Origin of the sequence: Streptomyces sp. NBC_00258 (assembly GCF_036182465.1) — a bacterium.
Taxonomy (GTDB): domain Bacteria; phylum Actinomycetota; class Actinomycetes; order Streptomycetales; family Streptomycetaceae; genus Streptomyces.
In genome coordinates this window covers 2,751,596-2,866,938 of record NZ_CP108081.1, presented here as the reverse complement: position 1 = coordinate 2,866,938, position 115,343 = coordinate 2,751,596, and the positions used below count along the sequence as shown (strand labels likewise).

At 70.5% G+C, this 115,343-nt stretch carries 96 protein-coding genes, 2 pseudogenes and 1 riboswitch (1 of these 99 cut by a window edge); of the genes and pseudogenes, 57 read left to right on the top strand and 41 right to left on the bottom strand.

Annotated features, from left to right (window positions below; genetic code table 11):
- Positions 1–270: the final stretch of an inositol monophosphatase family protein gene (locus OG718_RS12975; RefSeq protein ID WP_328844196.1), read on the top strand. Its footprint begins 510 nt before the window's first position; only the last 270 of its 780 coding nucleotides appear in the window; its start codon lies off the left edge, out of view; the stop codon is at positions 268–270.
- Between the two features lie 76 nt (positions 271–346).
- On the opposite strand, the gene OG718_RS12970 is transcribed toward OG718_RS12975, so the two are convergent.
- Positions 347–1,219 (bottom strand): helix-turn-helix domain-containing protein, encoded by an 873-nt coding sequence (locus OG718_RS12970; protein WP_143634206.1) that lies wholly within the window; start codon positions 1,217–1,219, stop codon positions 347–349.
- 125 nt (positions 1,220–1,344) lie between these two features.
- Between OG718_RS12970 and OG718_RS12965 the strand changes: the two are divergent.
- From OG718_RS12965 to OG718_RS12955, 3 genes and pseudogenes are all read left to right on the top strand, one after another.
- Positions 1,345–1,773: pseudogene (locus OG718_RS12965) on the top strand (extracellular solute-binding protein); the annotation flags it as partial.
- Positions 1,774–1,932: 159 nt separating this feature from the next.
- Complete coding sequence (locus OG718_RS12960) at positions 1,933–3,984, top strand: phosphocholine-specific phospholipase C (protein ID WP_328844195.1); 2,052 nt, start codon at positions 1,933–1,935, stop codon at positions 3,982–3,984.
- A gap of 86 nt (positions 3,985–4,070) precedes the next feature.
- Positions 4,071–4,958 carry a phospholipid scramblase-related protein gene (locus OG718_RS12955; RefSeq protein ID WP_328844193.1) on the top strand — a complete coding sequence of 296 codons (888 nt, stop codon included), beginning with the start codon at positions 4,071–4,073 and terminating at the stop codon, positions 4,956–4,958.
- A 91-nt stretch (positions 4,959–5,049) separates the two neighbouring features.
- Here OG718_RS12955 and OG718_RS12950 read toward each other — a convergent pair whose 3' ends face one another.
- Entirely contained in the window at positions 5,050–6,090 is a 1,041-nt protein-coding gene (locus OG718_RS12950) for a DMT family transporter (RefSeq protein WP_328844192.1), read from the bottom strand.
- Positions 6,087–6,953 carry a phosphatase PAP2 family protein gene (locus tag OG718_RS12945; RefSeq protein WP_328844191.1) on the bottom strand — a complete coding sequence of 289 codons (867 nt, stop codon included), beginning with the start codon at positions 6,951–6,953 and terminating at the stop codon, positions 6,087–6,089. Before OG718_RS12945 ends, OG718_RS12950 begins: the two co-directional genes overlap by 4 nt.
- A 249-nt stretch (positions 6,954–7,202) precedes the next feature.
- Here OG718_RS12945 and OG718_RS12940 point away from each other — a divergent pair, with 249 nt between their 5' ends.
- Positions 7,203–7,826 carry a TetR/AcrR family transcriptional regulator gene (locus OG718_RS12940; RefSeq protein ID WP_143634214.1) on the top strand — a complete coding sequence of 208 codons (624 nt, stop codon included), beginning with the start codon at positions 7,203–7,205 and terminating at the stop codon, positions 7,824–7,826.
- Between the two features lie 163 nt (positions 7,827–7,989).
- Here OG718_RS12940 and OG718_RS12935 read toward each other — a convergent pair whose 3' ends face one another.
- The 3 genes from OG718_RS12935 to OG718_RS12925 are packed head-to-tail and all read right to left on the bottom strand — an operon-like array spanning position 7,990 to position 11,596.
- Complete coding sequence (locus OG718_RS12935; RefSeq protein WP_328844190.1) at positions 7,990–8,952, bottom strand: DUF2510 domain-containing protein; 963 nt, start codon at positions 8,950–8,952, stop codon at positions 7,990–7,992.
- Positions 8,953–9,006: 54 nt separating this feature from the next.
- Positions 9,007–10,236, bottom strand: a complete 1,230-nt coding sequence (locus tag OG718_RS12930; RefSeq protein WP_143635050.1) for an anhydro-N-acetylmuramic acid kinase — start codon at positions 10,234–10,236, stop codon at positions 9,007–9,009.
- Positions 10,237–10,291: 55 nt separating this feature from the next.
- The gene (locus OG718_RS12925) at positions 10,292–11,596 is read right to left on the bottom strand and encodes an MFS transporter (protein ID WP_328844189.1); all 1,305 of its coding nucleotides are present in this window, start codon (positions 11,594–11,596) and stop codon (positions 10,292–10,294) included.
- Between the two features lie 225 nt (positions 11,597–11,821).
- On the opposite strand from OG718_RS12925, the gene OG718_RS12920 reads away from it, so the two are divergent.
- On the top strand, positions 11,822–14,512 hold the full coding sequence (locus OG718_RS12920; RefSeq protein ID WP_143634220.1) for an ATP-binding protein: 2,691 nt from the start codon (positions 11,822–11,824) through the stop codon (positions 14,510–14,512).
- Between the two features lie 122 nt (positions 14,513–14,634).
- Here the strand turns inward: OG718_RS12920 and pcaDC are convergent, their stop codons facing one another.
- Genes pcaDC through OG718_RS12885 form a run of 7 tightly spaced genes read right to left on the bottom strand, consistent with a single transcriptional unit; the run spans position 14,635 to position 21,189 of the window.
- Positions 14,635–15,783 (bottom strand): bifunctional 3-oxoadipate enol-lactonase/4-carboxymuconolactone decarboxylase PcaDC, encoded by a 1,149-nt coding sequence (gene pcaDC / locus OG718_RS12915; protein WP_143634222.1) that lies wholly within the window; start codon positions 15,781–15,783, stop codon positions 14,635–14,637.
- Positions 15,780–17,171 (bottom strand): 3-carboxy-cis,cis-muconate cycloisomerase, encoded by a 1,392-nt coding sequence (gene pcaB, locus OG718_RS12910; RefSeq protein WP_143635052.1) that lies wholly within the window; start codon positions 17,169–17,171, stop codon positions 15,780–15,782. The genes pcaDC and pcaB overlap by 4 nt, the downstream gene beginning before the upstream one ends.
- A 32-nt stretch (positions 17,172–17,203) precedes the next feature.
- Complete coding sequence (pcaG, locus tag OG718_RS12905) at positions 17,204–17,767, bottom strand: protocatechuate 3,4-dioxygenase subunit alpha (RefSeq protein WP_143634224.1); 564 nt, start codon at positions 17,765–17,767, stop codon at positions 17,204–17,206.
- On the bottom strand, positions 17,764–18,540 hold the full coding sequence (gene pcaH / locus OG718_RS12900) for a protocatechuate 3,4-dioxygenase subunit beta (protein WP_143634226.1): 777 nt from the start codon (positions 18,538–18,540) through the stop codon (positions 17,764–17,766). Before pcaH ends, pcaG begins: the two co-directional genes overlap by 4 nt.
- Before the next feature lie 8 nt (positions 18,541–18,548).
- Complete coding sequence (locus OG718_RS12895) at positions 18,549–19,751, bottom strand: thiolase family protein (protein ID WP_328844188.1); 1,203 nt, start codon at positions 19,749–19,751, stop codon at positions 18,549–18,551.
- Positions 19,748–20,407 carry a CoA transferase subunit B gene (locus OG718_RS12890; protein ID WP_143634230.1) on the bottom strand — a complete coding sequence of 220 codons (660 nt, stop codon included), beginning with the start codon at positions 20,405–20,407 and terminating at the stop codon, positions 19,748–19,750. The genes OG718_RS12895 and OG718_RS12890 overlap by 4 nt, the downstream gene beginning before the upstream one ends.
- On the bottom strand, positions 20,407–21,189 hold the full coding sequence (locus tag OG718_RS12885) for a CoA transferase subunit A (RefSeq protein ID WP_143634232.1): 783 nt from the start codon (positions 21,187–21,189) through the stop codon (positions 20,407–20,409). The genes OG718_RS12890 and OG718_RS12885 overlap by 1 nt, the downstream gene beginning before the upstream one ends.
- A gap of 203 nt (positions 21,190–21,392) precedes the next feature.
- Here OG718_RS12885 and OG718_RS12880 point away from each other — a divergent pair, with 203 nt between their 5' ends.
- Positions 21,393–21,866, top strand: coding sequence for a MarR family winged helix-turn-helix transcriptional regulator (locus OG718_RS12880; protein WP_143634234.1), 474 nt, complete (start codon positions 21,393–21,395; stop codon positions 21,864–21,866).
- Positions 21,867–21,869: 3 nt separating this feature from the next.
- On the opposite strand, the gene OG718_RS12875 is transcribed toward OG718_RS12880, so the two are convergent.
- A complete protein-coding gene (locus OG718_RS12875; RefSeq protein ID WP_328844187.1) occupies positions 21,870–22,856 on the bottom strand; it encodes a DUF3048 domain-containing protein in 987 nt (328 codons plus the stop codon).
- A gap of 201 nt (positions 22,857–23,057) precedes the next feature.
- Positions 23,058–24,128 carry an ATP-dependent DNA ligase gene (locus tag OG718_RS12870; protein ID WP_306936454.1) on the bottom strand — a complete coding sequence of 357 codons (1,071 nt, stop codon included), beginning with the start codon at positions 24,126–24,128 and terminating at the stop codon, positions 23,058–23,060.
- 94 nt (positions 24,129–24,222) lie between these two features.
- Between OG718_RS12870 and ligD the strand changes: the two genes are divergently transcribed.
- The gene (ligD, locus tag OG718_RS12865; RefSeq protein ID WP_143634240.1) at positions 24,223–25,251 is read left to right on the top strand and encodes a non-homologous end-joining DNA ligase; all 1,029 of its coding nucleotides are present in this window, start codon (positions 24,223–24,225) and stop codon (positions 25,249–25,251) included.
- On the opposite strand, the gene OG718_RS12860 is transcribed toward ligD, so the two are convergent.
- Together OG718_RS12860 and OG718_RS12855 are read right to left on the bottom strand one after the other, a co-directional pair.
- Positions 25,238–27,451 (bottom strand): OmpL47-type beta-barrel domain-containing protein, encoded by a 2,214-nt coding sequence (locus OG718_RS12860; protein ID WP_328844186.1) that lies wholly within the window; start codon positions 27,449–27,451, stop codon positions 25,238–25,240. The genes ligD and OG718_RS12860 overlap by 14 nt on opposite strands.
- Before the next feature lie 14 nt (positions 27,452–27,465).
- The gene (locus tag OG718_RS12855; RefSeq protein ID WP_328847749.1) at positions 27,466–29,895 is read right to left on the bottom strand and encodes a ThuA domain-containing protein; all 2,430 of its coding nucleotides are present in this window, start codon (positions 29,893–29,895) and stop codon (positions 27,466–27,468) included.
- A 325-nt stretch (positions 29,896–30,220) separates the two neighbouring features.
- On the opposite strand from OG718_RS12855, the gene OG718_RS12850 reads away from it, so the two are divergent.
- Together OG718_RS12850 and OG718_RS12845 are read left to right on the top strand one after the other, a co-directional pair.
- Positions 30,221–31,189 carry a multicopper oxidase domain-containing protein gene (locus tag OG718_RS12850; protein ID WP_143635058.1) on the top strand — a complete coding sequence of 323 codons (969 nt, stop codon included), beginning with the start codon at positions 30,221–30,223 and terminating at the stop codon, positions 31,187–31,189.
- Between the two features lie 195 nt (positions 31,190–31,384).
- A complete protein-coding gene (locus OG718_RS12845) occupies positions 31,385–32,425 on the top strand; it encodes a LacI family DNA-binding transcriptional regulator (RefSeq protein ID WP_306936453.1) in 1,041 nt (346 codons plus the stop codon).
- 87 nt (positions 32,426–32,512) lie between these two features.
- On the opposite strand, the gene OG718_RS12840 is transcribed toward OG718_RS12845, so the two are convergent.
- On the bottom strand, positions 32,513–33,739 hold the full coding sequence (locus OG718_RS12840; protein ID WP_143634244.1) for a glycoside hydrolase family 64 protein: 1,227 nt from the start codon (positions 33,737–33,739) through the stop codon (positions 32,513–32,515).
- Between the two features lie 240 nt (positions 33,740–33,979).
- Complete coding sequence (locus tag OG718_RS12835) at positions 33,980–34,768, bottom strand: VOC family protein (protein ID WP_328844185.1); 789 nt, start codon at positions 34,766–34,768, stop codon at positions 33,980–33,982.
- 351 nt (positions 34,769–35,119) lie between these two features.
- Between OG718_RS12835 and OG718_RS12830 the strand changes: the two genes are divergently transcribed.
- Positions 35,120–35,386, top strand: a complete 267-nt coding sequence (locus tag OG718_RS12830) for a WhiB family transcriptional regulator (protein WP_186001068.1) — start codon at positions 35,120–35,122, stop codon at positions 35,384–35,386.
- Positions 35,387–35,409: 23 nt separating this feature from the next.
- Here the strand turns inward: OG718_RS12830 and OG718_RS12825 are convergent, their stop codons facing one another.
- A complete protein-coding gene (locus tag OG718_RS12825) occupies positions 35,410–35,676 on the bottom strand; it encodes a hypothetical protein (protein ID WP_260694946.1) in 267 nt (88 codons plus the stop codon).
- A 156-nt stretch (positions 35,677–35,832) separates the two neighbouring features.
- Between OG718_RS12825 and OG718_RS12820 the strand changes: the two genes are divergently transcribed.
- Positions 35,833–39,237, top strand: a complete 3,405-nt coding sequence (locus OG718_RS12820) for a hypothetical protein (RefSeq protein WP_328844184.1) — start codon at positions 35,833–35,835, stop codon at positions 39,235–39,237.
- Between the two features lie 118 nt (positions 39,238–39,355).
- Here the strand turns inward: OG718_RS12820 and OG718_RS12815 are convergent, their stop codons facing one another.
- From OG718_RS12815 to OG718_RS12800, 4 genes are all read right to left on the bottom strand, one after another.
- Positions 39,356–40,336: an acyl-ACP desaturase gene (locus tag OG718_RS12815; protein ID WP_143634252.1), complete on the bottom strand. Its 981-nt coding sequence runs from the start codon at positions 40,334–40,336 to the stop codon at positions 39,356–39,358.
- Positions 40,337–40,550: 214 nt separating this feature from the next.
- Positions 40,551–41,327, bottom strand: a complete 777-nt coding sequence (gene ddaH / locus OG718_RS12810) for a dimethylargininase (protein WP_306936446.1) — start codon at positions 41,325–41,327, stop codon at positions 40,551–40,553.
- Positions 41,328–41,492: 165 nt separating this feature from the next.
- Complete coding sequence (locus OG718_RS12805; RefSeq protein ID WP_328844183.1) at positions 41,493–43,835, bottom strand: excinuclease ABC subunit UvrA; 2,343 nt, start codon at positions 43,833–43,835, stop codon at positions 41,493–41,495.
- Between the two features lie 10 nt (positions 43,836–43,845).
- Complete coding sequence (locus OG718_RS12800) at positions 43,846–45,474, bottom strand: ABC-F family ATP-binding cassette domain-containing protein (protein WP_143634258.1); 1,629 nt, start codon at positions 45,472–45,474, stop codon at positions 43,846–43,848.
- A 321-nt stretch (positions 45,475–45,795) separates the two neighbouring features.
- Between OG718_RS12800 and OG718_RS12795 the strand changes: the two genes are divergently transcribed.
- Together OG718_RS12795 and OG718_RS12790 are read left to right on the top strand one after the other, a co-directional pair.
- Positions 45,796–46,464: a GOLPH3/VPS74 family protein gene (locus OG718_RS12795; RefSeq protein WP_143634260.1), complete on the top strand. Its 669-nt coding sequence runs from the start codon at positions 45,796–45,798 to the stop codon at positions 46,462–46,464.
- Between the two features lie 128 nt (positions 46,465–46,592).
- Positions 46,593–47,435, top strand: a complete 843-nt coding sequence (locus tag OG718_RS12790; RefSeq protein ID WP_306936442.1) for an isocitrate lyase/PEP mutase family protein — start codon at positions 46,593–46,595, stop codon at positions 47,433–47,435.
- A 15-nt stretch (positions 47,436–47,450) separates the two neighbouring features.
- Here OG718_RS12790 and OG718_RS12785 read toward each other — a convergent pair whose 3' ends face one another.
- Positions 47,451–47,867, bottom strand: coding sequence for an SsgA family sporulation/cell division regulator (locus tag OG718_RS12785; RefSeq protein WP_055614704.1), 417 nt, complete (start codon positions 47,865–47,867; stop codon positions 47,451–47,453).
- A 298-nt stretch (positions 47,868–48,165) separates the two neighbouring features.
- Here OG718_RS12785 and OG718_RS12780 point away from each other — a divergent pair, with 298 nt between their 5' ends.
- From OG718_RS12780 to mmpA, 3 genes are all read left to right on the top strand, one after another.
- Positions 48,166–49,266 (top strand): WD40/YVTN/BNR-like repeat-containing protein, encoded by a 1,101-nt coding sequence (locus tag OG718_RS12780; protein WP_328844182.1) that lies wholly within the window; start codon positions 48,166–48,168, stop codon positions 49,264–49,266.
- Between the two features lie 68 nt (positions 49,267–49,334).
- On the top strand, positions 49,335–50,027 hold the full coding sequence (locus OG718_RS12775) for an endonuclease V (RefSeq protein ID WP_328844181.1): 693 nt from the start codon (positions 49,335–49,337) through the stop codon (positions 50,025–50,027).
- A 101-nt stretch (positions 50,028–50,128) separates the two neighbouring features.
- Positions 50,129–50,275: a morphogenic membrane protein MmpA gene (mmpA, locus tag OG718_RS12770; protein ID WP_169801948.1), complete on the top strand. Its 147-nt coding sequence runs from the start codon at positions 50,129–50,131 to the stop codon at positions 50,273–50,275.
- Here mmpA and OG718_RS12765 read toward each other — a convergent pair.
- Together OG718_RS12765 and OG718_RS12760 are read right to left on the bottom strand one after the other, a co-directional pair.
- Positions 50,256–51,152, bottom strand: a complete 897-nt coding sequence (locus tag OG718_RS12765) for an adenosine kinase (RefSeq protein WP_328844180.1) — start codon at positions 51,150–51,152, stop codon at positions 50,256–50,258. The two genes, mmpA and OG718_RS12765, sit on opposite strands and share 20 nt — an antisense overlap.
- A gap of 91 nt (positions 51,153–51,243) precedes the next feature.
- Entirely contained in the window at positions 51,244–52,434 is a 1,191-nt protein-coding gene (locus OG718_RS12760; protein ID WP_143634269.1) for a saccharopine dehydrogenase family protein, read from the bottom strand.
- Between the two features lie 112 nt (positions 52,435–52,546).
- Here OG718_RS12760 and OG718_RS12755 point away from each other — a divergent pair, with 112 nt between their 5' ends.
- The 6 genes from OG718_RS12755 to OG718_RS12730 all read left to right on the top strand — a co-directional run bounded on the left by OG718_RS12755 (position 52,547) and on the right by OG718_RS12730 (position 59,995).
- The gene (locus OG718_RS12755) at positions 52,547–52,927 is read left to right on the top strand and encodes an MmcQ/YjbR family DNA-binding protein (protein ID WP_328844179.1); all 381 of its coding nucleotides are present in this window, start codon (positions 52,547–52,549) and stop codon (positions 52,925–52,927) included.
- Positions 52,928–53,045: 118 nt separating this feature from the next.
- Positions 53,046–54,221 (top strand): CaiB/BaiF CoA transferase family protein, encoded by a 1,176-nt coding sequence (locus OG718_RS12750; RefSeq protein ID WP_328844178.1) that lies wholly within the window; start codon positions 53,046–53,048, stop codon positions 54,219–54,221.
- Positions 54,218–55,360, top strand: coding sequence for an acyl-CoA dehydrogenase family protein (locus OG718_RS12745; RefSeq protein WP_143634275.1), 1,143 nt, complete (start codon positions 54,218–54,220; stop codon positions 55,358–55,360). Before OG718_RS12750 ends, OG718_RS12745 begins: the two co-directional genes overlap by 4 nt.
- Positions 55,361–55,400: 40 nt before the next feature.
- Positions 55,401–56,615, top strand: a complete 1,215-nt coding sequence (locus OG718_RS12740; protein WP_328844177.1) for an acetyl-CoA C-acetyltransferase — start codon at positions 55,401–55,403, stop codon at positions 56,613–56,615.
- Between the two features lie 40 nt (positions 56,616–56,655).
- Positions 56,656–58,860, top strand: coding sequence for a 3-hydroxyacyl-CoA dehydrogenase NAD-binding domain-containing protein (locus OG718_RS12735; protein WP_328844176.1), 2,205 nt, complete (start codon positions 56,656–56,658; stop codon positions 58,858–58,860).
- Between the two features lie 394 nt (positions 58,861–59,254).
- A complete protein-coding gene (locus OG718_RS12730; protein ID WP_328844175.1) occupies positions 59,255–59,995 on the top strand; it encodes a thiamine pyrophosphate-binding protein in 741 nt (246 codons plus the stop codon).
- Between the two features lie 378 nt (positions 59,996–60,373).
- On the opposite strand, the gene OG718_RS12725 is transcribed toward OG718_RS12730, so the two are convergent.
- Positions 60,374–61,369, bottom strand: coding sequence for an ABC transporter permease (locus OG718_RS12725; RefSeq protein ID WP_443055022.1), 996 nt, complete (start codon positions 61,367–61,369; stop codon positions 60,374–60,376).
- 292 nt (positions 61,370–61,661) lie between these two features.
- Between OG718_RS12725 and OG718_RS12720 the strand changes: the two genes are divergently transcribed.
- Entirely contained in the window at positions 61,662–62,387 is a 726-nt protein-coding gene (locus OG718_RS12720; RefSeq protein WP_143634283.1) for an SDR family NAD(P)-dependent oxidoreductase, read from the top strand.
- A gap of 42 nt (positions 62,388–62,429) precedes the next feature.
- Here OG718_RS12720 and OG718_RS12715 read toward each other — a convergent pair whose 3' ends face one another.
- A complete protein-coding gene (locus OG718_RS12715; RefSeq protein WP_328844174.1) occupies positions 62,430–63,137 on the bottom strand; it encodes a MerR family transcriptional regulator in 708 nt (235 codons plus the stop codon).
- Positions 63,138–63,279: 142 nt separating this feature from the next.
- Here OG718_RS12715 and OG718_RS12710 point away from each other — a divergent pair, with 142 nt between their 5' ends.
- Positions 63,280–63,759 carry an Appr-1-p processing protein gene (locus OG718_RS12710; protein WP_328844173.1) on the top strand — a complete coding sequence of 160 codons (480 nt, stop codon included), beginning with the start codon at positions 63,280–63,282 and terminating at the stop codon, positions 63,757–63,759.
- Positions 63,760–63,851: 92 nt separating this feature from the next.
- Here OG718_RS12710 and OG718_RS12705 read toward each other — a convergent pair whose 3' ends face one another.
- Positions 63,852–65,345, bottom strand: coding sequence for a M1 family metallopeptidase (locus OG718_RS12705; RefSeq protein WP_328844172.1), 1,494 nt, complete (start codon positions 65,343–65,345; stop codon positions 63,852–63,854).
- Positions 65,346–65,562: 217 nt separating this feature from the next.
- On the opposite strand from OG718_RS12705, the gene OG718_RS12700 reads away from it, so the two are divergent.
- The 3 genes from OG718_RS12700 (at position 65,563) to OG718_RS12690 (ending at position 70,596) form a co-directional block, all read left to right on the top strand.
- Positions 65,563–67,524 (top strand): Xaa-Pro dipeptidyl-peptidase, encoded by a 1,962-nt coding sequence (locus tag OG718_RS12700; RefSeq protein ID WP_143634290.1) that lies wholly within the window; start codon positions 65,563–65,565, stop codon positions 67,522–67,524.
- Complete coding sequence (locus OG718_RS12695) at positions 67,524–68,801, top strand: M14 family metallopeptidase (protein ID WP_328844171.1); 1,278 nt, start codon at positions 67,524–67,526, stop codon at positions 68,799–68,801. The genes OG718_RS12700 and OG718_RS12695 overlap by 1 nt, the downstream gene beginning before the upstream one ends.
- An 88-nt stretch (positions 68,802–68,889) precedes the next feature.
- Positions 68,890–70,596, top strand: coding sequence for a BCCT family transporter (locus OG718_RS12690; protein ID WP_143634293.1), 1,707 nt, complete (start codon positions 68,890–68,892; stop codon positions 70,594–70,596).
- A 180-nt stretch (positions 70,597–70,776) separates the two neighbouring features.
- Here OG718_RS12690 and OG718_RS12685 read toward each other — a convergent pair whose 3' ends face one another.
- Positions 70,777–71,736: an FAD-dependent oxidoreductase gene (locus OG718_RS12685; RefSeq protein WP_328844170.1), complete on the bottom strand. Its 960-nt coding sequence runs from the start codon at positions 71,734–71,736 to the stop codon at positions 70,777–70,779.
- 66 nt (positions 71,737–71,802) lie between these two features.
- Here OG718_RS12685 and OG718_RS12680 point away from each other — a divergent pair, with 66 nt between their 5' ends.
- Positions 71,803–72,822 carry an oxidoreductase gene (locus OG718_RS12680; protein ID WP_328844169.1) on the top strand — a complete coding sequence of 340 codons (1,020 nt, stop codon included), beginning with the start codon at positions 71,803–71,805 and terminating at the stop codon, positions 72,820–72,822.
- 205 nt (positions 72,823–73,027) lie between these two features.
- Positions 73,028–74,668 carry an ABC-F family ATP-binding cassette domain-containing protein gene (locus OG718_RS12675; protein ID WP_143634297.1) on the top strand — a complete coding sequence of 547 codons (1,641 nt, stop codon included), beginning with the start codon at positions 73,028–73,030 and terminating at the stop codon, positions 74,666–74,668.
- 91 nt (positions 74,669–74,759) lie between these two features.
- Here the strand turns inward: OG718_RS12675 and OG718_RS12670 are convergent, their stop codons facing one another.
- From OG718_RS12670 to OG718_RS12660, 3 genes are all read right to left on the bottom strand, one after another.
- Positions 74,760–77,147, bottom strand: coding sequence for a Tex family protein (locus OG718_RS12670; protein ID WP_143634298.1), 2,388 nt, complete (start codon positions 77,145–77,147; stop codon positions 74,760–74,762).
- Positions 77,148–77,306: 159 nt separating this feature from the next.
- Positions 77,307–77,450: an LPFR motif small protein gene (locus tag OG718_RS12665; protein ID WP_186001070.1), complete on the bottom strand. Its 144-nt coding sequence runs from the start codon at positions 77,448–77,450 to the stop codon at positions 77,307–77,309.
- 147 nt (positions 77,451–77,597) lie between these two features.
- Positions 77,598–78,464, bottom strand: a complete 867-nt coding sequence (locus OG718_RS12660) for an SCO6745 family protein (protein WP_328844168.1) — start codon at positions 78,462–78,464, stop codon at positions 77,598–77,600.
- 147 nt (positions 78,465–78,611) lie between these two features.
- On the opposite strand from OG718_RS12660, the gene OG718_RS12655 reads away from it, so the two are divergent.
- Complete coding sequence (locus tag OG718_RS12655; protein ID WP_328844167.1) at positions 78,612–79,580, top strand: GlxA family transcriptional regulator; 969 nt, start codon at positions 78,612–78,614, stop codon at positions 79,578–79,580.
- 138 nt (positions 79,581–79,718) lie between these two features.
- Positions 79,719–80,354: a DJ-1/PfpI family protein gene (locus OG718_RS12650; protein WP_143634303.1), complete on the top strand. Its 636-nt coding sequence runs from the start codon at positions 79,719–79,721 to the stop codon at positions 80,352–80,354.
- On the opposite strand, the gene OG718_RS12645 is transcribed toward OG718_RS12650, so the two are convergent.
- A complete protein-coding gene (locus OG718_RS12645) occupies positions 80,341–81,114 on the bottom strand; it encodes an enoyl-CoA hydratase/isomerase family protein (protein ID WP_143634304.1) in 774 nt (257 codons plus the stop codon). The two genes, OG718_RS12650 and OG718_RS12645, sit on opposite strands and share 14 nt — an antisense overlap.
- A 296-nt stretch (positions 81,115–81,410) precedes the next feature.
- Between OG718_RS12645 and OG718_RS12640 the strand changes: the two genes are divergently transcribed.
- Positions 81,411–81,920, top strand: a complete 510-nt coding sequence (locus tag OG718_RS12640; protein ID WP_143635060.1) for an ATP-binding protein — start codon at positions 81,411–81,413, stop codon at positions 81,918–81,920.
- Between the two features lie 89 nt (positions 81,921–82,009).
- On the opposite strand, the gene idi is transcribed toward OG718_RS12640, so the two are convergent.
- The 3 genes from idi to galE form a co-directional block, all read right to left on the bottom strand.
- A complete protein-coding gene (gene idi, locus OG718_RS12635) occupies positions 82,010–82,603 on the bottom strand; it encodes an isopentenyl-diphosphate Delta-isomerase (RefSeq protein ID WP_143634306.1) in 594 nt (197 codons plus the stop codon).
- 332 nt (positions 82,604–82,935) lie between these two features.
- Positions 82,936–83,874 carry a cation diffusion facilitator family transporter gene (locus tag OG718_RS12630; protein ID WP_143634307.1) on the bottom strand — a complete coding sequence of 313 codons (939 nt, stop codon included), beginning with the start codon at positions 83,872–83,874 and terminating at the stop codon, positions 82,936–82,938.
- Between the two features lie 182 nt (positions 83,875–84,056).
- A complete protein-coding gene (gene galE, locus OG718_RS12625) occupies positions 84,057–85,037 on the bottom strand; it encodes a UDP-glucose 4-epimerase GalE (RefSeq protein ID WP_143634308.1) in 981 nt (326 codons plus the stop codon).
- Positions 85,038–85,372: 335 nt separating this feature from the next.
- Between galE and OG718_RS12620 the strand changes: the two genes are divergently transcribed.
- The 20 genes and pseudogenes from OG718_RS12620 to OG718_RS12530 all read left to right on the top strand — a co-directional run bounded on the left by OG718_RS12620 (position 85,373) and on the right by OG718_RS12530 (position 106,728).
- Positions 85,373–87,169 carry a DUF5941 domain-containing protein gene (locus OG718_RS12620; protein WP_328847747.1) on the top strand — a complete coding sequence of 599 codons (1,797 nt, stop codon included), beginning with the start codon at positions 85,373–85,375 and terminating at the stop codon, positions 87,167–87,169.
- Positions 87,166–87,918, top strand: a complete 753-nt coding sequence (locus tag OG718_RS12615) for a phosphocholine cytidylyltransferase family protein (RefSeq protein ID WP_328844166.1) — start codon at positions 87,166–87,168, stop codon at positions 87,916–87,918. Before OG718_RS12620 ends, OG718_RS12615 begins: the two co-directional genes overlap by 4 nt.
- Positions 87,906–88,967 carry an iron-containing alcohol dehydrogenase family protein gene (locus OG718_RS12610; RefSeq protein WP_143634313.1) on the top strand — a complete coding sequence of 354 codons (1,062 nt, stop codon included), beginning with the start codon at positions 87,906–87,908 and terminating at the stop codon, positions 88,965–88,967. The genes OG718_RS12615 and OG718_RS12610 overlap by 13 nt, the downstream gene beginning before the upstream one ends.
- Complete coding sequence (locus OG718_RS12605) at positions 88,945–89,724, top strand: CDP-alcohol phosphatidyltransferase family protein (RefSeq protein ID WP_186001071.1); 780 nt, start codon at positions 88,945–88,947, stop codon at positions 89,722–89,724. The genes OG718_RS12610 and OG718_RS12605 overlap by 23 nt, the downstream gene beginning before the upstream one ends.
- Positions 89,721–90,605 (top strand): glycosyltransferase family 2 protein, encoded by an 885-nt coding sequence (locus OG718_RS12600; RefSeq protein ID WP_143634317.1) that lies wholly within the window; start codon positions 89,721–89,723, stop codon positions 90,603–90,605. Before OG718_RS12605 ends, OG718_RS12600 begins: the two co-directional genes overlap by 4 nt.
- Positions 90,606–90,703: 98 nt before the next feature.
- The gene (locus tag OG718_RS12595; protein WP_143634319.1) at positions 90,704–91,633 is read left to right on the top strand and encodes an ABC transporter permease; all 930 of its coding nucleotides are present in this window, start codon (positions 90,704–90,706) and stop codon (positions 91,631–91,633) included.
- On the top strand, positions 91,626–92,405 hold the full coding sequence (locus tag OG718_RS12590) for an ABC transporter ATP-binding protein (RefSeq protein WP_143634321.1): 780 nt from the start codon (positions 91,626–91,628) through the stop codon (positions 92,403–92,405). Before OG718_RS12595 ends, OG718_RS12590 begins: the two co-directional genes overlap by 8 nt.
- A gap of 374 nt (positions 92,406–92,779) precedes the next feature.
- Positions 92,780–93,682, top strand: a complete 903-nt coding sequence (gene hpnC, locus OG718_RS12585; protein ID WP_143634323.1) for a squalene synthase HpnC — start codon at positions 92,780–92,782, stop codon at positions 93,680–93,682.
- Positions 93,683–93,708: 26 nt separating this feature from the next.
- Positions 93,709–94,629 (top strand): presqualene diphosphate synthase HpnD, encoded by a 921-nt coding sequence (gene hpnD, locus OG718_RS12580; protein ID WP_143634325.1) that lies wholly within the window; start codon positions 93,709–93,711, stop codon positions 94,627–94,629.
- Positions 94,629–94,769, top strand: a complete 141-nt coding sequence (locus OG718_RS54405; protein WP_363190472.1) for a DUF6380 family protein — start codon at positions 94,629–94,631, stop codon at positions 94,767–94,769. Before hpnD ends, OG718_RS54405 begins: the two co-directional genes overlap by 1 nt.
- A complete protein-coding gene (gene hpnE / locus OG718_RS12575) occupies positions 94,766–96,190 on the top strand; it encodes a hydroxysqualene dehydroxylase HpnE (RefSeq protein WP_328844165.1) in 1,425 nt (474 codons plus the stop codon). The genes OG718_RS54405 and hpnE overlap by 4 nt, the downstream gene beginning before the upstream one ends.
- On the top strand, positions 96,187–97,317 hold the full coding sequence (locus tag OG718_RS12570) for a polyprenyl synthetase family protein (protein WP_143634329.1): 1,131 nt from the start codon (positions 96,187–96,189) through the stop codon (positions 97,315–97,317). The genes hpnE and OG718_RS12570 overlap by 4 nt, the downstream gene beginning before the upstream one ends.
- Before the next feature lie 112 nt (positions 97,318–97,429).
- Positions 97,430–99,448 carry a squalene--hopene cyclase gene (shc, locus tag OG718_RS12565; RefSeq protein ID WP_328844164.1) on the top strand — a complete coding sequence of 673 codons (2,019 nt, stop codon included), beginning with the start codon at positions 97,430–97,432 and terminating at the stop codon, positions 99,446–99,448.
- Positions 99,448–100,092 carry a phosphorylase family protein gene (locus OG718_RS12560; RefSeq protein ID WP_143634333.1) on the top strand — a complete coding sequence of 215 codons (645 nt, stop codon included), beginning with the start codon at positions 99,448–99,450 and terminating at the stop codon, positions 100,090–100,092. The genes shc and OG718_RS12560 overlap by 1 nt, the downstream gene beginning before the upstream one ends.
- A gap of 5 nt (positions 100,093–100,097) precedes the next feature.
- On the top strand, positions 100,098–101,120 hold the full coding sequence (gene hpnH / locus OG718_RS12555) for an adenosyl-hopene transferase HpnH (protein WP_143634335.1): 1,023 nt from the start codon (positions 100,098–100,100) through the stop codon (positions 101,118–101,120).
- A 4-nt stretch (positions 101,121–101,124) separates the two neighbouring features.
- A complete protein-coding gene (ispG, locus tag OG718_RS12550) occupies positions 101,125–102,306 on the top strand; it encodes a flavodoxin-dependent (E)-4-hydroxy-3-methylbut-2-enyl-diphosphate synthase (RefSeq protein ID WP_143634336.1) in 1,182 nt (393 codons plus the stop codon).
- 29 nt (positions 102,307–102,335) lie between these two features.
- A pseudogene (gene dxs, locus OG718_RS12545) lies at positions 102,336–104,213 on the top strand (1-deoxy-D-xylulose-5-phosphate synthase); the annotation flags it as partial.
- A 221-nt stretch (positions 104,214–104,434) separates the two neighbouring features.
- A complete protein-coding gene (locus OG718_RS12540; protein ID WP_328844161.1) occupies positions 104,435–105,832 on the top strand; it encodes an aspartate aminotransferase family protein in 1,398 nt (465 codons plus the stop codon).
- A 141-nt stretch (positions 105,833–105,973) separates the two neighbouring features.
- On the top strand, positions 105,974–106,606 hold the full coding sequence (locus OG718_RS12535; RefSeq protein ID WP_328844160.1) for a helix-turn-helix domain-containing protein: 633 nt from the start codon (positions 105,974–105,976) through the stop codon (positions 106,604–106,606).
- On the top strand, positions 106,603–106,728 hold the full coding sequence (locus tag OG718_RS12530; protein ID WP_055616152.1) for a DUF6126 family protein: 126 nt from the start codon (positions 106,603–106,605) through the stop codon (positions 106,726–106,728). Before OG718_RS12535 ends, OG718_RS12530 begins: the two co-directional genes overlap by 4 nt.
- 50 nt (positions 106,729–106,778) lie before the next feature.
- On the opposite strand, the gene OG718_RS12525 is transcribed toward OG718_RS12530, so the two are convergent.
- On the bottom strand, positions 106,779–107,576 hold the full coding sequence (locus OG718_RS12525; RefSeq protein ID WP_143634341.1) for a tyrosine-protein phosphatase: 798 nt from the start codon (positions 107,574–107,576) through the stop codon (positions 106,779–106,781).
- Between the two features lie 170 nt (positions 107,577–107,746).
- On the opposite strand from OG718_RS12525, the gene OG718_RS12520 reads away from it, so the two are divergent.
- The 4 genes from OG718_RS12520 (at position 107,747) to OG718_RS12505 (ending at position 113,061) form a co-directional block, all read left to right on the top strand.
- On the top strand, positions 107,747–109,828 hold the full coding sequence (locus OG718_RS12520; RefSeq protein WP_328844159.1) for an alpha-galactosidase: 2,082 nt from the start codon (positions 107,747–107,749) through the stop codon (positions 109,826–109,828).
- 295 nt (positions 109,829–110,123) lie between these two features.
- Positions 110,124–110,290: riboswitch (cyclic di-AMP (ydaO/yuaA leader) on the top strand.
- A 2-nt stretch (positions 110,291–110,292) separates the two neighbouring features.
- The gene (locus tag OG718_RS12515) at positions 110,293–111,213 is read left to right on the top strand and encodes a LysM peptidoglycan-binding domain-containing M23 family metallopeptidase (protein ID WP_143634345.1); all 921 of its coding nucleotides are present in this window, start codon (positions 110,293–110,295) and stop codon (positions 111,211–111,213) included.
- A 196-nt stretch (positions 111,214–111,409) separates the two neighbouring features.
- Positions 111,410–112,129, top strand: a complete 720-nt coding sequence (locus OG718_RS12510) for a DUF6250 domain-containing protein (protein WP_328844158.1) — start codon at positions 111,410–111,412, stop codon at positions 112,127–112,129.
- 146 nt (positions 112,130–112,275) lie between these two features.
- Positions 112,276–113,061, top strand: a complete 786-nt coding sequence (locus OG718_RS12505) for an SGNH/GDSL hydrolase family protein (RefSeq protein WP_143634349.1) — start codon at positions 112,276–112,278, stop codon at positions 113,059–113,061.
- Between the two features lie 216 nt (positions 113,062–113,277).
- On the opposite strand, the gene OG718_RS12500 is transcribed toward OG718_RS12505, so the two are convergent.
- Positions 113,278–113,898 carry a TetR/AcrR family transcriptional regulator gene (locus OG718_RS12500; protein ID WP_328844157.1) on the bottom strand — a complete coding sequence of 207 codons (621 nt, stop codon included), beginning with the start codon at positions 113,896–113,898 and terminating at the stop codon, positions 113,278–113,280.
- A gap of 99 nt (positions 113,899–113,997) precedes the next feature.
- Positions 113,998–115,188 (bottom strand): glutamate dehydrogenase, encoded by a 1,191-nt coding sequence (locus OG718_RS12495; RefSeq protein WP_143634350.1) that lies wholly within the window; start codon positions 115,186–115,188, stop codon positions 113,998–114,000.
- Between the last annotated feature and the right edge of the window lie 155 nt (positions 115,189–115,343).

Sequence of the window (115,343 nt, the reverse complement as noted above, 5' to 3'; positions counted from 1 at the left end):
TCCGCCTTCACCGCGATGATGAACGCCGCCCTCTATGTGCGGGTCTCCGTACCGGTGACCCAGCATCTAGCCCAGGTCGCCGCGGGCCGGATGGATCTGCACTGGCAGTTCGACAACGTCCGGTCCCACGCGGCAGGTGTGCTGCTGGTCCAGGAGGCCGGAGGCGTCGTGACCGACATGGAGGGCAAGCCGTGGGAACTGGCCGGCGAGAGCTACCTCGCCGCCGCCCCGGGTGTGCACGCCGCCGCGCTGGAAGTCCTTGTCGCCTGAGGGCAGCTGGGATCGAGGGGGTGTCGAGGCCGGTCGTCGGCGGGGTGTCGTCGCGACCGGCTCCTGCGGCCGACGCTCAGGGCTCGATCGCCGCGTCGATGTACGTCTTGGTGGTGTCGGTGAGGAAGTCGCGGCTGCTGTCGGAGGTGAGGGCCTGGGCCTGGAGGTGGTCGTACATCGTGCTGTAGTGCTGCACGTCGGACGGTTTCTCCAGGCAGAGGTCGCTGGTGAACCGTTCCAGGTACACCACCCCTGACTCGTGGCTGTCGGCGAACCTCAGGATGGAGAACTGTCCTGTCAGGCCCGGGTGAGCGCCCACGGTGTACGGGAGGACCTGCATGGTGATGTGCGGCTCGGCGCTGAGCGCGTTCAGGTGTTCCAGTTGCTCGCGCATGATGTCGGGGCTGCCGACGACGCGATGCAATGCCGATTCGTCCAGGACGACCCACAGGCGCAGCGGGCGGGCCGGGTCGTAGATCCGGTGCTGACGGCGCAGCCGCACCTTGAGGCGGGTGGCGGTCTGTTCGGCAGTGAGCAGAGGGATCGTTTCGCCGATGACGGCCTGGGCGTAGGCAGGAGTCTGCAGCAGGCCGGGGATGACCATGGGATCGTAGGTGTGGAGGGAGGCGGCGTCCGTCTCCAGGTCGATATAGACGCTGTTGGAGAGGTCGCCGTAGGAGTGCCACCAGCTCCGCCGGCTCGATTCCCTGGCCATCTCCATCAGGGAGTCGATGACCTGCCGGTCCGTCACCCCGTAGATCGCGCACAGGTCGCGCACGTCGCGAGGGCTGATGGCGCGGTTGCCGTTCTCCAGATGGCTGATTTTGGGCTGAGAGACCAGGAGTCGCTCGGCCACTTCTTTGCTCTTCAGCCCACTGGCCACGCGGAGTCGGCGAAGTTCGGCTCCAAGATGACGTCTCCTGACGGTGGGGTTGGTCTTCGCCGCCACGCGCTGTGTACCTCCGGATCCAAGTCCCTGTGCTGGACCGCAGATTGTCATGGGGCAAGCGTTGCCGATCACGCGCCATGCCGTCGTGATCACAGGGGCCGAAACGGACTCTTACGTTGGCATTTGCCGCTTCCACCGGCAAGCTCGCGCCCAAGGTCGCCAAGGGCGAACTCCTCGTGGCGAACGGCGACGTCCAGATGAACTTCGCCCAGGCCAAGTCCATGCCGAACCTTGCGATCTGGTTCCCGGCGACCGCCACGGGCGGGCCCACCACCCTCGCCCTGCCCTACGCGGCCGGGCTCGTCACCGACGCCCCGCACAGCAAGAACGCCAAGAAGCTCCTCGACTACGTGCTGAGCCGCAAGGCCCAGCAGTAGGTCAGCGAGATCGGCGGCGGCTTCAGCGCCCGCCGGGACGCCAAGCCCACCGACGCCAACGCGATCGCCCTCACCAAGCTCATGGACGGCGTGGAGGTCTTCGAGCCCGACTGGTCCGACCTCGACAAGAACCTCACGTCGTACGTCGGCGGCTGGAAGGAAGCGACCGGAAGCTGACCATTCCCCGAACGGGCCGCGCACCTCACGTACCGCTGTCTTTCACACAGATGCCACGCGACCCTTCCCTGACGTTTGTTGCTCTTGGAACACTCCATTCGCGCACGTTCCATCACGTACTTGCCCGCAATGCCCCGTCAGGACAAGAGGTCACCTGCCATGCCCGAAGTGAATCGGCGCCGTTTTCTCCAACTCGCAGGCGGCACCGCGGGGTTCACCGCGCTGTCGGAGAGCATCGCCAAGGCCGCGGCCATCCCCGCGGGGTACCACCGCGGCACGATCGAGGACGTCGAGCACATCGTCGTCCTTATGCAGGAGAACCGTTCCTTCGATCACTACTTCGGTGCGCTCAGAGGCGTCCGCGGTTTCGGTGACCCCCACCCGGTCACGCTCGACAACGGCAAGTCCGTGTGGCACCAGTCGGACGGCACCAAGGACCTGCTGCCCTTCCACCCGGAGGCCGACGACCTCGGCATGCAGTTCTTGGAGGGCCTGCCGCACAGCTGGCCCGACGGGCATGCCGCCTACAACGGCGGCAAGTATGACAAATGGGTCCCGGCGAAGGGTGCCACGACCATGGCGTACCTGACCCGCGAGGACATCCCGTTCCACTACGCGCTCGCCGACACCTTCACCGTCTGCGACGCGTACCACTGCTCGTTCATCGGCTCCACCGACCCGAACCGCTACTACATGTGGACGGGCTTCACCGGCAACGACGGCAAGGGCGGCGGGCCGGTCCTCGGCAACGACGAGGTCGGGTACGACTGGACGACCTACCCCGAGCGGCTGGAGAAGGCCGGGATCTCCTGGAAGGTCTACCAGGACATCGGCAACGGCCTGGACGCGGCCGGCTCCTGGGGCTGGATCTCGGACGCGTACCGCGGCAACTACGGCGACAACTCGCTGCTCTACTTCAACAAGTACCGGGGCGCCAAGGCCGGCGACCCGCTCTACGACAAGGCCCGCACCGGCACCGACGCCCGCAAGGGCGAGGGCTACTTCGACCAGCTGCGGGCAGACGTCAAGGGCGGCAAGCTGCCGCAGATCTCCTGGATCGCCGCCCCCGAGGCCTTCTCCGAGCACTCCAACTGGCCCTCGAACTACGGCGCCTGGTACATCTCCCAGGTCCTGGAGGCGCTCACCTCCGACCCCAAGGTGTGGGCGACGACGGCCCTGTTCATCACGTACGACGAGAACGACGGCTTCTTCGACCACCTCGTCCCGCCGCTGCCGCCGCGCTCCGCCGACCACGGCAAGTCCACCGTCGACGTCGGCCCGGACCTCTTCGCGGGGAGCCCGACCAACGTCGCCGGCCCCTACGGTCTCGGCCCACGCGTGCCGATGCTCGTCGTCTCGCCCTGGAGCAAGGGCGGTTACGTGTGCTCCGAGACCCTCGACCACACCTCGATCGTCCGGTTCATGGAGCGCCGCTTCGGCGTCGAGGAGCCGAACATCTCGCCCTGGCGGCGGGCCATCTGCGGCGACCTGACCGCCGCGTTCGACTTCTCCCGCAAGGACAGCAAGCCGGCCGACCTCCCGGACACCGACGCGTACGAGCCGCCGGACAAGGACCGGCACCCGGACTACAAGCCGACCCCGCCCGCGGATCCGAAGCTGCCGAAGCAGGAGCGCGGTCTGCGGCTCGCCCGCCCGCTCCGTTACGCGCCGTGGATCGACGGCTCGGCCGACCCGAAGGCCGGGAAGTTCACGCTGACCTTCGCCTCGGGCAAGAAGGCCGGCGCCTCCTTCCACGTCACCTCCGGGAGCCGCACCGACGGACCCTGGACCTACACCACCGAGGCCGGCAAGAGCGTCTCGGACACCTGGAACTCCGCCTACTCCAACGGCTCGTACGACCTGACCGTGCACGGGCCCAACGGCTTCGTGCGTGTGTTCAAGGGGCCGGGCAAGTCCGCAGGACCCGAGGTCACCGCACGGCACGACGGGGACGACATCGAGCTGACCTTCACCAACAAGGGCTCCCGCACGGTCGGACTCAAGCTCACGAACGGCTACGGCGGCAGGCCCAAGTCGTTCCGCGTGCGGCCCGGCGCGACCGTGAGGCACACCGTGGACCTGGGGGCGAGCAAGCGCTGGTACGACCTCACCGTCGTGTCCGACGCGGGCGGTTCGTTCCTTCGCCGGTTCGCCGGGCACGTCGAGAACGGCCGGGTCGGCGTCAGCGACCCGGCGATCGCCAGGGCGTAGAGGGTGCGATTCGCGACAGGAGATGCGATGAGTCCCACATCGCACGGACTGGTCAGGTACTGGCGGGCCCGGGGTAGTGTGCCCCGGTGACCACGCATTCGAACACTCCTGCAGGTTGGTACCCGGATCCTCAGGGTCTGCCCCAGACGCTGCGTTACTGGGACGGCGTTCAGTGGACCCAGCACACCAACCAGGACCAGCAGCAGGCCCAGGCCGCGCAGCCGGTCCAGCCCGTGCAGCAGCACCCTGTGCAGCCGCAGCAGCCGCAGCAGCAACCGGTGCAGCAGGTTCCGCAGCAGGCGGGAGGGTTCGACCCGCGTGTGCAGCAGCAGGTGCATCAGCAGGCCGGTGTCGCACCGAACGCCGCCGGCGGGGGCACGCTGTTCACCGAGCCGGTCCTGGTGGTGAACCAGAAGGCCAAGCTGATCGAGCTGACCAACGAGTACAAGGTCATGGATCAGCAGGGCAACCAGCTCGGCTCGGTGGTGCAGGTCGGACAGAGCGCGCTGAAGAAGGTGCTGCGCTTCTTCGCGAGCCTCGACCAGTTCATGACGCACAAGCTGGAGATCCGCGACGCGTACGGTCAGCCGCAGCTGCTGCTGACCCGGCCCCGTAAGTTCATGAAGTCGCGGGTGCTCGTGGCGCGGCCGGACGGCTCGCCGGTCGGTGAGATAGCCCAGCAGAACATGGTCGGGAAGATCAACTTCGCGATCAAGGTCGACGGCAAGCAGGTTGGCGCGATCAAGGCGGAGAACTGGCGCGCCTGGAACTTCTCGATCGTCGACCACGCCGACAACGAGGTCGCCCGGATCACCAAGACCTGGGAAGGCCTCGCCAAGACGATGTTCACGACCGCGGACAACTACGTCCTGCAGCTGCACTACCAGCTTCCCGAGCCCCTGTTGAGCCTCGTGATAGCGACGGCGCTGACCGTCGACACGGCGCTCAAGCAGGACAGCCGAGGGCTTGGCTGACGCGTCGGTTCGTCAGTTCGTCATGAGGGAGGGGCGGCCGCGGACATCCGCGACCGCCCCTCCCTCATGCCGTCGTGGGCCACGAGGTGGCCTACAGCGGGGTGAGACGCCCGGGCTTCGGCTGCCGAGGCAGCAACGAGGGCTCGTTCAACGCCGATCCGGGCTCCAGGGCGAGAACCGCGGCCACCGGGTGCTCGTCGTCCATCGAAGTCCCTGCCGAAGGCTTCAACGAGGGCTCTATCGAGGGCTTCAACGAAGGTCCCGCCGGAGTCTTCGCCGGGGATTCCGCCGTCGGGGACCCCACTGCCGGAGGCACCGGAGTGGCGCGCGACAGCGTCACCACACCCCAGGCCGCGACCGCCGCCCCGGCCAGCGCGAGCAGCAGTCCCGCCGCGCCGCCCTGCAGCCGCTCGCCGAGCAGCGAGAGGCCGATCACCGCGGCGGCGATCGGGTTGGCCAGCGTCACCACCGCGAGGGGAGCGCCGAGCCCGCCCTTGTAGGCGGTCTGCGACAGCAGCAGCCCGCCCGCCGCGAACGTGGCGACGAGCAGCGCGACCACGATCACCTGTCCGCTGAGCAGAGATTCCGAGCGGTCCGTCGCGGCGACGGTCACGGTCTGTGTGAGGGCCGAGGCGACACCCGAGGCGAAGCCGGACGCGGTCGCGTGCCGCAGCCCGGGGCGGGTGCCCGGCCTGGCCAGTACGCCCATGAGGGCCGCGGTCGTGCCCGCCACGGCCAGCGCCTGCGGGACGCTGAGCACATCGTCGGGCGCGGGCCCGGACGCCGTGACCAGCAGGGCCGCGAGCCCGGTCAGGGTCAGCGCCGTACCGCGCCACTCGACGAACGTGACGTGCCGCCCCGCCATCCGGGCGCCCAGCGGCACAGCGGCGACGAGCGTGAGCGCGCCGAGCGGCTGGACCAGCGTGAGGGGCCCGTACTTGAGGGCGGCCACGTGCAGCAGTGCCGCCGACGCGTTGAGGCCCACCGACCACCACCAGGCACCGCTGCCGAGCAGCCGGAGCACCCCGGAGTCGGGGGTCCGTGCGGCCAGTCGCTGCTGGGCCACCGCTGCGGCCGCGTAAGCGACGGCCGAGAACAGCGACAGGATGACGGCGACGAGTGTGGCGCTCATCGTCCGGCTCCCACGAGCTCCGGAGCGTCCTGCGCGCCGGGTGCCCCGGGCCCGCCGGGCCCGTCCGGTGCCCGCGGCCCTTCCGGTACGGAGCTGCCGGCGCACACGCGCTCCCGGGCCGGCGCCGTCGGTGTCGCCGTCCGGCGCGGTACGCGGATCACGGCGAGGGCGATGCCGAGCAGCGCGGCCGCCACTACCGCGTCGAGCCAGTAGTGGTTCGCCGTGCCGACGATCACCAGCAGCGTGACCAGCGGATGCAGCAGCCACAGCCACCGCCACCGGGACCGGGTCGCGGCGATCAGGCCGACCGCGACCATCAGGGCCCAGCCGAAGTGCAGCGAAGGCATCGCGGCGAACTGGTTCGACAGCGAGTCGGTCTCGGGAGAGGCGCCGTACACCGTGGGCCCGTACACCTGGCCGGTGTCCACGAGGCCCGTCCCGGCGAGCATGCGCGGCGGGGCGAGCGGGAACGTGAGGTGCACCACCAGGGCGGCGGCGGTGACCGCGGCGAGGACCCGGCGGGCCCACACGTAGTGCCCGGGCCGCCGCAGGTACAGCCAGACCAGGAAGGCCGCGGTGGCGGGGAAGTGGACGGTCGCGTAGTAGGTGTTGACGACGTGCACGAGGGTGTCGCTGTGCAGCAGCCCCGACTGCACGTCGCCTTCGCCGGGCAGGTGCAGGAACCGTTCGAGGTCCCAGACCCGGTGCGCGTTGTCGAAGGCCTCACCGGTGTGGCCCGTGGCCAGCTGCCGGCCGAGCTTGTAGACGAGGAAGAGTCCCGCGACGAGCAGGAGCTCACGGACGAGGGGCGGCCGCCGTATCGCGGCCTTCCCTTCTCTTGCAGGCTCGGTTCCGCTTTCCATCCCCCGGCCCCTTTGCTGACGTTCTGGTGGTGCTGGTGCGTGGTGAGCCCAGGAGGGGATCCACTCGACACAGGGGTGGGTCCTGTCCAAGGCTCATCGATACGTCAGTGTACCGATACGTTCGCGTTCCGGTACACTGGCGTATCGATAGGACTTACGCCACACTGAGGGCCAGGTCGAGGGCCACACTGGAAGACACACGGGAAGCAGGCCCGCACGGGGCCGCGGAGACCGGCGAGGAGAAGAGCCATGACGTCGCAGGCAGCGGACGAACCGGAGACGGTCGTCGCCTCGCGCCGCTCCAAGATCACGCCCGAGCGTGAGCAGGAGTTCTTCGACGCCGTGCTCGACCAGATCCGAGAGTGCGGCTATGACGCGCTGACCATGGAGGGCGTCGCCTCCAGCACCCGGTGCAGCAAGTCCACGCTCTACCGGCAGTGGAAGACGAAGCCGCAGTTCGTGGCGGCCGCGCTGCGGGCCAACCACTGTCCCAAGTTCATCGGTATCGACACCGGCTCGCTCGCCGGCGACCTGCGCGCGGTCGCGCGCACGGCGGGCGAGCGGTCGGACGAGGACACCAGACTGCTGCAGGCGCTCGGGCAGTCCGTGATGCAGGACGACGAACTGCAGCGCGCGCTGCGCGACGCCCTGGTGGAGCCCGAACTGGAGGCGCTCCGGGGAATGATCCGGCGCGCGGTCGACCGCGGAGAGGTCACAGCCGACCATCCGGTACTGGAGTTCGTGCCGGCGCAGCTGCTCGGTGTGCTCCGCGTCCGTCCCCTTCTCGAAGGGCGGCCCGCGGACGCGGACTATCTGCTGCGCTATGTGGAGGTGGCGCTGTTGCCGGCCCTCGGACTGGCGGATCCTCCCTGAGGCTCAGGCCGCCGTCCACGGGATGACTGGACGGTGACCTGCTCGCGCCGCACCGTGGGGACGGGGGCGGCGCGCACCCCCCGGCCGGGTGGGGTTCCTCTCGAGCGGAGAGGCGCCCCACCCGGCCGATCGGTGTCCGGTCAGAGCTCCGACCGTCGTACGTCTACACGTTCTGCCCGTTTCCGCCGCCGCCCGCGGCCTCCTTGATGCCCTTGGTGATCTCGTCGATGACCGACTGCTCGGGGGCCTTGGAGCTGACATCGATGCCGAAGCGCACGACGACGAGCTGCTTGGAGCTGGAGGGTGCCGGGAAGACGAGCGACTCGACGTAGCCGTCGTCGCCCTTGCTCGTGACGACCTTCCAGCGGACCGCGTAGCCCTTCTGCCCGGCCACGGTCACTGCCTTGGAGGAGAGCTCGTCGTGCGAGGTGATCCTGCCGTAGCTCTTGCCGCCGTAGGACTCCTCGGCGTTCTTGGCGATGTCCTCCTTGGCGGCGGCCTCGGCGGTGGTGGCCTTGAGCTTCAGGGCGATCGCTGGGGCGGAGTAGGCGCCGCCGCGGGTGCACTCCTTCGAGGTGTCGCCGGGGCACTTGTAGGCGTCCTTGGACGTCACCTGCGCGCCCACCTGGATGGTCGCGCCGCTCCAGCCGTCGGGCACGGGCAGGCTGATGCCGTTGATCGGGTCCGTGGCGTAGCCCTCCTCGGACGGGAGCGGCTGCGGGACTTCGGACTCGCCGCCCTCCGGGGCACCGGGGCCGCCCTGACCGCCGCCGTCCTGTCCCTGCGGACCGTCCGGCAGGGTCGGCACCGGCTGGGTGTTGGCCGAATCGCCGCCGCCCGAGCCGTCGTCCGCGGTCAGTGCGTACACCCCGCCGCCGATGCCGGCGAGGACCGCCACGGCGACGGCGACGGCTATCGCCGTGCGCGCTTTGCGCCGAGGTCCGCCGGGGTGCGCGCCCGGATACGGCGAGCCCGGTGAGAACGCCGGAGGACCCCAAATGGCGCCGGACTCCGCTGGGCGGGTCTGGTCCGTCCATGTCCTACCGTCCCACCATCGCTGCGTTGCTGGGCCGTCGATTGTCTGCCCGGGGTCGGGATACCAGCCGGGGGGAGTCGCCTGCGTCATGGGTCCACCGTATGAGGCGCGAGTGAAAGCCGGATGAGAGGATCCGGATTCAGTTCACCCAATCACCAGCCGCACCGGTTGTTTCAAGCCCCGGGACACCCGCGGCAGCCCGTCCCGCCCCGGTGTCACCGAGCCCAGCACGCTGGGGTGCCGGGCGCCGGTGCTCCTCGGGTCGGTGCCCGCGAGACCGTGCAGCGTCAGGAAGCCGAGGACGGCGAACGCGTACGCCTCCTTCGCGGCCGACGGCAGGCCCAGGGCGTCGGAGGTGCGCAGCGGTACCCCCGGCAACTCCTCGGCGAGCATCGCCATGAGGACGGGATTGCGCGTGCCGCCGCCCGAGACGACGACCTCGGTGGCACGCATGGAACGGACGGCGTCCGCGACCGTGCGCGCGGTGAGCCGGGTGAGGGTGGCGATCACGTCCTGGTGAGCGAGAGGGCCGATGTCCGTCGGAGTCACCGGATCCGTCTGAGTCGCCGGATCGGCCGCCATGGCCGGAGTGTCCAGTACAGCCGGATCCGCCAGAGTGGCCAGAGCCGCCAGCAGATAGTCCCGGTGGAACAGTTCCTTGCCGGTCGTTTTCGGCGCGGGCAGCGCGTAGTACGGCTCGTCGAGGAGCCGGCGCAGCAGGGGCTCGTGGACCCTGCCGCGGGCGGCCAGGGCGCCGTCCGTGTCGTAGGCGCGGCCGGTGAAGTGGTGGACGGCCGCGTCGATGAGCGCGCCCGCGGGACCTGTGTCGAAGGCGGTGCCGTCGGGCGCGGTCAGGTTGGCGATGCCGCCGAGGTTCAGCGCGACCGGGGTGCCCGGTCTGCCGCGCAGCCACAGCAGGTCGAAGAGGCTCACCAGGGGCGCGCCCTGGCCGCCGGCGGCGATGTCGCGTGGCCGGAAGTCGGCGACCACGGGCAGCCCGGTGGCCTCCGCGATCCAGGCGGGCTGACCGATCTGCAGGGTGCCGCGCACCTGACCGCCGTCGGTCCAGTGGTAGACGGTCTGACCGTGCGAGGCCACCAACTCGGCTTGTCCGTCGCACAGTTCACGGTCGGCGCGGAGGGCGGACGCCGCGAGGGCCTGCCCGATGAGTGTGTCCAGGCGGCACACCTCGGCGAGGGTCGTGGCCGCCGGAGGCAGCGCCGCCGCGAGGGCCTCGCGCACCTCGGTTCCGTACGCGTCACTGACCATGCCGAGCGGGCGCAGCAGCAGGCTGTCCCCGTCGAGCCGCAGGTCGGCCGCCGCCGCGTCGATCGCGTCGTACGACGTGCCGGACATCAGGCCGATCACCCGCACCCGCTCGACCCTCTGCTCGACCTCCATGCGCTCGGTCCCCACCTGCTCAACCCGCTCAACTCCCTTGTCGTACCGGCTGCTTACGGAGGGTCAGAAGGGCGAACACGCTCACCGCGCACGTCACGGCCGCGTAGTACGCCGGAATGTCCACGCTCCCGGTCCGCTTGATGGTCTCCGTGATGATGAGGCCCGCGCATCCCGAGAACACGGCATTGGACAGGGCGTAGGAGAGTCCCAGCCCCGTGTAGCGGACGCTCGTCGGGAACATCTCCGAGAGCATCGCAGGGCCCGGACCCGCCATCAGCCCCACGACGGTGCCCGCGACGAACACGGCCCCGCCCTTCACCGCGTTCGAAGCGCCCGTGTTCTGAAGGAGGTTGAGCAGGGGGACCGCGAGGACGGTGACCAGCAGCGCGCCCGCGAGCATCACCGGCCGCCGCCCGATCCGGTCGCTGAGCAGGCCCGCCGGGATGATCGTGACCGCGAAGCCGAGATTGGCGATGACGGTCGCGATCAGCGCCTGCTGGAACGTGGCGTTCAGTGAACTCTGCAGATACGAGGGGAGCACGACGAGGAACGTGTAGCCGGCCGCCGCCCAGCCCATGATGCGGCCCGCGCCCAGCACGATCGCCTTCGCCACCTCACGACCCGGCGGCCGTTCCGGACGGGCCTCCTCCCGGAGCGACTCGAAGGACGGTGTCTCGTCGAGCCGCAGTCGAAGCCACAGCGCCCCGAGCCCCATCGGCAGCGTCAGCAGGAAGGGCAACCGCCAGCCCCAGTCGCCCAGTTGCCCCTCGCTGAGCACGGTCGCCAGCAGTGCGGCCACTCCCGCCCCGCCCAGCAGCCCCAGCGCCACCGTGAACGACTGCCACGACCCGTACAGGCCCCGCCTGCCCGGTGGCGCGAACTCCGTCATCACCGACACCGCGCCCCCGAACTCCCCGCCGGCCGACAGTCCCTGAAGAACCCTCAGAAAGGTCAGCAGCCAGGGCGCGAGGGCGCCCACGGTGTCGTACGTGGGCAGTACGCCGATCAGTGTCGTCGCCACCGTCATGAGGACGATGACCATGATGAGTACGGGACGCCGTCCGACGCGGTCGCCAAGCCGCCCGAACAGCGCGGCGCCGACCGGCCGGAAGAAGAACGCGAGCGCGAAGGACGCGTACGTCTTGACCAGTGCCTCGACCTCGCTGCCACCCTCCGGTGTGAAGAACCGGGCCGCGATGACCGTCGCGAAGTAGCCGTAGACACCGAACTCGTACCACTCGATGAAGTTGCCCACCGACCCCGCGACCAGCGCCCTGCGGGAGCGCTCGGGCCGGTCGGTCCGCAGGCCGGAGCCGTGCGCCGGAGCGCCCATGCCGTTCCTCCCGCCGCCGTGACGATGTTGGAAAGTTAGTTTCAGTTCACGGCTTTTGACTGTCAATAACTTTCACCCCGGCCGGTCGGTGGTGTCGTCCGTCGCCTCCGCGCCGCCGGCGTCACCCGTCGCGGCAACAGGTGGCCCGACCAGGCTCCATCGTGCCTTCCGGAGGGCTAGGCTCAAGGTCTGTACGTCGTTTGGGCGACCTGGGGAGGTAGCGGGATGACGGAGGCACGGCCGGGAACGGCCGCCTCGGCACCCCTCTGGGAGCGCGACGCGGAACTCGCCGCGGTCGCGGAGGCAGTCGACGCGCTGTGCGCGGGTTCGGCCTCGGGCAGCCTGCTGGTCTTCACCGGAGAGGCGGGCATCGGCAAGACCGCGCTGCTCGCCGAGTCGCGCCGGATCGCGGAGACACGCAAATGCACGGTGTGGTCGGCACGCGGCGGCGAGACCATCACGTCCGTTCCCTTCAACGTCGTACGGCAGTTGCTGCAGCCCGCGCTCGTGGCGCTGATGCCCGACGAGGCGCGTGAGTACTTCGGCGACTGGTACGACATCGCGGGACCCGCCCTCGGGATAGCCGAACCGGGCGACCGCCAGGCCGACCCGCAGGGCGTCTGCGACGGACTGGTCGCGGCCGTGCGCAGGCTCGCCCGACGCGAGTGGCCGCTGGTGCTGCTCGTCGACGACGCGCACTGGGCCGACCAGGAGAGCCTGCACTGGCTCGCCGCCTTCGCGGAGCGCCTCGACGACCTGCCCGTCCTCGTCCTGGTCGCCCGCCGCCCGGGCGACGCCACCGGCGAGAGCGCCCGTCACCTCGACACCATCGGCGCCCTGGCCGGCCCGATGCCCTCCCTGCGCGCGCTGACCCCGGACGCCACGGCCGGAATCACCCGCGCCACGCTCGGCGCGCACGCCGACGTCCCGTTCTGCCGTGAGGTCTGGGCCGTCACCGGCGGCAACCCGTACGAGACCGTGGAGCTCCTCGCCAAGGTCCAGGACAGCGACTTCGAACCGGTCGAGGACTCGGCCTCGGAACTACGGGCGCTGAACCGCGCGGCACGCGGCCGTGGACTCGTCGACCGGCTCGAAGGGCTCGGTGTGGACGCCACCCGGTTCGCCTGGGCGGCGGCCATCCTCGGCACGCAGATCTCCCTGGAACTGGCGGCCGAACTCGCCGGAATGCCGCAGGACGAGGCGGAGCGCTGTGCCGCGCTCCTCGGCGCGGCGCGCATCCTCACCGAGGCCGGCCAGACGACCGGTCAAGTCGACGACGGGGACCTGGAGTTCGTCCATCCGCTCATCGCCACCGCCGTCTACCGCTCGATCCCGGACGCGCTGCGCACCGCGATGCACGGCGTGGCCGCCTCGGTCGTCACCGCGTCGGGTCTCGGCGCCGCCGCGGCCTCCCGGCACCTCCTCGAGGTACATCCGGACGACGACCCCGAACTCGTCGAGCAGATGCGAGAGGCAGCCCGCGAGCACCTCGCCGTGGGCGCCCCCGACGCGGCCCGCCGCTGTCTGGAGCGTGCCCTGGTGGAACCGCCGCTTCCCGAGGTCCACGCGCGAGTGCTCTACGAGTTGGGCTGCGCCACGCTTCTCACCTCGCCCGCGACGACGATCGGGCACCTGCGGGAGGCGCTCACGGTGCACGGCCTGGACGAGGAACTCCGGGTCGACGCGGTCTGCCGGCTCTCCTCGGCGCTCGTCCACAACGACCAGCTGGAGGAGGCCGTCGCCACGGTCGACGCGGAGGCGGACCGGCTGGAAGCCGGTCCCGCCCGTATGCGCCTGCAGGCAGTGCACTACATGTGGGAAGGCATCCACGCGGGCGAGGAGGACGCGCCCGGCCGCTCCCGCCGCCTGGCCGAACTCGTCAGGCCGCTCACCGGCCGTGACAACTCCGAGCGCGCCCTGCTCATCCTGCGCGCCTTCGACGCGATGACCCGCGGGGAGAACGCCGAGGAGGTCGTCGAACTCTGCGACCGCGCCCTCGTCAACGGCCGCCTCGCGCCGGGTCTCGGCTGGACCGACACCGAGTGGAGCTTCGAGCTCCTCATGATGCTCGGCATCTCCTACACGTACGCGGACCGCCTCGACCGCGCCGAGAGCCTGTTCACGGAGGCACAGCGGAGCTACGAGCACGCCGGGTGGAGCGGCGGCCATCTGGCCCTCGCGCACGCCTTCGGCGGATACGTGCTCCGCAGACGGGGCCGCCTCGTGGACGCCGAGGAGTCCCTGCGCGAGGCACTCCGGCTGGCGGACCGGGTGGGCCAGGGGCTGCCCATGCACTGGTCGGCGGCGTGCATGCTCATCGACACGCTGCTCGCCCGCGGGCATGTGGGTGCGGCCGAGGAGATCGCCGAGCGGTACTCCTTCGAACCGCCCCACCCGTCCACGATCGTCCTGCCGGACACCCACTCGATAAGGGGCCGCCTGCTGATCGCCACCGGCCGCGTCGAGGAGGGCGTGAACGAGCTGGAGACCGCCGAGAAGCTGTCCGCCGCCCGCGGCGGCCACAACACGGTGATGGCGCCCTGGGCCGGAGAGCTCGCCCGGACCCTCGCCGTCGCGGACCCGCGGCGCGCCGCCGAGGTGGCGGCCGACGCCCGCATGCAGGCCGAACGCTTCGGCACGGACACCGCCATAGGCGAGGCTCTGCGCTGCGCCGCCGCCCTGGAGACCGGCCGGCGCTCGGTCACGCTGCTCGCCCAGGCGGTCGCGTACCTGGAGGCGTCCCCCTGTGCCTACGAACACGCGGCGGCCCGCGTCGAGTACGGCATCGCGTCCCACTCCGTCACGGAACTGACCCGCGGTCTGACACTGGCGCGGGCCTGCGGCGCGGACGGCCTGGTGACCAGGGCCCGGGAGGCACTGGCACTGCACACGGGCCGAGTGCCCCGCCCCCGCTGACCGAGGGGTGGACGGCTCGGTGAATCGGTGGCCGGGTGCCCTTGGCGCCGGACGCCATCCGCCGGCCATGGGTCTTCGGCCGCCAGGCGTCGGCTGCCAGGCGCCGGGCGCCTGGCAGCAGGTCAGCCGGCCGTCTCGTCCTCCTCGGCGAGCACCCGCTGGGCCACGGCGAACGCCGAGTTGGCCGCCGGGACCCCGCAGTACACGGCGGTCTGCAGCAGCACCGCGCCGATCTCCTCCGGAGTGAGCCCGTTGCGGCGGGCGGCGCGGATGTGCATCGCCAGCTCGTCGTAGTGGCCGTGCGCCACCAGCGCCGTCAGCGTGATCATGCTGCGCTCGCGGCGCGCCAGCGTCGGATCGGTCCAGATCTCGCCCCACGCGTACCGCGAGATGAAGTCCTGGAACCGCGCCGTGAACTCCGACTGCCGGGCCTGCGCACGGTCGACGTGCGTGTCACCGAGCACCTGGCGGCGCACCTCCATGCCCCGCTTGGCCCCGCCGTCGAAGTGCGCGCGCAGAGCGGTGAGTACGGCCTCCGGGCACTGCGCGGGCGCGAGGTGCGAGGCCCCCGGGATCTCGGCGAGCGCGGCACCGGGCACCGAGTCGGCGATCTCGCGCAGATGCGCGGGCGGCGTCGCGGGGTCCTCACGCCCGGCGACGAGCAGCGTGGGCGCGCCGATCTCCGGCAGCCGCTCCCGGATGTCGAAGGCCGCGAGCGCGTCACAGCAGGCCGCGTACGCCTCCGGGTCTGCCGTCCGGTGGTCCTCGACCAGCTCCGGAACGGTGAAACCCGGTGTGAACCAACGCGCGTCGGCCCCCTCCGCAAGCCCGGCCAGCCCCTCGGCGCGCACGAGCGCGGCCCGCTCCTCCCACGGCTTGGAGCCGTTGAAGTGGGCGGAGGAGCAGATCACCGCGAGCCGCTCGACCCGCTCGGGGTGATGGACGGCGAGATGCAGCCCGACCGCGCCGCCGAGCGAGACACCGGCGTACGAGAACCGGTCGAGGCCGAGCGAGTCGGCGAGCGCGAGCACCAGTGCGGCGAGGTCGGCGACGGTCGCGCCGGGGCCGATCAGTCCTGCGGGGGAGAGGCCGTGGCCCGGCAGGTCCCAGCGCACGACCCGGTGGGTGACGGACAGTTCGGGCGCGACCTTGTCCCACAGGGCCGTCGACGTGCCGAGGGACGGGCCGAGGAGAAGCGGGGGAGCGGTTACGGGTCCCTCGGCGCGGTGGTGGAGCAACTTGCCGTCGGGGAGGGGCTGTCGGGTGCTCAACTTCGCTCCAGGGCACGGTCGGTGAGGGCTCCGGCGGAGCCGGTGTACTGGGCCGGGTCGGTGAGGGCCGCGAGGTCGAGGTCCTTCAACGCGGGATCCTTCAACTCGGGCTCCTCGGCGAGGAGTTCCACGAGCGGCCGGTTCTCGGTGGTGGCCCGTCGAGCGGCGCGTGTGAGCAGTTCCTTGGCCCTGCCGCGCCCGAGCACCGGCGCGAGTTCGGCGGACAGCCGCTCGGAGACGATCAGGCCGTGGGTGAGGTCCAGATGGACGCGCATGGCGTCCGCGTGGACCCGCAGCCCCTCGGTCAGCTCGGCCGTGTCGCGCGCGGCCCCGCCGACCAGACGCAGCAGGTCACGCAGGGGCTCCCACTCGGCGTGCCAGGCACCGGCGGGCCGTTCGTCCTCGGCGGCCACGGACCCGTACAGCGTCGCGGCGAGCTGTGGCGCGCGGCGGGCCGCCGAGGCGACGAGGGTGGAGCGCACGGGGTTCGCCTTGTGCGGCATGGCGGAGGATCCGCCGCCCGAGCCCTCGCTCAGCTCGCGGATCTCCGTACGGGCGAGGGTGAGCACGTCCGTGGCCGTCTTGCCGAGGGCGCCGGCGGTGAACGCGAGGGCTCCCGCCAGGTCGGCGACGGGGGTGCGAAGGGTGTGCCAGGGCAACACCGGTGCGGCGAGGCCCAGTTCACGGGCGTACGTCTCGACGAGGGCGCCCGTGTCCGGAGATCCGTATGTGGTGAAGGCCGCCAACGTGCCTGCCGCGCCGCCCAGTTGGGCCGGGAGTCCGTCCCGTACGGCCCGGACGCGGTCCCTCGCGTCCAGCACCAGCGAGCGCCAGCCGGCCGCCTTCAGCCCGAAGGTGGTCGGTACGGCGTGCTGGGTGAGGGTGCGCCCCGGCATGACCGTGTCGCGGTGCGCGCGTGCGAGCCGCGCCAGCGCGATCTCCGTACGGGAGAGGTCCGCCAGGACGAGCTCCAGGGTCCGGGCGGCGACCAGCATGGTGGCCGTGTCCATGATGTCCTGGCTGGTCGCGCCCCGGTGGACGTAGGGGGAGTGCTCGGCGTCGACGGCCTCGACCGCCGCCGTCAGGTCCGCGACCAGCGGGATCACCGGGTTGCCGCCGCCCCGCGCGCGGAGCGCCAGGTCACGGAGGTCGAAGCGCGCCGCGTCGGCCGCCGCGGTGACCGTGGCGGCGGCCTCCGCCGGGGCGAGGCCGAGCGAGGCCTGCGCGCGGGTGAGTGCCGCCTCCGCGTCGAGCAGCGCCTGAAGGAAGGCGCGGTCGCCGGTCGCGGACTCGGCGGGTGAGCCCGCACGGCCGGGCGCGAGCAGACCGGCGTCGCAGCCGACGAGCGCACCGGAACCGACGGGATCACCGGAATCGCCGGAACCGATGGGATCGCCGGGATCGGCAGGGGCGGCAGCTGTCACTGGAACTCCAGGAAGACCGTTTCGCCTTCGCCCTGAAGGCGGATGTCGAAACGGTACGTCCGGTTCGTGCCCTCGGCCGCGATCAGCGTGGCGCGCCGCTCGGCCGGCAGCGAGTCGAGCAGCGGGTCCGCGCCGTCGGCGAGGTACGCGCGGGTGAAGAGGTGGTGCGTCAGACCGCGCGCGAACACGCACACGCTGATGTACGCCGGCCCGGCGTTGCCCGGCGGCAGCGTGTGGAGCGCGTAGTGCCCGTCGGAGTCCGTGGGAACCCGCCCGTAGCCCGTGAAGTCGACGCCGTTGCGGCCCACGAACCCGCCCGTCGACGGGTCGCGGCGCATCGAGCCGGGCGCGCCCTTCAGCGAGCCGTCGGGCGCCGCCTGCCAGAAGTCCAGGAGGGCGTCCGGGATCGGCGTGCCCGCGCCGTCGAACACGTACCCGTGCAGGGTGATCGCGTCGGAGTGGCCCTGGGGCGCCACCTCGGCGCCGCCCGGAAAGGGGAGCGCGTGCCCGTAGAACGGGCCGATGGTGTGGGACGGGGTGGGGAGCAGTCGCTCGGTCATGCGGGGCGGCCTTCCTCGATCCAGGTGGCGGAGGGACCGTCGAGGACGATGTCCCATTCGTAGCCCATCGAGAACTCGGGCTGCGAGAGATCGTGGTTGTACGCGGCGATGAGCCGGTTCCGGGCCGCCTCGTCCGTCACGGACTGCAGGATCGGGTCGTACCGGAACAGCGGGTCGCTCGGGAAGTACATCTGCGTCACGAGCCGCTGGGTGAACGCCGTGCCGAACACCGAGAAGTGGATGTGCGCGGGCCGCCACGCGTTGGTGTGGTTGCCCCACGGGTACGGACCCGGCTTGATCGTTATGAACGAGTACCGCCCCTGATCGTCCGTCAGGGTCCGCCCCACACCGGTGAAGTTGGGGTCGTGCGGCGCCGGGTGCTGCTCGCGCAGATGGGCGTACCGGCCGGCTGCGTTGGCCTGCCAGATCTCGACGAGCTGGCCGCGCACGGGACGGCCGTCACGGTCGAGCAGCCGGCCCGACACGGTCATGCGCTCGCCGATCGGCTCGCCCCGGTGCTGGAGGGTCAGATCGCTGTCGTGCTCGGTGATGTCGGTGACCCCGAACACCGGCCCCGACAACTCGACCGCCTCCGGGTCCCCGCCGCTCACGGCGACCAGCGGTTGCTTGGGGTGACGCAACAGCGAGCTTCGATACGGGGCGTAGTCGCGCCGCGGGTGGTTCAGGACCGGGGCGCCGCCGGCGACCGCCTTGTCGTACGAGTCCTGGTGGTCCTTGATCTCGATGTCGATGTCCGACTGGGTGAGAGCCATGAGAGTTCCTAACGCTCCAGTACGAGGGCGAGGCCCTGGCCGACGCCGATGCAGAGGGTGGCGACGCCGACCCCGGTGCCCTTGCGGGCGAGCTGGTGCGCCACGGTCCCGGCGAGACGGGCGCCGGATGCGCCGAGCGGGTGGCCGAGCGCGATGGCACCGCCCCGGGGGTTGAGGATCGCCGGGTCGAACTCGGGCCATTCGGCGACGCAGCCCAGGACCTGTGCGGCGAACGCCTCGTTCAGTTCGAGGGTTGACAGGTCGTCAAATCCCTTGCCCGCCTTGGAGAGTGCCCGGTTGACGGCCTCCACGGGTGCCAGGCCGAAGTAGTGCGGGTCGAGCGCGGAGACACCGGTCGCGGAGACGCGAGCCAGGGGTTCGCGGCCGGTGGCCCTCAGGCCCTCCTCGTCGACCAGGAGCAGGGCGGCGGCTCCGTCGTTCAAGGGCGACGCGTTCCCCGCGGTGACCGTGCCGTTCTCCTTGCGGAAGGACGGCTTGAGCTTGGCCATCGCGTCCAGTGACGTCGAGGCCCGTACGCATTCGTCGGCGCCGAAGACCAGCGGGTCGCCCTTGCGCTGCGGGACCGGCACCGGGGCGAGCTCGGCGTCGAACAGGCCGTCCGCCTGGGCCTGGGCGGCCTTTTGGTGGCTGGCGAGGGCGTACTCGTCCTGCTGTTCGCGGCTGATCTTGTGCTTGTCGGCGATGAGTTCGGCCGACTCGCCCAGCGGGATGGTCCACTGCGGGTCCATCTTCGGGTTGGTCATCCGCCAGCCGAGGGTGGTGGAGTACAGCTCGGTGTGCCCGGCGGGGAAGGGCTTGTCGTTCTTGGGCAGCACGTAGGGGGCGCGGGTCATCGACTCCACGCCGCCTGCCATCGCGATCGACGCGTCACCGACCGCGATGGCGCGGGCGGCCTGGATGACCGCTTCGAGGCCGGAGGCGCACAGCCGGTTGACCGTCACGCCGGGTACGGAGGTGGGCAGCCCGGCCAGGAGTCCGGCCATGCGGGCGACGTTGCGGTTCTCCTCACCGGCGCCGTTCGCGTTGCCGAAGTACACGTCCTCGATCCGGGACGGGTCCAACTCGGGTGTACGGGCGAGGAGTTCACGGATGGCATGGGCGGCCAGGTCGTCCGGGCGCACGGATGCCAGCGACCCGTTGTACTTGCCGAACGGCGTGCGGACCGCGTCGACGATGTAGACGTCCTTCACGACTGGGTCTCCTCGATGAGCTCGTCTGCGATACGGACTTTCGCGGCGGTCTTCGCCACGACCTCCGCGACGGTGACGCCGGGCGCGGTCTCCACCAGCTCCAGCCCGTCATCGGTGACGTCCAGGACGCCGAGGTCGGTGATGACCCGGTTGACGCACGCCTTGCCGGTCAGGGGCAGCGCGCACTCCTGAAGGATCTTCGGCGAGCCGTCCTTGGCGGTGTGGGTCATCACCACGATGACCGTACGGGCGCCGTGGACGAGGTCCATCGCGCCGCCGATCCCGGTGATCATCTTTCCGGGGATGGCCCAGTTGGCCAGGTCCCCGCCCGCGGACACCTGCATGGCGCCCAGCACGGCGACGTCGATGTGCCCGCCGCGGATCATCCCGAAGGAGAGAGACGAGTCGAAGTAGGAGGCCCCGGGCAGCACCGTGACGGTCTCCTTGCCGGCGTTGATCAGGTCCGGGTCGACCTGGTCCTCGGTCGGGTAGGGGCCGGTGCCCAGGATGCCGTTCTCGGACTCCAGGATCACCTCCACGCCGGGCGGGAGGTAGTTGGGGATCAGCGTCGGCAGACCGATACCGAGATTCACGTACTGACCGTCCCGAAGCTCGCGCGCGGCGCGGGCGGCCATCTCTTCCCTGCTCCAGGCCATTACCGGTTCACCGTTCCCTCTGCCGCGGGTGCCGAGACCGTCCGCTGCTCGATCAGCTTGGCGTTCGCCTGCTCGGGCGTGAGAGCGAGAACCCGCTGCACGAAGATGCCCGGCAGATGCACGGCGTCCGGGTCGATCTCACCCGGTTCCACCAGCTCCTCCACCTCGGCGATCGTCACCCGCCCGGCCATCGCTGCGAGGGGGTTGAAGTTCCGGGACGACTTGTTGAAGACGAGGTTCCCGTGCCGGTCGCCCTTCGCGGCCCGTACGAGCGCGAAGTCGGTACGGATCCCGTGCTCCAGCACGTACTCCGTACCGTCGAACTCCCGCACCTCCTTCGGCGGCGAGGCGAGCGCGACCCCGCCGTCGCCGTCGTAGCGCCAGGGCAGTCCGCCGTCCGCGACCTGGGTACCCACCCCGGCCGGCGTGTAGAACGCGGGGATCCCGGCCCCGCCGGCCCGCAACCGCTCCGCCAGCGTGCCCTGCGGGATCATCTCCACCTCCAGTTCCCCGCCGAGGTACTGCCGCGCGAACTCCTTGTTCGCCCCGATGTAGGAGCCGGTCACCCGGGCGATCCGCCCGGCCGCCAGCAGTACCGCGAGGCCGGACTCCATCGCCCCGCAGTTGTTCGAGACCACGCCCAGGCCGGCGACCCCGCGCTCGTACAGCGCCTCGATCAGCACGTTCGGCACACCGCTGAGACCGAAGCCGCCGACCGCCAGGGTCGCGCCGTCGGGCACATCGGCCACTGCCTCGGCGGCTGTGGCGACCACCTTGTCCATCTGCGAAGCCTCATCTCTGCCGAGCGTCAGCGGCCGAATAGTCAGGGCACTGAGTATTTTTTCGAGGTTTCAAACACGCTGCCATTCGAACCCCCGAGCGTCAAGACCCTCAGGTAATCCGCAGCTCAGAGTCTTGTCGCTCGACGAGACAAGGAGAGAGGCTGCCCGCTATCGTTCAGTGCACCAACGAACAAGGAGGGCACATGGCCGCGGTGGATCTCTCCGCCCACCCCGGGCACCTGGCCCGGCGACTGCAGCAGGCGCACCACCTGCTCTGGAACACGATGGTCTCCGAGGAGATCACCTCACCCCAGTTCGCGGTCCTGAACGCACTCGTCGCCGAACCGGGGCTCGACCAGCGCTCGGTGGGGGAGCGGGTCGGGCTCGACCGGTCCACCATCGCCGAGGTCATCAGCCGCCTCGGCCGACGCGGACTGCTGGACAAGGTCCGTGACCCGCAGGACGGGCGGCGCTTCCTGCTCCGCCTCACCGACGAGGGCGTCCGCGTCCACCGGAAGCTGACGGTACGGACGGCGCGGATGAACCAGGTCTTCCTGGCACCGCTCTCCGGCGAGGAGCAGACCGTCTTCTTCGATCTGCTCCAGCGGGTGTCGGACGCGGCGGAGGGTCTGCGCAACCCCGGCGCCTCGGCGGCGCCCCTCGTCACGCAGCGCTGAGGCTCAGGCCTTCGCGAACACCACCCAGACCTGGCCCTCCGCGAAGTTCAGGGGGCTGCCGTCCGTCGTCGTGAACTCCGTGCCGTCCTCGGCCGCCGGACGCTTCCAGCCGGCGTCGAAGACCTTGCCGTCGCGCAGGACCTTCGCAGTGCCCGAGCCCACGGTGTTCGTGAACGGGGTGTTGTTGCCCAGGAAGTCGCGGAACGAGGACTTCCGAACGTTCACGTACTGCACGACGACCGTCGAGGCGGCCACCCGCCTGCCGTCGGTCGTGACCGTCGGGCCGCCGTCCATCGACACCAGCCAGCGCTGCCGGTCCTGCGCCCAGTCGAAGGTGAAGCGGGCCGACGGGAAGCGGACCGTACGCGTGCTCTCGGCCTTGCCGCCCGCGGGCGCCGCCCCGTACCGGAACCCCGTCGTCAGCGCGTCCGCTCCGGGCGCGGACTTCAGGAGCCGCTCCGGGCGCAGGTAGAGGTTGTGCGGCAAGGGCTTGTCCGACCCCCGGTAGTACGCCTGCTCGTCGTCCTCCGGGGACACCGCGCGCAGCGGCGCCTTGTCGATCAGCGGCATCAGCTTGCCCTGTGCCCCCGAGAAGGCCAGCGTCGGTTGGTTGAACTGGCGCAACAGCTCCAGATCGGACTCGCGGGCGCTGCGCACCGGGCCGATGGCTTTCGGCAGCTTCGTCGCGTACACCGCCATCAGCCGGCTGAGACCGCCCTCCACCTGCTCCGCGTAGACGATGTCCGCGGCGTCCAGGCCCGTCTGCGGCCGCGCGGCGGGGACGTTGTCGATCTTCACGGCGAGCGGTGAGGGGGCACGGGGTGCCGCGCTCTCCGGGGTGCCGCTGTCCGTGCTGTCGGGGACGTCTCCGCGCCCGTCGTCGAGCCGACCGCCCGCTGTCGTACAGCCCGACGCCAGGGCGGCGGCCACCGCGGCAGCCAGCAGCGCCGCCGTCATCGTGCGGCGCCGCCTGCGCGCCATGCGTCCCATGCCCACCGCTGCCACCAATTCTCGTATTGATGATTGTGTGTTTATAAGTTCATTGATGGCCATACCCGCTCGGTTCTGATTGCGCGCGTTGATCGGCCGATCAGCCCAAGTTGATGACCGATCGATACATGCCGAGGGGCCCGGCGGAGGCCGTCCGGGTACCCACGTGCGCCCCGCCCACTGCCGTCCGGTCCGCGCCGGTCAGTCCCGCGGTCCCAGGATGTCCGCCAGGTCGTAGCCGACCGGCTCCTCCAGCTGGGCATAGGTGCAGCTCTCGGGCGTACGGTCCGGGCGCCAGCGGCGGAAACGGGCCGTGTGCCGGAAGCGCTCGCCGTTCTCCATGTGCTCGTACGCCACCTCGCACACCAGCTCCGGGCGCAGCGGCAGCCAGGAGAGGTCCTTCTTGCCCGTCCACCGGCTGGGCGCGCCCGGCATCCGTGCCGACTCGTGCGCCGCGCCCTCCGTCCATGCCGCCCACGGATGCCCGGCGGCCGACTCCATCCGCAGCGGCTCCAGCTCCGCGATCAGTTCCTCGCGCCGTTTCATCGTGAACGCCGCGCACACCCCCACGTGCTGCAACGTGCCCTTGGCGTCGTACAGGCCGAGCAGGAGCGAACCGACGACCGGGCCGCTCTTGTGGAGCCGGTAGCCCGCGACCACCACGTCCGCCGTGCGCTCGTGCTTGATCTTGTACATCAGGCGCTCGTCCTGCCGGTAGGGGAGCGTGAGCGGCTTGGCGACCACCCCGTCGAGCCCCGCGCCCTCGTACTGCTCGAACCACCGCTGCGCCACCTCGATGTCCGTCGTCGCCGGGGCCACATGAACGGGAGCCGTGGCGCCGGACAGCGCCGCCACGAGCAGCGCCCGCCGGTCGCTCAGCGGAACGTCCAGCAGCGACTCGTCGGCGAGCGCGAGCAGGTCGAACGCCACGAACGACGCCGGATTCCGCTCGGAGAGCGTCTTCACACGGGAGGCTGCCGGGTGGATGCGCTCGGTGAGCGCGTCGAAGTCGAGCCGCCCGTCGCGCGCGATCACGATCTCACCGTCGACCACACAGCGCTCAGGCAGCCGTTCCCTCAGTGCCTCCACCAGCTCGGGGAAGTATCTGACCAGCGACTTCGTCGTACGGCTGCCGATCTCGATCTCGTCCCCGTCCCGGAAGACGATCGCCCGGAACCCGTCCCACTTCGCCTCGTAGTGCATGTCCGGCGGAATCCTCGCCACGGACTTGGCGAGCATGGGCTTCACGGGCGGCATCACCGGCAGATCCATGTTCCGATTCTGCGCGGATCGGAGACGATTCGCCCGGTGTGGCAGCGTACGCCCGAATATGCGAGGTGCGCGCGGTGCGCCTACCGTGGCTCGCATGGGAGACGCGGTGGAGCTGGAGGCGGCGGGCCGGAAAGTGCGGCTGTCCAGCCCGGACAAGATCTTCTTTCCGGAGCGCGGCTTCACCAAGCGGGACCTCGCCGAGTACTACATCGCCGTCGGCCCGGGCATCCTGCGCGCCCTGCGGAACCGGCCCACGACCCTGGAGCGCTACCCGGACGGCGTGACCGGCGAGTCGTTCTTCCAGAAGCGGGCGCCGAAGAACATGCCCGACTGGATCCCCACCGCCCACATCACCTTCCCCAGCGGCCGCAGCGCCGACGAGATGTGCCCCACCGAGGTCGCCGCCGTCCTGTGGGCCGCCCAGTACGGCACGCTGACCTTCCACCCCTGGCCGGTACGCCGCGACGACGTCGACCGGCCCGACGAACTCCGAATCGACCTCGACCCTCAGCCGGGCACCGACTACGGCGACGCGGTCCGGGCCGCCCACGAGTTGCGCGAGGTGCTCCACGAGTACGGGGATCTGCGCGGCTTTCCCAAGACCTCGGGCGGTCGCGGCCTGCACGTGTTCGTGCCGATCGAGCCGCGCTGGACCTTCACCCAGGTCCGCCGGGCCGCGATCGCCGTCGGACGTGAGCTGGAGCGCCGGATGCCGGAACGGGTGACCACGGCCTGGTGGAAGGAGGAGCGGGGCGAGAAGATCTTCGTCGACTACAACCAGACGGCCCGCGACCGCACCATCGCCTCCGCCTACTCCGTACGCCCCCGCCCGCACGCCCCGGTGTCGGCGCCCCTCACCTGGGACGAGGTCCCCGACGCCGTACCCCGTGACTTCGATCTCGCGACCATGCCCGCGCGCTTCGCCCGACTCGGCGATGTGCACGCGGACATGGACGATCGTGCCTACTCCCTCGAAGCCCTGCTCGAACTCGCCAGCCGCGACGAACACGACCACGGCCTGGGCGATCTGCCGTACCCGCCCGAGTACCCGAAGATGCCGGGCGAGCCGAAGCGGGTACAGCCGAGCAGGGCCAAGAAGGAGAACGGCCCTACAACTCCTTGATCCGGACGTCCCGGTACGAGACGACATCCGTCGTGCCGTGCACCTGCAGTCCGAGATAGCCGGAGGCGAACCGTCGCCCGTCCGTGCCCGGGTCGTCCGAGCGCGGCGGGGTGAAGTCCTGGCCACCGGTGTTGTCGAACTCGTTGATCAGCACACCGTTGCGGTAGATCGAGTAGTGCTGGTCCACCACACGGATCTCGTAGTCGTTCCAGGTGCCCTTCTGGGTGACACCGGCCCCGGCCAGACCCACCCGGTCGAAGCCGTAGACCGAACCGCTCTTGTACATGTCGCCGGTGGGACTGTCGAACGCCTGGATCTCGTGCCCGTACTTGATGGCGACCCACTCGGGCCGTGACTCCTCGGGGTGGTTGTGGACCCCCGGGAACCGCACGAACACACCGGAGTTGGCGTTGCCCGTGCCCGGCGCGTCGTCACGCCACTGGAGCTTCAGCGAGAAGTCCCCGTACTTGCGCTCGGGGAACCACAGCATGCCGAGCCCGGCCTTCGACGTGCCCGAGGTGATGGTCCCGTCGGCGTTCAGGCCGAACGAACCGCCGCCCACGTGCTGCCACTTGGCGAACGAGGTCGGCGTACCGTCGAGGATCGTCCGGTAGCCCTCGGTCTGGCCGGGCGTGCCGATGCCCGACTGCTTGGCCGCCTTGTTGATCAGCCTGTACTCGCGCTGGACGATGACACCATCCTTGAGGAGGGCGTCCAGGACCGTCGTCACGTGCTTGAGGAACAGCGCGTGGGACGTCCACTCCTTCTCGTCCTCGATCAACTCGTTGATGCGGCAACGGCTGTTGGTGATCCGGTTCGGCACGCCCGAGTCGATCGTGCCGACGATGACCGTCAACCGCTCGTCGAACTCGGCACAGTTGGGTGCCGGAACGCCGCCGCCCGGGGCGACCGTGAAGCTCACGGTCCGGGCGTCCGAGGTGTTGCCCGCCTTGTCACGCGCGCGGTACGCCACCGTGTGCGCGCCCACGCGGTCGACCACCACGGGAGCGGTGTAGGCGAGGTAGGGCCCGCCGTCGAGCGAGTACTCGATCGCCTCGACCCCCGAGCCGTGCGCGTCCGTCGCGGTCACCGTCACCTTGGCGTTGTTGATGTACGCCCCGGACGAGTTCTTCGTGCCCTCGACGCTCACGCCGGTCACCGGGGGAGTCTTGTCCTCCTCGGGCGGTGCGACGACGGTGAACGAGACGGACTTCTCGGCCGCCGCGTTGCCCGCCTTGTCCGTGGCCCGGAAGCGCACCTTGTGGGTGCCGACCTCGTGGACCATGACCGGGGCGGTGTAGGGCTGCCAGGCACCCGCGTCACCGATGGCGTACTCGATGGTGTTGACGCCGGAACCCGTGTCGGAGGCGGTCACCGTGACGGTCGCCATGGAGAGGTACTCCCCTTGCGGGTTCTGCTCACCGGTCACGGAGGCCGATGTCTCCGGGGGAGTGGTGTCGTCCGTCGGCTTGGCCACCACCGTGAACGACTCCGACTTCTCGGCGGCCATGTTCCCGGCCTTGTCGAGCGCCCGGTAGCGGACCTTGTGGGCGCCGACCTGATCGATCACCACCGGCGTGGTGTACGGCTGCCAGGCACCCGCGTCACCGATCGCGTACTCGATCCGCTCCACGCCCGAGTCGGCGTCCGTCGCGCTGAGCGTCACGGTCGCCGAACCGACGTACGCGCCGTCCGCGTTCTGCGTACCGTTCACGTCCGCCGCGGTCTGGGGCGCCGTGGTGTCCTCGCCGGTGCCCTCGGTCACCACGAGGATGCCCTGCATCTGGCCGTGGCCGGGGATGGTGCAGAAGTAGCGGTACCGGCCGGGAGTGAGGGTCACCTCGGCCGTGTACTTGCCGCCCTGGTCGTCGTTCGGGCTGGCCAGGATGTTCAGCGGTACGTCGTTCTGGTACTCCGGGTCGGACACGTCGAACGTCAACGTGTGCGGCATACCGGTGGTGTTGCCGGTCGCCTTGCTGTTCTCGAAGACGATCGTCGTGGGGCCCGCGACCGCCGTGGTGGGCGCGGACGCGTACTTGGTGATGTCGTCGCCGGCCGTCCACGTGAGTGTCTGCGCCGCCGCCGCGCCGGCCGGAGCGCCGTCGGTCTGGCCGGACGCCGAGGTCGACGCGAGCCCGAGCACCATCAGCAGCGACGCCACAAGCGCCGTCCACAGTCGTCCAGTTCTTCGCCTTCGCATGCCCGTCACGCTTGTCACTGCGCCTCCCTGGCCAGCTGATCGGCGGCAGGCGTGGGGCCACCGCCCTTGTACGTCACCTGCCACAGCGCGGACTTGGAGTCCGACGTGAAGAAGCCGCGTCCGTAGTCGAGGACGTACAGCGTGCCGTCGGGGCCGAACTTCCAGTCCATGAGGTTCTTGATGCCGTCGTTGCCGATGGGGATGATCTTCTTCAGCGACTCGGCGTGCACCGGAATGCCGCCCTGCCCGGCCGTCTTGGGGTCGAGCAGCACCGCGTGCCGCGGCTGGTCGGCGTCGTAGAAGTCGCCGACGAACCACTTGCCGTCCCAGTACGAGGGCCACTTGGCGTCGCTCGCGGTCGTGGCGTCGTACCGGTAGACCGGCCCGTCCATAGCCGCCTGGCCACCGCCCTTCAGCCACGGCAGCAGGAACTTCTGGTCCTCCGCCTTGTACGACGGGATGCCGTTGGCGTCACGCGGGAAGTCCGGGCCGCCGCCCTGGGGCGAGTACCAGATGGTGTTGGAGGTGACCGGCGGAAGGTTGACGAGACCGTCGTTGTTGGGCGACTCGTTCTTCGGCGCGTCGCAGTTGTACCAGCCCAGCGGCTGGTTGGGGTCGGGCAGGTTGCGGTCCCGGTAGGGCTGCTTGTTGCCCATGCAGTACGGCCAGCCGTGGTTGCCCGGCTTGGTGATCGCGGCGAACGTGTCGTACTTCGCAGGACCCCAGGTCGTCGACGGCGCCGAGGCGTCCGGGCCGACCCAGCCCGCGTAGAGGGTGTCGGTCTTCTTGTCGACCGAGATGCGTGCCGGGTTCCTGACACCCATCACATAGATCTCACCGCGCGTCTTGCCGCCGCCCTCGGCGGTCTCCTTGCCGGTGAAGAGGTTCCCCTCGGGCAGGGTGTACGTGCCGTCCTGCTCCGGGTGGATGCGCAGGATCTTGCCGTTGAGGTTGTTGGTGTTGCCCGCCGTGCGGCGCGCGTCGGCGAAGGAGACGCCCTTGTAGTTCGGCTGCGGGTTGTTGCCCGAGTAACCGCTGCTGAAGCCACTGGAGTTGTTGTCGCCGGTCGCGATGTAGAGGTTGCCCTTCGAGTCCCACGCCATGCCGCCGCCCGAGTGGCAGCAGCTGTGGATCTGGACGGGCCACTTCAGCAGGACCTTCTCGCTGCTCATGTCCAGTTTGCTCGTGGTCGAGTTGAACGTGAAGCGGGAGACGTAGCGTTCGGCCATCCGCGTGTCGCGGTTGATCCGGGAGTGGGGCGTGTAGTGCAGGTACACCCAGCCGTTCTCCTCGAACCGCGGGTCCAGCTCGATGCCCAGCAGGCCCTCTTCGACCTTGATGAGCTCGTCGCCGCCGCCCTTGTTGCCGAAGACGGTGAGGGCGCCGGCCTGCGTGACCTTCCTGGTCTTCGGGTCGTAGACGTGGATCTCGCCCTTGCCCTTGCCGATGTCCGGGTTGTTCCAGTCCGTGACGACGGGCTGCGAGGAGTCGGCGCCGCCCCGGCCGATGTAGAACACGCGGCCGTCGGGCGCGGTGACCAGGCCGTGCGGCTCGCCGATCTGGTCGTTCTGGCCCGGCTGGTTGGGCTGGGTCAGGCGCTCCGCCTTGTAGTTGGCGTTGATCGTGGCCTTGCAGTCGGCCTGCGCGATGCGGGTCGTCCAGTTCAGTGCCCCACGCAGATGGGCGCGGAAGTCCGTCTCGTCGTACGAGGAGACCGTGCCGCCCATGCCGGTGTAGAAGGAGCGGCCGCCGTCGTAGTCGCGGCACCAGGACACCGGGTGGTCCGCGCCGTTCTTGCTGTCGCCCGGCTGGTACGTCGACTCGCGGACGCGGGCCACGGTGTGCACGTCGCCGGACGGGTTCTTGACCCAGTTCAGCCACTGGTCGGGGCGCTTCCACTGGAGCGGAAGGTCCTTGGTGGCCGGGTGCTGGCGGTCGCCGACCTCAACGGTCGCCCGCTGTACGGCGGTTGGGCTGCCGGCCGCCGGACGGGCGCCGACGAGTCCCGAGAACCAGTCCGAGTAGGGCTCGGCGCGGGCCGCGTCATGGATGCCGAGGAAACCGCCGCCCGCCTCCATGTACGCCTCGAGGCCGGACTCCTGCTCCGGTTCGAGGATGTCTCCGCCGCCGGTCAGGAAGACGACGGCGTTGAAGCGGCTGAGCTTCGTGTCGTTGGTGAAGACCGAGGCGTCGTCCGTGGCCGTCACGCTGAACCGTTGTGCCGCCGGCCCCGTCAGGCCGATGTCCTCGATCGCCTCGATCCCGGCGTTGACGACGGGCGACTCCTCGCCGTTCGCCGCGGATCCGTGGAAGATCAGCACGCGTACGTTGGCGCCGCCGGGCGGCGACTTGATCGACATCGTTGTCAGCGCCGGGTCGGGTGCCTGGCGCGCGCTCGCGGCCGGCCCCGAGAGGACGCCCGCGGTGACGACTCCGGCGGCCAGCGCGGCCGCCCAGCCCCTGTGTCTCGCTCTGCGTCTGGTGATGCTCAACCCTCGTACGGCCAAGGGCTCTTGATGCGGAGTGCGCCGCATGTGGTCACCCATCCCTCGTCGGTCACAGCAACAGCGCCATGGAAGCTAGACCTTTTCGTGGAACTCGCCAATAGGTATGACCGGGATCGCACGAACTTTGTCCTGGGTGTGGATAAACGGGCGCGCTGCCACTACCGTCTCCCGGGTTCGTCTCTGTCACTCGGTCCTTCAATTCCGTCAATTCCGTTGATTCCGCACCAAGTTGGAGGAGTTCGGCATGGGCACCACGGACGACATGGACAGACGCGGCCTCAGCCGGCGGATGGTGCTGGGCGGGGCTGCGGTGGCCACGGTCGCGACATCGTTGTCGCTCGTGGCCGCGCAGGACGCGACCTCCGCGGACAGTCCCGTCCGGACCGCGCCCGCGGGCGGCGAGGTGAAGCACCTCAAGCTCTACATCGAGAAGCTGGCCGACGGTTCGATGGGCTACGGCTTCGAGAAGGGCAAGGCCTCGATCCCCGGCCCGCTGATCGAACTCAACGAGGGCGACACCGCCCACATCGAGGTCGAGAACACGATGGACGTGGCGGCGAGTCTGCACGTCCACGGTCTGGACTACGAGATCTCCAGCGACGGAACGAAGCTGAGCAGGTCCCAAGTGGAACCGGGCGACACCCGTATGTACACCTGGCGCACCCACGCCCCCGGCCGCCGCAAGGACGGCACCTGGCGGGCGGGCAGCGCCGGCTACTGGCACTACCACGACCACGTCGTCGGCACCGAACACGGCACGGGCGGCCTCCGCAAAGGCCTCTACGGTCCTGTGATCGTCCGCCGCAAGGGCGACATCCTGCCCGACAAGACGCACACGATCGTCTTCAACGACATGACGATCAACAACAAGCCCGGCCACCAGAGCCCCAACTTCGAGGCCACGGTGGGCGATCGCGTCGAGTTCGTGATGATCACGCACGGCGAGTACTACCACACGTTCCACGTGCACGGTCACCGCTGGGCGGACAACCGCACCGGGCTGCTGACCGGCCCCGACGACCCGAGTCAGGTCATCGACAACAAGATCGTGGGCCCCGCCGACTCGTTCGGTTTCCAGGTGATCGCGGGGGAGGGCGTCGGGGCCGGGGCATGGATGTACCACTGCCACGTCCAGAGCCATTCCGACATGGGGATGGCGGGCCTGTTCCTCGTGAAGAAGACGGACGGGACGATCCCGGGCTACGAGCCGCACGAGCCGCACGAGCACTGATGGCTCCACCGGAGGGGCCGGTTGGTGTCTGCGGGTTCGATGTGGCCGGTCGCGCAGTTCCTCGCGCCCCTCGGGGGCGCCGGCAAGGCGGTTTCCGGGGACCACACATTCGACCACTTGAACAGGGAGCGCTCTCAATGGTGCGTCGCACGGCGGCTATCCTGATCGGCAAACGCCGCCCTGAGGAGCCCCGAGGTGTCCGAGCAGTCGACAGAGCCCCGCCCGACACTGGAGGCCGTGGCCGCCAGGGCCGGAGTGTCCCGGGCCACCGTGTCGCGTGTCGTCAACGGCGGTGACGGTGTGCGGGAGCCCCTGGTCGAGCGGGTCAGGCAGGCCGTCGAGGAACTCGGCTACGTGCCCAACCAGGCCGCGCGCAGCCTCGTGACCCGGCGGCACGACGCCGTCGCCGTGGTGATCGCCGAACCGGAGACCAAGGTCTTCGCCGACCCCTTCTTCGCACTTCAGCTCCGGGGCATCAGCAAGGAACTGACGGCCCACGACTCGCAGCTCGTGCTGCTGCTCACGGAGGGGCGCGACGACCACGCGCGCGTGGCCCGTTATCTCGCCGGCGGCCATGTCGACGGTGCGCTCGTCTTCTCGCTGCACCTCGACGACCCGCTGCCCGGCCTCATCCACGGTGTGCCGACGGTGTACGGCGGGCGGCCCGGCTGGAACGACGGCTCGCGCGGCGCGGTCTATGTCGACTGCGACAACCGGGGCGGCGCCCGCGAGGCCGTACGTCATCTCGTCGGGCTGGGCCGTCGGCACATCGCCCACATCACCGGCGCCCTCGACCAGACCTCGGCGGTCGACCGGCTCGACGGGTTCCGGGACGTGATGGTGGACGCCGATCCGAAGCTGATCGCCGAGGGGGACTTCACCCCGGGGGGCGGCGAGCGTGCGATGCGGGAACTCCTGGACCGCTGCCCCGACCTGGACGCGGTGTTCGCCGCCAACGACCTCACGGCGGTCGGCGCCATGCGCGTCCTGCGTGAGCGGGGGCGGCGGGTGCCCGAGGACGTCGCCGTGGTCGGCTTCGACGACATGCTGCCGTTCACCGAGCAGGCCGACCCACCGCTCACGACGGTCCGGCAGGACATAGAGGAGATGGGCCGGCTGATGGCGCGGCTGCTGTTGCGGGGGCTCGACCGGACCGCGGTGGCCTCCGGCGGATTGGCAGGGGCGCCGTCCAGTGTCGTGCTGCCGACGACACTGGTCCGGCGCGCCTCGGCCTAGTCGCTCCGCGGAGGGGTTCTGTTTCTGGGTGCGGGCCGGTGGGGGTTGCTCGCGCAGTTCCCCGCGCCCCTGAAGGGGCGCGGCCTGCTACGAACCGACCGTCACCGTGAAGCGGCGTGGGTTGCCGTCGTGGGCTGCGCCCGATACGTCGGGCTGGCCGTCCGGGCGTACGTCGTCGTACGGGAAGGCGTAGCCGATGGGCGAGTTGGCGTGTACGACGCGCGACCAGTGGTTGACGGCCGAGCCCTTGTAGTAGTCGGCCGTGGTCGTCCCGTTGGGCTGGGTGGGATGGGTGAGCATGATCGAGCGGTTGAACCCGGCGGCGAGGCGGGCGAGGAGGGCCTTCTTGTCGTCCGAGTCGCCCGGGTTGTTGGTGAACGGCCCGTGGTTGCAGGTGAAGATGTCCTTCGACGTGGGCTTGGCGAAGGTGTGGCCGCCCGCGAAGGTGAGTGTGTCACCGCTGACGCGGCCGGTCAGCGTGCCCCGGCCGCCCTGGAGGTCGATCTTCAGGTCGGTTGAGCGGTACTTCGCCCACACCTCGTCGATGTAGCTGTTCCAGAGGTCGCGGAACGGCATCTCGGCGGGCCGGTCGAAGTACGGGGCCATCAGGTTCTGCGGGGAGATCACGCGCAGTACGGAGCCGCCGTCGCCGCGTATCACCAGCTTGTCCCAGGGCTGGCCGTCCCGGCCCGCCTGCGCCGTGAGATCCGAGGCGATCCTGTCGACCGCGCCGTCGGGCAGGGGCGCGACCGTGTGCGTGGCGTCGCCCTCCAGGGTCAGGCCGATCGGGAGGGCGGTGACCAGGTCGACGTAGCTGATGTTGGCGTACAACTGCTGGGTGTTGAACGTGAACTCGCAGAACGACCAGGTCTTGCCGTAGTTCGAGTCGCCGGGCGTGGCGAATGCGGGCTCGACCAGCGCGGGGCCCGGGTTGAGGAAGAAGTTGAGCGTGCTGTCCCGGACGAAGTAGACCCGGGCACCGAACATCTGAGGCAGCGTCAGGACCTTCGGGGCCGAGCCGGCGGCGCCGAGCGGGATGGCGCAGTCGACGGGCAGCGGGGTCTGCGGCGCGGAGGGGGAGGTGGGCCGATAGACACTGCCGTCGGCCCGCAGCAGCACCCAGTTGCCCGTCGACTGTTCGTGTCCGGTGACGTACGCGCGGACCGTGCCCGGCAACGAGGCGTTCTCGAGGGCGAGTTCACACGTGGCGGGGGCCGCCTCGGCGGTGGGGCTGAGAGCGCTTCCCCAGACGGGGTAGCTTGCGGTGGCTCCGACGGCTGCGGCTCCGGAAAGGAACGCTCTGCGTGAGATCACGGAAGTCTCCTGGAGTGTGGGGGGAGGCAGGGATCGGCCGATCTGTGGGGGATCGGCACCCTGCGGTGCACCACTGTTCCCAGGGGGAGTTGGGGCGTCAAGGGTTATGACTGAGAGCGCTCTCGAAATCTGCTTGCGTTCAGAGGTTGACGGCACGGTGGCCGAGTCCCGACCGAGGGGACGCGGCCACCATCTGCCCTGCTGCCTGTCCTGCTGTCCGCCCTGTTGTGAGGTCCGTGGTCAGCTCTGCGGCTCGCTCTTGATCACCGCGAAGCGCGCGCCGTACGGGTCGGCGAGCTTGGCCACGCGGCCGACGCCCTCCACCGACGTGGCCGGCATCCGGACCGTGCCGCCCAGCTCCTCGGCCTTGGTGACCACGGCATCGGTGTCCGCGACTTCGAAGTACGGCAGCCAGTAGGCCCCCGTCTCCCGCTCGATCGGGTCGTCGGCCAGCGGGACGACACCGCCGAACATGGAGTCCTCGCCGCCCTCCGCGGGGTTCACGCACGTGTACGTGCCGCCGGGGAACGGCGCGGCCGAGGTCTCCAGGCCCAGCACGGAGTTGTAGAACGCGGCCGCCGCGGCGATGTCCGGTGTGTAGAGCTCGACCCAGCACAAGGAGCCCGGGTCGCCCGCGATGTCGATGCCGCGCAGCTGGCCCGGCTGCCAGACGCCGAAGGAGACGCCGGCCTTGTCGCTGAAGACGGCCAGCCGGCCCTCCTTCATGACGTCGTCGGGTGCCATGAGCACCCTGCCGCCGGACTGCTCGACGGCCTTCGCGGTGGCGTCGGCGTCGGGAGTCTGGAAAAACACGTTCCAGGACGGTGGGCCCTGCTCGGGAGAGGTCTGCATGCCGCCGGCGGCGGTCTTCCCCGCCAGTTGGAAGAAGCCGTAACCGCCGGCCTCCGGTCCCGCCGACCGGAAGTCCCAGCCGAAGAGGCTGTTGTAGAAGGATGTGGCGCCGTCGATGTCGCTCGTGCCGAGATCGATCCAGTTCGGGGCGCCGGTGACGAAACGGGTGGTGAGCATGTTGCCCTCCTCTTGAGGGGTCCCGTTGCCTGTACCGCCGAGTCTGGCACCGCGCACTGACAATCGCTGCCGGAGCGCTGGCGCTGGGCTTGGTGGGGTGGTGGTTACCCTTGGTAGTTCGGTGCTTGCCGTTTGTCGTGGGTGCTTGCGGTTGTGGGTGCGTGCCGGCCGGTGGGGGGCTTGTCGCGCAGTTCCCCGCGCCCCTTTGGGGCGCGCCGCCGTGCGGCCCGCCCGCTCCGGGCCGCATCATGGGGTCCGCACGCTCACCACTGGAGCCGGTCGTGGCGTGTCGGGGCACGCATTGATCCGGCGTTGATCGAACGTTTTTCGGTGCGCGGCACGATCCTGGGCATGCACAACGACACCATTGCCGCGCCCGACCTCTCCTGGCAGGAACAGGCACTGTGCGCCCAGACCGGATCCGAGTTCTTCTTTCCCGAGCCGGGCAGCTCGGTGCGTGAGGCGAAGCGCATCTGCGGGCTGTGCGAGATACGCTCCGCCTGCCTCGAATACGCGCTCGACCACGACGAACGCTTCGGCGTCTGGGGTGGCCTGTCCGAGAAGGAGCGGCTCAGTCTCCGCCGCACGCAGGACCAGCAGCACCAGCAGCAGTACTGACGGCGGTGCCGGTCACTCGTACGTCACGGTGAACCGCTCCGTCCCGGCCGGATCGTGCGTGAGCCGGACTCCTGCCGGTGGTCCTTGACGCCGACCGTGTGCCAGTAGCGGTACAGGGCGTTGGAGGTGAAGGCCGCCTCCTTCGACTCGTACGTTCCGGTGTCGAAGTCGTCGCTTCGGTGCCGGAAGGCCTGCTGCGCCCACCAGGGCACGGGATAGGGAACCTGCCCCTTGCCCGCCCAGCCGCGCCACATGACCTCGTAGAACATCCACTCATGGGTCTGTGCCATGGTGTGTCACCCCCTCCGGGCACCGTTGCACCGCGGAGGCGACCCGTAAATGCGTACGGCAAACGGGCGGAGCGCGATGGGCGGCTTTCGGCTTCGGGGTCGCGCGCATCGGTAATTCGGCGCGCACCACGGTCCCCGGCAGGCACAATCCACCCCATGGTCCACACCCCGCGGCACCAGGCCGAGAGCCTGCTGAACGCCCTCGATCCACTCCCGTACCCCTTGCGTATGCGTGAACTCGCCGCTCGCACACGGGAGTTGGAGGAGACGCGTCCGCTGCTGGGCGAGCTCGAAACGCGCGGGACCTACGAGCGAGGGCTCGCTGTCGTCGCGGCGGCCGTCGCAGGCGACACCGAGTGGATCGCGGCGCGCATCGCCGATCCGGACTCCTTCGTGCGCGGCCACGCGTTGCGCACTGCCGACAGTCTCCAAGTGCCGGACTCCGCCTACGAGTCGGCCCTCACCGACGCGCCCGAGGCGATACGTCGACAGCTGTTGCGTGCTGTCGTCGCGGGCCGGCGCACCGCGCTGGCCGACCGGCTCGTCGACGGGCTGCGGGCGGAATGGGGCGACGAGGAGGCGGCGCGGCTGCTGCCCGGGTGCTCCCCGGAGACGGTCACCCGGCTGCTGCCCTCACTGCTGCACGCGGTACGGGGCTCGAAGTCCCTCGGCCGGCGGCACCCCGGAGCCCTGCTGGACGTGGCGGAGCGGGAGTTGGCCGCCCTTCCGGAGTCGCTGCGTGACGCCTGGTGGCAGCGGTACGCGGATGTCGTCGTCACCGTGACCGCCGAGCCACTGCGTGTGCTGGAGCTGGTCGAGCGTCTCGGGCCCTCCCGAATCCCCTCTCAACTCCTCGACCAGGCAGGCACGTTCGCCGCCGTCGCGCCGGAACGCGTGCTTCGGCTGCTGATCTCGGGCCGCTTCCCCTCCTACATCGCCGCACGCAGCCGCCCGCTGCAACGCAGACTGGCGCGATCCGAGGCGGACGAACTCGCCGTCTACGGCCGGATGCTGGCCGCGTCGGGCGGGCTCGCCCCGCTCCTCCAGGCGCTGCCGCCCGCTCGCCGGCACGCCTTCTACACGGCGTCGACGGCGGGCCGGGGCGCGGGCGGTGCCGCCGTGGACGCGGTCATCCTTGAGGCGCTGCCCCGCAGTTGCGTCGCCGAGGAGGCCCGGCGGATGGCCGCCGCGGCACGCGAGCGGGGGGAGGCATGGGACACCGTGCTGCTCGCCGAATCCTTCTTGCCCGTGGCCGAGGTACGGGAACGGCTCGTCGAGGCGACACGCCGCCCCGCCGCCGAAGACCGGGCGCTGGCCTGGCCGTTGCTGATCCGCAACGCCGCCCGCTCCGGCGACTCCGCCGCCGTCACCTCCGTACTGGAGGAGTCGGCCCGGCTGCGCAACGAGCAGGAACCGGTGAGGCTGCCGGCCCTGTACGCGGTGTCCCGTACCCCGCCCGCCCTGTTCACCGAGGACGCCGAGCCGCACCTCGACCGGATCGCCGCCGACGCCGTCGAGGCCCGGGACTCCTCGCACCAGACCCGGGGCAACCTCAGCGAGCTCGCCCTGTCCGTGCTGCGGGAGCACGCGGCGGGCGGGTCAAGGGAGTTGGTGAACTGGGCGCTGCGCACACTCGTCCGGATCTCCGGGAACACCGGAGGCGCCGATCTGGGCCGACTCGACGAGAAGCTGCGACGGGGTCAGGAACACCAGGTGTACGAGGCGCTGCGGCCGTGGATCGAGGCAGGGGCGGAGAAGGCCGACTACAGTCTCGCCTTCGCTCTCGCAAGGGCAGTGGGACGTCGCGCCGCGGGCATGCCCGAACTGCAGGAACTCCTGTGGCAGGCCGTCCGCTTCGGAAGCGACGTGACCGTACGCAACGCTGTCGAGCTCTGGCTGGAGCCGCCCGCCACCCGCGACGAGCGAGCCGCGCGCATCCTCTCGCTCGAACCCTCGGCGGGAACACTGTGGCCGGTCCTGGACGTGATCACCCGACGCCGCACCGACCTTCTCGACGTGCTCCTCGCGGACACCCCGCCGTACGGGCGCTTCCTCACCAAGGGCAGCTCGTGGACCGTGCCCGTGAGCCACGACGTACGACGCTGGCTGCCACGCCAACAGGAGGCCGTGGCCCGCCAGTTGGCAGACCAGGCCGCCGATGCCGGGCTGCCGTCGTACACACGGGCGGCCGCCATCGCGCAGGGCGCGCGGATACCGGGCCCCGGCGCCGGACTCGTACGCGACTGGACCGGCTCGTCGGACGTCGTGCTGGCGGAGGCCGCGCTCGGCGCGCTCGCCCACACCGACCGGCCGGGCGACGCACTGCCCGAACTTCTCGCGCACGCCGGGGACGACCGTGCCCGCGTCGCCGTGTACGCGGCCACGCGGGCATCCCGGCACGTGGCGCCCTCGCGGCTCGTGGGGCAGTTGCGCGAGGTGCTGCTCGCGCCGGACACCAAGGTGACCAGCCGCAAGGAGGCCGCCCGGCTCGCCGCCGCCCGGCTCCCGGTGCCCGTGGCCGCGGGGCTCCTCACCGAGGCGTACGGACGTCCCGGTGCCCATCTCGACGTCCGGGCCGCGTGTGTCGCCTTCGCCGGCGCGCTGCTCGCCGAGGAGAGCGTCTGGACGCTCCTGCACGACGCGTCGGGCGCCGAACCCGTGCTCCGCGCGGCCGTCCTGCGTGTCTCGCCCCTCGACCTGCCGGAACGCCACCGCGCGCGGTACGCCCGTCTCGTCCGTGACGTGTGCGCGACCGACGACCAGGCGACGGCGACCCTTGCCTTCGGAGCCCTGTCCCGCTGGGCCCCCTGGTCCCCGGACGCCCCCACCGTCCTGGCCTCCGCCACGGCGGACCTGTCGAACCGCACGAGCTGGCGGGCGGCGGCGGAAGGCCTGGTGGTCGCGGCGGCGGGATCGGCCGGGGGAGCGAGAGGCCTGCGGGAAGCTCTGCGCGTGCTGGCCGAGGCCGAAGCCGAGGCCGAAACTCAGACCGAGTTCGAAACTGAGACCGATGCCGAGACGGCGGCGCCGGCCCTCGTCGACGCCGAACCCGGTCGCGACCGCCCCGCCCGCCAACGGGTCGACCACCTCGTCGCCCGGCTCGCACAGCAGGCCCGGACGGCGGCCGGACCCATCCGGGAAGCGGCCCTCGGGGCCGGTGAGCTGCTCGCGCGGTACGACGGATTCGTACCGCAGGCCGCCACCGTCGCGGCGGTCCATCTCGACCTGGACGCGGAGGCGGAGCGCGTCGACACGGCCCTGGACCGGCTGGCCGCGCTGACGGAAGGGCGGCCGGTGCTCGCCGCGCGTACCGCCACGGAACTCGCCGCCAGGCTCCGCCGGACGCAGGAGGGCGACGCCGAGATCATGCTCGGCGCCGCCCAACGGCTGACTGTTCACGGTGGCCACAGCGAGGGGTTGCTCGCCACGGCGCTCACGGCCACACTCGGCACCCGCACGGGCTGGGCGCCTCAGTGGCGGGCCCAGCTACGAACCCTGCGCCGCCACGCACAGCCCGATGTCCGGGACGCGGCACTGGCGCACATGACGGCGTACGAGTGACACGGGGTCGATGGCGGGGTCCGGCTGGGAGCGCCCCCTGAGGGGCGCGGGGAACTGCGCGCTCAGCCCAAGCCGGCCGGCAGCTGACGAACGACCGCACCCGCCCAAAGTCCACCGGCTATACGGCGGCAGCCCTCGCCGCCATCCGCGCCTTGCGGGCCGCGAGCTTCTCGTCGAACTTGGCGGCCTCGGCGTCCAGACCGCCCATGTACAGACCGAGCTCTTCCTGGGCCTTGAGGCCCTCGGGGCCCAGACCGTCGAACTCCAGGACCTTGAGGTGACGCAGCACCGGCATCAGCACGTCGTCGTGGTGGATCCGCATGTTGTAGACCTCGCCGATCGCCATCTGCGCGGCGGCCCGCTCGAAGCCGGGCATGCCGTGTCCGGGCATGCGGAACTGGACGATGACGTCGCGCACGGCCTGCATGGTCAGGTCGGGGGCGAGCTCGAACGCGGCCTTGAGGAGGTTGCGGTAGAACACCATGTGCAGGTTCTCGTCGGTCGCGATGCGCGCCAGCATGCGGTCACAGACGGGGTCGCCCGACTGGTGGCCGGTGTTCCGGTGCGACACGCGGGTCGCGAGCTCCTGGAAGGCGACGTACGCGACGGAGTGCAGCATCGAGTGGCGGTTGTCCGACTCGAAGCCCTCACTCATGTGCATCATGCGGAACTCTTCGAGCTTGTCGGGGTCCACGGCGCGCGACGCGAGCAGATAGTCGCGCATCACGATGCCGTGGCGGCCCTCCTCGGCGGTCCAGCGGTGCACCCAGGTGCCCCAGGCGCCGTCGCGGCCGAAGAGGGAAGCGATTTCGTGGTGGTAGCTGGGCAGGTTGTCCTCGGTGAGGAGGTTCACGACCAGCGCGATACGGCCGAGCTCGGTGACCTTGGACTGTTCCTTGTCCCAGGCCTCGCCGTCCTCGAAGATGCCGGGGAAGTTGCGGGCGTCGGACCAGGGCACGTACTCGTGCGGCATCCAGTCCTTGGCGACCTTCAGATGACGGTTGAGTTCGGTTTCCACCACTTCTTCCAGCGCGTACAGCAGCCGTGCGTCGGTCCAGTCGGAGGACGGGCTGCCGAGATGGGGAGAAGTGATCGTCACGGGGGCTCCAGGGGGACGTAAATGCTGAGCGTTCACACAACCTACGGCATCGTAGGCTACGTATCCGTAGGTTACGATGCCGTAGGTTAAGCCCGACGTAAAGAGCCCTGATCAGCAACGATCTCTCCGGAGATCGACAGGAGTCGGCTTCCGGAGTCGCCCACCTGGTGGACACGCAGGTCCCAGGGGGCGAACGGGTGTCCCGGTCGGTCGTTCAGGCGTACAGCCCCCTGAGCCGGACCGAGAGGCATGTCACACAGCCTTCGAGCTTCTCGAACTCGCTGATGTCGACGAGGACGGGCTCGTGGCCGAGATCGGCGTACAGCTCGGCGGTCTTGGGCGCGCTGGCCGCCATCAGCAGCTTGCCGCCGCCGAGGAGCACCACGTGGGCACCGGGCTCCTCCGGCACCCCGAGGAAGCGCGGGAAGATCGACGGGGTGTCCACCAGCGGCTCGTGCCCGACGACCGTGCCGTCCGGGAGCGCGGTGACCGCCGATTTCAGGTGCAGCACCTTGCTCACCGGTACGGCGACGACGCGGGCGCCGAGCGGTTCGAAGGCGGCCCGCAGCTGCTGGATGCCGGCCCCGTTGGTCCGTCCCCCACGGCCTACGTAGATCGTGTCGCCGACCTTCAGGACGTCTCCGCCGTCGAGCGTGCCCGGCTCCCACACCCAGTTCACCGAGCAGCCGAGCCGCGCCACGGTCTCCTCGACCCCGGTGGTCTCGCCGCGCCGCGACTCCGCGCCCGAGCGGCCGATCAGCGCCACGTTCCGGTAGACGACCACCGCGTCCTCCACGAACACGGAGTCCGGGCAGTCGTCGGCGGCCTCCACCTCGACGGTCTCCCAGCCGTGCGTACGCAGTGCCTCCGCGTACGCCTCCCACTGTTCGGCCGCCAGCTCGACGTCGACCTTCGTGCGCTCGATGTGCGTGACCAGACCCTCGGCCAGGCGGGGGCTCGGGCGGCGGATGAGGGCTTTCTGGCTGGGCACGTGCGTTTCTCCGTCTCGGCCGGGTGCGTCCCCGCACATCATGCAGCCCATGCCGGAGTCGCAACAGCCCCCGGGGGTGCGGGGCTGGAGAGGGGATTGTGGCGGGTGTGTCCGTATCCGCACTCCCTCCCCTGACCCGTTGCCCCCGTGCCCCCCGGCGGAGCCCTACCCCACGAACCGCCGGAGGTGCTCCGCCGTGAACGACCCCTCCGCGTCCAGCAGCTGCCCGGGCGTCCCCTCGAAGACGACCCGCCCACCCTCTTTGCCGCCGTCGGGCCCCAGGTCGATGACCCAGTCGGCGTGGGCGACGACATCGAGGTTGTGCTCGACGACCAGGACCGTGTTGCCCGCGTCGACCAGCCGGTCGAGGAGGCCGAGCAGGCCGTCGACGTCCGACATGTGCAGGCCGGTCGTCGGCTCGTCGAGCACGTACACCGCTCCGGTCCGGTGGAGCCGGGTCGCGAGTTTGATGCGCTGCCGTTCGCCGCCGGAGAGCGTGGACAGTGGCTGACCGAGTGTCAGATATGTGAGCCCCACGTCCCGTAGGGCCCGCAGACGGCGGCGTATGCCCGAGTCCTCGAAGAAGCCCAGGGCCTGATCGGCCGTCATCTCCAGTACGTCGACGACCGAGTTGCCGCCCACGGTCAGCCGCAGCACCTCGTCCTTGAAGCGCCGTCCCTCGCAGTCGGGGCAGGTCGTGGTCACCGGGTCCATGAACGCGAGGTCGGTGTAGCTGACCCCGCGCCCCTGACAAGTCCCGCAGGCTCCATCGGAGTTGAAGCTGAACAGGCCCGGTTCCACCCCCGTCTCCCGCGCGAAGATCTTCCGTACGGTGTCCATGACGCCGAGGTACGTGGCAGGAGTGGACCGCGCCGAGATGCCGATGGACGACTGGTCGACGACCACCGCGTCAGGGTGCGCGGCCGTGAACTCCTTCGAGACGAGCGTGCTCTTCCCCGAGCCGGCGACACCGGTCACCGCGGTCAGCACCCCCGTCGGGAACTCGACCGTCACGTCCCGCAGGTTGTGCAGGCCGGCGCCCTTCACCCAGAGCCCGCCGGTGGCCCTCCGCGTCCGCCGCTTCACCTCGGTGCGACGGCGCAGGCAGCGGCCCGTCGGGGTGTCGGCCGAGGCCAGCTCGCCGGGCGTCCCCTCGAAGACCACCCGCCCGCCGTCCGCCCCCGCCCCCGGCCCCATGTCGACGATGTGGTCGGCGAGGGCGATGACATCCGGGTCGTGCTCGACGACCAGCACGGTGTTCCCCTTGTCCCGCAGCCGCAGCAGGAGGTCCCCGAGCCGTCCCACGTCACGCGGGTGCAGACCGACGCTCGGCTCGTCGAAGATGTACGTCATACCGGTCAGGCTCGACCCGAGGTGCCGCACCATCTTCAGCCGCTGCCCCTCCCCGCCGGACAGCGTCTGGGTCTCCCGGTCCAGGCTGAGATAGCCGAGCCCGATCGCCTCGATCCGCTCCAGCGAGGCCACGGCAGCCGCGGCGACCGGCGTGGCGACGGGGTCGTCGATGTCCTTCAGTACGGGGATCAGGTCGCTGATCTGCATCCGGGTGCAGTCGGCGATGGACAGGCCGGGCCGCCCGGCCGGCCCGGTGCCGATCCGGGTGGCGAGTGCCGCCTCGTTCAGCCGCGCGCCCCGGCACCCGGGGCAGGGCCCCTCCGTCATATAGCCCTGCACCTGGTCGCGTGTCTTCTGGCTGAGCGCGGACAGGTCCCGCTTGAGATACAGCCGCTCGAAACGGTCGGCGAGTCCTTTGTAGTCGGTGCTCCAGGTGCCGCCCGAGCCGCTGATGGTGACCTTGCTGCCCGGACGCCCGCGCAGCAGGAACTCCCGCTCGGGCGTGGTGAATTCACGCACGGGCTTGTGCGGGTCCAGTTCGGTGGTGTTGGTGTACCCCTGCCCCTGCCAGGTCCCGGCGGCGAACGGCGGGAAGACGATCGCCCCGTCGGCCAGGGACAGGTCCGGGTTCAGGATGCGGTCCCAGTCGGGCCGGACCGTGCGCCCGAGGCCGTCGCACTCGGGGCACATGCCCGACGGATCGTTGAAGGAGTACGCGGTGGCCGGGCCCGCGCTCGGACTGCCGTGCCGCGAGAACAGCACCCGGATCACCGAGTACACGTCCGTCATCGTGCCCACCGTCGACCGGGAGTGGCCGCCGACCGGTTTCTGGTCGACGACGATCGCGGGCGAGAGATCCTCGATGGCCTCCGCGTGCGGCCGCTCGTACTTCGGCAGCCGGTTGCGGACGAACCATGTGAAGGTCTCGTTCAGCTGGCGCTGCGACTCGACGGCGATCGTGTCGAAGACGACCGACGACTTCCCCGACCCCGACACCCCGGTGAAGACCGTGAGTCGGCCCTTCGGGATGCACAGGGTCACATCCCGAAGGTTGTTCTCACGGGCCCCGACCACCCCGATGAACGAGTGAGTACCGGAAACCGGCTGGTCAGGGCTGGTGACGGGCGGGTGTGTACCGGTGGTGAACTGGCTCATACCGTCGAAGCTAGCCGGGATACCCGACAGCTTCTGGCGTGATTTCCTTGAGTTCTCCTTCCAGCAGCAGCCAGCGGGTGATCCCGATCGACTCCAGGAACGGCACGTCGTGGCTGGCCACGATCAGCGCTCCCTCGTACGACTCCAGGGCCGTGGTGAGCTGCCGCACGCTCGCCATGTCGAGGTTGTTGGTCGGCTCGTCCAGCATCAGGACCTGCGGCGCGGGCTCGGCGAGCATCAGCGCGGCCAGCGCCGCCCGGAAACGTTCGCCGCCGGAGAGCGTCGCCGCGGGCTGGTCGGCCCGCGCGCCCCGGAACAGGAAGCGGGCCAGCCGTGCCCGGACCCGGTTGTTGGTGGCGCCGGGCGAGAAGCGGGCCACGTTCTCGGCGACCGTCAGCCCGTCGTCGAGCACGTCGAGCCGCTGCGGCAGGAAACGCAGGGGCACATGCGCCCGTGCCTCCCCGGACACCGGTTCCAGCTCCCCGGCGATCGTCCGCAGCAAGGTCGTCTTGCCCGACCCGTTGCGCCCGATCAGCGCGACCCGCTCGGGCCCGCGCAGATCGAAGCTGCCCACGCTCGCGCCGTACGCCAACTCCAGGTCCAGGAGCGTGAGTACGGTACGGCCCGGCGGCACGGCCGTGTACGGCAGGTCGACACGGATCTCGTCGTCGTCCCGCACGGCGTCCACCGCCTCGTCGAGCCGCTCCTTGGCCTCGGACAGTTTTCCCTCGTGCATGATCCGGTGCTTGCCCGCGGACTCCTGGGCGGCGCGTTTGCGGGCGCCCATGACGATCTTCGGCTCGCGCTTCTGCTCGAACATCTTCTGGCCGTACTTCTTGCGGCGGGCCAACTTGACCTGTGCCTCGGCCAGTTCACGCTTCTGCTTCTTCAGGTCGGACTCGGCCACGCGCACCATGCGCTCGGCCGCCTCCTGCTCGGTGGCGAGCGCCTCCTCGTACATCGAGTAGTTGCCGCCGTACCACGTCACCTCGCCGGAACGCAGATCGGCGATCTGGTCGACCAGCTCCAGGAGTTCACGGTCGTGGCTGACCACGATCATGACTCCGGACCAGGCCTCGACGGCCGCGTACAGCCGTCGGCGCGCGTACAGGTCGAGGTTGTTGGTGGGCTCGTCCAGCAGGAGGACGTCGGGCCGGCGCAGCAGCAGCGCGGCAAGGCGCAGCAGGACCGACTCGCCGCCCGAGACCTCGCCGATGGTGCGGTCCAACTCGATGTGACCGAGGCCGAGTTCGCCGAGGGTCGCGACGGCTCGCTCCTCCACGTCCCAGTCGTCGCCCACGACGTCGAAGTGCGCCTCGGACACGTCGCCCGCCTCGATGGCGTGCAGCGCGGCCCGCTTGGCGGCGATGTCGAGCGCCTCGTCGACGCGCAGGCCGGTGTCCAGGGTGACGTTCTGCGGCAGGTAGCCGACCTCGCCCGCGACACGCACGGTGCCGTCGGCCGGGGTCAGTTGCCCGGCGATCAGCTTCAACAGGGTCGATTTTCCTGATCCGTTGACGCCGACGAGCCCGGTCCTGCCGGGCCCGAAGGCCACCTGCAGATCGTCGAAGACGGAGGTGCCGTCCGGCCAGGCGAAGGAAAGGGAGGTACAGGTGATGGAGGTGGGGAAGGTTGACATACGCGCCTCGCGGTACTTGATGCGGTCAGGGCAACGCGTATCGAGACACCGGGGCGGCGACGACGGCCGAGAGGACGGACAGAGGTCCTCAAGGCATCCTGGGGAGGAAGGGGAAGACCCTGTTCCGGAGGACGGCTCGAATGCCGAGGTCGCACGCTGCGCACACACGTATACGTGTGTGACGAGGTGTCTCAGGACCTCAGACGAGCAACGTCCTTCTCCAATCGGCGACAACAGAACCGTCATACACCGTACGAAGGGCCCTCACGGCTGTCAACGAATTAACGTGAGCCCTCACCTCGACCGCACCAAGGAGACCTCGTGCCCAACGGTTCCCTCTCGTTGCCCGCCCGGCTCTACCTGCTGGCCTGGGACACCACGAAGCTGAAGGTCACCGACGCCGCCCACCTGCCCCATCTCGTCCGGGCCGGTGCCCTCACCGAGCTGGCGCAGCGCGGGCTGCTCGCCGACGTGGACGGCGTCGCCACGCCCACGGACCCCGACGGCCAGACCGGGGACCCGGTCCTCGACGGGCTCCTGGAACTCGTCGAGGAGTCCCGCCCGCACAGCTGGAAGACCTGGGTCGGCCTGCGGGCCCGCGTCACCCTGGACGCCGTACGGGCACAGCTCGCCGCCGACGGGTACCTGCGCGCGGAGAAGACACGGGTGCTCGGGGTGTTCCCGTCCGTGGAGTACGAGATCGACCGCGTAGCCGCCGTGGACAGGCTGCGCGAGGAGGCCCGGGAGGTACTGGAGGGGCCCGCGCCCGTCGAGGAGGTGCCCGAGCGGGACGCGGCGCTCGTCGCCCTCGCCGCCGGGGCCGAGCTGCGCACGCTGCTCTCGGGCAAGGAGCAGAGGCAGTACAAGCAGCGGATCGAGGACCTGGCCGAACACAGCGGGGCGACGACTCCCGCCTTGAGGAAGGCGGTCCAGGAGGTGCGTTCGGCGGTGGTACTGGTGATGACGACGACAGGGGTGCCCGGGAGCTGATGACGCGGGAGAGGCCTGTGCCGCCCGGGAGTTGAGGAGACGGGCGAAGCACGGGTCGTCCTGGAGGCCCACGTACGTGTCGGATTCCTGCCAGCCAAGCCGCCCGCCCCGGTGATTGGCTCGTCCGCATGACCGATCTCCGTGCACAGGCCCTGACCTTCCGCGAGCTGCACATCCCCGGCCGGCCCCTCGTTCTCGCCAACGCCTGGGACACCGTGAGTGCCCGTCTTGTCGAGGAGGCGGGCGCCCTCGCCGTCGCGACCACCAGCGCCGGCCTGGCCTGGGACCTGGGCACCGAGGACGGCGACCGTCTCGACCGGGACAGCGCGCTCGAAGCCGTCCGGCGCATCGCGGCCGCCGTCCGGGTGCCGGTCAGCGCCGACATCGAGACCGGCTACGCCGAGGACGCCAAGGGCGTCGGCGACACGGTCCGCGCCGTACTGGCGGCCGGCGCGGTGGGCGTGAACATCGAGGACGCCCTGTACGGGCCGGAGCAGGCGCGCAGGGGTGGTGAGCCCCTGCGGCCGGTCGCCGAGCAGGCCGAGCTGATCGCGGCCGCCCGGGAGGCCGCCGACTCGGCAGGGGTGCCGCTGTTCGTCAACGCCCGTACCGACACGTATCTCCGCGGAGCCGGAGACCTTGCCGCCACCCTGGAGCGCGCCGCCGCCTTCCTCGCCGCCGGGGCCGACGGGGTCTTCGTGCCCGGTCCCGTCGACCCGGCCACCGTCAGGGCCCTGGTCGAGGGCGTGGACGGTCCGCTCAACGTGATGGCCGGCCCCGGCGCCCCGTCCGTCGCCGAGCTGTCCTCACTCGGCGTCGCCCGGATCAGCGTCGGCGCGGGCATCGCGCAGGCCGCACACGCACTTGTCCGCCGTGCCGCGCGGGAGCTGCTGGACACGGGAACGTACGAGTCGCTGGCCGGCGGACTCGACTACGGCGAGCTCAACACCCTGCTGGGGAAGGGCCGCTGACCTCTCCGGAAGGGGTCAGCAGGCGTCCCGCAGGAGCTCGGCGAGCTGCTGGTCCAGGTCCTGGTGCAGATGCTCCAGGCCGAAGGGCACGACCTGGGTCGTACTCTCCAGGAAGCGCCGCAGCTCGCCCGTGCGGACGTGGACCACGGCGGTGCCCTCCGGGGCGTGGAACTCCAGGACGATGCGGTCGTACCCGTACGGCCGCACGCGGACGTCCCCCCGTCCCACCGGTTCCTCCAGGCCAGAGGCCAGGAGTTCGCGGGCGAAGGTCCAGATCACGTCCACTCCTTCGAGCGTGGCCGGGGCCGGGAAGGACATGCGGACGGCGAAGGGGTCGTGCGGGTCGTATCGGAGTGTGGCGGGAATGCTCGGCATCCGCGGAGCCGCGGCGACGAGACGGGCCTCTACGGGCTGCTCGATGACGGTGGACAACGCCTTGCTCCCTTGTGACGGCTGGACGAACGGCGGACGGATGAGCCGGGCACTTGTAGAGACGCTCGAAGCGGCCAATCCGTGCTCACCTAAGTGCATGAAATTCGAGTGACCTCCGTCACCGCCTTTCAATCACGGAAGTGATCAAAGATTCCTGAAGTGACCGCCGATGCCTTCCGGGGCATCTGGACGCCGCTGGGGGAGTGGGCTAGCTTCGCCCGCCATGAGGGGCTTGGGGAAGACGCGACGCACGAGACATACGAGATCCACAGGGCGTACGGGATCCACGAGGCGACTGGTGACCGCGGGGGTGTGCGGACTCGCGCTCGCCGCCACGTTCACGGCACCCGCGCAGGCGCACGGACCGGACCAGGGATCGGGCCAGGTGACGGGCAACAGGTCGGGTGGCGGCTCCGGTGGCGGGAAGGCACCGCACTGGGAGCTCAAGGACAGCGGCACGGACGTCCGCTTCCGCGGGCTCTCGGCCGTCAGCCGGAACACCGCCTGGCTGGCCGGGTCCAAGGGAACCGTGCTGCGCACCGCCGACGGCGGCAAGAACTGGCGGAACGTATCGCCGCCCGGGGCCGCCGAGTTGGAGTTCCGCGACATCGAGGCCTTCGACGGCAGGCGTGCCGTGGTGCTGGCCATCGGCGAGGGCGAGGCGTCCAGGGTCTTCCGGACCGAGGACGGCGGCGTGACCTGGACCGAGTCGTTCCGCAACACCGACGCCAAGGCCTTCTACGACTGCATCACCTTCTTCGACAGCCGCCACGGCCTGGCCATGAGCGACCCGGTGGACGGCAGGTTCCGCATCCTGTCGACCAGCGACGGCGGCCGCACCTGGAAGGTGCTGCCGAGCGCCGGCATGCCCGCGGCCCAGACGGGCGAGGCGGGGTTCGCGGCCAGTGGACAGTGCCTGGTCAGCTCGGGGCCGCGGGACGTGTGGCTGGCCACCGGCGGGGCGGCACGCGCGCGCGTGCTGCACTCCTCCGACCGGGGCCTGACCTGGACGGCCACCGACACTCCGATCCCGGCGGGCGACCCGGCGCGCGGAGTCTTCGCCGTCGCCTTCCGCGACCGGACCCACGGCATCGCCGTCGGCGGCGACTACCGCGCCGACCAGGCCTCCCCGCAGGCGGCCGCGACCAGCCGCGACGGCGGCCGCACCTGGACGACGGCCGGCACACCGCCGCCCGCCTACCGCTCGGGCGTCACCTGGCTCCCGCACAGCCGCACGTCCGCCCTCGCGGTCGGCCCCACCGGCACCGACCTCACCACGGACAGCGGCCGCACCTGGCGCACCCTGGACACCGGCTCGTACGACACCGTGGACTGCACCCCCGACCGGGCCTGCTGGGCTTCCGGCGAGAAGGGCAGGGTGGCCCGCCTGGAGCGCTGACCGCGACCCCCGGGGAGAACGGGCGCGGCAAGTGACCGTCGGCCGCGGGGCCGTACGCTCGTCACATCATGAGGACGACCGTACGCATCCCCGCGGGCTGGCCCGCCACCGAAGAGCAGGCCAGGGCCGTACAGGACGAGTTGCGGGGACGGGTGGTCCTCGACGAGCCCGGGCCGCCGCCGGGGACCGGCCGGGTGACCGGGGTCGACGTGGCGTACGACGACGAGCGCGATGTCGTCGTGGCCGCGGCCGTCGTGCTCGACGCGTCGACCCTCGACGTGGTCGCCGAGGCCACGGCCGTCGGACAGGTGCCGTTCCCGTACGTTCCCGGGCTGCTGGCCTTCCGGGAGATCCCCGCCGTCGTGGCCGCCCTCGAAGCACTGCCGTGCGCACCGGGCCTGGTCGTCTGCGACGGCTACGGCCTCGCCCACCCCCGCCGCTTCGGCCTGGCCAGCCACCTCGGCGTCCTCACCGGCCTTCCGACGATCGGGGTCGCCAAGAACCCGTTCACCTTCACGTACGAGGAGCCGGGCGCCCCGCGCGGATCGGCCTCACCGCTGCTCGCGGGCGAGGAGGAGGTCGGCCGGGCACTGCGCACCCAGGCGGGCGTCAAGCCGGTGTTCGTCTCCGTCGGCCACCGGGTCACCCTGGACACCGCCTGCGCCCACACCCTCCACCTCGCGCCGCGCTTCCGCCAACCGGAGACGACCAGGCACGCGGACGCCCTGTGCCGACGGGCGTTGAAGGCGACGGCCCTTTGAGTACGAGTACTCGGCACGGCTTCTGAGTACGCGTTCTGAGTACCGCTTCTGAGTATCTGTACGGATGCCGGGCCCTCGCCATGATCGGCAGGCTGTGACGCATGACGACACACCGTGCCCCGAAGCCCGCCACCAGCCCCACCCAGCCCGTCGAGCGGGCCGTGATGGCCGGACTGCTCCTCGCCGTCCTCGCCGGAGTCGCCTGGATAGCCGGGATGATCTACACGGTCATGGGGTGGCCGCTCTGAGCAGTTCCTCGCGGCCGATGACGTCGGCCCGCGTGGCCTGCACCGTGCACGCGTAGGCCCCGGCGATCGCGCCGAAGAGCCCGCACCGCTCGGGTGGTTCGCCGCTCAGCCGGCCGAACAGATAGCCCGCCGCGAAGGCGTCCCCGGCCCCGTTCGAGTCAACGACCGGCGCGGTCGGCGTGACGGACGGGATGCGGGTCAGCTCGCCGTCCAGCAACTGGTACGCGCCCTCGGCCCCGGCGGTGGCGACGACCACCTCGGCCCGGCCCCGCTCGGCGATCCGCCGCATGGTCTTCTCCGGGTCCGCCAGCTCCGCCACCGACAGGAACACGACGTCGGCCTCATACGCGAACGCCTCGTGATACGCCTGCGTACCGTCCCAGTTGTGCAGGTCGGTCGAGATGCTCACCCCCGCCTCGCGCAGCACCGGCAGCGTGTACGCGCAGGGGTGCGTGATGGACACATGGGCGTGCCGGCTCGCCGCGGCGAGGGCCCGTACGGTCTCCGGTGGCAGCCGGTCCTCCTCCCGCGCGCGCGTGCTGTCGTACAGCGAGAGCCGCCGCCCGTCCGGCCCGACGAGGTTCACCGCCCGCTTGGTACCGGCCGGCTGCGGAACCTCCGTGAGCGCGACACCCCGGTCGCGGTGAAGCTCCCGCACCAGATCCCCCGCGTGATCCGCGCCGACCATGTCGAGATGGTGCGTCCGCAGACCGAGCGCATGCAGCCCGAGCGCCACGAAGTCCCCGGTCTGCCCGGCCCGCGTCTCGATCGCGGGCACCATGTGGCTGTCGGCGAAGGGCAGCGGCAACTCGGGTACGTACACGATGGTGTCGACCCCGGCGCCCCCGAGAACGAGGACATCGATCGGGCGATTCAAGTGCACTCCTCTGATAGCCGGGGTCCAGTGCAACCCCTTCGTTCAGGGGCGCGGGGAACTGCGCGACAAGCCACGACGCGCCCGCAGAGCACTACCGAGTCGCAGCAACCCGAAAACTGATCCCAGCTCCCCGCAACCGCTCAATCAGCGAATCCCCCATGGCAACAGCGGTCGTCACCTGCCCGGACACCGAGGGAAGCTCGTCAAAGGCAAGACACAACGCGGACTCGGCCAGCATCTTCGCGGTATCCCCGTACCCGGGATCCCCACCCGAGACCTCCGTGAACACCCGCCGCCCGCCCCCTTCACCGACGAACCGCACAGAGAACCAACTCTCCGCCCGCTTCTCCTCGCTGGGCCCGTCACCGGGCTTGAGCCGGTCCGAGAGCCACCGCCGCACCGGCGGCACCTGCGCCGCCGCGACGACCGCCCCGGCCCCCGCCACCCCGCCCAGCGCGAACGGCAGCGTCTCGACGGCCGCGTAGTGCCGGTAACGGAAATCGGGCCCGTACCGCTCCAGCGCCCGCGCGGACCGCTGCACGATCTGCGCGTCGATCGTGGGCAGAGGCAGCGCCCACGCCCCGACCTCCTTGGCGTACCGCGGAGCGCTCGGCGGCGCGTACGCCCGCCGTCCCACCAGCCGGGGCTCGTGCCGCTTGCGGTCCCGTGCCGCGGCGAGCATGTGCCGCCCGCGCGACATCTGGTTGAGGGCGGAGGCGAAGGTGCCGCCCGAGAACATGCCCCCGGCGCGTACGAACCCGTCCACGGTCAGCGGCACGCCTTCCGGCAGTTGACGCACGGTGAAGTAGGCGCCCAGGTCGTGGGGGATCGAGTCGAAGCCGGCGGCGTGCACCAGCCGTGCGCCTGTCTCACGCGCGCGTGCGTCGTGCCGCACGTACATGAGGTCCACGAACTCGGACTCACCGCAGAGGTCCAGGTAGTCGGTTCCGGCCTCCGCGCAGGCGGCGACCAGGTCCTCGCCGTACGTGAGGTAGGGCCCGACGGTCGTGGCCACCACGCGCGCGTGCTCCGCGAGTTCCCGCACGGACGCCGGATCGTCGACGTCGGCCCGGAGCAGCGGCAGCTCCGCGCAGGCCGGATCGATCGACGCCAGGCGCTCCCGCAGCCGTTCCAGCTTCGCGGTGTCGCGCGCCGCGATCGCCCACCGCAACCCTTTTGGAGCGTGCGCGGCGAGGTACTCCGCCGTGAGCGCTCCGACGAACCCCGTGGCCCCGAAGAGCACGATGTCGTACGCGCGCTCCGTCCTGTCCTGCCTGCTCATGGCACCTCTCAGCCGTCCAGCCCGCGCCGTTGTCGGTGGCTGAGGCTAGCGTGAGGTACCAGGAGCCGAACCAGGACCCCGTGCGAGGGGCCGAAATGGACCGGAGGCAGCCGTGGCCCCGACGAAGACCGCCCTGAAGAAGTGGGAGAAAGTACGAGAGTTCGCCCTCGGACTGCCGGGCGCGGTCGAGGAGTTCCCCTGGGGCGAGAGCGTCGCGAAGGTCAACAAGAAGGTGTTCGTGTTCCTCGGCGTCGGCGACGGCAGCTATCCGCTGGGCGTCACCGTGAAGCTCAAGGACGAGGTGGCGCACGCCCATGCCCTGTCCTCGCCGGGCGCGGAGCCCGCGGGATACGGCCTGGGCAAGGCGGGCTGGGTGAGAGTCCCGCTGGAGGAGAAGGGCGCCCCGGCCGCGGAGCTGCTGTGCGACTGGGTCGAGGAGAGCTACCGCACCATCGCGCCAAAGAGGCTCATAGCGGAGCTGGACGCGCGCTGAAGCTCCTGGTTGGCTTCCAGAATCTACTAAGCGCTTGCTCGCCAGGGCTTGTGCGGAGTGGAACACGTTCTTAACATCACTGATGTTACATCAGGTGTGTCACAGTGCTGGGGGCTTGATGGCAGCGGCAGGAACGGCAGTGCACGGCCCGCTCGCCGGCGTGCGCGTGGTCGAGCTGGCGGGCATCGGGCCCGGTCCGTTCGCCGCCATGCTCCTTGCCGACCTGGGCGCGGACGTCGTCCGCGTGGACCGGCCTAACGGCGTGGGACTCGCGATCAACCCCGACTACGACATCACCAACCGCAACAAGCGCTCGGTGATCGTCGACCTGAAGGCACCCGACGGCGCGGACCGCGTCCTCGACCTGGCCGACCGCGCCGACATACTCATCGAGGGCTACCGTCCGGGTGTCGCCGAGCGCCTCGGCGTCGGCCCCGAGGCCTGCCACGCCCGCAACCCGAAGCTCGTCTACGGACGGATGACCGGCTGGGGCCAGGAGGGCCCGCTCGCCCCGCGCGCGGGCCACGACATCGCCTACATCGCGCTGACCGGCACCCTCGGCATGATCGGCGCACCGGGCGAGCCCCCGGCCGTCCCCGCGAACCTCGTCGGGGACTACGCGGGCGGCTCGCTCTACCTCGTCGTCGGCGTCCTCGCCGCCCTCCACCACGCCCGCGCGACCGGCGCGGGCCAGGTCGTGGACGCGGCGATCGTGGACGGCACCGCCCACCTCGCCTCGATGATCCACGGCATGCTCGCCGCCGGCGGCTGGCAGGACCGGCGGGGCGCCAACCTCCTCGACGGCGGCTGCCCGTACTACGGGACGTACGAGACGGCCGACGGCCAGTACATGGCGGTGGGCGCGCTGGAGGGGCAGTTCTACGAGGAGTTCGTGCGGCTGCTCGGCCTGGGGGAGTACGTCTCGGCGCGCAAGGACCTGTCCCGCTGGGGCGACCTCCGCGAGGCTGTCGCGGCCCGCTTCAAGACCCGTACGAGGGACGAGTGGACCGCGGTCTTCGAGGGCTCCGACGCCTGTGTGGCGCCGGTGCTGTCGCTCCGCGAGGCCCCGTACCATCCGCATCTCGCCGCCCGCGGCACCTTCACCGACCACGGCGGCATCACCCAGCCCGCGCCCGCGCCCCGCTTCTCCGCCACCCCCACCGCCGTCCGCAGCGGGCCCGCGCTGCCGGGCACCAACACCGCGGACGTGGCCCGCGACTGGGACGTACCGGACCTCCTGAAGGGCAGCGCCGGGCCGGAGGGCAACAGCGAACCGAAGGGCAGCACCGAATGAAGCGGCAGATCTTCGCGCCCGAGCACGACGCGTTCCGCGAGACCGTCCGGACCTTCCTCGCCAAGGAGGTGCTGCCGCACTACGAGCAGTGGGAGAAGGACGGCATCGTCTCGCGTGACGCCTGGCTGGCCGCCGGAAAGCAGGGGCTGCTCGGACTCGCCGTTCCGGAGGAGCACGGGGGCGGGGGCAACGCCGACTTCCGCTACAGCGCCGTACTCGCCGAGGAGTTCACGCGCGCGGGGGCCGCCGGGCTCGCGCTCGGGCTGCACAACGACATCATCGGGCCGTATCTGACGGGCCTCGCCACCGAGGAGCAGAAGCGGCGCTGGCTGCCCGGCTTCTGCGACGGCTCACTGATCACCGCCATCGCCATGACCGAGCCCGGCGCCGGGTCGGACCTCCAGGGCATCAAGACGCGCGCCGAGGACCGGGGCGACCACTGGCTGCTCAACGGCTCCAAGACCTTCATCTCGAACGGGATCCTGGCCGACCTGGTGATCGTCGTCGCGAAGACGACCCCCGAGGGAGGCGCGAAGGGCCTCTCCCTGCTCGTCGTCGAGCGCGGTATGGAGGGCTTCGAGCGCGGCCGCAACCTCGACAAGATCGGGCAGAAGGCCCAGGACACCGCCGAGTTGTTCTTCCACGACGTACGCGTCCCCAAGGAGAACCTCCTCGGCGAGCTCAACGGCGCCTTCGTGCACCTGATGACGAACCTCGCGCAGGAGCGGCTGAACATCGCGGTCGCCGGGATCGCCGCCGCCGAGTACCTGCTGGAGATCACCACCGAGTACGTCAAGGAGCGCGAGGCCTTCGGACGACCGCTGTCCCGGCTCCAGCACATCCGCTTCGAGATAGCCGAGATGGCCACCGAGTGCGCCGTCACCAGGACGTTCGTCGACCGCTGCATAGCCGACCACACGGACGCCGAACTCGACGCGGTGCACGCCTCGATGGCCAAGTGGTGGGCCACCGAGCTGCAGAAGCGCGTCGCGGACCGCTGTCTCCAACTGCACGGAGGCTACGGCTACATGACGGAGTACCGCGTCGCCAGGGCCTTCACCGACGGCCGCATCCAGACCATCTACGGCGGGACGACCGAGATCATGAAGGAGATCATCGGCCGCTCCCTGCTCGGCTGACCCTCCCGGCCCTCGCGGGCTCTCCTTGAAAGGCTCACGCGTGACCACCGAAGCGTACGTGTACGACGCGATCCGCACCCCGCGCGGCCGCGGCAAGGCGAACGGCGCCCTGCACGGCACCAAGCCCGTCGACCTGGTCGTCGGACTCATCCACGAGATCCGGGCCCGCTTCCCGGGACTCGACCCGGCCGCCATCGACGACATCGTGCTCGGTGTCGTCGGACCCGTCGGCGACCAGGGCTCCGACATCGCCCGGATCTCCGCCATCGCAGCCGGACTGCCCGACACGGTGGCCGGAGTCCAGGAGAACCGCTTCTGTGCGTCGGGCCTGGAAGCCGTCAACCTCGCCGCGATGAAGGTCCGTTCGGGGTGGGAGGACCTGGTGCTCGCGGGCGGCGTCGAGTCGATGTCCCGCGTGCCGATGGCCTCCGACGGCGGCGCCTGGTTCGCCGACCCGATGACCAACCTCGCCACCAACTTCGTCCCGCAGGGCATCGGCGCCGACCTCATCGCCACCATCGAGGGCTTCTCCCGTCGGGACGTCGACGAGTACGCGGAACTGTCCCAGGAGCGCGCCGCCGCGGCCTGGAAGGACGGCCGCTTCGAGAGGTCCGTCGTCCCCGTGAAGGACCGCAACGGACTCGTCGTCCTCGACCACGACGAGCACCTGCGCCCCGGCACCACCGCCGACTCCCTCGCCAGGCTCAAGGCGTCGTTCGCGGACATCGGCGACCTGGGCGGCTTCGACGCGGTGGCGCTGCAGAAGTACCACTGGGTGGAGAAGATCGACCACGTCCACCACGCGGGCAACTCCTCCGGCATCGTGGACGGCGCCTCGCTGGTCGCCGTCGGCTCGAAGGAGGTCGGCGAGCGGTACGGCATCACCCCGCGCGCGCGGATCGTCTCCGCGGCCGTCTCCGGCTCCGAGCCGACCATCATGCTGACCGGGCCCGCTCCCGCCACCCGCAAGGCGCTCGCCAAGGCCGGGCTCACCATCGACGACATCGATCTCGTCGAGATCAACGAGGCCTTCGCCGCGGTCGTCCTGCGCTTCGTGAAGGACATGGGCCTGTCCCTGGACAAGGTCAACGTCAACGGCGGCGCGATCGCGCTGGGCCACCCGCTCGGCGCCACCGGCGCCATGATCCTCGGCACGCTCGTCGACGAACTGGAGCGCCAGGACAAGCGGTTCGGCCTCGCCACCCTCTGCGTGGGCGGCGGCATGGGCATCGCCACGATCGTCGAGCGCATCTGACTCCCCAGTGGACCAACGGACTTCTACGGAGAACCCCCTCATGACCGAGAGCACCACCATCCGCTGGGAACAGGACGAGACCGGCATCGTCACCCTGGTCCTCGACGACCCCGACCAGTCCGCGAACACCATGAACCAGGCGTTCCGCGACTCGCTCACCGCGATCACCGACCGCCTGGAGACAGCGGTCCAGGCCGACCCCGACTCCATCCGCGGCATCGTCTTCACCTCCGCCAAGAAGACCTTCTTCGCGGGCGGCGACCTGCGCGACCTCATCCGCGTCACCCCCGAGACCGCCCAGCAGCTCCTCGACGGCGGCCTCGCCATCAAGCGCGACCTCCGCCGCATCGAGACGCTCGGCAAGCCCGTCGTCGCCGCCATGAACGGCGCGGCCCTGGGCGGCGGCTTCGAGATCGCGCTGGCCTGCCACCACCGCGTCGCCCTCGACGCGCCCGGCTCCAAGATCGGCTGCCCCGAGGTCACGCTCGGCCTGCTGCCAGGAGGCGGCGGCGTCGTCAGGACCGTACGCCTCCTGGGCATCGCCGACGCGCTCCTGAAGGTGCTCCTCCAGGGCACCCAGTACAGCCCGCAGCGCGCCCTGGAGAACGGCCTCGTCCACGAAGTGGCGGCCACCCGCGAGGAGATGCTCGACAAGGCCCGTGCCTTCATCGACGCCAACCCCGAGTCGCGCCAGCCCTGGGACAAGCCCGGCTACCGCATCCCGGGCGGCACCCCGTCCAACCCGAAGTTCGCGGCCAACCTGCCCGCCTTCCCGGCCAACCTGCGCAAGCAGACGAACGGCGCGCCCTACCCGGCGCCGCGCAACATCCTCGCGGCCGCCGTCGAGGGCTCGCAGGTCGACTTCGAGACCGCGCAGGTCATCGAGGCGCGCTACTTCGTGGAGCTGGCCGCCGGCCAGACCTCCAAGAACATGATCCAGGCCTTCTTCTTCGACCTCCAGGCCGTCAACTCCGGAGCCAACCGGCCCAAGGGCATCGAGCCCCGCCCGGTCCGCAGGGTCGCCGTCCTGGGCGCCGGGATGATGGGCGCGGGCATCGCGTACTCCTGCGCCCGCGCGGGCATCGACGTCGTCCTCAAGGACGTCTCCGCCGAGGCAGCAGCGAAGGGCAAGGGCTACTCCGAGAAGCTCTGCGCCAAGGCCGTCTCCCGGGGCCGTACGACCCAGGAGAAGGCGGACGCGCTGCTGGCCCGCATCACACCGACCGCCGACCCGCAGGACGTGGCGGGCTGCGACGCCGTCATCGAGGCCGTCTTCGAGGACTCCGCGCTCAAGCACAAGGTGTTCCAGGAAATCCAGCACATCGTCGAACCGGACGCGCTGCTCTGCTCCAACACCTCCACCCTGCCGATCACCGCGCTCGCCGAAGGCGTCGAGCGACAGGTCGACTTCGTCGGACTGCACTTCTTCTCACCCGTCGACAAGATGCCGCTCGTCGAGATCATCAAGGGCGAACGCACCGGTGACGAGGCACTCGCCCGCGCCTTCGACCTCGTACGGCAGATCAGGAAGACCCCGATCGTCGTCAACGACTCGCGGGGCTTCTTCACCTCCCGCGTCATCGGTCACTTCATCAACGAGGGCGTGGCGATGGTCGGCGAGGGCATCGAGCCCGCCTCCGTCGAGCAGGCCGCCGCCCAGGCCGGCTACCCCGCCAAGGTCCTCTCCCTGATGGACGAGCTGACCCTCACCCTGCCCCGCAAGATCCGCGCCGAGTCGAAGCGGGCCGTCGAGGAGGCGGGCGGCACCTGGACGGAACACCCCGCGGACACGGTCATCGACCGCATGGTCGACGAGTTCGGCCGCCCCGGGCGCAGCGGCGGCGCGGGCTTCTACGAGTACGGGGAGGACGGCAGGCGGGCCGGACTGTGGCCCGGACTGCGCGAGCACTTCACGCGCGCGGGAGCCGAGATTCCCTTCCGGGACATGCAGGAGCGCATGCTGTTCTCCGAGGCGCTGGACACCGTCCGGCTCGTGGAGGAGGGCGTCCTGACGTCCGTCGCCGACGCCAACATCGGCTCCATCTTCGGGATCGGCTTCCCCGGCTGGACGGGGGGCGTCCTGCAGTACATCAACGGGTACGAGGGCGAGGCCGGGGCAGGCACCGGCCTCCCTGGATTTGTGGCGCGCGCCCGTGAACTCGCCGAGCGCTACGGGGAGCGGTTCACGCCTCCGGCGCTGCTCGTGGAGAAGGCGGAGAAGGGGGAGCGGTTCGCGGACGCGTGAGGTTCGGCGCCGGGGGTTCTCGCCCCCGCCGCCCCTACCCATTCCCGTCCCCTGGGGCTCCGCCCCAGACCCCGTGGGGTGCGATTCAGGGTGCGGGTGCGTTGTGGCTGGTCGCGCAGTTCCCCGCGCCCCTAAAAGGGGCGCGGGGAACTGCGCAGTCTTTTGGGGGTTCGGGGGCGAAGCCCCCGAGTAAGTGACGGGAATGGGTAGGGGCGGCGGGGGCGAAAAACCCCGTGCCCCGACCGACCGTACCGCTGAGCGACACGCCCCCCTTGCCCCCCGCCCCCGCGACCCCGACGCTGACCGGCGAACCCAGGTCCCCGTCCCCGCGAGGAGCCAACGATGGGCCGCCGCCCCGCCCCCGCCCTGCTCGACATCCTGCGGCGGCGAGGGCGTGGACCGCGTCTTCGGCAACCCCGGCACCACCGAACTGCCTTTCCTGGCAGCCCTCGTGGACACGGAAGAAGCACCCGAGTACGTCCTCGGCGTCCACGAGGGCGCGGTCGTCTCCATGGCCGACGGATACGCCCGCGCCACCGGCCGCCCCGCCTTCGTCAGCCTCCACATCGCCGCGGGCCTGGCCAACGGACTCATCGGCCTGCTCAACGCCCGCCGCTCACGCACCCCGCTGGTCGTCATGGCCGGCCAGCAGGACCGCCGCCACCTCCAACAGGACCCCATGCTCTCCGGGGACCTCGTCGCCCTCGCCGCGCCCGCCGTGAAGGCGACCTACGACATCCAGCACGCCCGCGACCTCCCGCTCGCGCTGCGCCGCGCCTTCGCACTCGCCGTACGGCCGCCCGCCGGACCCGTGTTCCTGTCCGTACCCATGGACCTGCTGACTGAGGACACGGAGGTCGACGTCCCGGCCCGTACACCGCCGCCCAGGCCCACCCCCGGCGGGGGCCTCGACCGGGCCGCCGTCCTGCTCGGAGCCGCCACCCGGCCGGTGATCGTCGCCGGGGACGGGGTGGGCCGCGAGGACGCGATGGCCGCGCTCGTCCGGACCGCCGAGACATGCGGAGCGCCCGTGCACCACCAGCCGATGGCGGACCACCTCGACTTCCCGACCACCCACCCCCTGTACGCCGGGATGCTGCCACCGCGTCGACGGCGCGCGCGGCGGGCCGGGTGAAGATCGGCGGGTCGAGGTTCTCCAGGACGATGCCGTCCTTGGCGCGCGCCGTGAGGTTCTGGAAGAGCTGCACCTCGGCGGGCCCGTCCGTGTTGGGCGGCCCGACGGCCTTGAAGTTCACGTCCCCCGCGTGGTCCGCGGCGCTCTCGGCGCCCAGCACCATCTCGTGGGCGAAGTTCAGGCTGATGTTGGCCACCGCGATGCCCATGTCGAGCTTGCCGCCGCCCGAGCCGCCGGGGCCGTCGTCACTGCCGCAGCCGGTGGCGGAGAGGAGGACCAGCGCGCCGAGCGCGGCGGACAGCGTACGCAATCGGGGGTGCATGACGGCCTCCATAGCGGCTCTGAACAGAACGCTGAACACTTCGAACCCCGAACACTTCAATGCCGTCGACGTCCGCCGCGACGCAGCGCGCTGTCGGCCGCGACCGCGACGAGGATCACCCCGCCGGTCGCGAACGACGTCCAGTTGATGGGTACTTCGAAGAACACGAGCCCGGAGGCGACGACGGAAAGGATCATCGCGCCGGCCACCGCCCCGACCACCGAGCCACGGGCGCCCGCGAGCGGGGTCCCGCCGATGATGCACGCGGCGATGGCCTGCAACTCGTAGCCCTGGCCGAGCGTGGGGTCGCCGGCGCCGTAGTACGCAAGCGCGAGGACCGCCGCGCAGGCCGTGGTGAGACCGGACAGCGCGAGGGCCTGAACACGCGTACGGACGACCGGGATACCGCTGAACGAGGCCGCGTCGGGATTGGACCCGATCGCCCGCACCCGAGCCCCGAACCGGGTGCGGGCGAGCAGCACCGCGAGAACGACCACGACCGCGAGCAACACCCAGAGCGCGAAGGGCACTCCGGCCGCGTCACCGCCCGCGAGCGTGAAGAACGAGTCGTCCAGCGGCAGATCGATGATCTGCTTCCCGTCGGCGAGCGCCAGCCCGACACCCCGGAACAGCATCAGCGTGCCGAGCGTGACGATGAACGACGGCAGCGCGAGCAGCGTGGTGACCAGTGCGTTGAAGACCCCGAGCGCGATTCCGGTGAGCAGCACCGCCGGCACCGCCAGCCAGGGCGCGACACCCTCCCGTACGAGCAGGGCCCCGACGACCAGGCACATCGCATAGCTGCCGCCCACCGACAGGTCGACCTCGCGCATGGCGAGCGCGAAGACCATGCCGCACGCCGTCAGCGAGATGTAGACGGAGTTGTGCGCCGTGGAGAGCAGGTTGTCGCTGTCGAGGAAGTCCGGGTACGGGATGCCGATGCCGGCGACGAGCAGTGCGAGGACTACCAGGACGCCGAGTTCGTCGGGCAGCCGCCGTCGTCCGTTCCCGGGGCGGCCCGCCCGCAGCCGACCGGCGACAGCCTGAACCACCGTCCGCCGCCGCCCTGTTCGCGGGCGCGCTCGGCGTCGTCCACGGCACGGTCGGTCTCGGTCATCGGGCACGGCTCCCGAACGCTGGCGGCTGGGGGTCGCCCCGCAGCGTCGGCCCGCCGGGCGCGCGCGGCAACACGGCCGTTCCAGCGAATGGAACAGTGGCCGGTGGTGGTCGGGGCGACTCGGAGGGCCGCCGGTCGCAGGGAGCCCCCGCCGGACCCGACCACCGCGTTCCGAAGACCGGAAACGCCCCCTTGCCCACCGCCTGACGGGTCATCACACTCACCGCATGGAGACGCGGACCGCGCTGGTGACGGGAGCGGCACAGGGCCTCGGGCAGGAGTTCGCCGTCGCGCTCGCCGGACGAGGCTACCGAGTCGCCGGACTCGACCTCGTCCCGCAGGCCCGGACGGCCGAACGCATCCTGGACTACGTGGAGTTGATCGCCGACGTCACCGACGAGGCGCAGGTCCACGGGGCTCTTGAGCGCGTGCTGGAACAGTTCGGCACGCTGCACGTCCTGGTCAACAACGCGGGCGTGTACCCGGAGTCGCCTTTCGAGGACATCACGCCCGAGGAGTGGCGGCGGGTCATGCGCGTCAACCTGGAGGCCCCGTTCCTGATGGCCCGAGCGGTTCTGCCTTACCTGAAGGCGGCGGGCTGGGGGCGCATCGTGAACATCGCCTCCGCCGCCGTCCTCACCGCGCCGCCCACGATGGTGGCGTACACCGCCTCGAAGGCAGGCCTGATCGGCTTCACGCGGGCGCTCGCCTCGGCGCTCGGCCCGTACGACATCACGGTCAACGCGATCGCGCCGAGCATGGTCCGCACCGCGACCGCCGAGCGCACGGTCGGCGCCGGCGGCGGCTTCGAGCACGTCCGCGCCCAACAGGCCGTCCCCAGAACCCAGGAACCGTCCGACCTGGTCTCCACACTGCTGTACGTCGTCGACGAGGGCAGCGGATTCCTCACGGGCCAGACGCTCAACGTGGCAGGCGGGTCGGCGTACTTGTGAGGGTCGGCGGCGTAGGTGTGAGGCCCAGCAGGGGGCGGCTGCTCAGGACTCCTCGGTGAGCCACTCCCGCAGCTCCTCCTTCAGCGAACGCTGAAAGGTCGTCAACAGTGCCTGCACCACGAGCGGTTGCATGTGCGCGGACAGGTCCTTCACCGCCTCGACGGACTCACGCTCGGACACCTCGTCCCGGAACAGCAGGGACAACTCGTGGGCCGCGGCGCGCGTGTGCTTCAACAGGACCGTGCGCGCGGCGAGGATCGTCTCGTGCGCGATCGGTACGTCGAGCAGCTGGACGCCGAGCCGCAGCAGCCCGAGGTCCACGCGGTACGTGTCCGGAGCGGCCGCCTCCCTGACTACGCTCATCGCGACGAGCCGGTCCAGGTCCTCCGCGCTCAGCGGCCGCCCCGCCCGGCGCTCCAGCTCCACGCGGCTCACCTCCTCCGCCGAGTCCGGTGCCCAGGAGGCCACCACGGCCCGGTGGATGGCCAGGTCATGGGCGCTGAGCCCCTCCGGCAGCTGCTGCAGATAGCGCTCGATCGCGGCCAGCGTCATCCCCTGGTGCTGCAGCTCCTCGATGAGCGCGAGCCGGGACAGATGCTCCTGGCCGTAGTGCCCCACCCGGCGCGGCCCGATCACGGGCGGCGGCAGCAGCCCCCTCGTGCTGTAGAACCGCACGGTCCGCACCGTCACCCCCGCCCGCGCGGCCAGCTCGTCAACCGTGAGCGTCGGCTCCTCGACGTCCGTAGCCATGACCGCTCCTTCGGGTACCACATCTGCCTCACGGGTGCGGTGCAACAGTATTGCTGTCTCACCTGCGTTGTGAAAGCTCCCACGAGGAGCCGGCGCCTTGGGGAGCCGCCGGATTGTCAGTGGCGGTCCGTACGGTGGCGTCATGTCGGAGATCACGTACGTCCGGGGCGACGCCACCACCCCACTGGGCAAGGGCGTCAAGCTGATCGCCCATGTCTGCAACGACATCGGGGGCTGGGGCAAGGGCTTCGTCCTCGCCCTGTCGAACCGCTGGCCGGAGCCGGAGGCGGCCTACCGCCGCTGGCACCGCGAGCGTGCGGGCAACGACTTCGCCCTGGGCGCGACCCAGCTCGTCAAGGTCGACCGATATATGTGGGTGGCCAACATGATCGGCCAGCGGGGAACGAAGACCGGCAGCAAAGGCGTCCCCGTCCGGTACGAGGCGATCGACACGGCCCTCGCCCTGCTGGCCGACAAGGCTCTCGAACTCGACGCGTCCGTCCACATGCCCCGCATCGGCTGCGGACTGGCGGGCGGGAAGTGGTCACGAGTGGAGCCACTGATAACCGAGCGACTCACAACGAGAGGCATCCAGGTATCGGTGTACGACCACGCCGACTGAGCCCCGAAAGGGGCGCGGGGAACTGCGCGACCAGCCCGATACAACCCGCACCAGGCCACTCACATCAACGCACCCGCACCCCCCGCGGAGCGCTACCCCTCGTGAACGGAGTTCGTCGCCGCGATCTTCTTCCACGACTTGGGCCGCACAGGCACCTCCTGCGACCGGGGCGCGATGGAAACAGCCCGCGCCGCCGGCGCCCCCGGCTTGGCCGCCTGGTACAGCCACGTGTCGAACAGCGAGGCGAGCGGCTGCCCCGACACCTCCTCCGCGTACTTCACGAAGTCACCGACCGTCGCGTTCCCGTGCCCGTACTTCTTCGGCCAGCCCTTCAGGACGGCGAAGAACGCCTCGTCCCCGATCTCGTTGCGCAGCGCCTGCAACGCCAGCGCCCCACGGTCGTACACGGCGATGTGGAACTGGTTCTCCGGCCCGGGATCCCCGGGCTTGACGGTCCAGAACGGATCGTCGGCGGCCCGCGACGCGTACACGTAGTCCGCGATCTCCTGCGCCGTCCCCTCGCCCTCGTGCTCCGACCACAGCCACTGCGCGTACCGGGCGAAGCCCTCGTTGATCCAGATGTCCTTCCACCCGGTCACGGACACGTAGTCGCCGTACCACTGGTGGGCGAGTTCGTGCACGACCACGGACACGTTCGTCCCGCTCGCGAACTGCCGCGGGCTGTAGAACGGCCGGGTCTGAGTCTCAAGCGCGTACCCGGTGTCGGTGTTGGGGACGTAACCACCCAAAGCGTTGAACGGATAAGGCCCGAAGTACTCGGACAGCCAGTCCGCGACCTCCCCGGTCCGCTCGATACTCGCGCGCGCCGCCCCGTAGTTGTCGCCCAGATCCTTGCTGTACGCGTTGACGATCGGGATGCCGCTCTCCGACGTCCCGGTCGTGAGGTCGAACTTCCCGACCGCGAGCGTGGCGAGATACGTGGCCTGCGGCTTGTTGGACCGCCAGCTGTAGCGCGTCCAGCCGGCCCGTGAACTCACCGACTGGAGCGTGCCGTTGGAGATCGCCTGCGAACCGTCGGGCACGGCGACCGACACGTCGTACGTGGCCTTGTCCAGCGGATGGTCGTTGCTGGGGAACCACCACCAGGCCGCCTCGGGCTCGTTCGCCCCGACCCCGCCGTCCGGAGTGCGGTGCCAACTGGTGAACCCGTACGCCTTCTTCGAGGACGGCACCCCGCTGTAGCGCACCACGACCGTGACGGCCGTGTCCTTGGGCAGCGGGTTCTTCGGCGTGATCTCCAGCTCGTGCTCGCCCGAGGTGGTGAACGAGGCCTTCGTGCCGTTGACCCGAACCTCGCTCACGTCGAGCAGGAAGTCCAGATTGAAGCGCGAGAGATCCTGCGTGGTCCTCGCCAGGAGGGTCGCGGTGCCCTCCAACTTGTCCGTCTCCGGCTGGTACTGGAGCCGGAGGTCGTAGTGGGAGACGTCGTATCCGCCGTTGCCGTAGGCCGGGTAGTAGGGGTCGCCGATGCCCGGAGCTCCAGGCGAGTAACTGGCCGCCGATGCCGGGATCGCCAGCAGGAGGGAGGCCGCGAGTGCGCCCGGGGCGATGAGTCTGCGGTGCACGTCAAGCTCCAAGTCGTAGGGGCACGAAGTCTGTTCGGAGCCTATTCATTCCCTGTGGGCCCAACCCTGTCCATGACCGCTCCTGTCACAGGATCGCCATCCGGCCGACATGAGCGACCCCGCCCCACGCACCTTTCAAGCCACACCACCGGCCGAACCTCCGCACACCTCAATCGGCCCTCTTTTGCACAGGAGTTGACCGGAGTACCTTCCGCGCATGCGGACACCTGCGCGCTACAAGCGCTTCACCAACTGGAGATCGCTCGCGACGGCGGCCACAGCCGCCCTGATGGCCACGCTCCTCACCCCGGTCACCGCCCACAGCGCCCCGCGGGAGAGCGCCCCCGTCTACTCGTACGAGAACGCGATCCGCGAATCCGTCTGGGTGGACACCAGACTGGACGGCGACAGCGACGGGAAGACCGACCGCGTCGCGGTCGACATAGTCCGCCCGCGCGAACCCGCCCAGCAGGGCCGCAAGATACCCGTGATCATGGATGCCAGCCCGTACTACTCCTGCTGCGGGCGCGGCAACGAGAGCCAGCTGAAGACGTACGACGCGAACGGCGACGTCGTCCAGATGCCGCTCTACTACGACAACTACTTCGTGCCGCGCGGCTACGCCTTCGTCGGCGTCGACCTCGCCGGGACCAACCGCTCCGACGGCTGCGTCGACGTCGGCGGCCGCTCCGACGTCCAGTCCGCGAAGGCCGTCGTCGACTGGCTGAACGGCCGGGCCAAGGGCTACACCTCCCGCACGGGGACCACGAAGGCCAAGGCCGGCTGGACCAACGGCAAGACCGGCATGATCGGCAAGAGTTACGACGGCACGATCGCCAACGGCGTCGCCGCCACCGGAGTCGAGGGCCTGGAGACGATCGTCCCCATCGCCGCCATCTCCTCCTGGTACGACTACTACTTCGCCAAGGGCGCCCCCCTCTACGACTCCGGCCCCGAGTGGCTGTCCGACTACGTCGAGAGCCCCGACGCCCGCACCAGGTGCGCCGCCGTCCAGCAGAAGATCGTCGACGGGGCCCCACGCACCGGCGACTGGACGAAGTTCTGGACCGAACGCGACTACGTGAAGGACGTCCGCAAGGTCGACGCCAGCGTCTTCGTCATCCACGGCATGCAGGACCTCAACGTGCGCCCCAAGCACTTCGGCCAGTGGTGGGACGGCCTCGCCGAGAACGGCGTCGACCGCAAGATCTGGCTGTCCCAGACCGGGCACGTCGACCCCTTCGACTTCCGTCGCGCCGAGTGGGCCGACACCCTGCACCGCTGGTTCGACCACGAACTCCTCGGCTACGACAACGGCATCGACGACGAGCCGATGGCCGACATCGAGCGCGCCCCCGACCAGTGGGCCACCTCGAACGTCTGGCCGCCGCGCGCCACCGACACCGTGAGCCTGCGCCCGGGCAAGGGTGCTCAGGCGGGCGTCGGCACCCTCGGCCTGCGTACCGGATCGGGCACCGAGACCTTCACCGACGACCCGCAGCAGGACGAGACCGACTGGGCCGCCCAGATCGACCGGTCCACGTCCGCCAAGGCCGGCTTCACCACCAAGCCGCTCACCCGCGACGTCCGCCTGTCCGGCTCCTCCAAGGTGACCGTCACCGCCACCCCGACCACCTCGACCGCCCATCTCTCCGCGGTCCTGGTCGACCTCGGCCCGGACACGATCCGCGACTACTCCGCCTCGGGCGAGGGCATCACCACGCTCACCGACCGCACCTGCTGGGGCCCGAGCACCACCGGCGACAGCTCCTGCTTCAGGGAGACCCGGGCGAAGACCGCGGACGTCGACTACACGGTGTTCAGCCGCGGCTGGGCCGACCTCGGCAACCACCGCTCGGACGCCAAGGGCGAACCGCTCACCCCGGGCAAGCGCTACACCATCACCCTCGACCTGCACGCCAGCGACCACGTCGTCCCGAAGGGACACCGCCTCGCGCTGATCGTCGCCGGTACCGACGAGGGCCTCATCGACCCGCCGTCCAGCACGCCGACCCTCGCCCTGGACCTCGCGCGCACGAAGGCCAGTGTGCCGCTCGTCGGAGGCGCCGCCGCCTTCGCGCACGCCACCTCGGGATCCTCGTACGTCACCCCCGACGCCACCCTCGACGGCATAGGCGAGCCGCGCACCACGCACCGCGTACCCGGAGGCACCCACTGATGACACCCCGCCGCACAGGAATACTCGCCCTGACGGTGGCGGTGCTCACCGCACCCCTCCTGACGGTGCCCGCCCACGCCGCCCAGACCCCGCCCCGTACCGGATTCGAGCAGACCGACGGCGCGCGCTGGACCACCCAGCCAGAGGAGCGGGACTTCCTCGCCGCCGTCGACAAGTCGAGCAACCGCGTGTCGGTCGGCCGGATCGGCACGACGAAACAGGACCGCCCCCTCCGACTCGTACGCATCGGCAACAGCCACGCGGCCAACACCGTCCTGCTGGTGTGCAGCCAGCACGGCGACGAACCGTCCGGGCGCGAGGCCTGTCTCACGACGGTCCGCGACCTCGCGTACGCGAAGGACTCCGCCACACGGAAGTTCCTCGATCGCACCACGCTGCTCGTCGTGCCCACAGCCAACCCGGACGGCCGGGCCGCCGACACCCGCGGCAACAGCGACGGCGTCGACATCAACCGCGACCACCTCGCACTCCAGACGGCCGAAGGCCGCGCCATGGCGGCCCTCGTCCGCGACCGCAAGCCCGACGTGATCTACGACCTGCACGAGTACGGGGCCACACCCCCGTACTACGACAAGGACCTCTTCGACCTCTGGCCGCGCAACCTCAACACCGACGCGGCCGTGCACGACGAGGGACAGACCCTGTCACAGGCGTACGTACGGCCCGCGGCCCAGTCGGAGGGGTACTCCACCGGCACGTACGGAATCTGGACCGACCCCGTGACCGGCGACCCGATCCGGCAGGTCGCGGGCGACGGACAGGAGCGGATCCTGCGGAACATGTCCGGCGTCAAACACGGCGTCGGGCTGCTCATCGAGAGCCGTGTCGACCCCCTCACGGACGCCGAGAAGGCCGACGAGTCACTCAACAACCGGCGCCGCGTCCACTCCCAACTGGCAGCGCTGGACGGGCTGTTCGAGTTCACGGGCGAACGGCGTACCCGGGTCGAGGCGGCCACCACGGCGGCCCGGCTGACCGGCTACCGGGACACCGGCCCGGTCTACGTCGGCGGCGCCGACAACGACCCGGCCGAACCGTCCGAGATCATCGCGGACCCGCCCTGCGCCTACCGGCTGACGGCCGACCAGTACGCGGACGTCAAGGACGAACTCGCCCTGCACGGGGTCAGGACGCGGCACGACGCCGAGGGCGCCCACGTCCCGCTGCGCCAGTCCCTGCGCGCCCTCGTCCCGCTGCTCCTGGACGAGCGCGCTCCGTACCACCTCACGGTCGGGGAGCCCGACACCGACTGCTGAGGTGGGTGAGATCTGTAGCACCTGTGGTAGGTCGTAGGGCATAACGAGGAAATGGCTTACCCACGCTTTACAGGGGAAGGTGCCGCAGATGACTGAAGACCTGAAGAAGAGGGGAGGCCGGGAAGGTCCGTCGGACATTCCCGGCGGCCCCGGTCAGCACACCGACTGGGTGGTGTTCGGCGTCACCGCCGCCATCACCCTGGCCTTCGTGATCTGGGGATCGGTCGGCACCGACTCCCTGAAGAGCGCCTCCGACAAGATGCTCAGCGGCCTGATCCACAACGGCGGCTGGGGCTTCATGCTGGCCGCCTCGGGCTTTGTGGTCTTCGCACTGTGGCTCGCGATCAGCCGGTACGGCAGGATCCACCTCGGCGCGGAGGGCGAGGAGCCCGAGTTCAAGACCGTGTCCTGGGTCGCCATGATGTTCAGCGCCGGTATGGGCATCGGCCTGATGTTCTACGGCGTGAGCGAGCCGCTCTCCCACTACACGACCCCGCCACCGGGAACCGATCCCGCGGACTCCGCGGAACGCATGCAGACGGCGATGGCCACCACCCTCTTCCACTGGACGCTGCACCCCTGGGCGATCTACGCGGTGGTCGGCCTCGCCATCGCCTACAGCACCTTCCGCAAGCGCCGCCGCCAGACGATCAGCGCGGTCTTCACCCCGCTCATCGGGGAGAAGCACGCGAACGGCGGCGTCGGCCGGGCCATCGACGTCCTCGCGATCATCGCCACCGTCTTCGGCTCCGCGGCCTCACTGGGCCTCGGCGCCCTGCAGATCGGCTCCGGATTCACCGAGCTGGACTGGATGGACAAGGTGAGCGACGGTCTGCTCGTCGTGATCATCGCCGTCCTGACGGTGGCGTTCGTCGCCTCGGCCATCTCGGGCATCGAGAAGGGCATCCAGTGGCTGTCCAACATCAACATGGTGCTCGCCCTGGTGCTCGCGGTCTTCGTGTTCATCGCGGGCCCGACGGTCATCGTCCTGGACCTGCTGCCCACCTCGGTCTTCTCCTACCTCGGTGACCTGCCGCAGCTGGCCGGCCGCACCGAGGCCAGCACCGGCGAGGGCGTCGCGGACTGGCTCGGCAGCTGGACCGTCTTCTACTGGGCCTGGTGGATCTCCTGGACGCCCTTCGTCGGCATGTTCATCGCGCGCATCAGCCGCGGCCGCACCATCCGTCAGTTCGTCGGCGGCGTCATCCTCGTGCCCAGCACCGTCAGTCTCGTCTGGTTCGCGATCTTCGGCGGTACGGCGATGAAGCTGAAGGAGGGCGGCGCGCTCGGTGGCGAGTCGACCCCCGAGGGCCAACTCTTCGGCGTCCTGCAGGAGTTCCCCATCGCGACGGCGACCAGCCTGCTCGTGATGATCCTCGTCGGCATCTTCTTCGTCTCCGGCGCCGACGCCGCGTCCATCGTGATGGGCACGCTCTCCCAGAAGGGCGCCCTCGAACCCGGCCGCTTCGTCGTCGTGTTCTGGGGCGTGGTCACCGGAGCCGTCGCTGCCATCATGCTGCTCGTCGGCACCGAGGGCAACGCGCTCCAAGGCCTGCAGAACCTCACGATCCTGGCCGCCGCACCCTTCGTCCTCGTGATGATCGGCATGTGCATCTCCCTCATGCGCGACCTGCGCAGGGACCCCGTCATCGTCCGCCGCGAAATGGGCTCCGAGGCCGTCTCGCTCGCCGTGATCGAGGGCCACAAGAAGTACGACGGCGAATTCGAGATCAGGGTCGGCCCGGGCGCCGGCACAGAAACGGAGGGCGACCCACTGGGCCACGACCACGGCTGAGCGGCCGGGCTGGGTTCTGGGCCACGGCTGAGGGTCCGGCGAAGGTGGCGGGGCGAGTCTTTGGCATTTAGGGGCGCGGGGAACTGCGCGACCAGCCACGTCCGGCCCGCGGCCAAAGAACGACCCTCCCTGCGGGGCGCCCTTCGAAGGGCGCCCCGCAGGGCGCGCTCCACCGCGGGCTCAGCCAAAGGCGAGCCCGGCAGCAACCCGCGCACACCCCCAAGCCACAGTCACCCCCGCCCCACCATGCCCATAGTTGTGCACCAACACCCCACCCCCGTCCCGAACTTCCCGCTCCAGCCGCACCGTCGGCCGGGAAGGCCGCAACCCGACCCGATGGCCCAACACCCGAGCCCGCGCCACCGCGGGCCGAAACCGCGCACACCGCTCCACGATCCGCGCGGCCACCTCCGGATCAGGCGTCAGCGACCACTCGTCCTCGTCGCTCGTCCCGCCCAGGACCAACCGGTCAGGCTGCGGAAAGAGATAGGTGGTCGTCCCGGCGACGGAGTCGGTCGAAACGAGCCAGCTACGCAATCCCGGGTTCTCCACGATCACGAGCTGCCCCCGCACCGGCCGAACCGCAGGATCCGGTACGAGCTCCCGGGCGCCCAACCCCGCACAGTTGACGACCACCGGCGCCGCCGCCTCCGCCTCGGCGAGATCCGCCACGGCACGCACCTCGACCGTCCCGCCCGCCCGCAGGAACCGCTCGCGCAGCCACCGCAACTGCACCGGCATGTCGATCAACGGCAGCCGGGCCCACAGCCCCGTACCCGCGTACTCCTCGGGCGTGGACGCCCGAAGCCCCGGCAGCCGAGCGCCGGCCCACGGCCCGTGCTCGTCCAGCCGCGCCCCACCCAGTACGCCCTCGACCATGCGTACGCCCGTCTCGTCGGACCGCGCCGCCAACTCCTCGTACACGGACAGTGACTCCAGGGCCCACGCGCGGGCGAGTTCAAGGGGCTCGACGCTGTACGGCCACCACAGCGCGCCCGCAACCGCCGAGGTGGTTCCCTCGGCGGGCTCCCGCGTCCAGACCCGCACCCGCCTGCCGCTCTCGGCCAGAACGACGGCCGTCGTCAGTCCTATGACCCCGCTGCCGACCACGATCACGTCACTGCTTCGATCCCTCGTCACGCGGGGACGGTAGCGGAATGTGTCATGCCGTGCTCAGACAGCGCTCACTCTGGGGATACTCACAACATGTCTGCCGAGTACGCGACCTTCGGCCTGGCACCGGCGATGCGTGCCGGTGGAGTCCTTGCCAACGGTGACTACCAAGCGCACCGGGATTTCGTCGACTTCATCGTCGACGGACGCCCGCTGCTGTACCAGCTCTCCGACCTCGACGCCGTGTCCCCCCTAGCCTCCGACGTACCGCCCGCGATCTTCACCGCACAGGTACGCAGTCTCCTCCTGGAAGCCGACGCCCCGCTGGAGGGCGGCCGGTACGTCATCTACGGCTGCCCCGAGTGCGAGGACCTCGGGTGCGGCGCCGTGACCGCCGCGATCGAACGGCACGGCGACGACTACGTATGGCGCGACTTCGCCTGGCAGACCGACGAGCACGCGGATCTGGAGCGGAACGGCTATCACGGCATCGGCCCGTTCCTCTTCCACGGCGAGCAGTACCGCGCCGCCCTGGGCTCGCTGCTCACCGGCACCGCGGGCGAGCGCCGCAGGGTCCTGCTCATCGGCGCCAGGGCAGCCGTCCTGGCCAAACTCGCCGCCGCCCTGCGCATCATCGGCATCGGTGCTGAGACCGCCCAGGACGCCACCGACATCTCCGCCGACGAACTGCGCACGTACGGTGCCGTCGCCTTCGGCCGCGCGGTCACCGAGCAGGAACGTGCCGCCGTACGGCAGTCCTTCGAGCACGCGGGCGCCGACGTCGCGTACGTCGAGGGCCTGGCCCCGATCGTCCCGCTCCTGGTCGCCCAGATAGAGAACGCCCTGGACCGCAGCCCCGAGGAACAGCGCCGACTGACCCGGCTGGTCGCCGCCGACGGCGAGGCGGGCGTCGAGGTCACCTCCACCTGCCGGGTCCAGCTGACCGCGTACCGACTGGACCGCCTCTACCGCACGCACATGTACGAGGTCTTCGACGGCGTCCTGGAAGCGGGCCGCCACCGGCTCGCGCTGGACGCGAAGGCCACGAAGGGGGAGTCGTTCATCGTGGCGCGGACATCGGGGGGCGTGCTGGTGGAGGCGATGGTGCGCTGAACCCCCGGGCGCGCAGGGAGCCCCCGACATCGGCGCGGCCGGGACCCCGACATCCGCGCTCCGGGAGTCCGCGGCACCGGCGCTCCGGGAGTCCGCGATGTCGGCGCTCCGGGACCGGGGCAACGGCGTACCGGCGCCGGGGCGCCGGCGTGCGCGAAAAACCGAGGGCGGTCGCGTGTGTCCGGGCGATTAGGATCGCCCTCTGATGACTGCCACCCTCGTCGCCAAGAACCTCGCCGCCGGCCACGGCGACCGCTCGCTCTTCTCCGGGCTCGACCTCGTCGTCGCGCCCGGCGACGTGATCGGTCTCGTCGGTGCCAACGGCGCGGGCAAGTCCACCCTCCTGCGGATGCTCGCCGGGCTGCTCACACCCGAGGAGGGCGAGCTGCGGCTCTCCCCGCCGGCCGCGACCGTCGGCCATCTGCCGCAGGAGCCGGAGCGCCGGCCCGGTGAGACCGTCCGGGACTTCCTGGCGCGCCGCACGGGCGTCACCGAGGCCCAGCGGTTGATGGACGAGGCCACGCAGGCGCTCGTCGACGGGGCACCGGGCTCGGACGACGCGTACTCGACCAGCCTGGAGCGTTGGCTCGACCTCGGCGGTGCCGACCTCGACGAGCGGGCCGAGGAGGTCGCCGACTCGCTCGGCCTTGCCGTCGGCCTTGACCACCCCATGACCGCCCTCTCCGGCGGCCAGGCGGCCCGCGCAGGACTCGCCTCCCTCCTCCTCTCCCGCTACGACGTGTTCCTGCTCGACGAGCCGACCAACGACCTCGACCTGGACGGCCTGGAGCGCCTCGAACGCTTCGTCTCCGGCCTGCGCGCGGGCACGGTCGTCGTCAGCCACGACCGTGAGTTCCTCACCCGCACGGTCACCAAGGTCCTCGAACTCGACCTCGTCCAGCAGCAGATCAAGCTGTACGGCGGCGGCTACGAGGCCTATCTGGAGGAGCGGGACGTCGCCCGCAGGCACGCCCGCGACGAATTCGAGGAGTACGCCGACAAGCGGACCGCGCTCGAAGGGCGGGCCCAGATGCAGCGCTCCTGGATGGACAAGGGCGTCAAGAACGCCCGGCGCAAGGCGAACAACGACAACGACAAGATCGGCCGCAAGTTCCGCAGCGAGGCCAGCGAGAAGCAGGCCGCGAAGGCCCGGCAGACCCAGCGCATGATCGAACGGCTCGACGTGGTGGACGAGCCGCGCAAGGAGTGGGAACTGCGGATGGAGATCGCGGCCGCCCCGCGGTCCGGCGCCGTGGTCGCCACCCTGCGGGACGCCGAGGTCCGACGGGGCGACTTCGACTTCGGCCCGGCCACGCTCCAGATCGACTGGGCGGACCGGGTCGCCGTCACCGGCGCGAACGGCGCGGGCAAGTCGACCCTGCTCGGGGCCCTGCTCGGCCGGGTGCCCCTGGACTCCGGCCACGTCACTCTCGGCTCCGGCGTGATCGTCGGCGAGGTCGACCAGGCCCGCAAGCTGTTCCACGGCCCGGAGGCACTGATCGACGCCTTCTCCGCGGCCGTCCCCGACACCGAGCCCGCCGAACTCCGCACCCTGCTGGCCAAGTTCGGCCTCAAGGCGGAACACGTCCTGCGCCCGGCCGCCACGCTCTCCCCGGGCGAACGCACCCGCTCAGCCCTTGCCCTCCTCCAGGGCCGAGGCGTCAACCTCCTCGTCCTCGACGAGCCGACGAACCACCTCGACCTGCCGGCCATCGAGCAACTGGAGTCGGCCCTCGACTCGTACGAGGGCACGCTGCTCCTGGTCACCCACGACCGCAGAATGCTGGACGCGGTCCACACGACCCGCCGCCTGGAGGTGGCGGCGGGCAAGGTGACGGAGCGCTAGCGGGCGCCGCGCAGGCGCGCCCCGAAAGGGGCGCGGGGAACTGCGCGACCAGCCACGATCCACCCGCAGTTCCACCACGCGCCCCCAGCGATCAGCGCTTGCCCTTTTTCGGGTCGGCAAGCCCCGCGCGCCGAAGCGCGTCAGCCATCGCGCTGTTGGCGGGCGGAGGCGCCTGGCGGGAACCCCCGCCACCACCGGCACGGGCGCCACCCTGGCGGGGCTGCCGGTCCCGCTGCTGAGGCGGCCGCCCACCCCGCTGAGGCCGGTCCTGGCGCCCCTCACCGGGGGCCGCCGCCTCGTCGTCGAGGCGCAGCGTCAGCGAGATCCGCTTGCGCGGGATGTCGACCTCAAGAACCTTCACCTTGACGATGTCACCGGACTTCACCACGTCCCGCGGGTCCTTCACGAACGTCTTGGACATCGCGGACACGTGCACCAGACCGTCCTGATGGACGCCGACGTCCACGAAGGCACCGAAGGCGGCAACGTTCGTCACGACCCCTTCGAGCACCATCCCGGGGGCCAGGTCGGAGATCTTCTCCACACCGTCCTTGAAGGTGGCCGTCTTGAAGGCGGGCCGCGGGTCGCGCCCCGGCTTCTCAAGCTCCTTCAGGATGTCGGTCACGGTCGGCAGACCGAAGGTCTCGTCCACGAAGTCGTCCGGCCTCAGAGACCGCAGCACACTCGTGTTGCCGACCAGCGAGGCGACCTCGCTGCCCGCCGTCTTCACCATCCGCCGCACCACGGGATACGCCTCGGGGTGCACGCTCGACGCGTCCAACGGGTCGTCACCGCCACGGATCCGCAGGAAGCCCGCGCACTGCTCGTACGCCTTGGGGCCGAGCCGTGCCACGTTCTTCAGCGCCGTGCGCGAGGTGAAGGGGCCGTTCGAGTCGCGGTGCGCCACGATGTTCTCGGCGAGTCCTGAGGTGATGCCGGAGACCCGGGAGAGCAGCGGGGCCGAGGCCGTGTTCACGTCCACGCCCACGCCGTTCACACAGTCCTCCACGACCGCGTCGAGGGAGCGCGAGAGCTTCACCTCGGACAGGTCGTGCTGGTACTGGCCGACGCCGATCGACTTCGGGTCGATCTTGACCAGCTCGGCGAGCGGGTCCTGCAGACGGCGGGCGATGGAGACGGCGCCGCGCAGCGACACGTCCATGCCGGGCAGCTCCGCCGAGGCGAACGCCGACGCCGAGTACACGGACGCGCCGGCCTCCGACACCATCACCTTCGTGAGCTTCAACTCCGGGTGCTTGGCGATGAGTTCACCGGCGAGCTTGTCCGTCTCGCGGGACGCCGTGCCGTTGCCGATGGAGATCAGCTCGACCGCGTGCTCCTTGGCGAGCCGGGCGAGCTTGGCGATGGCCTCGTCCCACTTGTTCGCCGGGACGTGCGGGTAGATGACGTCCGTGGCGACGACCTTGCCGGTCGCGTCGACCACGGCCACCTTCACGCCCGTACGGAAACCCGGGTCGAGGCCCAGCGTGGAGCGCGTGCCCGCCGGGGCGGCGAGCAGCAGGTCGCGGAGGTTCGCCGCGAAGACGTTGACCGCCTCGTCCTCGGCGGCCGTCCGCAGCCGCATCCGCATGTCGATGCCGAGGTGGACGAGCAGCCGGGTGCGCCAGGCCCAACGGACCGTGTCCGTCAGCCACTTGTCGGCGGGACGCCCGCGCTCGGCGATCCCGAAACGGTGGGCGACGATCCCCTCGTACGAGGACGGGCCGGGCTGTTCGGAGGGCTCCTCGGGCTCCAGGACGAGTTCCAGGACCTCTTCCTTCTCGCCGCGCAGCATGGCGAGGATGCGGTGCGAGGGCAGGTCGGTGAAGGGCTCGGCGAAGTCGAAGTAGTCGGCGAACTTGGCGCCCGCCTCCTCCTTGCCGTCCTTCACCTTGGCGGCCAGCCGGCCCCGCACCCACATGCGCTCGCGCAGCTCGCCGATCAGGTCGGCGTCCTCCGAGAACCGCTCGGTGAGGATCGCGCGGGCGCCGTCCAGGGCGGCCTGCGGGTCGGCGACGCCCTTGTCGGCGTCCACGAAGGCCGTGGCCGCGGCGAGCGGGTCGACGGACGGGTCGCCGAGCAGCCCCTCGGCCAGCGGCTCCAGGCCCGCCTCACGGGCGATCTGGGCCTTCGTGCGCCGCTTCGGCTTGAACGGCAGGTAGATGTCCTCCAGCCGCGCCTTGGTCTCGGCGCCACGGATCTGCGCCGCCAGCTCGTCGGTGAGCTTGCCCTGCTCGCGCACCGAGTCGAGGATCGCCGTGCGCCGCTCCTCCAGCTCCCGCAGATAGCGCAGCCGTTCCTCGAGCGTGCGCAGCTGCGCGTCGTCGAGCATCTCGGTCGCTTCCTTGCGGTAGCGGGCGATGAAGGGCACCGTCGATCCGCCGTCGAGCAAGTCGACGGCGGCCTTGACCTGCCGCTCCCGTACGCCGAGTTCCTCGGCGATCCTGCCTTCGATGGACCCTACGAGGGGTGTCGTCACGATCCCGTACCGCCTTCTTGACTGAGGTTGCGCGGCAATTGTGGCAGGTGGCACCGACAACGGGGGATCAGGGCGGCGAAGAGGGCCCCGGCGCGGCAACGGAACACGCGGGGAGCCGGACACGCCCGTGGCGTGTCCGGCTCCGGTGGCGGTCCGCGGTCAGGCCCTGCGGGCCCGCCCGCCGCGCCGCGTCGACTGTGAGGCGCCGCCGAACAGCCGGGCCAGAGCCCGGAACGGCAGTGTCACAACCGTGGCGATGGCCCCGCCGATCTGCCGCAACACGTCTGCGATGGCACGGAACACGTGTTTCCCCTTTCCTCTTCCGGCCGGTACGGCCGGGAAGGACCGAGTACCTCGTCACGGGGTTCCGAATCCTGGCCGGGCGAGCGCGCCCCGCAAGCCACGCGCGTGTGGCCGACGACGGGCCCCTTCGCCGTGCCCCCGCCATGCTCAGTTCTTGCCGATCATGCCCTCCGGGAAGGCCCCCGCGGCCATCGCCGCCATGAGCAGCCCCGTGGCCAGCTCGGTGAGGCGTTCGACGCCCGGGGCGCCCAGATGCTCGTACGGGGCCGCGTCGAGGCGGTCCGTCCGTGCCTCGATCTCCTTGCGCAGGGCGACCCCCGCCTCCGTCAGTTCGCCCTCGGCGTTCAGCAGTCCGCGCTCCTTGAGCCGGCTCACCGCCGCGTCCCAGTCCTCGCGGGCCCAGCCGCGCGTGGCGAGGACCCACCTCGGGGCCATTCCCTTGCCGGTCGCGGTGTGGCTCACCAGCGCCTCCAGGGGGTCGAGTTCCGCGTCGAGCAGCACCGCGAGATGCCCGTCGCCACGGTGCTCGCGCAACAGCGTGGCCGCGTGCCACAGCGCGAGGTGCGGCTCGCCGGGGACCGGCAGATCCGCGTGCGCGGCGTACAGCGGGCGGGCGGTACGGGTGCACGCCTCTGCCGCGCGCAGCGCGAGCGCCGCCGCCTCGGCGACCTCCTCGGACGCGATCATCTCGTCCCCGAGCAGCCGCCGCAGTGTCGCGTCCGCGGCACGCGCGCGTGCCGCGAGCACCACCTCGGGAGAGGCGGCCCGCCACACCTCGGGCACGTGCCGCGCGACCAGGTCATGGCGGAAGTTGTAGAACGTCGCCGTCACCGTGCCCGCGCCCACCGGTCCCATGGCCGCGGCACGCACCGCGAAGTACGCGGCGTTGCGGTCCGTGACACCGACCCCCGCCAGCTGCTCCGCGAGATCCGGCGAGAAGTAGTGGGTCGAGTGCAGGGGGTTGAGGACGTTGTGACATCGGCGTCCGGCGCGCTCCGGCAGGGCTGTGGTCATGCCGGGCACGTTACCGACTGGTTGGTACGTACGGAATGGCGGGGCGGTGATCGGGTCGGTCGTCCAGGTCCTCGGCATGGCTCGATGGCAGGAAAGGTGGGGTACTCGTCATTGCGGCCATCTCCCAGCTCGCGAAGAATCGGGTACATGGCGCACCGAACCGTTCTCGTGGTCCTCTTCGACGGCGTCCAGAGCCTCGACGTCACGGGCCCCGTGGAGGTCTTCGCCGGGGCAGACACCTACGTCGGCAAGCCCGGAGAGACGTACCGCATCCACACCGCCTCCCTGGACGGTGCTCCCGTACGCACCTCAAGTGGCCTGACCCTCGTCCCGGACCACGCCCTGGCCGAGGCGCCGGCGCCGCACACCCTGCTCGTTCCGGGAGGCAGAGGCACGCGCGGTCCCGATCCGCGCGTGATCGACTGGCTGCGCGAGCACGGCCCGCGCGCCGACCGCCTGGTCTCCGTCTGCACCGGCGCGATCCTGCTGGCGGAGGCAGGCCTCCTGGACGGCCGCCGCGTGACGACCCACTGGGCGTACTGCGACCGGCTCGCCGGCGACCACCCGGCCATCGAGGTCGACCCGGACCCCATCTACGTACGCGACGGCAACGTGGCCACCTCGGCCGGTGTCACCGCCGGGATCGACCTCGCCCTCGCGCTGGTCGAGGAGGACCTCGGCCGGGACGCCGCGCTCAGCGTCGCCCGGTACCTCGTCGTCTTCCTCCGGCGCCCGGGGAGCCAGGCCCAGTTCAGTGCCCAGCTCTCCGCGCAGACAGCCCGCCGCGAACCGCTCCGCGAGGTCCAGCACTGGATCACCGAGCACCCCGGCGACGACCTGTGCGTCGAGTCGCTCGCGGCTCGCGCCCGCCTCTCGCCCCGCCACTTCGCCCGCGCCTTCCAGGCCGAGACGGGCATGACCCCCGGCCGCTACGTCGACACCGTCCGCCTCGAACACGCCCGCCGCCTGCTGGAGGACACCACGGACGGAGTGGAGCAGATCGCCCGGTCGAGCGGCTACGGCACGCCGGAGGCAATGCGCCGGGCGTTCATCAGGACCCTGGGCTCGGCTCCGGCGGAGTACCGCCGCCGCTTCCACACGACACGGATCTCGTGATCAGGCGCCGGCCCACGACCGCCCCCGCCAGGGGCGCGGGGCGCTGACATTTGCGGCTCCGCCGCGGGGCGCGACCAGCCACACACGACCCGCACGGAACGCGCAGACCTCCGCACCCCAGGAAACGAAAGGCATGCCATGCAAATCGCCATCGTCCTCTTCGACCGCTTCACCGCCCTTGACGCGGTAGGCCCCTACGAAACCCTCGGCCGCCTCCCGGACTCGGAAACGGTCTTCGTCGCCGAACAAACGGGCCCCGTCCGCACGGACACCGGCAACCTGGCCATCACCGCCGACAAGACCCTCGCCGAGGTCCCGACCCCCGACATCGTCGTGGTTCCAGGCGGCCCCGGCCAGACCTCGCAGATGGAGAACGAGGTACTCCTCGACTGGCTGCGCGCGGTGGATGCCACGAGCACCTGGACGACATCCGTGTGCACCGGTTCACTGCTGCTCGCGGCGGCCGGGCTCCTGAAGGGCCGCCGCGCGACCTCCCACTGGCTGGCCCTCGATCACCTGAAGCACTTCGGCGCCGAGCCGACCGGTGAGCGGGTCGTGACCGACGGCAAGTACGTCACGGCGGCCGGCGTCTCGTCCGGCATCGACATGGGGCTCACGCTGCTCGGCAGGATCGCGGGCGACGAACACGCCCAGGCGGTACAGCTGTTGACGGAGTACGACCCGCAGCCGCCCTACGACGCGGGCTCACCGCAGAAGGCCCCGGCCCACCTCGTCGAGCGGTTCCGTTCGGGCAGCCGCTTCAACGTGGCGTAGCCGGCGGCCCGGACGCGGGCGTGGTCCAGGTGAAGTCGGGCCGCCGGCGCTCCAGGAAGGCGGCGACCCCTTCCGCGGTGTCGCCGCCGTCGCGCGCCTGCCGCGCCCAGTAGGCGTCCCGGTCCGTCCGCCCGTCGGCGAACTCCTTCGCCGCGGCCTGCGTCAACTGCGAACGTGAGACGAGGATCCGGCTGAACTCCGCGACCCGCTTGTCGAGTTCGCCGCCCGGCAGCACCTCGTCCACCAGGCCGGAACGCAGCGCACGCTCCGCGTCGATCAACTCACCCGAGAACAACAGGTACTTGGCGGTGGCGGGCCCCACGAGGGACACCAACCGCCGGGTGGAGGAGGACGCGTAGACGATCCCCAGCTTCGCCGGAGTGATCCCGAAGGACGCCTCCTCGTCCGCGAACCGCAGATCGCACGCCGCCGCGAGCTGACACCCACCGCCCACGCAGAAGCCGCGTACGGCAGCGAGCGTCGGCTTGGCGAACGCTGCGAGCGCCTCTTCGGCCCGTACGGCCAGCCCCTGCGCCTCTCCCGACGAACCCCGCAGCGAGGAGATGTCGGCGCCGGCGCAGAACGTCCCGCCCTCGCCGGTGAGCACGAGGACGCGTACGGCGGGGTCGGCGGCCAGTGTGTCGAGCAGCGGCGGCAGCGCCCGCCACATGTCCGCCGTCATGGCGTTGCGCTTCGCCGGATGGTGGATGACGACGGTGGCGACCCCGTCGGTGACGCTGTGCAGCAGCTGCGGCTCCATGGGCCGGATGCTATCCGCCCTCGTCGAACGCACGATCAAGCAGGCCCGGGACTGGTAGGGACCGGATGAGGCGGGCGGTGCGTCGTGATCCCGTCACGGAGCAAACCCGTACAACCCGAAGAGTTCCGGATTCGGCACAAGACAGACAGGATCGGTCCCACAGCTGACGGTGTCATGCGTAGGCGATCAGAAATCGCCGATACTCGCTGACTTCTGTTCAGTTATCCGGTACGGACCAGCGCGTTACCAACACTCGACGTGTGGTGACAATCGAGCGCAAGGGCGGCGACCGGACGATGGACGACCAGGGGCGGGGGTCCGGCCCACGCCCTGAAGGCGGCGGGGAGATGCCCCCCGATGTCAGACCGCCGGGCCCGCTGCCGTACGAGGGGGTGTGGCGGTTCACCGCTCCCGCCGTCGACGCCTCGGTACCGCAGGCGCGGCACGCCGTCCGTGACCTGCTGGCCCGCCAGGGCGTACCCGTCTCGGACGAACTGGTCCAGGGGCTCCTGCTGATCGTCTCGGAGCTGGTCACCAACGCGGTCCGGCACGCGGCACTGCTCTCCCCGATGCTCGCCGTGGAGATCGCCGTCGGCGCCGAGTGGGTGCGGGTCTCCGTCGAGGACAACCACCCCTACCGCCCGACCGCCCTGGAGGCCGACCACGGCCAGACAGGCGGCCGTGGCCTCCTCCTGGTCCGCGAGGTCACGAGGGAGGCAGGCGGAGTCTGCGACGTGGAACACACGGCAACAGGCGGCAAGGTGATCTGGTCGGCGCTCCCACTCGCACCCGCGCGAGCGATCTGAGAGGGCACGGGGACGGTGGGCCGCGCCCCTTCAGGGGCGCGGGAACTGCGCGACCAGCCACAACGGCCCTGCAGCTCACAATCCCGCGGTCACCAACCCGCAGCGGCCCCGGTCAACTCCCGAATCGCCGGCCGAGCCGAATCAAGCACGGTCATGAACCACGCGGAGAACGGATCCTCCGCATGCCGCTCCACAAGCTCCCCCGCGGTCACGAACGCCGTGGAGCCCACCTCCTCCGGATCCGGCCGCACAACGGACTGCACCATCCCCACGAACAGGTGATTGAACTCCTGCTCCACCAGCCCGGACTCCGGATCGGGGTGGTTGTACCGCACGGTCCCCGCCTCGGCGAGCAGCGACGGCGAGACCCCCAGCTCCTCGTACGTCCGCCGCGCGGCCGCCGCGAAGGGCGCCTCGCCGGGGTACGGATGACCGCAGCACGTGTTGGACCAGACGCCGGGGGAGTGGTACTTGCCGAGAGCCCGCTGCTGGAGCAGCAGCCGCCCCCGCTCGTCGAAGAGGAAGACGGAGAACGCCCGGTGCAGCTGCCCGGGCGGCTGATGGGCCGTGAGCTTCTCCGCCGTGCCGATCGTGGTGCCGTCCTCGTCGACCAGTTCGAGCAAGATGGCTTCGGCGGTGCCGTTCGACGAACTGTGCGTCGCGGTGGCAGGTGTGATCGGCATACCCATCCTTCGCATCGGTCTTCAAGCCCCAAGTCTGCCGTACGAAACCGGCACTCCCGGCACCACGCGGAGCCCCGCATGTCCGGTTCCGCCCCTCGGCCGAACCGGGCATCGCGGCCGGCGCCGGTCGGACGCCGAAAGCGGCCGGATACCTGATCGTGCCCGGCGCCACCGGGGCGGAACCGTCCGCCCAGGTGCCGCCCCCGCTGCCTCCGGCACCTGGAATCCGGGCCGGATGCCGTAACCCGAAGTCGGTACGCCGTGCTCCCCGACCGCCCTCACACGCGCGTGTCGCCTCCTTCACCGGACGTACGCCCGCCCGTCCCCGCAGCTCAGTGGCAGACACGCATCTCGTGCGCCGCGTGCCCGTCGGGCTCCAGCTGGAAGGTGCAGTGCTCCACGTCGAAGTGGTCGCCGAGGCACGTCCGCAGCTCGTGCAGCATCTTCTCGTGGCCGATGGTGTCGAGGGCCTCGGATCCGACGACCACGTGCGCGGAGAGCACCGGCAGCCCCGAGGTGATCGTCCAGGCATGCAGATCGTGGACGCCCTCGACACCCGGCAGCGCACGGATGTGCGACCGAACCGCCGCCATGTCGACGTCCTCGGGCGCCGCCTCCAGGAGCACGTTCAGCGTCTCCCGCAGCAGCTTCCACGTACGAGGAACGATCATCAGGCCGATGACGATCGAGGCGACCGGGTCGGCGGCCTGCCAGCCCGTGGTCAGGACGAGGACCGCTGAGACCAGCACGGCCAGCGAGCCCAGTGCGTCCGCGGCGACCTCCAGGAACGCACCGCGCACGTTCAGGCTCTCTTTCTGCCCGCGCATGAGCAGTGACAGCGAGATCATGTTCGCGACCAGACCGATCAGGCCGAACACCGCGGTCAGTCCGCCCTCGGTCTCCGCCGGGGTCACGAAGCGCTGGATCGCCTCGTACAGGACGTACCCGCCCACCCCGAGCAGCAGCAGACAGTTCGCGAGTGCGGCGAGGATCTCGGCGCGCGCGTAGCCGAAGGTGCGGTTTCCGCTCGGCGGGCGGCCCGCGAAGTGGATCGCGAGCAGCGCCATGGCGAGACCGAGCGCGTCCGTCGCCATGTGCGCCGCGTCAGCGACGAGCGCGAGTGAGTTCGCGACGATCCCGCCGACGATCTCGACCACCATGACGGTGAGCGTGATCCACAGCGCGACGCGCAGCCTCCCGCGGTACGCCGCTGCCGCCGTGCCCCCGCCGGCGGCGCCGTGCGCATGCCCGTGACTGTGACCGGCCCCCATCAGAACCACCCTCCGAAATCGCCCCGACGCCCTGTCGGCGATCTCCAGTGAACTACGGGTGGGGGGTATGCGCAACGCGGTACTGAACACCGTTGTCATATGCTCTGACCTGCGGAAACGACCCGCAGGTCAGAGCAGGGACCGGATCGTCCGGCGGGCCGTCCGGTGGGTCATCCGGCTGGTCATCCGGGGTGGTGCAGCCGCCAGCCCTCCCAGGCCGACTCGACCATCTCGCGCACCCCGCGGCGCGCGGTCCACTCCAGCTGCTCGGCGGCCAGCGCGGCCGAGGCGACCGCGCGCGGGGCGTCGCCCGGCCGGCGCGGCTCGACGAGTGCCGGACGGCTGTCACCGCTGACCTCGCCGATGAGCGTCACGAGCTCGCGCACCGAAACCCCCTCGCCGCGGCCGATGTTGACCGTCAGATCGCCCGGATCGCCCTCGGTGCCCGCCGACGTCAGCCGCCGGGCCGCCGCGAGATGTGCCTCGGCGAGATCGGCGACGTGGATGTAGTCGCGTACGCAGGTGCCGTCCGGCGTCGGGTAGTCGTCGCCGAAGATCCGCGGGGCCTCGTCACGGGTGAGCCGGTCGAAGACCATCGGGACGACGTTGAAGACGCCGGTGTCCGCCAGCTCGGGCGTGGCCGCGCCCGCCACGTTGAAGTAGCGCAGGCACACCGTCGCGATGCCGTGCGCGCGGCCCGCCGCCCGCACCAGCCACTCACCGGCGAGTTTCGTCTCGCCGTAGGGGTTCACCGGGACGCAGGGAGTGTCCTCCGTGATGAGATCCACATCCGGGTTGCCGTAGACGGCGGCGGAGGAGGAGAAGAGGAAGCGCTCGATGCCCGCCCCGGCGACCGCCTCCAGGAGCGTGGCGAGTCCTCCGACGTTCTCCTGGTAGTAGCGCGTGGGCTGGGCCACGGACTCGCCGACCTGCTTGCGCGCGGCCAGGTGCACCACACCCGTCACCGCGTGCTCGGCGAGCACCCGCTTCAGCAGTTCCCCGTCCAGCGACGAGCCCTGGACCAGAGGAATGTCGGCGGGCAGCCGCGCGGGCACGCCGGCCGAGAGGTCGTCCAGCGCGATCACGCGCTCCCCGGCCCCGGTCATGGCACGCACCACGTGTGCCCCGATGTATCCAGCTCCGCCTGTGATCAGCCATGTCATGGACGCCAACCCTATGCCGGTCCCCGCGCGGTCGGACTCGGTGCGCGGGCATGGGAGGGGCACGCGACCACGAGGACCGGCACGTGAGCTATGCCGTGAATTGCGGTGGAATCGGCCGCGGTTTGTGGGCCGGGGCCCGGATCCACGATGATGATCGCGGCGGACGCGGCACAGCAGACCCTGTTGATCGGGCCGTGAACGGGCGGTGAACGGGCCGTTCCCATCATCCGATAGCCTCTGCCGACACGCTGCCCGGCCGTTCCTGGCCTGGGGCGCCCCCCACCACGCACATGCCCGGCGTCGGCGTACGCCGGAACCCAGAGGAGTGAGTTCGTCTGTCGACCGCCATCCTCACCGGTCAGCCGGTTCCCGGGTCGTCGCTCGAGAGCGATCTCCGGTCGCTCGGCTTCGACGTGCGGGTCGCCACTGACGCGGCCGACACCGAGACGCTCCTCGCCGCCGTCCCCGCGAACCAGCGGGTCGCCGTCGTCGACGCCCGCTTCGTGGGGCACGTCCACGCGCTGCGGCTCGGCCTGACCGACCCGCGCTTCGACGCCGCCGCGATCCCCGGTGCCGTCACCGCCCGGCCCGTGGCCCGCCCCGCGCTGACCCGCGCGCTGCGCACCGCCTCCGACGACGCCTCGAACGGCTCGGTGGTGGTCGGCATCCTCGCCGAGCGGATCGCGGAGGTCCTCGACACCGACCTGCACCGCCCCGAACTCGGCGAACTCGTCGCCGAGGTGCCGAGGGACCCGCAGGCCCGCAACGAGGCCCGGCAGGCCCTCTCCGTCGTGGACGACGAGGCGATCAGGCTGCGTACGGCCGTGAAGTCCCGCGACGGCTTCTTCACGACGTACTGCATCAGCCCGTACTCCCGCTACCTCGCCCGCTGGTGCGCCCGCCGCGGCTTCACGCCGAACCAGGTCACCACGGCCTCGCTGATCACCGCGCTGATCGCGGCGGGCTGTGCGGCGACCGGTACCCGCGCCGGCTACGTCGCCGCCGGACTGCTCCTCCTCTTCTCCTTCGTCCTCGACTGCACGGACGGCCAGCTCGCCCGCTACTCCCTGCAGTACTCCACGCTCGGCGCTTGGCTCGACGCGACCTTCGACCGCGCCAAGGAGTACGCCTACTACGCGGGCCTCGCCCTCGGTGCGGCCCGTGGCGGCGACGACGTATGGGCGCTCGCCCTCGGCGCGATGGTCCTGCAGACCTGCCGGCACGTCGTCGACTTCTCCTTCAACGAGGCGAACCACGACGCCACCGCCAACACCAGCCCCACCGCGGCCCTTTCCGGCAGGCTCGACAGTGTGGGCTGGACGGTCTGGCTGCGCCGCATGATCGTGCTGCCCATCGGCGAACGCTGGGCGATGATCGCCGTCCTCACGGCGGTCACGACACCCCGCATCACCTTCTACGTGCTGCTGATCGGCTGCGCCTTCGCGGCGACGTACACGACCGCGGGCCGGGTGCTCAGGTCGCTGACCCGCAAGGCACAGCGCACGGACCGGGCCGCGCAGGCCCTGGCCGACCTCACCGACTCGGGCCCGCTCGCCGAGTTCCTGACACGTCTGACGCGTGGCGTACGCCTCAGCGGTCCGGCCGTCGTCGCCCTGGTCGCCGGTGCACTCGTCGTGGGCGCCTCCTGGCTTTCCCCGTACGGCAGTTGGTGGCCCGTCCTGGGCGCCGGCGTGTACGTCCTGCTGTCGCCGGTGGCTCTCCGGCGACCGCTGAAGGGCGCCCTGGACTGGCTGGTTCCGCCGTTCTACCGGGCGGCCGAATACGGGACCGTTCTGGTACTGGCGGCCAAAGCCGATGTGAACGGAGCCCTTCCCGCGGCTTTCGGGCTGGTGGCGGCCGTCGCCTACCATCACTACGACACGGTGTACCGCATCCGCGGCAACGCCGGCGCGCCGCCGCACTGGCTGGTGCGGGCGATCGGCGGGCACGAAGGCAGGACGCTGCTGGTCACCGTCCTGGCCGCGCTGCTCGCCGCCACAGATTTCAAGGTCGCGCTCACGGCTCTCGCCGTGGCCGTGGCGCTCGTGGTGCTCGTCGAGAGCATCCGCTTCTGGGTGACCGCCCACAAACTCGGCGCACCCGCCGTACACGATGAAGGAGAACCCGCATGATCGGCCTCGTGCTGGCTGCCGGCGCCGGACGGCGTCTGCGCCCCTACACCGACACCCTGCCCAAGGCACTGGTGCCGGTGGGACCCGAGGGCAACGAGGACAGCATCACCGTGCTCGACCTCACGCTCGGCAACTTCGCCGAGATCGGCCTGACCGAGGTCGCGATCATCGTCGGTTACCGCAAGGAAGCCGTCTACGAGCGCCGCGAGGCGCTGGAGCAGAAGTACGGCGTCAAGATCACCCTGATCGACAACGACAAGGCCGAGGAGTGGAACAACGCCTACTCCCTGTGGTGCGGCCGTGACGCCATCAAGCACTCGGTGATCCTCGCCAACGGCGACACCGTGCACCCGGTCTCCGTCGAGAAGACCCTGCTCGCCGCCCGCGGCGAGGGCAAGAAGATCATCCTCGCCCTCGACACGGTGAAGTCCCTCGCCGACGAGGAGATGAAGGTCGTCGTCGGCCCCGAGGGCGGCATGACCAAGATCACCAAGCTGATGGACCCGGCCGAGGCGACCGGTGAGTACATCGGCGTCACCCTCATCGAGGGCGACGCGGCCGACGAGCTGGCCGACGCGCTGAAGACGGTCTTCGAGGCCGACCCCCAGCAGTTCTACGAGCACGGCTACCAGGAGCTCGTGAACCGCGGCTTCCGCATCGACGTGGCCCCCATCGGCGACGTCAAGTGGGTCGAGATCGACAACCACGACGACCTCGCCAAGGGACGCGTGATCGCGTGCCAGTACTGACGAGGCTCATCCCCTCGCCGGTCGTCGTCGACATTCGGCCGGGGGCGCTCGACGATCTGGCCAGTGTCCTTGCCGACCAGCGCATCTCGCACTCCGGCAAGCTGGCCGTCGCGATCAGCGGCGGCTCGGGCGCCAAGCTGCGTGACCGGCTGGCCCCGGCGATGCCGGGCGCCGACTGGTTCGAGGTCGGCGGCGGCACCCTGGACGACGCGATCAAGCTCGCCGACGTCATGAAGAAGGGGCACTACGACGCGGTCGTCGGCCTCGGCGGCGGCAAGATCATCGACTGCGCGAAGTTCGCCGCGGCACGCATCGGCCTTCCGCTGGTCGCCGTCGCCACGAACCTCTCGCACGACGGTCTGTGCTCGCCGGTCGCGACCCTCGACAACGACGCGGGCCGCGGTTCCTACGGCGTGCCGAACCCGATCGCGGTCATCATCGACCTCGACGTGATCCGTGAGGCCCCCGTCCGCTTCGTGCGCTCCGGCATCGGCGACGCCCTGTCCAACATCTCCGCGGTCGCGGACTGGGAGCTGGCCAACCGCGAGAAGGGCGAGGCGATCGACGGCCTGGCCGCCGCGATGGCCCGCCAGGCCGGCGAGGCCGTACTGCGGCACCCGGGCGGCGTCGGCGACGACGCCTTCCTGCAGGTACTCGCCGAGGGCCTGGTCCTCACCGGCATCTCCATGTCGGTCGCGGGCGACTCCCGCCCCGCGTCCGGCGCCTGCCACGAGATCAACCACGCCTTCGACCTGCTCTTCCCCAAGCGGGCTGCCAGCCATGGCGAGCAGTGCGGCATGGGCGCGGCCTTCGCGATGCACCTGCGCGGAGCCCGTGAGGAGTCCGCGTACATGGCCGAGGTCCTCCACCGCCACGGCCTCCCCGTTCTCCCGGAGGAGATCGGCTTCACCGTGGAGGAGTTCGTCCAGGTCGTGGAGTTCGCTCCGTCGACCCGGCCGGGCCGCTACACGATCCTCGAACACCTCGACCTGTCCGCCGACCAGATCAGGGACGCATACGCCGACTATGCAAAAGCCATCGGTAGCTGAGCTCCGCCCGGTCGTTCACCCCCCGGGTGTGAAGGACCGGCGGAGCGGCGAGCACTGGGGAGGCCGGCTCTACATGCGCGAGATCTCGCTGCGCATCGACCGGCACCTGGTGAACACCCGGGTCACGCCCAACCAGCTGACCTACGTGATGACCGTCTTCGGCGTGCTCGCCGCCCCGGCCCTGCTGGTGCCGGGCATCCCGGGCGCCCTGCTCGGCGTACTGATGGTCCAGCTGTACCTGCTGTTCGACTGCGTCGACGGCGAGATCGCCCGCTGGCGCAAGCAGTACTCGATGACCGGGGTGTACGTCGACCGCGTCGCCGCCTACCTGTGCGACGCCGCGGTCCTGGTCGGCTTCGGCCTGCGCGCCGCGGACCTGTGGGGCCCCGGGCGGATCGACTGGCTGTGGGCCTTCCTCGGCACGCTGGCCGCCCTCGGCGCCATCCTGATCAAGTCCGAGACCGACCTCGTCGGTGTCGCGCGGCACCAGACCGGCAAGGAGCCGGTCCAGGAGTCGGCGTCCGAGCCGCGCTCCTCCGGCATGGCGCTGGCCCGCCGGGCCGCCGGCGCGCTCAAGTTCCACCGGCTGGTCCTGGGCATCGAGGCCTCCCTGCTGATCCTGGTCCTCGCGGTCCTGGACACGGTCCGGGACGACCTGTTCTTCTCACGGCTCGGCGTCGCGGTCCTGGCCGGCATCGCGCTGCTGCAGACCCTGCTGCACCTGGTGTCCATCCTGGCTTCGAGCAGGCTGAAGTGAGCACGTCCATGAAGGTCGGCGCGGTGATCATCACCATGGGCAACCGCCCCGACGAGCTCCGTGCCCTCCTCGACTCGGTCGCCAAGCAGGACGGCGACCCGGTCGAGGTGGTCGTGGTCGGCAACGGCTCGCCCGTCCCGGACGTCCCCGCGGGCGTACGGACGGTCGAGCTGGCCGAGAACCTCGGCATCCCCGGCGGCCGCAACGTCGGCATCGAGGCGTTCGGCCCCGGCGGCACCGACGTGGACGTCCTTCTCTTCCTGGACGACGACGGCCTCCTCGCCAACCACGACACCGCGGAGCTCTGCCGGCAGGCCTTCGGGGCCGACCCGGAGCTCGGCATCATCAGCTTCCGGATCGCCGACCCCGAGACCGGGGTCACCCAGCGCCGCCACGTGCCCCGGCTGCGCGCCTCCGACCCGATGCGCAACTCGCGCGTCACCACCTTCCTCGGCGGCGCCAACGCCGTCCGCACGAAGGTGCTCGGCCAGGTCGGCGGACTGCCCGACGAGTTCTTCTACGCCCACGAGGAGACCGACCTCGCCTGGCGTGCCCTCGACGCGGGCTGGATGATCGACTACCGCTCGGACATGGTGCTGTACCACCCCACGACCGCCCCTTCGCGGCACGCGATCTACCACCGGATGGTCGCCCGCAACCGTGTCTGGCTGGCCCGTCGCAATCTGCCCGCGCCGCTGGTTCCCGTGTATCTCGGCGTGTGGATGCTGCTGACCCTCGCCCGCCGCCCCTCCCGCCCCGCGCTGAGAGCCTGGTTCGGTGGTTTCAAGGAGGGCTGGACCAGTCCGTGTGGCCCCCGGCGCCCCATGAAGTGGCGTACGGTATGGCGCCTGACCAGACTGGGCCGGCCGCCCGTCATCTGACAAGCTCGAAATCTGAGAGCATTCGGGCCGTACCCCGGTCCCTGGCTCTGGCCTACGCCCGACCAGGCTGCGCATCTTGAGGACGAAAGTTTCCACTTGTGAGTGAGACAACGCATGACGGCGGTGTCGCGGTGAGCGCCCCTCCGTCGCCCGATGAAGGGCTCTCCGCGGCGGACCTCGCCGCCAAGTACGGGCTCGCCGTCAGCGGCGCCCGGCCCGGGCTCGTCGAGTACGTCCGCCAGCTCTGGGGACGGCGTCACTTCATCCTCGCCTTCTCGCAGGCGAAGCTGACCGCCCAGTACAGCCAGGCCAAGCTCGGCCAGCTCTGGCAGGTGGCCACCCCGCTGCTGAACGCACTCGTCTACTTCCTGATCTTCGGCTTGATCCTGGGCGCCGACCGCGGCATGCCCCAGGAGGTCTACATCCCGTTCCTGGTGACGGGGGTCTTCGTCTTCACCTTCACCCAGAGCTCGGTGATGGCGGGCGTCCGCGCGATCTCCGGGAACCTCGGCCTGGTCAGGGCGCTGCACTTCCCGCGCGCCGCACTGCCGATCTCGTTCTCGCTGCAGCAGCTCCAGCAACTGCTCTTCTCGATGATCGTGCTGTTCGTCGTGGCGGTCGGATTCGGCAGCTACCCGGGCCTGTCCTGGCTCCTGATCCTCCCGGTGCTCGCCCTGCAGTTCCTCTTCAACACCGGCCTCGCGATGATCGTGGCCCGGATGGGCGCCAAGACCCCGGACCTCGCGCAGCTCATGCCGTTCGTGATGCGTACGTGGATGTACGCGTCCGGCGTGATGTTCTCGATCCCCGTGATGCTGGAGAAGCACCCCGCCTGGATCGCCGACATCCTCCAGTGGAACCCGGCCGCCATCTACATGGACCTGATGCGCTTCGCGCTGATCGACGGCTACGGTTCCGAGAACCTGCCCCCGCACGTGTGGGCGGTCTCGGCCGGCTGGGCCCTCCTCGTCGCCGTCGGCGGATTCGTGTACTTCTGGAAGGCTGAGGAGCGCTACGGCCGTGGCTGAGGAAAACACCGGGGGCCAGATCCCCACCGTCATCGCGGACGAGTTGCACATCGTCTACCGGGTCAACGGCGCCAAGACCGGCAAGGGCAGCGCCACCGCGGCACTCAGCCGCATAATCAAGCGCGGCGAGGACCGTGGCGTCCGCAAGGTGCACGCCGTCCGCGGTGTCTCCTTCAAGGCCTACCGGGGCGAGGCCATCGGCCTGATCGGCTCCAACGGCTCCGGCAAGTCCACCCTGCTGCGGGCCATCGCGGGACTGCTCCCCGCCGAGAAGGGGCACGTCTACACCGACGGCCAGCCCTCGCTCCTCGGCGTCAACGCGGCCCTGATGAACGACCTCACGGGCGAGCGGAACGTCATCCTCGGCGGGCTCGCCATGGGTATGTCCCGCGAGCAGGTCCGGGAGCGCTACCAGGACATCGTCGACTTCTCGGGCATCAACGAGAAGGGCGACTTCATCACCCTGCCCATGCGCACCTACTCCTCCGGCATGGCCGCCCGGCTGCGCTTCTCCATCGCGGCGGCCAAGGACCACGACGTCCTGATGATCGACGAGGCCCTGGCGACCGGCGACCGCTCCTTCCAGAAGCGCTCCGAGGCCCGCATCCGCGAGCTGCGCAAGAGCGCGGGCACGGTCTTCCTCGTCAGCCACAACAACAAGTCGATCCGTGACACCTGCGACCGCGTCCTGTGGCTGGAGCGCGGCGAGCTGCGCCTGGACGGCCCGACCGACGAGGTCATCAAGGAGTACGAGAAGTTCACGGGCAAGTAGCCCGAATCGCTCAGGGCCCCGTCGGAACGTTCCGACGGGGCCCTGCGTCTGCAAAGGAAACGCCAACTCTGGGCGTCCTTAGGAATCTTGACGCCAATCGGTGTGTTGTTGTGATGTGCAGGACACCCCGACGAGGCATGGCGGGTTGTACAACGTAAGCTGTACCGGTGCTGATTCGCGGCAAGTAGGGCGATAATGCGCGACACCCGGCATAGGGTCTGCTGCGCGGACGTCCGGGCGGCGTGTCCGAAATAGTCTGTATTGGGTCGGCAGTGTAGAACGGGAGATGTGACGGCGATGGCTTCGGAAACTCTCCAGCTCAGCTGTGCGTGTGCCGTCTGTGCGGGTGCTCTTCCCGGCCCAGGCAGTGAGCGGTGACGCCAGCCGGGACGGCGCGCGCCGGTGACCCGGAGCGCAGCACCCTGGACAAGGCCGCGGACGAGAACTTCCCCGTGGCACCGTTCTTCCTGCCCAGGGCCTGGCGTGCCGACCTGATGGCCGTGTACGGCTTCGCCCGCCTGGTCGACGACATCGGCGACGGCGACCTGGCCCCCGGCGGTGCCGACGCCCGCCTCCTGGGCGTGTCCCCCGAGGAGGCCGGGGACCGGCTGCTCCTCCTCGACGCATTCGAGGCCGACCTCCGCAGGGTCTTCGACGCGACCCCGCGCCATCCGCTCCTGCGCCGCCTCCAGCCGACGGTCCGCCGCGCCGGCCTCACCCCCGAGCCCTTCCTCGGCCTGATCGCGGCGAACCGCCAGGACCAGCTCGTCAAGCGGTACGAGACCTACGACGACCTCGTCTCCTACTGCGAACTGTCCGCGAACCCGGTCGGCCGACTGGTCCTCTCGGTCACCGGCACCTCGACCCCCGAGCGGGTCCGCCGCTCCGACGCCGTCTGCACGGCGCTGCAGATCGTCGAGCATCTCCAGGACGTGGCCGAGGATCTGGGCCGCGACCGTATCTATCTGCCCGCCGAGGACATGAAGCGCTTTCATGTCCAGGAGGCGGATCTCGTGGCGGCCACGGCAGGCGCATCGGTGCGCGCACTGGTTGCATACGAAGCAGAACGCGCCCGGAACCTCCTGAATGAAGGCACCCCCCTCGTGGGTAGCGTCCACGGCAGGCTGAGGCTGCTGCTCGCGGGCTTCGTTGCAGGAGGAAGGGCGGCAATCCGTGCGATTGCCGCCGCCGAATACGACGTACTTTCCGGCCCGCCCAAGCCCGGCAAGATCCAGTTGCTGCGCGAGGTGGGAGTGACTCTGCGAGGAGAGGGGTGATCCGGACCGTGGAGGCTCCGCCGCACATGTCCGCACCGGTACTCGCCGCATACAGCTACTGCGAGGCGATCACCGGGCAGCAGGCCCGCAATTTCGCGTACGGCATCAGACTGCTGCCGACGCCCAAGCGCCGCGCCATGTCGGCGCTGTACGCGTTCTCGCGCCGCGTCGACGACATCGGGGACGGCACGCTCGCTCCCGACGTCAAGGCCGCGCGCCTCGAAGACACCCGGGCGCTGCTCGCCCGGGTCCGCGACCGCTCCGTGGACGAGGACGACACCGACCCGGTCGCGGTCGCCCTCAGCCACACGGCCGACCACTTCCCGGTCCCGCTCGACGGCCTCGACGAACTGATCGACGGCGTCCTCATGGACGTCCGCGGCGAGACCTACGAGACCTGGGACGACCTCAAGATCTACTGCCGCTGCGTGGCAGGGGCCATCGGCCGGCTCTCGCTCGGTGTGTTCGGTACGGAACCGGGGGCGCGCGGCGCCGAGCGGGCGCCCGAGTACGCCGACACGCTCGGGCTCGCGCTGCAACTCACCAACATCCTCAGGGACGTTCGCGAGGACGCCGAGGACGGGCGGACCTATCTGCCCGCGGACGACCTGGCGAAATTCGGCTGCTCGGCCGGCTTCGACGGAGCGCATCCACCGGCCGGCTCCGACTTCGCGGGCCTCGTCCACTTCGAAGTGCGACGGGCCCGCGCGCTTTTCGCGGAGGGTTACCGGCTGCTGCCCATGCTGGACCGGCGCAGCGGCGCCTGCGTCGCCGCCATGGCAGGCATCTACCGCCGCCTTCTCGACCGCATCGAGCGCGAGCCGGAGGCCGTCCTGCGCGGCCGCGTCTCGCTGCCCGGCCGCGAGAAGGCGTACGTCGCCGTGCGGGGCCTTTCCGGTCTCGACGCCCGGCACGTCTCGCGCCGAACCATCAGGAGGCGCGCTTGATGGACACTTTGGGCCAAGATGACGCAAGTCCAGGGAAACGGCGCGCAACCCTCCGGTCGGGGAGCGCGTCCCTGACTTCAACGGCCGACCGTGCACTGTTCGATCAGCACGGCCAGGCCTCGGGGGAAGGTGCACGATGAACGACACGACGCAGGACGAGGGGCTCGACGCGGATCCGCAGGGCCGCCCGGCGACGGCCGTGGTGGTCGGCGGGGGGCTCGCCGGAATCACCACCGCGCTCGCGCTCGCCGACTCCGGGGTGCGCGTGACGCTGGTGGAAGGCAGGCCGCGCCTCGGCGGGCTGGCCTTCTCCTTCCAGCGCGGCGCCCTCACCGTGGACAACGGCCAGCATGTGTATCTGCGCTGCTGCACGGCGTACCGCTGGTTCCTCGACCGCGTCGACGGAGCCGAGCTGGCTCCCCTGCAGGACCGTCTCGACGTGCCCGTTCTCGACGCCGAGGCGAAACCCGGACGCAGACTCGGCAGAATCGGCCGCACGGCGCTGCCCGTACCACTGCATCTGGCGAAAAGCCTCGCGACCTATCCCCATCTGTCGCTCGCCGAGCGCGCCAGAGTAGGACGTGCCGCGCTGGCCCTGAAGGGCCTCGACCTCGCGGATCCGGCGCTCGACGCGCAGAACTTCGGCACGTGGCTGGCCGCGCACGGTCAGTCGGAGCGTGCCATCGAGGCACTGTGGGACCTGGTGGGGGTCGCCACCCTCAACGCGGTGGCCGGCGACGCTTCGCTCGGGCTCGCCGCGATGGTGTTCAAGACCGGTCTGCTGTCCGATCCGGGCGCGGCCGACATCGGCTGGGCACGCGTCCCGCTGGGTGAACTGCACGACCGGCTGGCCCGCAAGGCGCTCGACTCCGCGGGCGTCCGTACCGAACTCCGGACACGGGTCACCTCCATCTCCCAACACGGGAACGGGCGTTGGAGCGTTCAGGTTCCCGGCGAGACGCTCGACGCCGACGCGGTCGTGCTGGCCGTACCGCAGCGCGAGGCCCACGATCTGCTGCCCGACAGCGCCCTCGACGCCCCTGAGCAGCTCCTCGACATCGGTACGGCGCCGATCCTCAACATCCACGTCGTGTACGACCGCAAGGTGCTCAGCCGGCCGTTCTTCGCCGCGCTCGGCTCGCCGGTGCAGTGGGTCTTCGACCGGACCGAGGCGTCCGGGCTCTCGGACGGTCAGTACCTCGCGCTGTCGCAGTCGGCCGCGCAGGACGAGATCGACGAACCCGTCTCGGCACTGCGTGAGCGGTATCTGCCGGAGCTGGAGCGGCTGCTGCCCGGCACCCGCGGCGCCGAGGTCCGGGACTTCTTCGTGACCAGGGAGCGTACGGCGACGTTCGCTCCGACCCCCGGCGTCGGACGGCTGCGGCCCGGCGCCCGCACCAAGGCACCCGGCCTCTACCTGGCCGGCGCGTGGACCGCCACAGGGTGGCCCGCGACCATGGAGAGTGCGGTCCGCAGTGGCGTGAGTGCGGCGGACGCCGCGCTGAGCGCCCTGGGCCGGCCCCGCGATCACCTCTTCGAGCTCTTCGAGGAGGCGGCGTGACGCTCGGACTGAGCGCGGCGGGCCCCCGCACCCCCCGTATCACCACAAGAGGAGAGACTGTGCCCACTGTGCCCCCGGCATCGACGGCTGCCGACGCGGTGGACGTGACCGCGCTCCTGGAGCGCGGCCGGACCCTGGCCACTCCGGTACTGAGGGCGGCCATCAACCGCCTCGCCCCTCCGATGGACACTGTCGCCGCCTACCACTTCGGCTGGATCGACGCCGAGGGCAACCCCGCGGAGGGGGACGGCGGCAAGGCCGTACGTCCCGCCCTCGCCGTCATGTCCGCCGAGGCCGCCGGTGCGGCCCCCGAGGTGGGCGTGCCGGGTGCGGTCGCCGTTGAACTGGTGCACAACTTCTCGCTCCTGCACGACGACCTGATGGACGGCGACGAGCAGCGCCGCCACCGTGACACCGTCTGGAAGGTGCACGGCCCCGCCCAGGCCATCCTCGTCGGCGACGCCCTGTTCGCGCTGGCCAACGAGCTGCTCCTGGAGCTCGGCACGGTCGAGGCGGGCCGTGCCACGCGTCGCCTGACCACCGCCACCCGTGCCCTGATCGACGGCCAGGCGCAGGACATCTCCTACGAGCACCGCGACCGGGTCAGCGTCGAGGAGTGCCTGGAGATGGAGGGCAACAAGACGGGCGCCCTGCTCGCCTGCGCCTGCTCCATCGGCGCGGTCCTCGGCGGCGCCGACGACGTCACCGCCGACACTCTGGAGAAGTACGGCTACCACCTCGGCCTCGCCTTCCAGGCCGTCGACGACCTGCTCGGCATCTGGGGCGACCCGGTGGCCACCGGCAAGCAGACCTGGAGCGACCTGCGCCAGCGCAAGAAGTCCCTGCCGGTCGTGGCCGCCCTCGCGGCGGGCGGCCCGGCCTCCGAGCGCCTCGGCGAACTGCTCGCCGAGGACGCCAAGAGCAGCGACTTCGAGAACTTCTCCGAGGAGGAGTTCGCCGTGCGCGCCGCGCTCATCGAGGAGGCGGGCGGCCGCGAGTGGACCGCCCAGGAGGCGCGCCGCCAGCACACCATCGCCATCGAGGCGCTCGACACGATCCTCATGCCTGACCACGTACGGGCCCAGTTCGTGGAGCTCGCCGACTTCGTCGTCGTACGAAAGAGATGATCACTATCGGTCGAATAAGCCTCGCGTAGTCGCCGGCCGGTGCCGCGGGAGAACGAGCACCGGCCGACGGCGGACCCACAGCAGAGACATGCCACTGCACGAAGGGGAAGCCATGACAGCGACGACCGACGGAAGCACCGGGGCCCTGCCGCCCCGGGCAGCCGCGGCCAGCGAAACCACAGAAGTCACGACTCCCGAGGCGGCCGGGACAGTCGACACCCGAGATGCCGCCCGGCACGCGATACTGCGCGCCACCGACTTCCTGCTCTCCACGCAGGACGCCCAGGGCTGGTGGAAGGGCGACCTCGAGACCAACGTCACGATGGACGCCGAAGACCTGCTGCTGCGCCAGTTCCTGGGCATCCGCGACGAGGCGACCACCCGTGCCGCCGGCCTCTTCATCCGCGGCGAGCAGCGCGAGGACGGCACCTGGGCCAGTTTCTACGGCGGACCGGGCGAACTCTCCACCACCATCGAGGCGTACGTCGCGCTGCGGCTGGCCGGTGACGCGCCCGACGAGCCGCACATGGCGAGGGCGTCCGCGTGGATCCGTGAGCGGGGCGGCATCGCCTCGGCCCGGGTGTTCACCCGGATCTGGCTCGCCCTGTTCGGCTGGTGGAAGTGGGACGACCTGCCCGAACTCCCGCCGGAACTCATCTACTTCCCCAAGTGGGTGCCGCTCAACATCTACGACTTCGGCTGCTGGGCGCGGCAGACCATCGTGCCGCTCACCGTCGTCTCGGCGAAGCGTCCGGTACGGCCCGCGCCGTTCCCGCTCGACGAGCTGCACACCGACGCGGGCAATCCGAACCCGGTCAAGCCCCTTGCCCCCGTGGGGAGTTGGGACGGGGTCTTCCAGCGGCTCGACAAGGCCCTGCACACCTACCGCAAGGTCGCGCCGCGCCGACTCCGCAGGGCCGCGATGAACACCGCCGCCCGCTGGATCATCGAGCGGCAGGAGAACGACGGCTGCTGGGGAGGCATCCAGCCGCCCGCCGTGTACTCGATCATCGCGCTGCACCTGCTGGGCTACGACCTCGAACACCCGGTGATGCGCGAGGGGTTGGCATCCCTCGACCGGTTCACCGTCTGGCGCGAGGACGGGGCCCGGATGATCGAGGCGTGCCAGTCGCCGGTGTGGGACACCTGCCTCGCGACCATCGCGCTCGCCGACGCGGGCGTGCCCGCCGACCATCCGCAGCTGGTGAAGGCCGCGGACTGGATGCTCGGAGAGGAGATCGTCCGCCCGGGGGACTGGGCGGTCAAGCGGCCCCATCTGCCACCGGGCGGCTGGGCGTTCGAGTTCCACAACGACAACTACCCCGACATCGACGACACCGCGGAGGTCGTCCTCGCGCTGCGCCGCGTCAAGCACCACGACCCGGAGCGCGTCGACAGGGCCATCGGACGCGGGGTGCGCTGGAACCTCGGCATGCAGTCGAGGAACGGCGCGTGGGGCGCCTTCGACGTCGACAACACCAGCCCCTTCCCCAACCGGCTGCCGTTCTGCGACTTCGGCGAGGTCATCGACCCGCCGTCCGCCGACGTCACCGCGCACGTCGTGGAGATGCTCGCGGTCGAGGGACTCTCCCACGACCCGCGCACCCGCCGCGGCATCGAGTGGCTGCTCGCCGAACAGGAGGCGAACGGCTCCTGGTTCGGCCGCTGGGGCGTCAACTACGTATACGGAACCGGGTCGGTGGTGCCCGCGCTGGTCGCCGCCGGACTGCCCGGATCGCATCCCGCGATCCGCCGGGCCGTGGCGTGGCTGGAGACCGTACAGAACGACGACGGCGGCTGGGGCGAGGACCTGCGCTCCTACCACGACGTCGCCGAGTGGAGCGGGCGCGGCGCCTCGACCGCCTCCCAGACCGCATGGGCGCTGCTGGCGCTGCTCGCGGCCGGGGAGCGCGACTCCAAGGCCGCCGAGCGCGGTGTCGCGTGGCTCGCGGAGACCCAGCTGGCGGACGGCTCCTGGGACGAGCCGTACTTCACCGGTACGGGGTTCCCGTGGGACTTCTCGATCAACTACCACCTCTACCGGCAGGTCTTCCCGCTCACCGCGCTCGGCCGGTACGTCAACGGCGAAGCGTTCGCCGACCGGCAGGGCTCCTTCGGCAGGGCGAGCTGATGAGCACGACACCGGGCGCCGCCCCGCTGCTGATCGCCTGCGCGCTCGGCATCGAGCAGCTGGCCCTGCGCACCGGCGGTGATCGGGGCAGTGCCGACGGCCCGGTCACCGTGCTGCGTACGGGCATGGGGCCGGGTGCCGCCGAACGGGCGGTCACCCGGGCCCTGGCCCGCCCGGCGCTGAGCGGGGCGGCCGTCCTCGCCACGGGCTTCTGCGCCGGGCTCGCCCCCGGCATGCACCCGGGGGACCTGGTCGTCGCCGACGAGACCCGGGACCCGCGCGGCACGACGCCCTGCGTGGGCACCGATCTGCTCGTCAAGGAACTGGCACGCGCCCTGCCCGGGCGCACCGTCCACACGGGGCCGCTCACCGGCTCCGATCACGTCGTCCGCGGTCAGGAACGGTCGGAACTGCTCGCGACCGGCGCGATCGCGGTCGACATGGAGTCGGCGGCCACGCTCCACAGCGCCGTCCGCGCGGGCATGCGCCCGGTTGCGGCCGTCCGGGTGGTCGTGGACGCTCCAGAACATGAACTCGTCCGGATCGGCACGGTGCGCGGTGGAATATCAGCCTTCCGCGTTCTTCGTGCCGTTCTTCCAGCTTTCTTCGAATGGCACCGTTCTTTGCTGCTCCCCAGGAGGTGAGCCAGATGGCCATGCCGCTCCGCCAGACCATCAAGGTCGCGACGTATCTCTTTGAACAGAAACTGCGCAAGCGGGAGAAGTTTCCGCTGATCGTCGAGCTTGAACCGCTCTACGCCTGCAATCTGGCATGCGAGGGCTGCGGCAAGATCCAGCACCCGGCCGGAGTGCTCAAGCAGCGCATGCCGGTGGCCCAGGCCGTCGGGGCGGTGCTGGAGTCCGGGGCGCCGATGGTGTCCATCGCCGGTGGCGAGCCCCTGATGCACCCGAAGATCGACGAGATCGTGCGGCAGCTGGTGGCCAGGAAGAAGTACGTCTTCCTGTGCACCAACGCCATGCTGATGCGCAAGAAGATGGACAAGTTCACGCCCTCGCCGTACTTCGCGTTCGCCGTGCACATCGACGGCCTGCGCGAGCGGCACGACGAGTCCGTGGCCAAGGAGGGTGTGTTCGACGAGGCCGTGGAGGCCATCAAGGAGGCCAAGAAGCGGGGCTTCAGGGTCACCACCAACTCGACCTTCTTCAACACCGACACCCCGCAGACGATCATCGAGGTTCTCAACTTCCTCAATGACGACCTCAAGGTGGACGAGATGATGATCTCGCCCGCGTACGCCTACGAGAAGGCGCCCGACCAGGAGCACTTCCTGGGCGTGGAGCAGACCCGCGAACTGTTCAAGAAGGCCTTCGCGGGGGGCAACCGCAAGAAGTGGCGGCTCAACCACTCCCCGCTCTTCCTGGACTTCCTGGAGGGCAAGGTCGACTTCCCGTGCACGGCGTGGGCGATCCCCAACTACTCGCTCTTCGGCTGGCAGAAGCCCTGCTACCTGATGAGCGACGGGTATGTCACGACGTACCGGGAACTCATCGAGGACACCGACTGGGACTCCTACGGCCGCGGCAAGGACCCGCGCTGCGCCAACTGCATGGCGCACTGCGGCTACGAGCCGACCGCGGTCCTGGCCACCATGGGCTCCCTCAAGGAGTCCCTGCGGGCCGCCCGCGACACCGTCTCCGGAAACCGCGGGTGACGTCATGACCGCCATCTCCTTGGGCCTCCCCGAGGTGCCGGTCCGGCCGATCGCTGAGCGCCGCCTGTCGCGGCAGATCCAGGTCGGACCGGTGGCGGTCGGGGGCGGGGCACCCGTGTCCGTCCAGTCGATGACGACGACGCGTACGTCGGACATCGGCGCCACTCTGCAGCAGATCGCCGAACTCACCGCGTCCGGCTGCCAGATCGTCCGCGTCGCCTGTCCCACACAGGACGACGCGGACGCGCTGGCCACCATCGCGCGCAAGTCCCAGATCCCGGTGATCGCGGACATCCACTTCCAGCCGAAGTACGTGTTCGCCGCGATCGAGGCGGGCTGCGCGGCGGTCCGCGTGAACCCGGGCAACATCAAGCAGTTCGACGACAAGGTGAAGGAGATCGCGCGCGCCGCGAAGGACCACGGCACGCCGATCCGGATCGGGGTCAACGCCGGTTCGCTGGACCGGCGGCTGCTCCAGAAGTACGGCAAGGCGACGCCCGAGGCACTCGTGGAGTCGGCGCTGTGGGAGGCGTCGCTCTTCGAGGAGCACGGGTTCCGGGACATCAAGATCTCGGTCAAGCACAACGACCCGGTCGTGATGGTCAACGCCTACCGGCAACTGGCGGCCCAGTGCGACTACCCGCTGCACCTCGGCGTGACCGAGGCGGGACCTGCCTTCCAGGGGACCATCAAGTCCGCGGTGGCCTTCGGGGCACTGCTCGCCGAGGGCATCGGGGACACCATCCGGGTCTCCCTGAGCGCGCCGCCCGCCGAGGAGTGCAAGGTCGGCATCCAGATCCTCGAGTCGCTGAATCTCAGGCAGCGGCGGCTGGAGATCGTGTCCTGTCCCTCCTGCGGGCGGGCCCAGGTCGACGTCTACAAGCTGGCCGACGAGGTCACGGCCGGCCTGGAGGGCATGGAAGTGCCGCTGCGCGTCGCGGTCATGGGCTGCGTCGTCAACGGACCGGGAGAGGCCAGGGAGGCGGACCTGGGGGTCGCCTCCGGCAATGGCAAGGGCCAGATCTTCGTCAAGGGCGAGGTCATCAGGACCGTGCCCGAGTCGAAGATCGTGGAGACCCTCATCGACGAGGCGATGAAGATCGCCGAGCAGATGGAGGCGGACGGCGTCGCGTCAGGCGAGCCGGAGGTCACGGTGCCGGGGCAACCCGCCGTCACCGCGAGTTAGCTGCAGCACGGACCGAGAGGGGGCCGAGCGTGACGATTCTGGAGAGCATCCGGGGACCACGCGACCTGAAGGCGCTGTCCGAGGCGGAGATAGGTCAACTGGGCGACGAGATCCGGGAGTTCCTGGTGCACGCGGTCGCCAGGACCGGTGGTCATCTGGGACCCAACCTGGGGGTGGTGGAACTGTCCATCGCGCTCCACCGGGTCTTCGAGTCGCCGGTCGACCGCATTCTGTGGGACACCGGCCATCAGAGCTACGTACACAAGCTGCTGACGGGACGTCAGGACTTCTCCAAGCTGCGCGGCAAGGGCGGCCTGTCCGGCTACCCGTCGCGCGAGGAGTCCGAGCACGACATCATCGAGAACAGCCACGCGTCCACCGCGCTCGGCTGGGCCGACGGGCTCGCCAAGGCCCGTCAGGTGCAGGGGGAGAAGGGGCACGTCGTCGCGGTCATCGGCGACGGCGCCCTCACCGGTGGCATGGCGTGGGAGGCGCTCAACAACATCACCGCCGCCAAGGATCGCCCGCTGATCATCGTCGTCAACGACAACGAACGCTCGTACTCACCGACCATCGGCGGCCTCGCGAACCATCTGGCGACCCTGCGGACCACCGACAGCTACGAGAAGGTCCTGGCCTGGGGCAAGGACGTACTGCTGCGCACGCCCGTCATCGGCGGCACCCTCTACGAGTCGCTGCACGGCGCGAAGAAGGGGTTCAAGGACGCGTTCGCACCGCAGGGCATGTTCGAGGACCTGGGGCTGAAGTACGTCGGCCCGATCGACGGGCACGACGTGGGAGCGGTGGAGTCGGCGCTGCGGCGTGCGAAACGCTTCCACGGGCCCGTACTCATCCACTGTCTGACCGAGAAGGGGCGCGGCTACGAGCCCGCGATCGCCCACGAGGAGGACCACTTCCATACGGTCGGTGTGATGGACCCGCTCACCTGCGAGCCCCTCGCGCCGTCCAACGGCCCTTCCTGGACCTCGGTGTTCGGCGACGAGATCGTACGGATCGGGGAGGCGCGCGAGGACGTCGTGGCGATCACGGCGGCCATGCTGCACCCGGTGGGACTCGCGAAGTTCGCGGAGAGGTTCCCCGACCGGGTGTGGGACGTCGGCATCGCCGAGCAGCACGCGGCGGTGTCCGCGGCCGGGCTCGCGACGGGCGGACTGCATCCGGTCGTCGCGGTGTACGCGACCTTCCTGAACCGTGCCTTCGACCAGCTGCTGATGGATGTCGCACTGCATCGCTGCGGAGTGACCTTCGTGCTGGACCGCGCCGGGGTCACGGGAGTTGACGGAGCGTCACACAACGGCATGTGGGACATGTCCATCCTCCAGGTCGTGCCGGGGCTCAGGATCGCCGCGCCGCGCGACGCCGACCAGCTGTGCGCCCAGCTGCGCGAGGCGGTCGCGGTGGACGACGCCCCGACCCTGATCCGGTTCCCCAAGGAGTCGGTGGGACCGGTCGTTCCGGCGGTCGACCGGGTGGGCGGCGTGGACGTCCTGCATCGCGGCGAGCGGCCCGAAGTGCTCCTCGTGGCCGTCGGTGTGATGGCGCCGGTCTGTCTCCAGGCGGCCGAACTGCTGGAGGCCCGGGGCCTCAACTGCACGGTCGTGGACCCGCGTTGGGTCAAGCCCGTCGATCCCGCGCTGCCCGGCCTCGCCGCCGAGCACCGCTTGGTCGCCGTCGTCGAGGACAACAGCCGGGCGGCGGGCGTGGGCGCGGCGGTCGCGCTCGCCCTCGGGGACGCCGAAGTCGACGTGCCCGTACGGCGGTTCGGGATCCCCGAGCAGTTCCTCGCGCACGCCAAACGGGGTGAGGTGCTCGCCGACATCGGTCTCACGCCGGTCGAGATCGCGGGGCGGATCAGCGCGAGCCTGGCCACCCGGGAAGCGCGCTCGACGGTCACGGACGCCGAACCCGCGGTCGAGGCGAAGGCACCCCAGGGGCGGGCTGTGAACGGGAAGGCCGTCGAGGGGAAGGCCTCCGCGGCGGGCGTCTCGAAGGCGCGGCCCGCCGGGCAGAGCGCTTCGAGGGCGCAGCCCGCCAGGCAGCGCGTCGCGAAGAAGCAGACCGCCAAGAAGCCGGCGGGCAAGGAGCACGCTGCCAAGGAGAAACAGGAATGACGACCAGCAAGCCCCAGGAGTTCGACCTCGCCGGCCTGCTCGCCGAGCGTGGAGCCGAGCGCTACGAGCTGCATGCCAAGCATCTGAACCACCAGCTGCCGCGCATGCTGCACACCATCGGCTTCGACAAGGTCTACGAGCGGGCCGAGGGCGCGTACTTCTGGGACGCGGACGGCAACGAGTACCTGGACATGCTGGCCGGGTTCGGGGTGATGGGCCTGGGCCGCCATCACCCCGTCGTCCGCAAGGCGCTGCACGACGTCCTCGACGCCCAGCTCGCCGACCTCACCCGCTTCGACTGCCAGCCCCTGCCCGGGCTGCTGGCGGAGAAGCTGCTCACGCACAGTCCGCACCTGGACCGGGTGTTCTTCGGCAACAGCGGTACCGAGGCCGTCGAGACGGCGCTGAAGTTCGCCCGGTACGCGACCGGGAAGCCGAGGGTCCTGTACTGCACGCACGCCTTCCACGGTCTGACCACCGGGTCCCTGTCCGTGAACGGCGAGGACGGTTTCCGGGACGGCTTCGCCCCGCTGCTGCCCGACACGGCGGTCCCGCTCGGCGATCTCGACGCGCTGGCGAGGGAGTTGAAGAAGGGCGACGTCGCCGCGCTGATCGTCGAGCCGATCCAGGGCAAGGGCGTGCACGAGTCGCCGCCCGGATATCTGCGTGGCGCACAGGAGTTGCTGCGCAGGCGCAAGGCGCTGCTCATCGCCGACGAGGTGCAGACGGGGCTCGGGCGGACCGGGGACTTCTACGCCTACCAGCACGAGGAGGGTGTCGAACCGGACCTGGTGTGCGTGGCCAAGGCGCTGTCCGGCGGGTACGTGCCCGTCGGGGCCACCCTCGGCAAGGACTGGATCTTCAAGAAGGTCTACTCGACCATGGACCGCGTCCTCGTGCACTCCGCGAGCTTCGGGGCCAACGCGCAGGCCATGGCGGCGGGCCTCGCCGTGCTTTCGGTCATGGAGAACGAGCAGATCGTCGCCAACGCCCGGGCCACGGGGGAGCAGCTGAAGTCCCGGCTCGCGGCGCTCGTCGACAAGTACGAGCTGCTGAGCGATGTGCGCGGCCGTGGGCTGATGATCGGCATCGAGTTCGGGCGGCCCAAGTCGCTGAAGCTGCGCAGCCGTTGGACGATGCTGCAGGCCGCGCGGAAGGGGCTGTTCGCCCAGATGGTGGTCGTGCCGCTGCTGCAGCGGCACCGGATCCTCACCCAGGTCTCCGGTGATCATCTGGAGGTGATCAAGCTGATTCCGCCGCTGGTCGTCGGGGAGCGGGACGTCGACCGGTTCGTGGAGGCCTTCACCGCCGTCATGGACGACGCGCACAGCGGGGGCGGGCTGATGTGGGACTTCGGGAAGACGCTGGTGAAGCAGGCGGTCGCCAACCGCTAGGTTCCTCTGCAGCTGACCGGCCTCGTAGCAGCTGACCGGCCTCGTGGCCGCGGACCGGTCTCGGCGCCGCGAACCTGACTCGTTTTTGCCTCAGAGGTAAGAAATTTGCCTCAGAGGTAAGCCTCCGGCTCAATGGAGGACATGAACCCTGTCAAGGGTACGAGCCCTTCCGAGCCGGGGGCGGCCGACGAGCTGCCCGCGGTCGCACCTCAGCTGCGTGCGCTGCGGCGCCGTGCCTCCCTCACCCTGGAGTCCGCGGCCCGCGCCGCCGGGCTCTCGCCCGCGCATCTGTCCCGTCTGGAGACCGGACAGCGCCAGCCCTCGCTGCCGATGCTGCTCGCGCTGGCCCGCATCTACGGCACGACCGTCTCCGAGCTGCTCGGCGAGACGGTCGCCGAGCGGGACGCCGTCGTGCGCGCCGCCGACATGGAGCCCACCCAGGCCGGTGGCTGGACGTACTGGCAGGCCGGTGCGGCCGGACGCGGCATGCAGTCCCTGCGTGTGCACGTCCCGTACGGAGCCCAGGGCGACATCGTGCGGGTCCACCCCGGAGAGGAGTGGCTGTACGTCCTCGAAGGACGGCTGCGGCTGCGTCTCGGGGACACCGCGCATGTCCTCGAGCCCGGTGACAGCGCGCACTTCGACTCGCTGACCCCGCACCGGATCGCCGCCGCGGACCGGGACGGGGCCGAGCTCCTCTTCGTACACACGCTGCTGCAGAGCCCCACGGCCACCCTGTGCCTCGGGCCCACGACCCCTGGAGAGACGTCATGAAGGACATGGAGGAGAAGTTCCCGCGCGCTCTGTGGGTGCGGCTCATCATCTACGTCGCGGTCGGGCACATCTTCGCCGCCTTCATCTACCTGCTGTTCTCGCTCGGGGCCCAGGGGCAGTAGCAGTGGCGGACTCCGAAGGCGGGAGACCGGGCCCGGTCGGCGGGAGACCGTCAGTCGAGGAACCGCTCCCGCAGACGCTCCCGGACCTCGGGAGTCACGCCCAGGCCCTGCTCCAGATACGCGTCCACCCCGCCCCACTTCTCCTCGATCGTCTCGAACGCCGCCTCCAGATACTCGGCGCGCGCGTCGAAAAGAGGGCTGAGCAGCTCCATCACCTCGGGTGAGTACGCCGAGGCGGAGGACTTGCTGCGGTGCACCTTGTAGCGGCGGTGCGTCGCGTTCGACTCCAGGTAGTCCGTGACGATGGCCTCGCGCTCGACACCCAGGGCGAGCAGGGTGATGGCGATGGAGATGCCGGCGCGGTCCTTGCCCGCCGCGCAGTGCATCAGAGCGGGGACGCTGTCCTCGGCCATCGAGTGCAGCACCTGGCGGTGCTCGGCCGTGCGCTCCTTGATTATCGAGCGGTAGGAACCGATCATCCGGTCCGCCGCTTTGCCGTCCCCGAGGATCGAGCGCAACTGGTCCAGGTCGCCGTCACGGACCATCGTCCAGAACTCGGCGCCGTGCGCCGGGTCGGTCAGAGGGAGATTCACGTTCCGCACGCCGGGCAGCTCGACGTCCTGCCCCTCGAGCTTCTGGTCGGCGGCATTGCGGAAGTCGAAGATCGTGTGCAGGCCCAGGGACGCGAGGAACGCCGCGTCCGACTCGGTCGCGTGCGCGAGATGGCCGCTGCGGAACAGCCGTCCGTAAGCCACCCGCCGGCCGTCCACCGTCGGCAGGCCGCCCACATCACGGAAGTTGCGCACTCCGGCCAGCTCGGGCTCGGTCGACGGGACCTGCTGCGTCACGGGGGCTCCTCCCATTCGGCTGCCGACGCGGCTCGTCGGCGAAGTGCGTTTCTCGACGATACGACATCGATTCGTAGGCCAATGAGTTGTCCACAGGCGTTGCCGGGGAGGCACGCGGCCCATAATGATGTTGATGATTGAGCGTGCCTGTTCGGATCTGTGAGGGTTTGATGTTGGAGATCGGCGAAGACGGTCGTACGTGGCTTCTTTCGGGCCCGGCGAGCAGTTATGCCCTGCGGCTCGGCGAGGATGACGCGCTGCTGCATCTGCACTGGGGTCCGCGTATCGCGCTCGCCGACGCCGAGGCGCTCGCCGCCGGCCCGGGACCGGAGTACTGGGCCTTCGAGGCCACCCTCGACGGGCACGAGGAGTACCCGGTGGAGGGCGGCCCCCGGTTCGTACGGCCCGCCCTGTCCGTTCGGACGGAGGAACGGCGCGGCACCGAGTGGCGCTTCGAGACGTACGAGGCGGACGGCGACGAGCTGCGGCTGCGGTTCTCCGACTCCGGGCTCGGGATCACGCTGCACTACCGGATGCGGGCCGGCACCGACGTCGTCGAGCGGTGGGTGACCCTCGCCAACGAAGGGCCCGCCCTGGAGGTGCTGCGCGCCGACTCCGCGGCCTGGACGCTGCCGCACCGCGACGGCTGGCGGCTGTCCCAGCTGCACGGGCGGTGGGCGGCCGAGTCCCGGCTCGTACGCTCCGAACTCACCTACGGTGAGAAGGTCATCGGCAGCCGGCGCGGGCACACCTCGCACCAGCACCTGCCCTGGGTCGCCCTGGACGCCGAAGGCGCGGCCACCGAGGAGCGGGGCGAGGTCTACGGATGCGCCCTCGCCTGGTCGGGCACCTGGCGGATCGCCGTGGCCCAACTCCCGGACGCGCGCGTGCAGATCACCGGCGGGGTCGGGTACGACGACTCGGGGCTGCTGCGGCTGGAGCCGGGGGAGAGCTTCGTCACACCCGTCTTCGCGGGACTGTGGAGCGACGGCGGATTCGGCGGCGCGAGCCGCGCCTGGCACGCCTACCAGCACGCGTATGTGATCCCGGACGCGGACGAGCACCGGCCGGTGCTCTACAACTCATGGGAGGCCACGGAGTTCGACATCTCCGAGGAGCAGCAGGGGGCGCTGGCACGGCGGGCCGCCGCGATGGGGGTCGAGCTGTTCGTGGTCGACGACGGCTGGTTCGGGGCGCGCACCAGCGACCGGGCCGGGCTCGGCGACTGGACACCCAACCCCGACCGCTTCCCGGCAGGCCTCAAGCCCCTCGCCGACGAGGTGCACGCGCTCGGGATGCAGTTCGGCATCTGGGTCGAGCCCGAGATGGTCAACCCGGACAGCGAGCTGTACCGCGCGCACCCCGACTGGGTGCAGTTCCAACCGGGACGAAAGAGGACGGAGCTGCGCAATCAGCTCGTTCTGAACCTTGCCCGCGAAGACGTCCAGGAGTACCTGTGGGAGCAGCTCGACACGCTGCTCTCCAGCGCGCCGATCGACTATGTGAAGTGGGACTTCAACCGCTGCTTCACCGACGCGGGGTGGCCCGGCGAGGCCTATCCGCAGCGGCTCTGGGTGGACCACGTGCACGCCCTGTACCGGCTCCTGGACCGGCTGCGGGCGGCCCACCCGGGTGTCGCCTTCGAGTCCTGCTCGGGCGGCGGCGGCCGTATCGACCTCGGGATCATGGCGCGTACGGACCAGGTGTGGACCTCGGACAACACCGACCCGCTCGACCGGCTCGCCATCCAGCACGGCTTCAGCCAGGTGCATCCCGCGCGGACCATGGCCGCCTGGGTCACCGACAGTCCGAACGTCCAGCTCAACGGCCGCGTCAGTTCGCTGCGGTTCCGCTTCGTGAGCGCGATGGCCGGAGTGCTCGGTGTCGGCGGCGACCTGACCCGGTGGAGCGACGAGGAACTGGCCGAGGCGCGGACGTGGGTGGAGCTCTACAAGGAGATCCGGCCCGTCGTGCAGGGCGGGGACCTCCATCGGCTGCGGGCTCCGGAGGGCGGCCTGAGTGCCGTGCAGTACACGCGTGACGGCGAGGTCGTCGTCCTCGCCTGGCTCCAGGCCCAGCACTACGGCGAGCCGGTCGCGCCGGTGCGGCTGCGCGGACTCGACCCGGCAGCGGCGTACGAATGCCTCGAAACGGGCGAAGTCCACCGAGGTGCGGTGCTGTTGCATCACGGGTTGCGGACGGGACTGCAAGGTGACCTTGATGCGGCAGTTTTCCGACTGCGTCGCATGTGACTGTTGTGTCCGTAATGGAGCATTGGTTCCAACTCGCTCTGGAATAAAGGCTCCTGGAACGGCCCTCCGTGAGCAGCGTCATATTCGTGACGGTCCGCTGTCGCCATGTTCACGTAATTCAGCCGCGTTTTCAGGGATTTAACAAACGGGGGAGATCCCTGATTTACGCAGCGTGACCGTCATTTCGGTCAGGGATCAAGAGAACGGGGCACACAGGAAACCCCAAAGGTTGTTCCTGCGTCTTCATGTCGCTTACGTTCGCCACCAATCCGGACGGACGCCCAATCCTGCCGCCGCCCGGAATCCGCTCACCCACCCGTACACGGCAGGAGCGGGGGACCCACAGGTACAACGCCTGTTCCGGTCTCCGGAACGGCTAGGGGTTAAGTCGTGCGCAAACACGGCCGGGCATCTCCAGCTCGCACCCGACAGCTCACCTCGCAGGCGCCGGAGAGGAATTCGCCATGCCCGCGAAGGGTAAGCACCGCCGTCCCAAGTCCCAGCGTTTCACCCGCTCCATGGCCGTCGCAGGAACCGGCGGCGCGGCGCTCGCCCTTCCGCTGCTCGGCGCGACCGGAGCGCACGCCGCGACTCCGCAGTCCGCCGCGGATTCCGTGGCGAGCGTCTCGAATGTCGCGAACAAGGCCGCCGAATCGGCGCCTGCCGCCGCCGACAAGAAGGCCGAGGCGAAGAAGGCCGCGGCCAAGACCTATTCCGTGCGTGCGGGCGACTCCCTGTCGAGGATCGCCGACACGCAGGACGTCAGCGGTGGCTGGAAGAAGCTGTACGAGGACAACCGCAAGGCGATCGGTGGTGACCCGGCGCTCATCCACCCGGGCCTGAAGCTGTCGATCGGCAAGGCCGCCGCCACTTCGAGTTCCGACTCCGGCGCCTCCAAGGCCACCCAGTCCTCCGCGAAGAAGGCCGCGGCCCCGAAGGCCGCCGCCGCTCCCAAGGCGGCGTCCGAAGCCGGTGCCGCCGGCTTCACGCTGCCGGTCGCGGGCGCGGGCGTCGGCACCCCGTACAAGATGTCGGGCAGCATGTGGTCCAGCGGCTACCACACCGGCGTCGACTTCGTGGTCCCGACCGGCACGTCCCTCAAGTCCGTCGGCGCCGGCACGGTCGTCTCGGCCGGCTGGGGCGGCGCGTACGGCAACCAGGTCGTCATCCAGCTCGCCGACGGCCACTACGCCCAGTACGCCCACCTGTCCTCCCTCTCCGTCTCGGCCGGGCAGGCCGTGGCCGAGGGCCAGCAGGTCGGCCTCTCCGGCGCGACGGGCAACGTCACCGGCCCGCACCTGCACTTCGAGATCCGCACCACCCCGGACTACGGCTCGGACGTGGACCCGCTGGCGTACCTGCGTGGCAAGGGCGTTTCCGTCTGACCCGACGCCAGGCACGCCCCGCGCGGCGTACCACTCCGCTCGTCTCCGAAGGCCGGACCCTGTGATCCCCGGGGTCCGGCCTTCGGTGTTTCGGTTCTGTGGCATGGCCGGGAGATGGGTCGACAGGGGCGCGCAAGCCGCGACACAGTGATCTCCACAAGCGCTTTCTATGCGCCTTCACGCCATGGAGATCCTCATGACGACCACACGCAGAGCGTTCGGAGCCCTGGCCGCCGGTGCCGCACTCACGGCGCTCGTCCCCGGGCAGACCGCGGGTGCGGCGGTGCGCCTCCGTCCGGGGCGCATCGTCGCCCGCGATGACTTCCGCCACGGCCTCGGCCAGTGGGCGACAGAGCTGCAGGACGGCGGCAGCGTCACCGCGACCCGGGGCGTCCTGGAGATAGACGTGCCGAGCGGCGCGACCGTGTGGTTCAAGCGAAAGCTCCAAGGGCCCTACGTCCTGGAGTACACCGCCACGCCGGTCTCGGCGGGCGGTGCCAACGACCGGGTGTCGGACCTCAACAACTTCTGGAACGCCACGGACGTCCGCTCCCCGGAGAACCTCTTCGCCACGCACCGCGGCGGAGCCCTCGACGAGTACGACCACCTCACGACGTACTACGCCGGATACGGCGCCAACACCAACACCACGACCCGGCTGCGCCGTTACGTCGGTGAGGCGGGCGTGCGGCCGCTGGTCTTCGACTACACGGAACCCCTGCTCACGGCGAACGAACCCAACCGGGTCCGGATCGTCTCGAACGGCTCGACGGTCCAGTGGTGGAACAACGGACGGCTCATCTTCGACTATGTGGACCAAGACCCTTACACGAGCGGGCACTTCGCGTTCCGGACCGTGTGGAGCCACTTCGGGATCACGGACTTCCGGGTGCGGGAGCTGCGACAACGTCCCTGATCGAGCCCCTTATTCCGGGATTGACCAACACTTGACGAGTGGCTTATCTCACCGCGCGTCAACCCCTTCCTACGGTCGCGTAGCTCACACCCGAGGGTGAATCATGACCCGACGTGGCAGACGATTCGAAGAATGACAACAGATCAGTGATCGGGTCGTACGTGGCGGTGGGGGACAGCTTCACCGAGGGCGTCGGCGACCTTGGCCCGGACGGGGCGTTCGTCGGGTGGGCCGACCGGTTCGCGGTGCTTCTCGCGGACCGCCGGCCCGAGGGCGACTTCGACTACACCAACCTCGCCGTCCGCGGGAAACTCCTCGACCAGATCGTCGAGGACCAGTTGACACGCGCGAAGGAGCTCGCGCCGGACCTGGTCTCCCTCTGCGCGGGCGGCAACGACATCATCCGGCCGGGCACCGACCCCGACGAGGTCGCGGAGCGCTTCGAACGCGCCGTCGCGGACCTCACGTCGGCCGTCGGCACGGTCCTCGTGACCACCGGCTTCGACACCCGTGGCGTACCCGTGCTCAAGCACATGCGCGGCAAGATCGCCACGTACAACCTCCATATCAGGTCCATCGCCGACCGCTACGGCTGTCCCGTGCTCGACCTGTGGTCCCTCAAGACCATCCAGGACCGGCGGGCCTGGGACGGCGACCGGCTCCATCTGTCGCCCGAGGGACACACGCGGGTCGCCCTGCGCGCCGGCCAGGTCCTCGGCCTGGAGGTGCCCGCGGACCCCGACCAGCCGTGGCCGCCGCTGCCCCCGCGCGGCACGCTCGAAATGCGGCGCGACAACATCCACTGGGCGCGCGAGTACCTGGTGCCGTGGATCGGGCGTCGACTGCGTGGGGAGTCCTCCGGGGACCGCGTGGTGGCGAAGGGGAGCCTGTCGCCCGACGCCATCAAGATGCGGATCGAGCCGGTGGCTTGAAGGTCCGAGGGCCTGACGGTCTCCGGAAGAGCCAGTGCTCGACCGGTGGCCCGACGTCCACAGCGGAAGGGCGGGGCTTCTTCGGCCGGTGAGGTCGAGGAGGCCCCGCTCTTCTTTGGCCCGTTGTGTTGTGAAGGCCCGCCGCCCTCGGTGGTGGCGTCAACGAGGCCTGGATGTCTCTCACCCGCGAATCAGCAGGTGTGTCGGTACGCCGTCTCAGGTGCCCGGAGTCGTCAGGGCCTTGCGTTCCAGGCCCAGTTCCCGGGCCAGGGCCTCGTCCACCCACTCCTGGGTGCGGGCGCGTGACACCGCGCCGGGGTACGCCGTCATCTGGACGGCGAGCCCGTCCAGCAGGGCGGTGAGGCGCAGCGCCGTACTCGTGGGGTCCGGGCAGCGGAACTCGCCCGCGGCCACGCCCTCCGCGATGACCTCGGTGATCGCGGCCTTCCACTGCCGGTCGAGGTCGCGCGTGACGTCCCGCAGCGCGGGCTCGCGCAGCGCCACCGCCCAGCCCTCGATCCACAGCCGCCAGCCCTTGGCCTGCCCGGTCGGCGCGTACCAGCGGACCGCCGCCCGCAGCCGCCGCAGCGCGGTCGTCCGGCGGCCGAGGAGCTTGCGCAGATGGGCGAGGTCGTCCTCGGCCGCGTACGTGAACGCGGCGGCGACCAGCTTCTCCTTCGTCGAGAAGTGATAGAGCACCAGCGCGTTGCTCACCCCGAGCGCGGTCGCCACATCGGCGATCCGCACCGCGGACACGCCCCGCTCCTCGATCTGCTGGATGGCGGCGCGCAGCAGTTCCTCACGCCGCTCCGCCACGCTCAACCGCACTCTTGCCACCGGACAACCCTATTGCGTCGCCCCGGGGCGTGCCGGTGGAGGGTCGGTTACCGGCCGCGGCCGGGCCGTCACCGTTCCCGTCCGGCCGCACCGACGACGTCAGCGGTACCAGCCGAACCGCTCCGCGATCACCGGCAGCCGGTCCGCGACGATCGCGTGCGCGGCCGCCCGCGGTGTCGTCCCGTCGGCCTCCGCGCGCGCGAGCGTCTGGTCGATCAGGGCACGCATCGAGCGCCGCGTGTACGCGAACGCCTCGTCCGCGTCCGCCCCGATGTCGCCGAACAGTGTCCACCACCACCAGGCGTTGGTCCCGGAGTTGACCACCACGTCCGGCAGGACGGTGACACCGCGGCCGGCGAGCAACTGCTCCGCGCCCGGCAGGACGGGCATGTTGGCGGCCTCGACGATCCAACGGGCCGTGATCCGCCCCTGGTTGGTGGTGTCGATCGTGTACGAGACGGCCGCCGGCACCAGTACGTCGGCCTCGGCGGACAGCCAGGCGTCGCCGGGCAGTTCGCGGTCGCCCGGACGCAGCACCGCGCGGTCGATCGTTCCGTACGTGTCCCGGGCGGCGAGCAGCGCGTCGACGTCGAGCCCCCCGGGGTTCGCGATCGTGCCCTTCACGTCGGCGACGGCCACGATCCTGAGCCCCGCGCGCGTGAGGAAGCGGGCCGTGGCCCCGCCCATCGTGCCCAGACCCTGCACGGCGACCCGGGTCCCCTCGTACGCGACCCCGGCACGGTCCAGCGCCGCGAGGACCGACTCGGCCACCCCGCAGCCGCCGACCAGCTCGTCGAGCCCGATGCCGTCCACCTCGACCGCGAACGCGTCCGCCAGCCGCCGCCGGGCCGCCGCCTCGTCGTCGAGCAGCGGATACACGGCCTGGATCGACGACACGAGCCCCGCCTCCACCGCGGCCCGGTCGACGAGGTCCTGGGTCAGACCGAGATCCTCCCCGGTGGTCCAGAGGCTCTCGATGTACGGGCGCATGGCACGCAGATACCGCACGAGCAGGCCGTACGCCTCCGGGGCCTGGGGATCGCAGTCGATGCCGCCCTTCGCGCCGCCCAGCGGGACATAACGGCCCTCGGGGTTGTAGTGCAGGGCCTCCTTCATGGTCATCCCTCGGGCGAGCCCGGCGACCTCCTCCAGCGTGCAGCCCGCCCGCATGCGCAGACCGCCGCTGGAGACACCGCGTACCAGCCGGTCCACGACCAGATGCCCCTGGCGGCCGGTGACGTGGTCGGTCCAGGTGAGCGTCATCAACGGGCTGCTGTCCTGGGCGGTCATGGGGCTCCTCGGGAACGGGGGTCTGGGAAACAGGGAAAGCAGGGAAACGGGGGAACAAGGTGACAGGTTCGGAGCGTTTGACGTGCGTGAGGCCGGGTGGGCAACGCGTCCCGGCGCTGTACCGGCTCGCCTTTACTGAATGGTCGGTCAGTATC

What these genes read in the sequence shown, in the direction of transcription:
- OG718_RS12560 (WP_143634333.1), top strand. Translation starts at nt 99,448, where the DNA reads ATGAGCACGACACCGGGCGCCGCCCCGCTGCTGATCGCCTGCGCGCTC.
- OG718_RS12720 (WP_143634283.1), top strand. Translation starts at nt 61,662, where the DNA reads ATGGAGACGCGGACCGCGCTGGTGACGGGAGCGGCACAGGGCCTCGGG.
- OG718_RS12700 (WP_143634290.1), top strand. Translation starts at nt 65,563, where the DNA reads ATGCGGACACCTGCGCGCTACAAGCGCTTCACCAACTGGAGATCGCTC.
- OG718_RS12605 (WP_186001071.1), top strand. Translation starts at nt 88,945, where the DNA reads ATGCAAAAGCCATCGGTAGCTGAGCTCCGCCCGGTCGTTCACCCCCCG.
- OG718_RS12860 (WP_328844186.1), bottom strand. Translation starts at nt 27,451, where the DNA reads ATGCGAAGGCGAAGAACTGGACGACTGTGGACGGCGCTTGTGGCGTCG.
- OG718_RS12510 (WP_328844158.1), top strand. Translation starts at nt 111,410, where the DNA reads ATGACGACCACACGCAGAGCGTTCGGAGCCCTGGCCGCCGGTGCCGCA.
- OG718_RS12520 (WP_328844159.1), top strand. Translation starts at nt 107,747, where the DNA reads ATGTTGGAGATCGGCGAAGACGGTCGTACGTGGCTTCTTTCGGGCCCG.
- OG718_RS12535 (WP_328844160.1), top strand. Translation starts at nt 105,974, where the DNA reads ATGAACCCTGTCAAGGGTACGAGCCCTTCCGAGCCGGGGGCGGCCGAC.
- OG718_RS12880 (WP_143634234.1), top strand. Translation starts at nt 21,393, where the DNA reads ATGGCCGCGGTGGATCTCTCCGCCCACCCCGGGCACCTGGCCCGGCGA.
- OG718_RS12690 (WP_143634293.1), top strand. Translation starts at nt 68,890, where the DNA reads ATGACTGAAGACCTGAAGAAGAGGGGAGGCCGGGAAGGTCCGTCGGAC.
- OG718_RS12940 (WP_143634214.1), top strand. Translation starts at nt 7,203, where the DNA reads ATGACGTCGCAGGCAGCGGACGAACCGGAGACGGTCGTCGCCTCGCGC.
- OG718_RS12715 (WP_328844174.1), bottom strand. Translation starts at nt 63,137, where the DNA reads ATGGCTACGGACGTCGAGGAGCCGACGCTCACGGTTGACGAGCTGGCC.
- OG718_RS12800 (WP_143634258.1), bottom strand. Translation starts at nt 45,474, where the DNA reads ATGTCAACCTTCCCCACCTCCATCACCTGTACCTCCCTTTCCTTCGCC.
- ispG (WP_143634336.1), top strand. Translation starts at nt 101,125, where the DNA reads ATGACCGCCATCTCCTTGGGCCTCCCCGAGGTGCCGGTCCGGCCGATC.
- OG718_RS12515 (WP_143634345.1), top strand. Translation starts at nt 110,293, where the DNA reads ATGCCCGCGAAGGGTAAGCACCGCCGTCCCAAGTCCCAGCGTTTCACC.
- OG718_RS12655 (WP_328844167.1), top strand. Translation starts at nt 78,612, where the DNA reads ATGGCGCACCGAACCGTTCTCGTGGTCCTCTTCGACGGCGTCCAGAGC.
- hpnD (WP_143634325.1), top strand. Translation starts at nt 93,709, where the DNA reads ATGTCCGCACCGGTACTCGCCGCATACAGCTACTGCGAGGCGATCACC.
- OG718_RS12820 (WP_328844184.1), top strand. Translation starts at nt 35,833, where the DNA reads ATGGTCCACACCCCGCGGCACCAGGCCGAGAGCCTGCTGAACGCCCTC.
- OG718_RS12775 (WP_328844181.1), top strand. Translation starts at nt 49,335, where the DNA reads ATGAGGACGACCGTACGCATCCCCGCGGGCTGGCCCGCCACCGAAGAG.
- OG718_RS12835 (WP_328844185.1), bottom strand. Translation starts at nt 34,768, where the DNA reads ATGCTCACCACCCGTTTCGTCACCGGCGCCCCGAACTGGATCGATCTC.
- OG718_RS12695 (WP_328844171.1), top strand. Translation starts at nt 67,524, where the DNA reads ATGACACCCCGCCGCACAGGAATACTCGCCCTGACGGTGGCGGTGCTC.
- OG718_RS54405 (WP_363190472.1), top strand. Translation starts at nt 94,629, where the DNA reads ATGGACACTTTGGGCCAAGATGACGCAAGTCCAGGGAAACGGCGCGCA.
- ligD (WP_143634240.1), top strand. Translation starts at nt 24,223, where the DNA reads ATGGGAGACGCGGTGGAGCTGGAGGCGGCGGGCCGGAAAGTGCGGCTG.
- hpnH (WP_143634335.1), top strand. Translation starts at nt 100,098, where the DNA reads ATGGCCATGCCGCTCCGCCAGACCATCAAGGTCGCGACGTATCTCTTT.
- OG718_RS12790 (WP_306936442.1), top strand. Translation starts at nt 46,593, where the DNA reads ATGACCGATCTCCGTGCACAGGCCCTGACCTTCCGCGAGCTGCACATC.
- OG718_RS12495 (WP_143634350.1), bottom strand. Translation starts at nt 115,188, where the DNA reads ATGACCGCCCAGGACAGCAGCCCGTTGATGACGCTCACCTGGACCGAC.
- OG718_RS12825 (WP_260694946.1), bottom strand. Translation starts at nt 35,676, where the DNA reads ATGGCACAGACCCATGAGTGGATGTTCTACGAGGTCATGTGGCGCGGC.
- OG718_RS12650 (WP_143634303.1), top strand. Translation starts at nt 79,719, where the DNA reads ATGCAAATCGCCATCGTCCTCTTCGACCGCTTCACCGCCCTTGACGCG.
- OG718_RS12640 (WP_143635060.1), top strand. Translation starts at nt 81,411, where the DNA reads ATGGACGACCAGGGGCGGGGGTCCGGCCCACGCCCTGAAGGCGGCGGG.
- OG718_RS12710 (WP_328844173.1), top strand. Translation starts at nt 63,280, where the DNA reads ATGTCGGAGATCACGTACGTCCGGGGCGACGCCACCACCCCACTGGGC.
- OG718_RS12675 (WP_143634297.1), top strand. Translation starts at nt 73,028, where the DNA reads ATGACTGCCACCCTCGTCGCCAAGAACCTCGCCGCCGGCCACGGCGAC.
- OG718_RS12870 (WP_306936454.1), bottom strand. Translation starts at nt 24,128, where the DNA reads ATGGATCTGCCGGTGATGCCGCCCGTGAAGCCCATGCTCGCCAAGTCC.
- OG718_RS12935 (WP_328844190.1), bottom strand. Translation starts at nt 8,952, where the DNA reads ATGACGCAGGCGACTCCCCCCGGCTGGTATCCCGACCCCGGGCAGACA.
- OG718_RS12660 (WP_328844168.1), bottom strand. Translation starts at nt 78,464, where the DNA reads ATGACCACAGCCCTGCCGGAGCGCGCCGGACGCCGATGTCACAACGTC.
- OG718_RS12745 (WP_143634275.1), top strand. Translation starts at nt 54,218, where the DNA reads ATGAAGCGGCAGATCTTCGCGCCCGAGCACGACGCGTTCCGCGAGACC.
- OG718_RS12850 (WP_143635058.1), top strand. Translation starts at nt 30,221, where the DNA reads ATGGACAGACGCGGCCTCAGCCGGCGGATGGTGCTGGGCGGGGCTGCG.
- pcaG (WP_143634224.1), bottom strand. Translation starts at nt 17,767, where the DNA reads ATGACCGAGCGACTGCTCCCCACCCCGTCCCACACCATCGGCCCGTTC.
- OG718_RS12890 (WP_143634230.1), bottom strand. Translation starts at nt 20,407, where the DNA reads ATGGCCTGGAGCAGGGAAGAGATGGCCGCCCGCGCCGCGCGCGAGCTT.
- OG718_RS12960 (WP_328844195.1), top strand. Translation starts at nt 1,933, where the DNA reads ATGCCCGAAGTGAATCGGCGCCGTTTTCTCCAACTCGCAGGCGGCACC.
- hpnE (WP_328844165.1), top strand. Translation starts at nt 94,766, where the DNA reads ATGAACGACACGACGCAGGACGAGGGGCTCGACGCGGATCCGCAGGGC.
- pcaH (WP_143634226.1), bottom strand. Translation starts at nt 18,540, where the DNA reads ATGGCTCTCACCCAGTCGGACATCGACATCGAGATCAAGGACCACCAG.
- OG718_RS12530 (WP_055616152.1), top strand. Translation starts at nt 106,603, where the DNA reads ATGAAGGACATGGAGGAGAAGTTCCCGCGCGCTCTGTGGGTGCGGCTC.
- OG718_RS12805 (WP_328844183.1), bottom strand. Translation starts at nt 43,835, where the DNA reads ATGAGCCAGTTCACCACCGGTACACACCCGCCCGTCACCAGCCCTGAC.
- galE (WP_143634308.1), bottom strand. Translation starts at nt 85,037, where the DNA reads ATGACATGGCTGATCACAGGCGGAGCTGGATACATCGGGGCACACGTG.
- OG718_RS12735 (WP_328844176.1), top strand. Translation starts at nt 56,656, where the DNA reads ATGACCGAGAGCACCACCATCCGCTGGGAACAGGACGAGACCGGCATC.
- shc (WP_328844164.1), top strand. Translation starts at nt 97,430, where the DNA reads ATGACAGCGACGACCGACGGAAGCACCGGGGCCCTGCCGCCCCGGGCA.
- OG718_RS12615 (WP_328844166.1), top strand. Translation starts at nt 87,166, where the DNA reads ATGATCGGCCTCGTGCTGGCTGCCGGCGCCGGACGGCGTCTGCGCCCC.
- OG718_RS12950 (WP_328844192.1), bottom strand. Translation starts at nt 6,090, where the DNA reads ATGAGCGCCACACTCGTCGCCGTCATCCTGTCGCTGTTCTCGGCCGTC.
- idi (WP_143634306.1), bottom strand. Translation starts at nt 82,603, where the DNA reads ATGCCGATCACACCTGCCACCGCGACGCACAGTTCGTCGAACGGCACC.
- OG718_RS12645 (WP_143634304.1), bottom strand. Translation starts at nt 81,114, where the DNA reads ATGGAGCCGCAGCTGCTGCACAGCGTCACCGACGGGGTCGCCACCGTC.
- OG718_RS12875 (WP_328844187.1), bottom strand. Translation starts at nt 22,856, where the DNA reads ATGGGACGCATGGCGCGCAGGCGGCGCCGCACGATGACGGCGGCGCTG.
- OG718_RS12920 (WP_143634220.1), top strand. Translation starts at nt 11,822, where the DNA reads ATGACGGAGGCACGGCCGGGAACGGCCGCCTCGGCACCCCTCTGGGAG.
- OG718_RS12750 (WP_328844178.1), top strand. Translation starts at nt 53,046, where the DNA reads ATGGCAGCGGCAGGAACGGCAGTGCACGGCCCGCTCGCCGGCGTGCGC.
- OG718_RS12830 (WP_186001068.1), top strand. Translation starts at nt 35,120, where the DNA reads ATGCACAACGACACCATTGCCGCGCCCGACCTCTCCTGGCAGGAACAG.
- OG718_RS12760 (WP_143634269.1), bottom strand. Translation starts at nt 52,434, where the DNA reads ATGAGCAGGCAGGACAGGACGGAGCGCGCGTACGACATCGTGCTCTTC.
- OG718_RS12630 (WP_143634307.1), bottom strand. Translation starts at nt 83,874, where the DNA reads ATGGGGGCCGGTCACAGTCACGGGCATGCGCACGGCGCCGCCGGCGGG.
- OG718_RS12680 (WP_328844169.1), top strand. Translation starts at nt 71,803, where the DNA reads ATGTCTGCCGAGTACGCGACCTTCGGCCTGGCACCGGCGATGCGTGCC.
- OG718_RS12885 (WP_143634232.1), bottom strand. Translation starts at nt 21,189, where the DNA reads ATGGACAAGGTGGTCGCCACAGCCGCCGAGGCAGTGGCCGATGTGCCC.
- mmpA (WP_169801948.1), top strand. Translation starts at nt 50,129, where the DNA reads ATGACGACACACCGTGCCCCGAAGCCCGCCACCAGCCCCACCCAGCCC.
- OG718_RS12540 (WP_328844161.1), top strand. Translation starts at nt 104,435, where the DNA reads ATGACGACCAGCAAGCCCCAGGAGTTCGACCTCGCCGGCCTGCTCGCC.
- OG718_RS12925 (WP_328844189.1), bottom strand. Translation starts at nt 11,596, where the DNA reads ATGGGCGCTCCGGCGCACGGCTCCGGCCTGCGGACCGACCGGCCCGAG.
- OG718_RS12945 (WP_328844191.1), bottom strand. Translation starts at nt 6,953, where the DNA reads ATGGAAAGCGGAACCGAGCCTGCAAGAGAAGGGAAGGCCGCGATACGG.